Raw genomic sequence first — 114,922 nt, forward strand, 5'->3', positions numbered from 1 at the left:
GGGATGACGTGAGCGCGTTAAGGATCAGGGTGTTCACGTTGGCCGGAATGGCTGTTCAACTTCGCCGGAATACGCATCAGGTGTTTATCCAGTGCTTCAGCCAGCTTGAGGGTGTTCTTGGCCTCTTCTGCATCGAGATGTAGAGATGTCAGGGCATTCCCCAGATTGGCAGTCAGCTTGGCGGCTTCAGCCAGTTGGGTACGAGCCAGCTTGAGACGGTCGGCCTGAGTGATCACGAAGAATTGGGGGTCTTGCCAGAGCAGAGCGGGATTTACATCTGCATCAGTGTACTCTGCGGTGATCTGTGTATTCAGGAGAGAAAATTTCCAGCTACTTTGATTCCCCTGAAACCATGGATAGGCTGGATTACCGTAGATGTGCGCAATGCCAGTCTCTTCAAAATTAAGAATGGGTACTGACAACTCTTCCGTTTTGGGCTGCAAGTGGCGATCATCACCATAGTGGTATGCGGCCATGATATTCAGACCAGAAGCCATAGCGATGGCGCTGGCACGCAGGGCGCGAACCTGATCGTAGGAGAGCGTCAGCTTATCGCTATCGCCGTAGGCGGCCTTGTACTCCGGGTTAACAATATTGCCCAGACTATTGGCGGTTTCCTGCATCTTGACGGCATATTTTGCCAGCAGGTCTGCTACGTCCTTGGTATTGCCAGTGGCCTCTTTAGCGGTCAGGCGAGCATGGTTAACCACTGCATCCAGCACTTTCGCCAGCATGGTGGTATAACCCTGGCCAGCCTGTGACGGTGTAACATCGAAGCGCTTGCTGACGATTGGGTCGTTGGTCACTTCCATCATGGCGATAATCGCCAGCATGATCTGGCGATCGGCTTTGCCTTGCTCATCTGCTTCGGTGCTTAAGCGATCTTTATAGCCGCGCAGCGTATTTTCGAAGTCAGTCTGTTCCCAACGCTTGCTCTGTTCCACCAGGTCGCGCAGCACATAATCTACGGCGGCAGATTTGCCATTAGCTTTGGCCAGCGAGTCATTCATATGTGCTTCGGCTGCTTTGGTATCAACCACTTTTTTGTCGATCTGCGCCTGTTTCAGGGCCTCATTCAGGCTAGTGTTAAACTCGTTATCGCTGCCAAAACGAAGAGTGTTGCCTAGCTTGACCACATCCTCTGTTTTCAGAGTAATCCCGTTACTTGCATCACCGTCAGCATCCATAGTTTGCAGCAGTGCAGCGATACGAATGGCGCGATCTTTGTCACCTTTCTCGGCGATGGTGTATGGGGTTACCAGGGTCTGGCCCTTTTTAACCTGAGTTTCCCCAAGCGGGATTGAGCCCAGTTTGAAGGTACAGGTGTCACCGTCATTAAAGAGGAACTGACCTTGCGAGTTCGTGACGTCCGAGTAATTGCCGCAGGTGTAGTTCAAACCGGCTACCGCACTATCAATAAAGGTGGCAGTCAACGCAGGTTTGGTGGCGTTTCCACCATTGCCACTGTTATTGCCATTATCTGTGCTGGCACCGTCGCCACCACCGCCACAACCTGCCAGCGCCAAGCTGGATAACGCCGTCACAACCGATAAAGCCAGAATATTTTTTTTCATTTTTATTTTCCTGAAACAACGATGCATATGTCACCGGCACCTGGCTGAGGAAGTCAGAATGGGTGGCATGAATTGATGCAAAAGAAGCCCAATTGATGTTTTTGTTAGTTTCATTTGAGATCTATGCGGCGGGCATCATACAGGGGCTCATATGGTTTTCAACTTGATCTGGATCTCGAGTTCATATGAATTGTGAGCTTGCTCAACAAAGTGGAAGCGGGGGCTGATTGTTGGTTAGGGAATGTTGACTGGAGAGTATTAGAGAGAGGGTCTGTGAGTGTTGGTCGTTCCCAGCTGTAGCCAATCCTTGCTCGCGCGGTTTGTGGGGATTTTGCGAGCCAGATCACGGGCTTGCCGGGGGGCTGGATGAATAACAGGGGAAAACGGTTTACAGTAACTTGCTGAACAATAAGAGAAATGTCGTTTGGGTCTTTTGCTTGCTAGCATAAAAAACTGAAAAATAGCTAAAAAACAACTGCTTATAAGGTTATTTGCTTAGAATTCAAACCGTTAACGCAAACGTTTTTCCCTTATCATTTGCTTGACCCGCATCGGGGCTGACTTAGAGTAAGCCTGCGTGCTAGATAGCCTGCTCTGACAGGCAAGCAAGTTCCCTCACTTAATAACAATCAAGGATACGATCGTGACTAAAGTGCTCAAGCTGGCCACCGTGGCCTCCCTCACTCTCGCTGCTCTCTCTGCTCAGGCTGCTTCCGAGCCAGCCGTCATTTATGACACCGCGGGCAAGTATGACAAATCATTCAACGAAGCCGTGTTCCGTAACGGCGTCGAGCTCTATAACAAGGACAAGGGCGTCAAGGTCAAAGAGTTTGAACCCCAGAACGAAGCCCAGCGCGAGCAGGGTCTGCGTCGTCTGGCCAGCCGTGGCAACGGCCCGATCGTGGCGGTCGGTTTCAACATGGGTTCTGCGGTAGAGAAGGTTGCGACCGAATTCCCGAAAACCCAGTTCACCATCATCGACATGGTGGTCGACAAGCCGAACGTCCAGTCCGTTATCTTCAAGGAGCATGAAGGTTCCTTCCTGGTGGGCGCACTGGCTGCCATCGCTTCCAAGAGCGGCAAGGTCGGCTTCGTGGGCGGCATGGATATCCCGCTGATCCGCAAATTCCAGTGCGGTTACGAGCAGGGTGCCAAGTTCGTCAACCCGAAGATCGAAGTGTTCCAGAACATGGCGGGCTCTACCCCGGCCGCGTTTGCTGACCCGGCCAAAGGTGCCGAGCTGGCCAAGTCCCAGTTCGCCAAGGGGGCTGACGTGGTTTACGCCGCAGCTGGCGGTACCGGTATCGGTGTCTATCAGGCAGCCAAGGACAGCGGCAAGTTCGCCATCGGTGTGGACTCCAACCAGAACCACCTGCAACCGGGCACCATGCTGACCTCCATGGTCAAGTCTGTGGGTCTGGCCGCTTACCAGACCTGGGATGACGCTGCCAAAGGCGAGTGGAAGCCGGGTATCAAGAACCTGGGTCTGGCCGAAGGCGGTGTGGATTGGGCACTCGACAAGGACAACGAGAAGCTGATCACCCCGGAAATGAAAGCCAAGGTGGATGCCATCAAGGCTGAAATCATCGCTGGCAAGGTCAAGGTTCATGACTACATGAGCGATAACACCTGCAAATACTAATTAGATAGTTGCTACGACTCTCAACGCACCACCGGCCCGCACGGGCCGGTTTTTAGTCTTATTTCATGAAACGCAGGGCTGCATCATGGACCAGACAGATCGCTATGCCATCGAATTAAGAGGTATCGATAAGCGGTTCGGCGAAGTGTACGCCAACAAGCTGATCGACCTTAAGGTTCGCAAAGGCAGTATCCACGGCATTGTCGGCGAAAATGGCGCCGGTAAGTCCACCCTGATGAGCATCATTTATGGTTTCTACCATGCCGACAAAGGCGAGATGCTGATCGACGGGAATCCTTTCAAACCCCATGGCTCACAAGATGCGATTGCCGCAGGGGTGGGCATGGTTCACCAGCACTTCATGCTGGTCAATAACTTCACCGTATTGGAAAACGTCATCCTCGGCGCTGAGAACGGCTGGCACCTTCAGCAGAGCGTGGCGTCAGCCGAAAAGCTGCTTGGCGAACTGGCGCGGGATTATGGCCTCGACGTGCCGCTGCACGAGAAGGTCGAAGATCTGCCGGTTGGCTTGCAACAGCGGGTCGAAATTCTCAAGGCGCTCTATCGCGGCGCCCGCATCCTGATCCTCGACGAGCCGACCGGGGTACTGACCCCGCAAGAGGCGGATCACCTGTTCGAGGTGCTGAAAAAGCTGCGGGATCAGGGGGCGACCATCATCCTTATCACCCACAAACTGCGGGAGATCCTGGCCATTACCGATCAGGTTTCCATCATGCGCCGTGGCGAGATGGTGGCCCACGTCGCCACCAAGGATACCGACAAGGAGCAGCTGGCCGAGCTGATGGTGGGTCGCAAGGTACGCCTCAAGGTCGACAAGGGGCCAACCCAGCCCGGTGAAGCCAAGCTGAAGATCGAAGGGCTCAGCTACTTCGACGCCAGCAAGGTGGAGCGGGTCAAATCGGTCAGCTTCGAAGTGCGGGCCGGTGAAGTGGTCGGCATCGCCGGGGTCTCCGGCAACGGCCAGTCCGAACTGCTCAGTCTGCTTGGCGGCATTCTCAAGCCGAGCAAGGGTGGCTTCACCATCAGCAGCCGCAGCGGCGTGCACAAGGTGAGCGCGGAGCACCCGGCCGATCCCGAGCTGGTGCGCAATTACGGCCTCGGTCATGTGCCGGAAGATCGCCACAAGATGGGGCTGATCAACCGCTTCGAGGCGAAAGAGGCCTTTATTCTCGGTTATCACCGTCGCCCGCAATACAACAAGGGGTGGCTGCAGAACAAGGAGGCGATCCAGCAGGATTGTCAGGCCAAGATGGAGAAGTGGGACGTGCGCCCGCCCCATCCCGATCACAAGACCGCCAACTTCTCCGGTGGTAACCAGCAGAAGCTGGTGATCGCCCGTGAAGTGGAGCAGGACCCGGATGTGCTGTTGATCGGCCAGCCGACCCGCGGGGTCGACATCGGTGCCATCGAATATATCCACCAGCAGATCATCGCCATGCGCGACAAGGGCAAGGCGGTGCTGCTGGTCTCGGTGGAGCTGGACGAGATCATGAGCCTCGCAGATCGCATTCTGGTCATTGCCGATGGCCGCATCGTCGGCGAGCTGGATGGTGCCAAGGCGGATGAGCGCACTATCGGCCTGATGATGGCGAATATCGTTCCTGATGACGTTGCCAAGGAGGCCCACTGATGAGCCAAGTACGTATTCCTGCCTGGGTCTCCGTAGGCGTCTTGTCTGCGGTCAACATCCTGCTGGCCTTCCTGGTGTCGGCCATTCTGTTCTACTACCTCGACATCAACCCGGTCGATGCCGCCAAGATCATGTGGTACGGCGCGTTCGGCACCGGTGAAGGGGTTGGCTTCACCCTCTACTACGCAACCGGCTTTATCTTTACCGGTCTGTCGGTGGCGGTCGCCTTCCACGCCGGGCTGTTCAACATCGGTGGTGAAGGTCAGGCCTATATCGGTGGTCTCGGTGTCGGTCTGGTCTGTCTGATGCTTGGCGATGTGCTGCCGTTTGCCCTGCTGTTGCCGCTCTCCATCATTGCCGGTGGTCTGTTCGGTGCCGCCTGGGCTTTTATTCCGGCCTGGCTGCAAGCCAAGCGCGGCAGCCACATCGTGATCACCACCATCATGTTCAACTTCATCGCCGCCTCCCTGATGGCCTATCTGCTGGTGGAGGTGTTCAAGCCGCCCGGCTCGATGGCGACCGAGAGCAAGGTGTTTGCCGAAGCAAGCTGGCTGCCCAAGATGAGCGGGCTGGCGAACCTGTTCGGGATGGAGATCCCCAACAGCCCGCTCAATATCAGCTTCTTCTGGGCGCTGATCTGTGCGGCGCTGGTGTGGGTCTTTATCTGGCACACCCGCTGGGGTTACGAGATCCGCTCGGTCGGCGCCAGCCAGAGTGCCTCTGCCTACGCCGGTATCTCCTATCCCAAGGTGGTGATCCTGGCCATGGTCATCTCCGGCATGCTGTCGGGCTTCTTTGCCCTCAACGTGCTGCAGGGGGAGTTGCACCAGATCAAGCTCAACTTCGTGGAAGGGTTCGGTTTCACCGGTATCGCGGTGGCGCTGATGGGGCGCAACCATCCGGTTGGCGTCATCATCGCCAGCCTGCTGTTCGGTTTCCTCTATCAGGGGGGCGCCGAGCTCAGCTTCGAGTTCGGTGTCGACCGCAACATCGTGGTGGTGTTGCAGGGTCTGGTGATCCTGTTCTGTGGCGCCCTTGAGCACATGATGCGTCCGCGCATCGAGCAGCTCTATCTGGCGTTTGCCAACCGCTCAGCCGCGCAAGCTAAAGGAGTCTGATCATGTTTGAAATTCTGATCCTGATGCTGGATGCGACCATTCGTACCGCGCCGCCCCTCATTTTGGCGGCCATGGCGGGCATGTTTTGCGAGCGCTCCGGGGTGGTCAATATCGCGCTGGAAGGCAAACTGCTGGCGGCAGCGTTCGCCAGTGGTGCGGCGGCGGCGGTCTCCGGTTCTGCCTGGGTAGGTCTGGGGGCCGGGGTGGGTGTCTCCATCCTGTTTGCCCTGATGCACGGTTTTGCCACCATCACCCACCGCGGTGATCAGGTGGTGAGCGGCATGGCCATCAACATTCTGGCGGCCGGTCTGACCGTCACCCTGGGCCGTTACTGGTTCGATCAGGGTGGCCAGACCCCGGCGCTCTCCGGCGATGCCCGTTTCGCCCCCATCGATCTGCCCTATGCCAAGGAGCTGTGGGATGTGCCGGTGATCGGCCAGCTCTACAGCGAGCTGCTGAGCGGCCACTCCCTGCTGGAGTACGTGGCGTTTGCCTGCGTACCGCTGGCCTGGTGGGTGATGTTCCGTACCCGCTTCGGTCTGCGTCTGCGGGCGGTGGGTGAGGCACCCGCAGCGGTCGATACCGCCGGTATCTCTGTGGTGCGGATGCGCTACACCGCGCTCCTCATTGGCGGCCTGCTGGCTGGTATCGGTGGCACCTATCTGGCGGTGGCCCAGACGGCCCAGTTCATCCCCAACATGAGTGCGGGCAAGGGCTTTATGGCACTGGCGGCGCTGGTGTTCGGCAAGTGGCGCCCCTGGAATGCCATGGCCGCCTGTCTGCTGTTCGGTTTCCTCGATGCGGTCGCCATCCGCCTGCAAGGGGTCAGCATCGGGGGCTTCGCCATTCCGGTGCAGGCCATCGAGGCACTGCCCTACATCTTGACCGTGTTCCTGCTGGCCGGTTTTATCGGCCGTGCGGTGGCCCCCAAGGCGCTCGGTACCCCCTATGTGAAGGAGCGGGAGTAGTGCTTTTGATTGCGATACTCCCACCCAAGCAAATAACAGCAGGCCCACTTCGGTGGGCCTGTTTTTTTATGGGCGGGATGGGACAGAACAGCCGGGATCTGGATGGTTCGACAGAGGGAGGCGATGGCGTGAAGGGATAAATGGGCTGCGCGAGTTGCTGCGGGTAGCGGCTGGCTTACAGGTGCATATCCCGCTGCCAGTACCATTAAAAACCCCCTCGTATCAGGAGGGGGTTGCAGAGGTTATTGCCGGATGAACTCTGAGGCTCAGGGAGCCAGCACCAGCTTGTAGACGCCAAAGCCGGGGTGTTTGGCATCGGTGGGCGGCAGGGTCTCTACATAGTTCAGCTTGCCACCGGTCAGGGCTTGCGCCTCGCTGCGTGGCGAGCTGTAGATGCGCAGATCCAGATTGGCGGGCAGGGGGGCCAGCTGCCAGTTGTTGTCTGCTGGGGGCTCGAAACCGGCTGGATTCTTCTCTGCCAGATCCTTGAGGTATTCGGAGAGCACTTCGCGGGTTTCGAACTGATCTTCATGGACGATCACCTTGGCGTTGATGCCCGGGAAGTTGCCACCACCGCTGGCGCGGTAGTTGTTGGTCACCACGTAGAACATCTGGGCCGGGTCGATTGCTTTGCCCTGATAGGTGAGGTTGGTGATGCGATAGCTGTCGCTCACCTTGTTGCCATCCACATCGTAACGGGCGGGTTTGGTCACATCGACCTGATAGTTCACCCCGTCGATCACGTCGAAGTTGTAGGTGCGGTACTTCTCGTTCACCAGCCACTGGGTAGCGGTGCTGGCGGCATCGATCTTGTTGAACTGGACGGCACTCTTCTCCAGCCACTCCTGTACGGTCGCGCCATTGATGGCGACCACCTGCAGGGTGTTGGGGTAGACATAGAGGTCGGCCACGTTGCGCAGGGAGATATCGCCAGCCGGTACATAGGTGAAGTCGGTCGGACCGTTGCGACCGCCACGGAATGGCGCGGCGGCGGAGAGGATGGGCCATTTCTCCTTGAGCTGACCATCCTGTTGCAGCTTCTTGGCATGCCACAGCTGGGCGTCGCTGACGAGCTGGATGGAGGGGTCATCCTGCACCAGCGCGAAGAAGCTGTGGATCGGCTTGGTGATCTTGCTGAGGGGCTCGTCCAGCCACTGGTTGGCCTGCTCGTGCTCGGCAATGACCTGATCGACTACCGCCTGATCTTCGGTGCTGGTGGCGCTGCTGTCGATCTTGCGCAGCTGGGACTGGCTGGAGGCCACTTCCCAGCGACCCTCTCTCCAGGTCATGTGCAGGTCGATGATGCCGAGGTGATTGCCCCAGACGCCCGGCATCACGGTCGGTACCCTCGCCAGGGTGCCTTTTTCGTTGTCCACGTCGGTCATGTTGGGGTAGTCGCCCGGGAAGGCGCGGTGGGCGTGACCCAGCAGCAGGGCATCGACCCCCTTTACCTTGGCCAGCGGCAGGGCGGCGTTCTCCATCATGGGTTCGCGCGGGTCACCTATGATGCCGGTGTGAGCCACGACCACGACGATGTCAGCGCCCTTGGCGCGGATTTCGGGTACATAGTGCTCGGCGGTCTCGACCATATCGGCCACCACCACCTTGCCTTCCAGATTGCGCTTGTCCCACTGGGTGATCTGGGGTGGAGTCAGCCCCAGCACCCCGACCTTGATGGTCTGGGTATTGCCGTTGGCATCCTTCACCTGACGATCCAGCACCACATAGGGTTTGAACTTCTGCTTGCTCCAGTCGATGGTGCCCTTGCCATCACGGCTGAAGGCATCGGCCTGGAAGACGTTGGCGTTGATGTAGGGGTAGTTGGCCCCTTTCAGGGTCTCTGAGAGGAAGTCGAGACCGAAGTTGAATTCGTGGTTGCCCAGGTTGCCGACATCATAGCTCATGGTGTTGAGCGCCTTGATGGCGGGGTGGGTCTGCTTGCTCAGCCACTGCTGTTTGACCTGCTGGTCGTGGATATAGTCGGCCAGCGGGGTGCCCTGGATCAGGTCGCCGTTGTCGATCAGCAAGTTGTTGGCGTTCTCTTCGCGGGCCTTGCGGATCAGCACAGCGGTGCGGGCAAAGCCCAGCGAGGCATCCGGCTTGTTCTGGTAGTAGTCGTAACTCAGCAGGTTGGAGTGGATATCAGAGGTTTCGATCAGCCGCAGGGTGAGATCACCGGGGGCCTGAGAGTTGTTGTCGTCACAGCCGGACAGCAAAAAGATAACTGCCACCGCGCTCAGTTTGAGGGTGGTTTTCATTGTTGGATTCTCTTGTTATGGGTATGCCAGCGTGGTGCATTCTATCGACAGCAAAAGAATCCGATTGTGAGCAGGCTGGCAATTCGGGCTAATTACCCTCCTGTTAATAGAGTTATGACTCTGATTTTAATCTCTTTTTTGTCTTTCTTTCGGGCCGCTACTTTCGCGGCTTTTCCGCCGTGAGTCACCCTGTCGTCACCGCAGTGCGGTCGGGGCAAGCTGCGCGGCCTGCCGCTCCTGCGAGGCTGTAATGGTTGGTTACAGATCTCCATTCGACTGATAGATGACCTTTCCCTTAAATTCAGCGGCGATTGATTGCATCTAAAAATTACAAAGCGACAGCAAGGAATAAAAACTCATGAAAATGCACAACAAAGCGCTGCTGGCCATCGCCTGCGCTGCGGCCCTGTCTGCCTGTGACAGCGAAAAAGCGGCCAACAGCATTGCCAAACGGGTGCCGCTGGCCCTGCCGGAGGCGGGTCTTTACCAAGCGAATCTGATGAGCCGCGATGGCGACAAGGCGACGCCGCGCATGATCAAGGATCTGGATGGTCTGGCGCTGGTCTACCCGAAGGGTGAAACCGTGCAGCGCTGGGGTGTCTGGGTGGAACATCAGGCAGGCAAGATCGAGACCAACAGCCAGTGGCTAGGTCAGGCTGACCAGAAAGCCGACAAGGACGGGATCTACCCGGTGCAGCTGACCCGCACCAGCGAGCGGCTCGGCAGCGGCACTGCGGTGAGCACGGTAAGCAACAACCACAACCTCATCACCTTCCAGGATCAGCCGGTCATCGATCTGCAGGGCAAGGAGATCAAGCGCTGGGTTTTTGATTTCACCCGGAATGGCACCACCTTCTCCGACAACGCCCCCATCTATTCCGGTTTCAGCGGTCATGTGGCGGTGACGGCCCTGACCACCAAAGCGGTGACCACGGCCAGCTGGAGTGCAACGGGTAGCGATGGCTTCAGCAGTGACATGGTGGGCAAGGTGGATACCACCAACAACGGTGGCAAGCTGACGGTGGCGATCGAGTTTCCGGCAGCGGGTTGTTCGCTGGTGGGCGAGGGGAGTGCCACCGCAGGGTTGAGCAAGTTGACCATGACCGGATTTGGCAAGTGCAACTTCAAGCAATCCGCCGCAGCCACGCCGATCGAGAACCTCTGGAATGCCGCTCTGGCCAGGGCGATGGATAACAGCGTCGCCTATGTCACCGCCTTTACCATGGATGACAAAAATGATGCGCTGGTCATCGGTTTCCCCGACTCCAATGGCCTGCTGATCACCGCTGACAAGCGATAAGCAGCCAACGGCAGGGGCGGGCAAACGCACCTGAAACAACAAGGGAGCCAGTGGCTCCCTTGTTGTTTTCAACGCACGGTTTACAGCAAGAACAGGGTTGCCAGCCCGAGGAAGATAAAGAAGCCGCCGGTGTCGGTGATGGCGGTGATCATCACGCTGGCCCCCACTGCCGGATCGCGGCCGAGGCGGGTCATGGTCATGGGGATAATCACCCCCATCAGGGCGGCCACCAGCAGGTTGAGCATCATGGCCAGGGTCATCACGGCGCCGAGTGCCGCATCCTGATAGAGCAGATAGGTGGCAAGCCCCATGGTGCCGCCCCACACCAGCCCGTTGATAAAGGCGACGCCGAGTTCCCGCAGCAGCAGGAAGGAGAGGTTGCCCGCCTGAATGTGCTGCAGCGCCAGCGCCCGCACTATCATGGTGATGGTCTGGTTGCCGGTGTTGCCGCCGATCCCGGCGACGATGGGCATCAGCGCCGCCAGCGCCACCAGCTGGGAGATGGTGTGCTCGAACAGGCCGATCACCCGCGAGGCGACAAAGGCGGTGCAGAGGTTGATGGCAAGCCAGGCCCAGCGGGTCTTGACCGCCTTGGAGACAGGGGCGAACACGTCTTCATCCTCGCTGATACCCCCCATCCGGCGCAGGTCGGTGTCACTCTCCTCATAGACCAGGTCCACTACCTCTTCGACGGTGAGGCGGCCCATCAGCTTGCCCTTGCCATCCACCACGGCGGCGGAGAGCAGGTCATCCCGCTCGAAGGTGCGGGCCGCCGCTTCATCGTTATCCTCCGGATCGAAGGTGACCGGATCCCGTTCCATCACATCGCTCACCAGGGTGGCGGGCTTGTGCAGCAGCACTGTGGTGAGGGCCAGCTCCCCCAGCAGGTGGTTGCGCCTGTCGATGACGAACAGCTTGTCGGTGTTGGCGGGGATCTTGCCGCGCAGGCGCAGATAGCGTTGCACCGTGGCCAGACTCACCTCGGGGCGGATGGTGATGATCTCGAAGTCCATCATGGCGCCGACGGTGTGCTTGCCGTAGCGGATCACCTCCCGCACCCGATCCCGTTCTTCGGGGGCCATATAGGTGAGCAGCCGCCCCATCAGGTTGCGCGGCAGGTACTGGCCCAGATAGATCTGATCGTCGATATCCAGGGTGCGCAGGGCGTGCAGCAGCTCCTTGTCGCTCATCCCGCTGATGAGGCTGTCCCAGACTGTCTCAGACGCTTCTACCAGGATCTGTCCGCGCTTCTCCTCCTCCACCAGCGCCCACAGGGCATGACGCTCATCGGGCGGCAGCGATTCCAGCGCATCGGCGACGTCGGCGGCGGGCAACCCGTTGACCAGCGCAGTGAGTTCGCTGGTCTGATCGCGCTGCTCGGCATCCTGCACCACCTGCGGATCGAGCAGGCTGTCGATGAGGGCATCATCGCGCAGCAGCAGGGTGAGAATGCGGGATCTGTCATCCGCGCGCTGCCGGGCGCTGTTCTTGATGGGAAGAGACATGGGATGAATTCCTGAGATGGTAGCCAAGGGCTCAATGCCCATAGGATACCAGACTTAAAACAACAGGTTATGACCGTTATGGGAGAAGAGGGAGGTAAAAGTGAGGCCACCTGCTGGTGGCCTCATGGTGAGTTGCCGATGATCCCTCAGGCGAGGGCTTGCTGAGCCTGTGGTGCCTCGCCAAACCAGGCGAGCCGGTCGGCTAGGGTTACCACAGAACCCACCATGATCAGCGCCGGGCTTTCGACCCCCACCGCCAGCGCGGGCAACTGGTCTAGGGTGCCACGAATGACCCGCTGGCAGGGCTGGGTGCCGCGCTCGATCAGCGCCACCGGGGTGTTGCCTGCCTTGCCGTGAGCCAGCAGCTGCTCGCGGATGGTGGCGCAGGATGAGAGCCCCATGTAGAACACCAGCGTTTGCCGATCTTTGGCCAGCAGCGGCCAGTCGAGATCCCGGGCGCCCCCCTTGCCGTGGGCGGTGACGAAGCGCACGCTCTGGGCGTGATCGCGGTGAGTGAGCGGAATGCCGGCGTAGGCGGCGCAGCCGCTGGCCGCAGTGATCCCCGGCACCACCTGAAAGCCGATGCCGCTGCCGACCAGCGTCTCCAGCTCCTCGCCGCCACGGCCGAAGATGAAGGGGTCGCCCCCCTTCAGCCGCACCACCCGTTGCCCCTTCTTCGCCTCCTCCAGCAACAGCTGGTTGATCCCCTCCTGCGGCACGCAGTGGTTGCCCGCCTGCTTGCCGACGAAGATGCGTTTGGCGTCGCGGCGCACCAGCGCCATCACCTCGTCGGAGACCAGCCGGTCATAGACCACCACGTCCGCCAGCTGCATCTGGCGCAGGGCGTGCAGGGTGAGCAGGCCCGGATCGCCGGGGCCGGCTCCCACCAGCACCACCTCGCCTCCGGTTTGGCTTTCATCGGCAAACAGGCTGTCGGCCAGCTGGTTAGCAGAGGCGCAATCGCCCCGCGCCAGCGCCTGACCGAGCCGATCCGCCCCGAGCAGCCGCTCCCAGAAGCGGCGCCGCTCCCCCATGGTGGCGAAGCGGGCCTTGACCCGCTCCCGCAGGCTGCCGGCAAAGGTCGCCACGGCCCCCAGATGTTGCGGCAGCAGGGCTTCGAGTTTTTCCCGCAGCAGCCGGGCCAGCACCGGTGCCTTGCCGCCGGAGGAGATGGCCACCATCAGCGGCGAGCGGTCGATGATCGACGGCATGATGAAGCTGGAGCGTTTCGGGTCGTCCACCACGTTGGCGAAGGTCCGCGCCTGATTGGCGCTTTGGTAAACCAGCGCATTCACCTCGCGCCGATCGGTGGCGGCCACCACCAGCCACTTGCCCGTCAGTTGCTGCGGCGCGAATTCACCGGCCAGCCACTCGATGCTGCCGTTGGCAGCCAGTTCCGCCAGCTCGGGGTCGAGCTCGGGCGCGACCACGGTGAGCTGGGCACCGGCATCCAGCAGCAGGCGCGCCTTGCGCTCCGCCACCTCGCCGCCGCCGACCAGCAGCACGGGTTTGTTGTCGAGTCGGCAAAAGATGGGCAAGTAGTCCATGGGGCCTCCTGATCAGGCGGTTTGGGTCTGGTTGACGGTGCTGGTGGTCTCGCTCACCGCGACCGGGCGCTCAGCCTTGGGGGTGGCATACCAGTAGCCGAGGCCCATAAAGAGGACGCCGGAGACGGTGTTGCCCAGGGTTACCCACAGCAGGTTGTGGCCGATGCCGCCCAGGGTGTAGGCCTCTGAGTGGGCGCCGAACCAGGAGAGGGCGAACAGGGTCATGTTGGCGATGGAGTGCTCGTAGCCGGAGGCGATAAAGGCCAGCAGGCACCACCAGATGGCGATGAACTTGGCGGCACCCTCGGTGCGCAGCGCCATCCAGATGGCGAGGCAGACCAGCCAGTTGCAGAGGATCCCCTTCATAAACAGGGTCAGCGCCGGTGCCTGGGTCTTGGCCAGCGCCACCTTGTGGGCCAGACTGCCTGCGTCCGGCAGCAGGCTGCCGCCGTAGGAGTAGATCAGCGCCACCACGATGGAGCCAATCAGGTTGCCCGCCCAGGTCTGCGGCAGGATACGCAGCAGGTCGGCCATGGTGATCTTGCCCGCCTTCACCCCGAAGGTGAGGAACATGGTGTGGCCAGTGTAGAGCTCGGAGCCAGCGATGATCACCAGCGTCAGGGCGATGCCGAAGGTGGCCCCCATCACCAGCGGCCGGATGGCGGGATCCACCAGATTGCCGAGGGTGAAGATGAGGATGATGCCGAGGCCCACATAGGCCCCCGCCATGGCGGAGCTGAGCCAGAAGCCGAGCTTGTCGCTGCGCTCGAAGCGGTTGATGCGGGCCGCGTTGGCGGCGCACTTGTTGATGGTTTCCGTGTACATCTTGTGAGTCCTTGAAAGGGCTGCCCTCAGGCGGCCCGAAAGAGAGTGAATTTGGCTTTAGACTGCGACCCAGACCTGCTGGTCGCGCACTTCAACGGGGTAGCTCTGCACCGACATGGCCGGGTTGTCGAAGCAGTGACCATCGCTCAGGCGAAAGCGCTGCTTCTTGAGCGGGCTGGCGACCCAGAGCTCGCCGTCGTGTTCGCAAATCAGGCCCCGCGACAGCACGTTGGCGGCGAAGAAGGGATCCCGGTTGTCGATGGCGAACACCTCGGCCGCCGCGCTCGGGCGGAACAGGGCGATCTGGCGACCTTCAATGAGTGCGCAGACACCGGTGCCCGGCAGGATGTCGTTGAGTTGGCAGGCAAGTTTCATCATTTGGTTTCCACCTCGATCTGGTAGACGGGGATGCGCTCGGCCGGAGTGGCGGGTCTGTGCTGGTCACGCTCGCTGACGAACTGAACGTCCGGGTCGCGCTTGTCGCTGTTGATGAAGTGGCTGAAGCGCTTGAGCGCCTCCTCTTCATTAAGGGTGCGCGACCATTCGCACTCGTAGCTGTCGATCAGGGTCTGGATATCGCGCTCCAGGGTCTCGGCCAGCCCCAGCTTGTCGTCGACGATCACCTCGCGCAGGTAGTCGACGCCCCCTTCCAGATTGCCGAGCCAGACCGAGGTGCGCTGCAGTTTGTCGGCGCTGGTGACGTAGAACATCATAAAGCGGTCGATCAGCTTGATGAGGGTCTCGCGGTCGAGGTCAGAAGCCAGCAGGTCGGCGTGGCGCGGTTTCATGCCGCCGTTGCCGCCCACATAGAGGTTCCAGCCCGCGTCGGTGGCGATGATGCCGACATCCTTACCTTGGGCTTCCGCACATTCGCGGGTACAGCCGGAGACGCCGAACTTCATCTTGTGGGGGGTGCGAATGCCCTTGTAGCGGTTCTCGAGGAAGACCCCGAGGCCGACGCTGTCCTGCACGCCGAAGCGGCACCAGGTGCTGCCGACGCAGGTCTTGGCCATGCGCAGCGCCTTGGCGTAGGCCTGACCGGTCTCGAAACCCGCCGCCAGCAGCTTGCGCCAGATGGCGGGCAGATCATCCTTCTGGGCCCCGAACAGGCCGATGCGCTGGGCGCCGGTGATCTTGGTGTAGAGCTTGTAGTCGCGGGCCACTTCGGCCACCGCCAGCAGCCCCTCCGGAGTCACTTCGCCACCGGCCATGCGCGGGATGACGGAGTAGCTGCCGTCCTTCTGCATGTTGCCGAGGAAGATGTCGTTGGTGTCCTGCAGCGGGATGTTGCGCGGGCTCAGCACATGCTCGTTCCAGCAGGAGGCGAGGATGGAACCTACGGTCGGTTTGCACACCTCGCAGCCATAGCCTTGGCCATGTTTGGCCAGCAGTTCGTCGAAGCTCTTGATCCCCTCCACCTTGACCAGATGGAACAGCTCCTGACGGGAGTGTTGGAAGTGGGCGCAGAGGTGGTTGTTTACCTCGATGCCCTGCTTCACCAGCTCGGCGTTGAGCACCTGACTGATGAGCGGCACGCAGCCGCCGCAGCCGGTACCGGCCTTGGTGTGCTGCTTGATGGCGGCCAGCGTGGTGTGACCCTCGGCCACCGCCTGGGCGATGTCGCCCTTGGAGACGTCGAAGCAGGAGCAGATCTGGGCGCTCTCCGGCAGGGCATCCACCCCCAGCGTCGGCTTGGCACCGGCGTAGGCGGGCAGGATCAGGGTATCCGGGTGGCTCGGCAGCGGCAGGGCGTTGAGCATCATCTGCAGCAGGTTGCCGTAATCTTCCACATCACCCACCAGCACGGCGCCGAGCAGGCGGCTGTTGTCTTCGCTCACCACGATCTTCTTGTAGACGCCAGCCTGATCGTCCTGAAACACATAGCTGTGGCTGCCCGGGGTGCGACCATGGGCATCGCCGATGGAGCCGACGGAGACGCCGAGCAGCTTGAGCTTGGCGCTCATGTCCGCCCCCTCGAAACAGCTGTCGCCGCCGAGCAGATGGTCGACGGTGATCTGGGCCATCTTGTAGCCCGGCGCTACCAGTCCGAAGAAGCGGCCCTGCCAGGCGGCGCACTCGCCGATGGCGTAGATGTCGGGGTCGGAGGTCAGGCAGTGATCGTCGATGACGATGCCGCCGCGCTCGGCGATGGCGAGATCACCGTAACGGCCCAGAGTATCTTGCGGGCGAATGCCGGTGGAGAAGACCACCACGTCCACTTCAAGCGTGCTGCCGTCGGCAAAGGCGAGGCGGTGTTTCGCCTGCTCGCCGCCATGCATCAGGATCTCGCTGGTGCTCTTGCTGGTGTGTACCTGCACGCCCATGGATTCAATCTTGCGGCGCAGCAGCTGGCCGCCCTGACCGTCGAGCTGCTCGGCCATCAGTACCGGAGCAAATTCCACTACGTGGGTCTCGAGACCCAGTGCCTTGAGGGCGCCGGCGGCTTCGAGGCCAAGCAGGCCGCCACCGATCACCACCCCGCTCTTGCCACTCTTGGCGGCGCTGCGGATGGCTTTCAGATCCTCGATGGTGCGATAGACGAAGCACTCGTGGTGCTGGCTGCCCGCAATGGGCGGCACCCAGGGGTAGGAGCCGGTGGCCAGCACCAGCTTGTCGAACCCGACCACAGTGCCCTTGTTGGAGTGCACTTCGCGGTTGGCCCTGTCGATTTTTTTCACCGCTTCGCCGAGCAGCAGGCGGATGCCATGCTTGTCGTAGAAGCCGGGTTTGACGAGAGAGAGATCTTCGCTGGTGTGATGGGAGAAGTAGGAGGAGAGATGGACGCGATCGTAGGCGGGACGGGGTTCTGCACCGAAGACGGTGATCTCGTAGCGGCCCGGGTCGGCCCGCTCGATCAACTCTTCGATGAAGCGGTGCCCCACCATGCCGTTGCCCACAACGACCAGTCTGACTTTGCTCATGATTGCCTCTAGTTTGGAGTAATAAAACATCATTCTGGGGCTAGGCTACCCAGTCGGCAGGGGCGGGCAATTGATGCAAATCAAGTGTCTATTTATATATCTCGTCAGGGGTAATTCGATAAAATTCAAAGATATACAAAAATGGGTATACCAGTTGATGATTTCTGCACTGGTGTGGAGTGAGGGATGGTGGAGAGAAAGCACGGTTTAGCAACTGCCGGGGAGTGAAAACTTCTGGCGGAAAAAGGCCGGCCTCGCACTGGCGAGACCGGCATCAGCCGAGCTAGGCGGCGTGTCAGGCGATATGGCGGCGGAACATGGCGAGTGCCAGCGACAGGGTGACGCCGGCGATGGCGAGCAGCGGCCAGAGCAGGGGCCAGGCGGCCGACCAGTCAAACCCCTTGAGGAAGACCCCCTTGAGCAGCACGATGAAGTGGGTGAGGGGGTCGATGGCCGCCAGCCACTGGAACACCTGCGGCATGTTCTCCACCGGCGAGATGTAGCCCGAAAGGATCACCGCCGGTACGGTGAAGGAGAAGACCCCGAGAAAGGCCTGCTGCTGGGTCGAGCAGAACGAGGAGATGAAGAGCCCGATCCCGGCCAGTGCCAGCCCGTAGCAGACCATGCCCGCCATCAGCAGGCTGAGGCTGCCGGCAAAGGGGAGGTGAAAGACAAAACGGGCGGCCAGCGCGACTATGCACCCTTGTCCCACCGCCACCATGATGCCGGGCACCGCCTTGCCCGCCATGATCCAGCCTGCGGTGAGGGGGGAGACCAGCAGCTGATCGAAGGTGCCCTCCTCCCGCTCCCGTGCGACCGAGAGGGCGGTAACGATCAGACAACCGGTGGTGGTGATGATGGCCACCAGCGCCGGCAGGATATGCCAGTGGAACTCGACGTTGGGGTTGTAGAGGTTGCGCACCGCCAGTTCGGGTTGCCCCTTGCCCTCACTTTGCCAGCGGGCGATCACCTGACTGATGTAGCCCGCCGCCACCTGACCACCGTTGGAGCGGCGGCCGTCGATGATCAGCTGCACCTTGGCCGGTTCGCCCCGCGCCAATCGGCGGGAGAAATCCCCCGGAATAATCAGCCCGAGTAGCGCCTGCTGCCCGGTGATGGCCTCGGTCATGCCCGCCTCGCCTTGCACCGGGATGATGGTGGTGAAGGCGGGCATATGGGTGAGGCGTTCCAGCAGCTCGCGGCTCTGGGCTCCGCCATCCTGGTTGTAGATGGCCAGCGTGTTGCCGGTCACCTCCAGAGTGGCGGCGAACGGGAATAGGGCGGTTTGCAGCAGCACCGGCATGATGAGCAGAAAGCGCCCCTGGGTATTGCCCATCAGGGCCTGCAGCTCTTTTCGGATCAGCCACCAGAGTCGGATCAGCATGGGTTACTCCAGAGTGCGCCGCGTCTTGCGGGCGGTCAGGGCCAGCCAGAAACCGGCCAGCAGCAGCAGACAGAAACCGTTGACCAACAGGATCGAGAAGACGCTACCCGCCTGATAGAGGGTCTGCAGGGAGCTGGCGAAATAGCGGGCCGGAATAAGGTGGGTGATGGCCCGAAGCCAAGGCGGCATGCTGGCGATCTCGAACACGAAGCCTGACAGCATCACGGCGGGCAGAAAGGCGGCGATCAGCGCTGCCTGCGCGGCGTTGAACTGGCTGCGCATCACGGTGGAGAGAAACAGCCCGAGCCCGAGGGCGCTGCCGAGAAAGACGCTGGTGACCAGAAAGAGCAGCAGCAGGGAGCCGCGCCATGGCACGTCCATTACCGCCACCGAGAAGAGCAGGCAGAGCAGCATGGCAATGATGCCGAGGCCATAGTAGGGCAGCAGCTTGGAGAGCAGCAGCTCCCCCTTGGTGACCGGGGTGGCGAGCAGTGCCTCCATGGTGCCGCGCTCCCACTCCCGCGCCACCACCAGCGAGGTGAGCAGGGCACCTATGATGGTCATCACCACCGCAATGGAGCCCGGTACCAGAAAGTTGCGGCTCACCAGCGCCGGATTGAACCAGGCGCGGCTCTCTATCGACACCGGCATGGCGACCCCCTCGCCAGCGAGCCACCCCTGCCAGATCCCCTGCACATAGTTGGTGACGAAGTTGGCGGTGTTGGGCTCGGAGCCGTCGGTCAGCAGCAGTGCCTGCGGCGTGCCATTGCCCTGACCGGCCAGCGCGCGGGAGAAGCCGTCATCGATCACCAGCAGGCCGCGGATCTCGCCACGGGCCAGACTGGCGAGCAGGGACTCCTTGCTCGGGCCGCTGTGGATCTCCAGCGCGGTTGAGCCTCGCAGGGCCTGCTCCAGCCGCACCGCCGGGGCGCCGCTGTCGGTACGCCAGATGCCGAGGCGCAAATGGTCCACATCCAGATTGATGGCGTAACCCATCACCACCAGCAGTACCACCGGCATGATGAAGGCGATGAGGATGCTGCTCGGGTCACGGACGATTTGCAGCGTCTCCTTGCGGCAGAGGGCCAGCAGTCGCCGACGGTTGATGCTCATGCGTCCTCCTCGCTGGCCCGCTCGACCAGGGTGATAAAGGCCTCTTCCATTGTCGGCAAGGAGCCGGTTGGCAAAGAGGTCGCCGCCTCTTTGGCGGCCAGCCCCTTGAGATCGTCCGGAGTGCCGAGCGCCAGCAGCTTGCCGCGATAGATGAGGGCGATGCGGTCGCAATACTCCGCCTCGTCCATAAAGTGGGTGGTGACCAGCACGGTGACGCCGTGGTCGGCCAGCGCGTTGATGTGCGACCAGAACTCGCGCCGGGTCACCGGATCGACCCCGGAGGTGGGCTCGTCGAGAAACAGCAGCGGCGGTTCGTGCAGCAGGGCGCAGGCCAGAGATAAGCGCTGGCGCAGGCCGAGCGGCAGGGATTCTGCCTTCTGATCGAGCCAGGGGGCGAGGGCAAAGGCAGTCACCATGGCATCGATCCGCGTCTGCTGGTGGCGGCCAAACAGGCCGTAGATACCGGCGAAGAAGGAGAGGTTCTGCGCCACGGTGAGCTGCTTGTAGAGGGAGAACTTCTGCGCCATGTAGCCGAGGCGCTGGCGTGCTGCCGAGGGGCTGTGGGCCAGATCGATGCCGGTCACCAGCGCCTGCCCCTCGCTCGGGCGCAGCAGGCCGCACTCCATCTTGAAGGTGGTGGACTTGCCCGCCCCGTTGGGGCCGAGCAGGCCGAAGATCTCGCCGCGGCGCACCGCAAAGCTGACATCATCGGTGGCGGAAAAATCACCGAAGCGCTTGGTGAGGTGGCGCGCCTCGATCACCGCCTCGGGGGAGACTCCCTGCGGCAGTTCGGCTTCCCGCATCCCGGCTGCCAGACTTGACTCCCCGCCGGGGCCGCCGCCGAGCAGGTCGATAAAGGCATCCTCCAGCCGGGGCTGGGCCGGTTGAAAGGCGCCGTTGGCCAGTTGCAGCTCCGCCAGCGGCGGGGGCGTCATGCCCGGGTGCAGCAGCAGGCGAACCCGCTCCCCCGCCACCGCGCCATCCATCACCGCCGGGTGAGCCAGTGCCCGGCGCAGCAGGGCGCGCCGCTCGCGGCCATCCAGTTGCCCCGCCTCCAGCAGCCAGCAGCGGCTGGCCATGGCTCCCATCAGATCGGCTGGCGTGCCGCTGGTGCGCACCTCGCCATCCGCCATCAGCAGCACGTGGTCGCACAGCTCTGCCTCGTCGAGATAGGCGGTACTCCAGAGCACCGTCATTCCCCCCTTGGCCAGCTCGCGCACCATCTGCCAGAGGGCGCGGCGGGAGATGGGATCGACCCCGACCCCCGGCTCGTCGAGCAGCAGCACATCCGGGGTGCCGAGCAGGGCGCAGGCCAGCCCGAGCTTCTGCTTCATCCCGCCAGAGAGCTTGCCTGCGGGTCGTGCGGTGAAGCGGGCAAGATCGGTGAAGGCGAGCAGCCGCGCAAAGGTGGGCGTGCGTTCGGGCTCCAGTACGCCGCGCAAGTCAGCGTAGAGGGTGAGGTTCTCCAGCACGCTGAGATCCTCGTAGAGGCCGAACTGCTGGGGCATGTAGCCGAGGCGCTGACGCAGCAGATCTCCCTCGCTCACCGGATCCAGCCCCAGCACCCGGATGGTGCCCGCTTCCGGGATCAGCAGACCGGCCAGCAGGCGCAGCAAAGTGCTCTTGCCGGCGCCGTCGGGGCCGACCAGCCCGGTGATGCCGCCAGCCGGAATGGTGGCCGAGATGGCGTTGAGGGCGACCCGCTCGCCAAAGCGTTTGGTGAGTCCCTCAAGGGAGATGGCGCAGCTCATAGCGCCAGCCTGACGGTGACCGGCATCCCTTGGCGCAGGGCCGGGTCGGGGTCCTGCACCACGATACGCAGCCGGTAGACGAGGTGAGTGCGCAAGTCAGGCGTCTCCACCGATTTCGGGGTGAACTCGGCGGTGGGCGAGACAAATCCCACCACCCCGTGATAGGGCTGATCCGGTCGCGAGTCGGTGGTGAGGGTCACTTTGGCGCCGCTCGGGAAGTGGCCGAGCCAGGGCTCCTCCACATAGGCGCGCACCCAGACTGGCGTGGTCAGGGAGAGGTTGAAGGCGGTCGCTCCACTCTGCACCATGCTGCCGTTCTCGATGGCGCGGCTGATGATGATGCCGTCGCTGGGGGCGGTCAGGTTGGCATCTGCCAGCGCCAGTTCGGCACTGGCGAGCGCCGCTTTGGCCCCTTCCAGCTGGGCATCGGACTGGGCGATTTCCTCCGGGCGGTAGCCGGTTTCGAGCTGGGCGAGCTGTTCGCGGGCTGAGCGTACCTGCGCCCGGGTCTGATCCCGCTGGGAGCGGGCGGTATCGAGCTGACCGCGGGAGATGGCGCCGGTGGCGGCCAATGCGCTCTGGCGGCGCCACTGCTGGTCGGCCTCCAGCGCAGCGGCTTCGGCGGCGGCCAGTGCGGCCCGGGCGCGGTCGGTCTCTTCGCTGCGATAGCCTTTGTGGATCAAGGTGTTGGCGGCAGTGAGCGCAGCCAGATTGGCGCGGGCACTGTCGCGGCTGTGGGTGAGGGGCACCGGATCGAGGCGGGCCAGCAGTTGACCGGCTTTTATCCTATCCCCCTCATCGACCAGCACCTGATCGACGCGGCCGCCGACCCGAAAGGCCAGATTGACGTCGCGAATATCGACATTGCCGTAGAGGATGGAGCCGTCGGCGGGGCGCCCCTGCCACCAGAGGTAGCCGCCGATAACGGTTAGCAGCAGGGCTGCGATGGCAATGCGTTGCTTCATGCCGCGTCTCCTTCTTTCATATCGCTGGGGCGCAGGCCGCGCAGGGCCCATACCAGCCGTTGTCTGGCGGCCTCGGGGTTGTCTATCTGGCTGAGAAAGGGGGCGGCCTCTTCGGGCAGCCAGCCGAGCTGGCGACCACTGCCGGCGATCACCAGCGGCAGGCCGACCGACCCCATGATGAAGATCATCAGCTGGAGCGGGTGGCCCGTGACCAGCGACCCTTCCGTCTGTGCCTTGCGCACCTGTTCGATCAGCAGCAGGGGATGGCGGCGCGGCAGGCTGAGCAGAAAGCGCTGGGCCGCCCCTTCGCCTGCCAGTGCATCGCCAAACAGGTGGTTGATGAAGCCGCGCTGGCGCGCCACCAGCCCGATCAGCGCCTCCATGGTCGCCTCGAACATGGCGATGGCAGAGGGGTAGGAGCCTTTGGCTGCCACCGATTTGAGCTCGTCATAGAGGGGGGCGTACCAGAGCTCGACCAGCTCGTCTATAAAGGCGTCGCGGTTGCCGAAGTGGTAGACGAAAGAGCCGAGGTTCACCTCGGCCGCCGCCGCCAGCTCGCGCACAGTCAGGCCGCGCAGCCCCTTCTCGGTGGCGATGGCGAGGCCGGTATCGAGCAGTTTTTGCCGGGTGGGATTCATCTGTCTGGTTCCTGTTGCGCAGCTTTCGATCTGATTTATACGCATGTATAAATCAATCACACAGAAGTTGATAGATCTTTTTTTGAGCAGATTTCAGCAGGGATGAAAAACGGCGGGCTTTCGTAAGGGGAGGTATGAAAGCGCCTTGGGATTGAATGGATCGCCGCAGATAAGGGCCAGAGTCCGGGCGACGGAGGCGGAATGAAATGGGTGGTGGGGAAATAAAAACGCCTCCACAAGGGAGGCGTTTTCAGGTCCATCGATCGAGCTTACAGAATAAAGCGGCTCAGATCCTCGTCTTCAATCAGCTTGCCGAGGTGGGCGTTGACGTAGTCGGTGTCGATGACAAAGGTCTCACCGGACTTCTCGGAGGCGTCGTAGGAGATATCTTCCATCAGGCGCTCCATCACGGTGTGCAGACGACGGGCACCGATGTTCTCGGTACGCTCGTTGACCTGCCAGGCCGCTTCAGCCAGACGGCGGATGCCATCCTTGGTGAACTCGATATTGACCCCTTCGGTGGCCATCAGCGCCTTGTACTGATCGGTCAGGGAGGCGTTCGGTTCGGTCAGGATGCGCTCGAAGTCATCTGTGGTCAGGGCGGTCAGCTCGACCCGGATCGGCAGACGGCCCTGCAGCTCGGGGATGAGATCGGACGGCTTGGCGATTTGGAAGGCGCCGGAGGCGACAAACAGGATGTGGTCGGTCTTGACCATGCCGTGCTTGGTGTTGACGGTGCAGCCCTCGACCAGCGGCAGCAGGTCGCGCTGTACCCCTTCACGGGAGACATCGGGGCCCGAGCTCTCGCCACGCTTGCAGATCTTGTCGATCTCGTCGAGGAAGACGATGCCGTTGTTCTCGACCGCTGCGATCGCTTTCTGCTTCAGCTCTTCCGGATTGACCAGACGGGCTGCTTCCTCTTCGATCAGCGCTTTCATGGCCTCTTTGACCTTGATCTTGCGCTTCTTCTTCTGGTTCTGGCCCAGGTTCTGGAACAGCCCCTGCAGCTGGTTGGCCATCTCTTCCATGCCCGGCGGGGTCATGATTTCGACGCCCATCGGGGAGGCGGAGAGTTCCAGCTCGATCTCCTTGTCATCCAGCTGACCTTCCCGCAGTTTCTTGCGGAAGATCTGGCGGGTGTTGGAGTTGTCGGCTTTCTCTTCCTCACCCCAGGTGTTGCGCGGGTTGGGCAGCAGGGCGTCGAGGATGCGCTCTTCGGCGGCTTCCTCGGCGCGATATTTCATCTTCTCCATCTCGGTTTCGCGCACCAGCTTGATGGCGGCATCGGTCAGATCGCGGATGATGCTGTCCACTTCCTTGCCAACATAGCCCACTTCGGTGAACTTGGTCGCTTCCACCTTGATGAAGGGGGCGTTGGCCAGCTTGGCCAGACGACGGGCAATCTCGGTCTTGCCGACACCGGTCGGGCCGATCATCAGGATGTTCTTCGGGGTCACTTCATGGCGCATCTCTTCGTTGAGTTGCATCCGGCGCCAGCGGTTGCGCAGGGCAACGGCAACGGCGCGCTTGGCATCGGCCTGACCAATGATGTGACGATCCAGCTCGTGGACGATTTCTCTCGGGGTCATCTCGGACATGATGGTGTTCCTGTATCCGGGGTGGGCAGTGCCCGCCCCTTGGGAAATTGGGTTGGCTGGTGGCCTTATTTCGCCGAATAGTCCAGCACTTCGATGGTGTGGTTGCCATTGGTGAAGACGCAGATGTCGCCCGCAATCTTGAGGGATTTCTCGACAATGGTCCTGGCATCCAGCTCGGTGTTTTCCAGCAGCGCGATGGCGGCGGACTGGGCGAAGTTGCCGCCGCTGCCGATGGCGATGAGATCGTGCTCCGGCTGTACCACGTCACCGTTACCGGTGATGATGAAGGATTTGTGTTCGTCGGCCACGGCCAGCAGCGCTTCGAGGCGGCGCAGGGCGCGATCGGTGCGCCAATCTTTGGCCAGCGCCACGGCGGCGCGCTCCAGATTACCCTGGTGGGCCTGCAGTTTTGCTTCGAAACGCTCGAGCAGGGTGAAGGCGTCGGCGGTACCGCCAGCGAAACCGGCCAGCACCTTGCCGTTGTAGAGACGATGAACCTTGCGGGCGTTGCCCTTCATGACGGTGTTGCCAAGAGAGACCTGGCCATCGCCACCGATGACGACCTGACCGTTGCGGCGAACTGAAACTATGGTAGTCACTTTACTTACCTCGCTTGAGCCGAATGACGGCCTGACTGTGCATGGCAAGAAAGATGGGGATGGCAAACGGGCTTTTCAACCCTGCCTTTGGTCGGGATAAACGGGGTAGCAATCAGGGTGGGTGCGAGTGACACCAAAAGAACAGGGCCGGGTGTTGCCACCCGGCCCTGTGTCATCGGTAAGCGGATTACCCTTTTTTGGGAATGCAGCCGCTGATGCCGGAGCTCTGCAGCTTGCTGTTGGCCGCGTCGGCGGCCGCCTTGCCGTTGAAGGGGCCCACCATCACCTTGTAGACGGTGCCGTTGGCGCCATTGATCACCTGCAGGCTGGAAGAGAGGCCGGCGGTGAAGGCGATACGCGCCTTGAGCGACTCTGCGGAATCCTGCGAGCGCAGGGCGGCGCACTGCATCATGTAGCGACCGCTGTCGGCGGCTGCGGTCTGGGCTGGCGGGGTCGCCGCTTTGGCCTTGGCCGCTTCGGCGCGCTCCCGTTCCAGCTCGGCACGGATCTCTCGCTCCATCCGTTCCCGTTCTGCCTTACGGTCGATCACCTGCTCTTGCGCGCTGGCAACCGGTGCACCCGAGGTGGAAGGGGTGGTCGCCGGATTGGGCTGATAAGGCTTGGGCTGGCCGATGGGCGTTCCCGGTTGGGGAATGTCGGTCGGCACCGGCTGTGGCAGTTTTTCCGGTTGCAGGGTCATGGTATCTGCCGGTGGTGGCGGCAGCACACCCGGCTGGGTCGGCGGCTCTATGATATCGACCTGCTTGTTCTCAAGCCGTTCGATGTAGCTCCACTTCTCCTGAGGCAGCCCGTTATTCTGCGCTTTTGGCTTGTTGGCCTTTACCTGCTCCTCAATGGTGGGGGCGTCGTTGCCCTTGCCATTGATCATGTAAAGGAAGCCACCAAAGCCTGCCAGCAGTGCCACGACCAGCAGCACTGGAATAACAGGAAAGCGGCGAGGGGCCGCTTTCTTGGTATTGCGGCCACCCGCCCGACGTCGCGGGCGGCTGCCGACATAATCCCGGGTTGCCATCTATTACATGCGCTCCAGGGTATGGATGCCCAGTACGCCGAGGCCCAGTTTCAGCACCTTGGCGGTGGCGGCGCACAGCAGCAGACGGCTCTGACGGGTCGCTTCGTCCACGCCATCCTTGTTGATCGGGCAGGCTTCATAGAAGGTCATGAAGTTGCCGGACAACTCGTACAGGTAGGTACAGAGCAGGTGCGGCATGCCCTTGTCGGCCACGCCGTTGACCGCGTCGGAGAACTGGATCAGCTTCTGGGCCAGCACCTCTTCGGCCTCTTCGTTCAGGGTCACGTTGCCGGTCAGCGTCTCGGCATCAATATCCGCCTTACGGAAGATGGACTGGATACGGGTGTAGGCGTACTGCAGGTAAGGGGCAGTGTTGCCTTCAAACGACAGCATCAGATCCCAGTCGAAGATGTAGTCGGTAGTGCGGTTCTTGGAGAGATCCGCATACTTGACCGCGCCCATGGCGATGGCGTTGACCACATTGGCCTTCTCTTCGGCAGAGAGGTCGCTGTTGCGGCTCTCCAGCAGGGCAGCGGCGCGCTCTTCCGCTTCGTTCAGCAGGTCAACCAGCTTGACGGTGCCACCGGAACGGGTCTTGTAGGGACGGCCATCCTTGCCCAGCATCATGCCGAAGGCGTGGTGCTCGAGCGGCACGGATTCCGGCACATAACCCGCCTTGCGGGTGATGGTCCAGGCCTGCATCAGGTGCTGGTGCTGACGGGAGTCGATGAAGTACATGACACGGTCGGCGCCCAGGGTTTCATAACGGTATTTGGCACAGGCGATGTCGGTGGTGGTGTAGAGGAAACCGCCATCGCTCTTCTGGATGATGACGCCCATTGGCTCGCCATCCTTGTTCTTGAACTCGTCTAGGAAGACAACGGTGGCGCCTTCGCTCTCGACCGCCAGCCCCTTGGCTTTCAGGTCGGCAACGATCTCCGGCAGCATGTCGTTGTACATGGACTCGCCCATGATGTCCTTGTTGGTCAGGGAGACATTCAGGCGGTCGTAGTTGATCTGGTTCTGTTCCATGGTCATGTCGACCAGCTTCTTCCACATGGTACGGCAGTACTCGTCGCCGCCCTGCAGCTTGACCACGTAGTTACGGGCACGCTCGGCGAAGGCTTCGTCTTCGTCGTAGCAACGCTTGGCCTGGGTGTAGAAGGCTTCCAGATCCTTGAGTGCCATGTCGCTGGCGTGCTCGTTGGACATCTTCTCCAGATAGGCGATCAGCATGCCGAACTGGGTGCCCCAGTCGCCGATGTGGTTGGCACGGATCACTTTGTGGCCGAGGAATTCCAGCGCGCGCGCAGCTACATCACCGAGTACGGTGGAGCGGATGTGGTGCACCGCCATCTCTTTGGCCACGTTGGGGGCGGAGTAGTCCACCACCACGGTTTGTGGCGCCGGCAACCGTACGTTGGCGTTGGCAGAGGTCACCATGGCCTCGACCTGACCGGCCAGCCAGCGCTGGTCAAAGAAGAAGTTGATGAAGCCGGGACCGGCGATCTCGACCTTGGCGATCAGGTCGGAGGCAGGCAGATGCTCGATGATGGCCGCCGCCAGCTCACGGGGATTCTTGCGGGCCGGTTTGGCCAGCAGCATGGCCAGGTTGGTAGCCAGGTCGCCGTGAGCTTTTTCCTTGCATCGGTCTACTTGCACGCGGGCTTCCAGGTCCGCCGGCAGGACGCCTGCTGACTTGAGATTGGCTACCGTTTGTTCAAGTAGATGATGAATATGCTCTTTCATAACTGACCACCAAGGTTGCGCGTCGAAAAATGACTGATATATAAGGGCGTGAATTTTACCCGCATCGGCCCGAGAAAACTATAGGGATGACCCGCCGCTCGCTGTCGGGCGGATATTTCACTGCGTTTAGCGCCATATTCCAGAATATTGGGCGGAAATTACGGTGCTTATCCATTTCTACTGCATATCGAAGCGGCTTGTCCAGGCTATTTTCCCCTGATTGTTAAGGGTTTTTCCTTTCCGCTGACGGGAATGATCTCCTCCCTCTGGCCCGGCGTATCAACAGAGGTTCCCAACCGAGGAGTTTGCGATGCGACTGGCGCTGTTTCCCCTATCTGCCCACCTGCTGCCCGGCGGCGTCATGCCGCTGCGGATCTTCGAACCGAGATACCAGCGGATGATCGCCGAGGCGGGGGAGTCCGGCTTTGCCCTCTGCATGGTGGACCCTCGCCAGCCCGACGCCCTGCGCAACATGCTGCCCATCGCCACCCGGGTCACCATCATCGATTTCGACCGGCTGCCGGACGGCATGCTGGGGATCACGGTGCAGGGGATGGAGCGGGTGCAGATAGAGGATCTGTGGCAGGAGCAGGATGGCCTGCGTATCGGCGAGGTGACGCCGCTGACGGCCTGGCCGCCCCGCCGGCTCCATCCCGATCAGCAACCGCTGGTCGAGGCATTGCGGGAGGTGTTTGCCGACTATCCAGACTATGCCGCCCTCTATCCCGCCCCCCGCTGGGATGATGGCAACTGGGTGGCCCAGCGCTGGCTGGAGGTGCTGCCGATCCCCCCCGAACAGAAGCAGCTGCTGCTGGCCGCTGCCGACAATCAGCCCGCCATCGCCCTGCTCAAGGGGGTGCTGGTGGCCAGCCACTGATTTTTTCTGACCCGCTGATCCGCCAGCGCCGCAGCGCCGTACAAGTCATCACCACAGCATGTTCGACAGCACACCAAAGGGATGGCGCAATGGCATATACTGGCCAACCACACTCGACCATACGCAGGACCTCGCCCGTGATGGATAACCCGGATGGCGACCTCAAATCTCTGCTGATCAGGGTGGCAGAGCAGGCCGACAAGGCTGCTTTTGCCCGCCTGTTCCAACACTTTGCGCCGCGTATTCGCAGCTACGGCCTGCGCCACCTCGGCAGCGAAGCCAACGCCATGGAGCTGGTGCAGGAGACCATGCTGCTGGTGTGGCAGAAGGCACGCCTCTACCACCCCGAGAAGGGGGCGCCGACCACCTGGATCTACACCGTGATGCGCAACCAGTGCTTCGACATGCTGCGCCGTCGTCGCGCCAGCAAGGAGGATCTCTGTGCCGAGGAGCTGTGGCCGGTGCTGGAGTTTCAGGCCGAAGAGGAGCACCTAAGCGGGGGGGAAGATGCGGTGCTGACCCGTCAGATGGCCCACTATCTGGGCACCCTGCCGGAGCCGCAACAGCAGGTGGTGCGCGGCATCTATCTGCAGGAGTTCTCCCAGCAGGAGCTGGCGGAGCGACTCGGCGTGCCGCTCGGCACCATCAAGTCCCGTCTTAGACTGGCGTTACAGAAATTGAAAGAGCAAGTGGAGCAAGGCCATGATTAAAGCCCATCCGACCGACCCTATGCTGCGTGCCTTCGCCGCCGACGAGCTCCCTCTGCCGCTGGCGGTGGGGCTCTCCGCTCACTGTGAACTCTGCCCCGATTGTGCTGCCCGACTGAAGACATTCGAAGAGGAGCTGGCGCAGCAATATCTTGCTTCGCCAGCAGAGCCCGAGCTGGCCTCTCGGGATGAAGTGGGACTGGACGCCGGATTCGACGCCATGCTGGCGGATATTCTGGCGCAGCCGCTGGCAGAGCCCCTCTCCGAGCCAACACATGACCAGCCCCGAGCCCAGCCCGGCGAGCTGGAGGTGGCCGGTCACGCCTACCGTTTGCCACGGGTGCTGGCCCGCTATCGTTCGCCCAAGTGGCGCCATATCGGGGCTATTCGTCAGCATAGTTTGCCGCTGGACGAGATGGGGGCACGCGCCAGCTTGCTCCATATCGAAGCGGGCGGCCGCATCCCCGAGCACACCCATCAGGGTTATGAGCTGACCCTGCTGCTGGCGGGCAATATTCAGGATGGCGATACCCTTTACAAGGCGGGGGATTTCATCTGGCGTGATGCCAGCCACTCACACAGTCCGCATACGCCCGATGGCTGCCTCTGCTACACGGTGCAGGATGCGCCGGTGCAGTTCACCAAAGGGCTGTCGCGGCTGCTGAATGGCATCAGCCAGCACCTCTACTGAGCACCATGACGCCATAGAAAAAGGGACCAAGTTGGTCCCTTTTCTCATTTCATTTCATTGCAGGCTGCCGGTCAGGCGACAAACACCAGATAGACGGCGAACGCCACGATAAAGCGGTAGATGGCGAACGGGATAAAGTCGATGCGGCGGATCAATGTCAGGAAGGTCTTGATCGCAAACATCGCTACCACGAAGGCGGTGATAAAGCCCACAGCAAACATCGGGAAGTCGGCCATGGAGAGGAAATCGCGGCTCTTGTAGAGATCAAGCCCGCTGGCCGCCACCATCATGGGCACCGCCATGATGAAAGAGAACTCGGCGGCGGCGTGACGGCTGATCCCCATCAGCATGCCACCACTGATGGTGGCGCCGGAGCGGGAGAAGCCGGGCCACAGGGCCAGACACTGGAACAGACCGATGCCGAACGCCTGCTTGTAGCTGATGTCATCCAGGGTCTCGGCTGTGACGGCCGGGCGGAACTTCTCGGCGATGATGAGCAGGATGCCCCCCGCGACCAGCGCGTACATGACGGTCTGTGGGCCAAACAGGTTGGCCTTGATCCAGCTGTGGATGGCCAGACCGACCACGATGGCGGGCATCATGCCGAGGATGACATGCACCAGCGACAGGGTGGCATGATCCTGAGAGGGCTTCTGGCCGAAGTGGATGCCAATCAGACCAAACAGGCGGCGCCAGAAGACAGCGACCACGGCGAGGATGGAGCCAAGCTGGATCACCACTTCGAAAGTGGCAGCCTTTGGGCCTTCAAAGCCCAGCAGATGGCCGACGATAATCATGTGGCCGGTGGAGGAGACGGGGAGGAACTCGGTCAGCCCCTCGACGACGCCCAGAATAAAGGCGACCAGCAGGCTATAAGTGTCAGTCATCGAACAAACAATCCTTAACTTCGTTGATGTAAAAACGCCCCGAAAGGGTCTCGGGGCGGCATATCTTGCTCGATTGTGACTGCTGAGGCTATGTAAAAATCATGAATTCTTTAAGTTAGTCGCGGATAAAGCGGTAGCGGGTCTGGTGGTGATAACGCCCGCCCGGCAGCAGCCAGGGGTTGCCCAGCTCGGGGCGATTGGGGCTGTCCGGCAGCTGTTGCGCCTCAAGACAGAAGCCGTCGTGATCCCGGTGCGACAGGCCGCTGCGGTTCGGGGTATTGGCCAGCCAGTTGCCGGTGTAAAACTGCAGCGAGGGTTGGTTGGTGTAGACCTCCATCGCCAGCTGCTTGTCGCCAGAGACTATCCGAGCGGCCCATTCTGATGTCGGGCCGTTGAGCACAAAGCCATGATCGTACCCCTTGGCCTGTTGCTGCTGAGGATGGCTCAGCCAATCCTGCCCGACAAGGCGCTCGCGGCACAGATCGAATGGCCCCTCCACCGGGGTGATGGCGATCGGCAAACCGCTCGGGTCGGTCGGCAGGAAGTGGTCGGCATTGATGCTGATGAGGTGGTCACGCACATCGCCGCCATCGGTTTGCCCATCGAGATTGAAATAAGCGTGGCTGGTGAGGCTGACCGGCGTCGCGGCATCCGTGCTGGCGATGAAATCCACCACCAGATCGCTCTGCTCCAGCCGGTACTCCAGCGTCACCCGCAGATTGCCGGGAAAGCCCTGATCTCCCGCCCGGGAGAGCAGCGCCAGCTTGACCCGATCTGCTTCCAGCTCCTTGATCTGCCAGCGCTGGCGATGAAAGCCAGCCTGCCCGCCATGCAGGCAGTTGGGGGCCTGATTGGCATCCAGCGACCAGTGCTGTCCATCACGCACCAGCTCGGCACCGCCGATGCGGTTGGCAAAGCGTCCTGCCACCGCGCCCAGCCACACCTGCTGGGTGGGATAGGCGTCGTCGGCACAGCCCAGCAGCACTTCACGGCGCTGGCCCGCTACCGGCAGGGTGAGGGAGGTGAGGGTGGCGCCAAAATCGAGGCCGCGCAGGCGCAGCCCCTCCTCGTTTTCCAGTTCGAATGGCGTCATGGTGCTGTTCATAGCTTGCCTGCACCGGCGTTGGCAGAGCAGACGTAGCAGTCGGCCTTGAGGCCGAAGCGGGTCGGATACTCGGCTTCAACCGCGGCAATCACCTCGGCTACTTTCTCGGGGCGCAGCAGGGCGACCACGCAGCCGCCGAAGCCGCCGCCGGTCATCCGCACGCCGCCATCTGTGCCGATTTTAGCCTTGATGATCTCCACCAGACCGTCGATGGCGGGCACTGTGATTTCAAAGTCATCGCGCATGGCGGCGTGCGACTCGGCCATCAGCTCGCCGAGACGGGTCAGGTCGTGGCTCGCCAGTGCATCGGCGGCGGCCAGAGTGCGGGCGTTTTCACCGACGATGTGGCGGGCACGACGATAGCAGGCCTCATCCAGCCCGGCCTTGCCCGCTTCCAGTCCGGCCAGATCAAGGTCGCGCAGCGCCTTGACCCCGTAGTGGCGGGCAGCCGCTTCGCACTGCTGGCGGCGGGTGTTGTATTCGCTATCCACCAGACCGCGGCGCACATTGGAGTTGACGATCAGCACCGCCAGATCGGTGGGCATGGGGATGAGGCGAGTCTCCAGCGAGCGGCAGTCGAGCAGCAGGGCGTGGTCGGTTTTGCCGCTGGCGGAGATCATCTGATCCATGATGCCGCAGTTGCAGCCGACGAACTGGTTCTCCGCCTGCTGACCGTTGAGGGCGATCTCGGCCTGGCTGATATCGAGCCCCAGCGCTTCTTTGAATGCCTGACCGATGGCTACTTCCAGCGAGGCAGAGGAGGAGAGCCCCGCCCCCTGCGGCACGTTGCCGGAGACCACCAGATCGAGGCCGCGCAGGGCATAACCGCGCTCCTGCAGATACTTCACCACGCCGCGGATGTAGTCGCTCCAGCGTTGGCTGGGGTGGTGCTCGATGGGCTGGTCGAGGTCGAACTGGTCGCGCTGGTTGTCGTAGTCGGCGGCGATCACCTGCACTTGCCGGTCATCGCGCAGGCCGATGGCGACGCAGGTCTCGTAGTCGATGGCGCAGGGCAGCACGAAGCCGTCGTTGTAGTCGGTATGTTCACCGATGAGGTTGACGCGGCCGGGGGCGCGCACCAGCAGATCGGGCGCTTTGGCAAATTGCTCGGCAAAAACGGTGCTGACGCGTTGGCTGGGGGTCATAGGGCCTCCTCATTGGTGTGGCTGGTCTGGTTGTAGTGAACGGGGCTCAGGGCACGCAGCCGCTCGGCAGCCTGCTCGGGGGTAAGGTCGCGCTGGGTTTCGGCCAGCATCTCGAAGCCGACCATGAATTTGCGTACGGTGGCGGAGCGCAGCAGGGGCGGATAGAAGTGGGCATGCAGCTGCCACGCCTCGGGGCAATCCGATTTGGGCGGCGCAAAGTGCCAACCCATGGAGTAGGGGAAGCTGCACTCGAACAGGTTGTCGTAGCGGCTGGTGAGCTCCTTGAGCGCCACCGCCAGATCCTGTTGCTGGGCCTTGGTCAGGTTGAGCATGGAGGGGACGTGCGCCTTGGGCAGCAGCAGGGTTTCGAACGGCCAGGCGGCCCAGAAGGGAACTACGGCGAGCCAGTGCTCGGTCTCCACCACGATGCGCGAGCGATCCGCCAGCTCCCGCTCCACATACTCCAGCAGCATGGGACGGCCATGCTCGGCCAGCCAGTCGCACTGGTGCTGCTCTTCGCGGGCGATCTCGTTGGGCAGGAAGTCGCTGCCCCAGATCTGGCCGTGGGGGTGTGGGTTGGAGCAGCCCATGACGGCGCCTTTGTTTTCAAATACCTGCACCCACTCCCACTGGGCCGACAGCTCGGCGACCTGATCCATCCAGGTGGTGATCACCCCCTCGATGGCGGGCAGCGGCAGCTCGGGCAGGGTCTTGCCGTGATCCGGCGAGAAGCAGATCACCCGGCTGGTGCCGCGGGCGGCTTCCAGCTTCAACAGGGGATCGCTGGCGCTATCGGCGGCCGGGGTATCCTGCATCAGGGCGGCGAAGTCGTTGGTAAAGACGAAGGTGCCCTTGTAATCGGGGTTGATGCCGCCGGTGACCCGGGTGTTGCCCGCGCAGAGGAAGCAGTCGAGATCGTGGGCCTGTTTGGGGGCCTGACTCACCTTCTCCACCTGTCCCTGCCAGGGGCGTTTGGCCCGGTGGGGGGAGACCAGCACATACTGGCCGGTCAGCGGGTTGAAGCGGCGATGGGGATGATCGACGGGGTTGAACATCATCTCTCCTGAATAAAGTATTGAAAAATAGAGTCGTTTATTACCGGGGAGCAAGCAGGCCTACTCTTCGTAACCGTTCGGATTGGCGGATTGCCAGCGCCAGCTGTCGGCGCACATGGCGTCGATGTTGCGGGTCGCCTGCCAGCCCAGTTCACGCTGCGCCTTGGCCGGATCGGCCCAGCAGGCGGCGATGTCGCCCGGGCGACGCGGCTCGATGCGAAATGGCAACGGCTTGCCACAGGCAGCAGAGAAAGCGGCGACCAGCTGCAACACGCTCTGGCCCTGGCCGGTGCCCAGGTTGTAGGTGTGCACGCCCCTCTTGCCGGCGCAGTGTTGCAGTGCCTTGACATGCCCCTCGGCGAGATCCATCACGTGGATGTAGTCGCGTACGCCGGTGCCGTCCGGGGTGGGGTAATCGTTTCCAAAGACCGACAGGCAGTCGCGACGGCCGATGGCGACCTGGGTGATATAGGGCATCAGATTGTTGGGAATGCCTTGGGGATCTTCCCCCATGGTGCCCGACTCGTGAGCGCCGACCGGGTTGAAGTAGCGCAGCAGGGTCATGCTCCAGTGCGGCTCGGCCAGCTGCAGATCCTCGAGGATCTCCTCGATGATCAGCTTGGAGCGACCGTAGGGGTTGGTAGCGCGGCGGGGGAAATCCTCGCGGATCGGCAGAGTGGCGGGATCGCCGTAGACGGTAGCTGATGAGCTGAACACCAGATTGTGCACGCCAGCCCGCTTCATCGCCTGTAGCAGGGTGAGGGTGCCGCCGAGGTTGTTCTCGTAGTAATCCAGTGGAATGCGGGTCGACTCACCGACCGCTTTGAGGGCGGCAAAGTGGATCACAGCATCGATATGCTGCTCGGCGAAGATCCTGTCCAGCAGGGCCGCATCGCGAATATCCCCTTGATAGAACAGGGGTTGCTGGCCGCTGATCGCCGCGACTCGGGCCAGCACGCTGCGCTTGCTGTTGCCGAGGTTGTCGACCACCACGGGATTCATGCCTGCCGCTTGCAGGGCCAGACAGGTGTGGCTGCCGATATATCCGCAACCGCCGGTGACCAGAACGTTCATCTTGCTCTCCACTGAAAAGTGTCTGGAAGCAGTCTAGCCGAGGGTGTGGCGACCAAACTGTGAGCTTGCTTGCAAAATAGTGTAAACGATTACACTATTTTGTGATCATCCTGACGGCAGATATGCGTTTCACCCCTGTTTTCAAAGGGTTTGCTGGGTATAATGGTACTCTATTGCACAGTGAAAGAAGTGAAAACAGCATGAGCACCATCAAGGATGTCGCCCGTTTGGCCAATGTGTCGGTGGCAACGGTTTCACGGGTGATGAACAACTCCCCCAAGGCCAGCGCTGCGTCTCGCGAAGTGGTGCAGAAGGCCATGGCCGAACTGGGCTACACCCCCAACGCCAACGCGCGGGCACTGGTTAGCCAGACTTGCGACACCATGGGGGTGGTGGTCGGTGATGTAGCCGATCCCTTCTTCGGTGCACTGGTGAAGGGGGTCTCCGGCATCGCCGTCGAGCAGAACCTTCACCTGCTGATGGGTAACGGTTTTCACAAGGCGCGTCAGGAGCGTGAAGCGATCGAGCTGCTGATCGGCAAGCGTTGCGAGGCGCTGGTGGTGCACAGCAAGGCGCTGAGCGACGAGGAACTTTACGATTACGCCATGCGAGTGCCCGGCATGGTGCTGATCAACCGCGATATTCCGGCCCTCAAGGGGCGCTGCATCGCCCTCAACAATCGGCTGGGTGCGGCTACGGCGACTCGCCACCTGATCGAACTGGGTCACCGCCATATCGCCTTTATCAGCTCGGATCACGCCATCGAGGATGCCACCTTGCGTCTGCAGGGCTATCAGGATGGATTGATGGAAGCCGGTCTGGCAGCCGATCCCGAGCTTATCGAGAGCGGCACGCCGAACGAGGAGGGGGGGGAGCGCGCCATGCTCAACCTGCTGGCCAAGGGGCTCAAGGTGACCGCCGTGGTGGCCTATAACGATGCCATGGCGGCGGGCGCCATCTCCGTGTTGGCGGACAACGGCCTGCGAGTGCCGGAGGAGGTCTCGGTGGTGGGCTTCGATGACATCATCTATGCCAGATATTTGCGCCCCAAGCTCTCCACCATGCGCTATCCCATCGAGCTGATGGCGGCCCAGGCGGCCAAGTTGGCCATTCAGCTGGCGGCGGGGGAGAGTGACGCGACCCAGAGCCGGATCTATACCCCCACCCTGATCAATCGCCACTCGGTGGCACCGGTTCGGGCCGGATAGCCCCCTTTTGTGGCCCTGTTCGGGGCCGTTTCTTGCACAGTTATTGTTTTACCTATTTTTAATCATTTTTACTCCGCTTTACTTAACAAAATTAGTGTAATCGTTTACATCTGTGTGAGCGAGATCGCCGTTCCCTGCGTCATACTTCTCTAGACTGAATACGTTTTCTAATCAGCAGGGAGAGTGTGAATGCTCAGGGAGATAGTGGCGCGTCAGGATTGGCAGACTCAGGCCATCACGTCGGTAAACCGGCTGGCTGCCCATACCCCCATGTTCAGCTGGCGCAGCGAAGCGGATGCCTGGGGTGATCTGGCCTCTTCCTCCCGTCTCTTGCTCGATGGCGAGTGGCGCTTCTCCTACTTTGCCGCTCCCGAATTGGTGCCCGAGAGCTGGCTGGCGCAGGATCTGGTGGATGCTTGCCCCATTACAGTGCCGGGCAACTGGCAGCTGGATGCCGCCTATCCGGCTGCGCGGCCGCTCACCGATGGCCCCATCTACACCAATATCAAATACCCCTTTCCCTGCGATCCGCCCCGGGTGCCAGCAGAGAACCCCACCGGTTGCTACTCCCGCGAGTTCGATCTGCCCGCCGACTGGCTGGCCAGCGGCCAGAGCCGGATCATCTTTGACGGGGTGAGCAGTGCCTTCCACCTCTTCTGCAACGGCCACTGGGTCGGCTACTCCCAGGACAGCCGCCTGCCCGCCGAGTTCGATCTGACCTCGTACCTGCAGGCTGGTCGCAACCGGCTGGCGGTGCTGGTGCTGCGCTGGTCCGATGGCTCCTATCTGGAAGATCAGGATATGTGGTGGCTGTCGGGGATCTTCCGCTCCGTCAGCCTGCTGCACAAACCGGCCCGCCATCTGATGGATATCCGGGTGACCCCCGAGCTGGATGCCTGCTATCGGGATGGCCGTCTCAAGATTGCACTGCAGGTGGCCAATGGGGCCGGTCTGTCGGTGGAGGCCAATCTCTATGACGGTAGCGAGCGGGTCGCGACCCTGCGCCAGCCGATCGGCACCCAAGCCATTGATGAAAAAGGGGCGTATGACGATCGCGCCGAGTTCTGGCTCGACGTGGCTGCGCCGCACAAATGGAGCGCCGAGACGCCTCACCTCTATCGCCTGACCCTGACCCTGCTGGACGAGCAGGGCGAGCCTATCGAGAGCGAAGCCTATGATGTGGGCTTTCGGAGAGTGGAGATCCGTGGCGGTCTGCTGCGGGTCAACGGTCAGCCGCTGCTTATTCGCGGTGCCAACCGTCACGAACACCACCCCGCCAAAGGCTATGCCATTGATCGCGCCACCATGGAGCGGGAGCTGCTGCTGATGAAGCGGCACAACTTTAACGCGGTGCGCTGCTCCCACTATCCCAACCATCCCGACTTCTATCGCCTTTGTGATCGGCTCGGTCTCTATGTGGTGGACGAGGCGAATCTGGAGACCCACGGCATGACCCCCATGGGGCGGCTGGCGCGGGATCCAGCCTGGAGCAACGCCTTTCTGGAGCGGGCGACCCGCATGGTGGCGCGGGATTTCAACCACCCCTCCATCATCATCTGGTCGCTCGGCAACGAGTCGGGTTACGGCCCGGCCCACGATGCCATGTATGGCTGGATCAAGCGCAGCGATCCGAACCGTCTGGTGCAGTACGAGGGGGGCGGGGCCGATACCCCGGCCACCGACATCATCTGCCCCATGTATGCCAGAACCCATCAGGATCAGCCCTTCCCGGCGGTGCCCAAGTGGGCGCTGGCCAAGTGGATCGGCCTGCCCGGCGAGCACCGGCCGCTGATCCTTTGCGAGTACGCCCACGCCATGGGCAACAGCCTGGGGGGCTACGCCCACTACTGGCAGGCATTTCGCGACCATCCACGCCTGCAGGGTGGGTTTGTCTGGGATTGGGTCGATCAGGGGCTCGACAAATACACCGCCGATGGTCGCCACTACTGGGGCTATGGCGGCGATTTTGGTGATGTGCAAAACGATCGTCAGTTCTGCTGCAACGGCCTGCTGTTCCCGGATCGCACCCCCCATCCAGCCCTGTGCGAGGCAAAGCGTGCCCAGCAGCCGTTCCGCTTCACTCTGCTTGAGCACACCCCGTTGCGGGTGCGGATCGAGAGCGAATATCTGTTCCGGGAAACCGACAACGAGCGGCTGTGCTGGCAGCTGTGCGAGAACGGCCATGTGCAGCAGCAAGGGGAGGTTTCCCTCATGCTGGTGCCGCAAGGGGTGGTCGAGTTGACCCTGAGCGAGGCGTTGCCCACCTTTGCGGCAGGCTCACTGGCCTGGCTCGATCTGGCGATCGTTCAGCCACAGGCCACCCTCTGGTCGCAGGCGGATCACAAGGTCGCCCGTCAGCAGTTCACCCTGCCGACCCCCCTTGCCCTGCCTGCTCCTGCCGCTGCCGCCACCCTGAGCGAGCAGCCGGATGGCTGGCGGATCACTGCCGCCAACAGCCAGTGGTTGCTCGACAAGCAGAGCGGCCGCATCACCAGTTGGCAAAAATCGGGGCAGGAGCAGCTGCTGGCGCCGATCATGGATCACTTCTACCGCGCGCCGCTCGACAACGACATCGGCACCAGCGAAGCGGATCACGCTGACCCCAACTCCTGGATTGCCCGCTGGCAGGGCTGTGGTCTCGGTCAGTGGCAACACCGCTGCTTAGGGATCGCGGTCGCCGGAGGGGATATCCGGGTCAGCCATGGCTACTTCCACCACGATGAGTTGCTGTTGGTGAGTCACTGGCATCACCGCTTTACCGACGATGGCGCCATGAGCCTGGAGATAGAAACCGAGCTGGCACAGGTGCTGCCATCGCTGCCGCGGATCGGTCTGCTGCTTCATCTGGCCGAGGTACCGGCGCGAGTCGAATGGCTTGGGCGTGGGCCGCACGAGAACTATCCGGATCGTCTGCTGGGCGCCGATCTTGGTCGCTGGAGCCTGCCGCTGGAGGCCATGCACACCCCTTACATTTTCCCGAGTGACAACGGCTTGCGCTGTGATACCCGCCAGTTGCAGCTGGGCAGCACTATGGTGAGCGGCAGCTTCCATTTCAGTGCCAGCCGCTTCAGTCAGCAGCAGCTGGCCGCCGCCCGTCACCAGAGCGATCTGGTGGCTGAAGAGGGGCTGTGGGTCTGCCTCGATGGCGCCCACATGGGGGTGGGCGGTGATGACTCCTGGAGCCAAAGCGTGCGTCCCGAGTATCAACTGCTCGAGCGTCGTTACCGTTGGGGCTGCACTCTCCGTTAAGCCAGCTATGGAGGCGACTGCCTGGCCAGTGCGCCATTTTGACAACAGACCAGTAACGACTAGCCTCAATGCTGTGGGAAAGATTGAGTCTCAAATCTGATTTTTATTTATATGTATTTGAAAAATAAATATAAAGTTTCAATGTAACAGAGTGTAAACGTTTTCATTTTGTCGTCATGATCACAGAAGAAATGACAACAAACTGATTACATTGATTGGCGCTTGCTCAATTGCTCGCCACCCTACAACACAGATAGACACATCGGAGCACACATAATGAAAAAACTGACCACAGTTGCCGCCCTGCTGATGGGCATGATGGCTGGAGCCAATGCCCAGGCTGACACTCGTATCGGGGTAACCGTCTACAAATACGACGACAACTTCATGGCGGTCGTGCGCAAGGCCATCGAGAAGGAGGCGGCAGCCACTCCGGGGGTGGAACTGCTGATGAACGACTCCCAGAACGACCAGTCCAAGCAGAACGACCAGATCGACGTGCTGCTGGCCAAAGGGGTGAAGGCGTTGGCCATCAACCTGGTTGACCCCGCTGCGGCCCCGGTGGTGATCGAGAAAGCCCGTGGCGAAGATATCCCGGTAGTCTTCTACAACAAGGAGCCGAGCGCTACCGATCTGGCCAGCTACGACAAGGCCTACTACGTGGGCACTGACTCCAAGGAGTCAGGGATCATCCAGGGTCAACTGATTGCCAAACACTGGAAAGCCCATCCGGAGTGGGATCTGAACAAGGATGGCGTGATCCAGTTCGTGCTGCTGAAAGGGGAGCCGGGCCACCCGGATGCCGAAGCGCGCACCTCCTACGTGGTCAAGACCCTGAACGATGGTGGCGTCAAGACTGAACAACTGCACATGGATACCGGTATGTGGGATACCGCCATGGCGAAAGACAAGATGGACGCCTGGATCTCCGGCCCCAACGCCAACAAGATCGAAGTGGTCATCGCCAACAACGATGGCATGGCAATGGGTGCAGTCGAGTCACTGAAAGCCCAGGGTAAGACTGCCATTCCGGTATTCGGCGTCGATGCGCTGCCGGAAGCGCTGGCCATGGTCAAGAGCGGTGCCATGGCGGGTACCGTGTTGAACGATGCGGCCAACCAGGCCAAAGCCACCTTCGAGCTGACCAAGAACCTGGCTGAAGGCAAACCGGCCGGTGAAGGCACCAAGTGGAATATCGTCGACAAGGTAGTGCGTGTTGCCTACGTCGGTGTGGATAAAGACAACCTGTCCCAATTCGAGTAATTCCCTCCTCCAGGGCAAGGGAGATCCCCTTGCCCTTTTTTCAACCAGATGTGATGGCTGATATGACAACACAGCAACAATCAGAATGGCTGTTGGAGATGATTGACGTCAGTAAGAGCTTTCCCGGCGTCAAGGCACTCGATAATGTCAATTTACGGGTCCGTCCTCATTCTGTGCATGCGTTGATGGGCGAGAACGGAGCGGGAAAATCCACACTGCTCAAGTGCCTGTTCGGCATTTACGAGAAGGATCAGGGCAAGATCTTCTTCAAGGGGCAGGAGATCAACTTCACCTCCTCCAAAGAGGCGCTGGAAAATGGCGTCTCCATGGTGCATCAGGAGCTCAACCTGGTGCTGCAGCGTACCGTGATGGACAACATGTGGCTCGGCCGCTACCCCACCAAGGGGTGGTTTATCGACCACGGCAAGATGTATGACGACACCAAGCGCATCTTCGATGAGCTGGATATCGACATCGACCCCAAAGTGAAGGTCGCGACCCTGTCGGTCTCCCAGATGCAGATGATCGAGATCGCCAAGGCGTTCTCCTACGATGCCAAGATCGTCATCATGGACGAACCCACCTCCTCCCTGACCGAGAAAGAGGTGAACCACCTCTTCAAGATCATCAACAAGTTGAAGGATAAGGGGTGCGGCATCGTCTACATCTCCCACAAGATGGAGGAGATCTTCCAGCTCTGTGACGAGATCACCATATTGCGGGATGGCCAGTGGGTGGCAACCCAGCCGCTCAAGGGCATGACCATGGATCAGATCATCGGCATGATGGTCGGCCGTGAACTGACCCAGCGCTTCCCGGAGAAGACCAACCAGCCGAAAGAGGTGATCCTCGAGATCGAACACCTGACGGCGAAGAACCAGCCCTCCATTCAGGATGTGACCTTCAACCTGCACAAGGGGGAGATCCTCGGCATTGCCGGACTGGTGGGGGCCAAGCGCACCGACATCGTCGAGACTCTGTTCGGCATTCGCGATCGCAGCCAGGGCAGCATCAAGCTGCACGGCAAAGAGGTAGCCAACCACAACGCCCACGAAGCGATCCGCAACGGCTTTGCGCTGGTGACGGAAGAGCGCCGCTCCACCGGTATCTACTCCCGGCTCGATATTGCCTTCAACTCCCTGATCGCCAACATGGACAGCTACAAGGGCTCCATGGGGCTGCTCAGCGACAACAAGATGAAGAGCGATACCCAGTGGGTGATCGACTCCATGCGGGTCAAGACGCCGACCCAGCAGACCCAGATCGGTTCCCTCTCCGGGGGCAACCAGCAGAAGGTGATCATCGGTCGCTGGCTGCTGACCCAGCCGGAGATCCTGATGCTCGACGAGCCCACCCGCGGCATCGACGTCGGTGCCAAGTTCGAGATCTACCAGCTCATCCTGGAGCTGGCGAAGAAGGACAAAGGGATCATCATCATCTCGTCAGAGATGCCGGAATTGCTGGGGATCACCGACCGCATCATGGTGATGAGCAATGGCCGGGTCGCCGGGATCGTCAATACCAAAGAAACTGACCAGAGCGAGATATTGCGCCTGGCATCTCTGTACCTCTAGAGACAGGAAGACATTTATGGAGTCGGCTAAAAATTTCAATCTGATGCAGGCGCTCAAGGAAAACGCCATCTATCTGGTGCTGCTGGTGCTGCTCATGGTCATCGTGATCCAGGAGCCCTCCTTCCTGAGCCTCACCAACTTCAGCAACATCCTGACCCAGTCCTCGGTGCGGGTCATCATAGCGCTGGGGGTGGCGGGCATCATCATCACCCAGGGGACGGATCTCTCGGCCGGTCGTCAGGTCGGTCTGGCGGCACTCATCGCGGCAACCATGTTGCAGGCGCTGACCAACGTCAACAAGGTGTTCCCGACGCTGGGGGAGGTGCCCATTCCTGCGGTGATCCTGCTGGTGTGTGTGGTGGGTGCCCTGATTGGTCTGGTCAACGGTCTCATTGTGGCCTACCTGAACGTCACCCCGTTCATTACCACCCTGGGCACCATGATCATCGTCTACGGTATCAACTCCCTCTACTTTGACTCGGTAGGGGCCTCGCCGGTGGCCGGGTTTGACCCTCGCTTCTCCAGCTTCGCGCAGGGCTTTATCCGGATAGGAGGATTCAAGCTCTCCTATCTCACCTTCTATGCGGCCATTGCCAGCGTCTTTGTCTGGGTGCTGTGGAACAAGACCCGCTTTGGCAAAAACATCTTCGCCATCGGCGGTAACCCTGAGGCTGCCAAGGTCTCCGGCGTCAACGTGGCGGTCAATCTGGTGATGATCTATGCGCTGGCTGGGGTCTTCTACGCCTTCGGCGGCATGCTGGAAGCGGGCCGGATCGGTAGCGCCACCAACAACCTTGGCTTCATGTACGAGCTGGATGCCATCGCGGCGTGCGTGGTGGGCGGGGTGTCGTTTGCCGGCGGGGTGGGAACGGTCGCGGGTGTGATTACCGGCGTACTTATCTTCACCCTGATCAACTATGGCTTGACCTATATCGGCGTCAGCCCTTACTGGCAGTTCATCATCAAGGGCGGCATCATCATTCTGGCGGTGGCCCTGGACTCCATGAAGTACGCCAAGAAGAAATAACGATTGGCAGAGAGGGTTGGCGTTGTCAGCCCTCTCTTCTGGAGGGAACCCATGCCATTCAAGGTCAAGATTTACCTCTTGCTGCTCCTGGCCATTCTGGTCACCATTGGCACTGCCGGGCTCAGCGTCAACCACTTCATCAGTGGTTACATTCGCACTCAGGCCACCCACAACATCACCGAGCAGATCACCCTGGTCAAAGAGAAGCTGGCCAGCGACATCAATCAGAAAATCCTGTTGGCCGCCAACCTCAACTTCGGGGTGACCAACGTCAAGAAGACCCTGCAAGAGACCGGCTTTCACAACATCGTCAAAGTGATCGGCGACATGGCCTTCGACGTGAGCGGGGTCATCAACGACAGCGCCAAAGTCGATGCCCTGCGCAAGCTGATCCCCGCCGCCAACAACCAGATCACCGTCAGCCCGCTGCAACAGGTGGATGGCAAGCCGGTCATCACCATTCTGGTGCCACGCGGTGCCGATTCTGCCTATCTCTACTACCTCGACATGAGCGAGTTCAAAAGCCTGCTGGAGAAGATGAGTGGCGATGGCCGCTACTTCACGCTGGCCGACAGTCAGGGCAACAACCTCTATGACAGCAAGCCGCAGGGGGAGAGCGAAGCGCGTCCCAACCAGCTGGATATTCGTGGCAGCAGCTGGACGCTGACCGGCTACATCGACCTTGACTACATCCGGGCCATGACCCGGGCTCTCAACGGCCAGATCATCATGGCGCTGTGCGGCGTGGCGATCGTGGTGATGGTGCTGGCGATGCTGGCGCTCAATGTGGCCTATCGCCCCATCCTCTCGCTGCGGGATCTGGTGCTGGAGCTCTCCCGCGGCAGCGGCGATCTCACCCGCCGATTGGCGGTAACCAGCAAGGATGACCTTGGCCAGATCTCGGCCGGGATCAACCGCTTTATCGAACGGTTGCAGGAGATGATGGGGGAGGTGCGGCAGGCGAGCGGACAGCTCAACAGTGGTATAGAAGGGCTGGCCAGCCAGACCGGCGCCGCCCAGTCTCTGCTGGCGGATCATGTACGCGAGACCGAGCAGGTGGTGACAGCCATCAACGAGATGAGCCGCACCGCGGTCTCCGTCTCCGAGAGTGCGGCCAGCACCGCCCAGCTCACCGGTCAGAGCCAGCAGCTGGCGAGCCAGTCCCGTCAGGTGGTGGATCAGGCCATGGCCAGCGTGATGGCGCTGGTGGACGAAGTGGAAGCCACTGCCCGCTCCATCGAAGCGATGCAGCAGGATGTGCAGCAGATTGGCTCAGTGCTCGGGGTGATCGGCAGCATTGCCGAACAGACCAACCTGCTGGCCCTCAATGCCGCCATCGAGGCGGCCCGCGCTGGTGAACAGGGTCGTGGCTTTGCGGTGGTGGCAGACGAGGTGCGTTCCCTCGCGGCCCGTACCCAGCAGAGCACAGCCGAGATCCAGACCATGCTGGCCAGCCTGCAGCGGGGCACCCGAACTGTGGTGGAGGCCATGGGCAACACCAAGCAGAGCTGTCAGGGGGCGGCCGAGAACACCACCAGGGTCAACGAGTCGCTGGATCTGATGGCGGGAGAAGTGGTGGAGATCAACGATCTCATCAGCCATATCGCCACGGCGGCGGAGCAGCAGAGCGCGGTGGCCGAAGAGATCAATCGCAACATGAGCGCCATCGCCGAAGTGATCCGCCAGCTGACCCACAATGGCGAAGCGACGGTCGCGAGCTCTGCGGCGATGCAGCAGACCTACGACCGGCTGCGGGAGATCGTGGGTCACTTCCGACTGGAGTGAGGCCGATGTTGAGTCAATAACAAAACAGGGCCATCCGGCCCTGTTTTGTTTTCCTGTCTGCCTGAATCAACCGGCCTTGCGGCGCAGATAGACCCCGGCTTCCATGTGATGGGTCCAGGGGAACTGGTCGAACAGGGCGAAACGGGCGATCTCGTGGGTTTCGCCCAGCACGGCCATGTTGGCCTGCAGGGTCTCGGGGTTGCAGGAGATGTAGAGGATGTTGTCGTACTCCTGCACCAGCTTGACGGTGGCATCGTCGAGACCGGCGCGGGGCGGGTCGACGAAGATGGTGTTGCACTGGTAGCTCTTGAGATCGACCCCCTTGAGGCGGTTGAACTCCCGCTCGCCACGCATCGCCATGGTGAACTCCTCGGCCGACATGCGCAGGATGATCAGGTTGTCGACGCCGTTGGCGGCGATGTTGAACTGGGCGGAGTCGACGCTCGGCTTGGCGATTTCGGTGGCCAGCACCTTGCGGAAGTTCTGCGCCAGCGCGATGGAGAAGTTGCCGTTGCCGCAATAGAGTTCCAGCAGGTCCCCTTCGCTCCCCTTGGTCACATCCAGCGCCCAGGCCAGCATCTGCTCGTTGATGGCGGCGTTGGGCTGGGTGAAGCTGTTCTCCACCTGTTTGTAGGTGAGCTGGCGACCCGCCACGTTGAGCTGTTCGATGACGAAGTCATCCCCCAGACAGATCTTCTGCTTGTGGGCGCGGCCAATCAGCTGCAGCTCGAACCCCTTGGCGCGCAGATCGGCCTGCAGCGCTTCGGCGGCCTGTTGCCATTCGGCCTCCAGCTTGCGGTGATAGAGCAGGCTGACAATAATCTGGCCGGACTGGGTGGAGAGGTAGTCGATCTGGAACAGTTTGCGGCGCAGCACCGGGTGTGGGCGCAGCCCCTCCAGCAGCAGCGGCATCAACTGGTTGATGAGGCGGCTGGCTGTGGGGAAGTGGTCTATCTTGATGATCTCTTTGGTCGCCGGGGCATACATGCAGTGGAAGAGGTCATCCCCTTCGTGCCAGATGCGAAATTCGGCGCGCATCCGGTAGTACTCCGCCGGCGAGCTGTGCACTTCCAGCGCCGGGAGGGTGAAGCCGGCAAACAGCTCGGTGAGGCGAGCGCGCTTTTCGTCGAGTTGGGCCTGATAGTCGGCCGCGGTTCTAGGCGCCGGAGCGTTCGCGGAAGGCTGTTGGGACTGGGTCATAAATACCTCACATGCACACCGGCCGGGCCGGGTCGAAATCGGGGGAAGGCAACAGGCCACCCAAAGGGGCCCGATTTTAAAAGCCAGCCGCAGATTGTCCAGTATTTTGTGGTCAAGAAGTGTTCAGTCAGGCCGATAGCTGATCTACAGGCATGGTGGGAGGACACATTATGCAGATCGAAGGCGTGGGCGCAGCCCAACCCAAGGGAGTGGGTGTTTCTCCCAAATCGCCGCAACAGGCGGAGTCGAAACAGGTCAAGAGCGAGGAGGAGGTCTCCTTGCACAAGCCGCCCAAGTGGGCGCAGGTGCTGATCCAGCAGGCGTTGCAGTTCTCGCTGGAGATCAACGGCCAGGGCTATCAGGCGCCGAAGGTGAAAGAACCCGAAGAGATCACGCCGGAGACCCTGTTCGACTTCCAGTCGGTGGCGGACAACGTGCTGCAGTTCGTGACCGGGCGGCTCGGTGCCGCGCGGGCCGATGGCAAATCCGACGACGACCTGACCGGGATGATGGAGCAGGCCCGCAAGGGGGTCGACAAGGGCTTTGACGAGGCGAAGAAACAGCTCGGCAAGTGGGCGACTGACAACGACGATATCAAAACCGGTATCGATCAGAGTTACAAGCTGATCCAGAAAGGGCTCGAGGAGTTCGAGAAGGAGTTCTTCGGCAAGGTCTCCCCGACCGACATGGGACAGGCCGAGATGGCCAGTCGCCAGCAGGGGTATCTGGAGATCCAGACCAAGGATGGCGACAAGGTGGTGCTGCGCTTCAACGACAGCTGGCAGACCAAGTCCCAGAGCAGCGAGAGCGGCAGCCAGTTCAGCCTCAAATCGAGCCAGAGCTTCAGCTTCTCGCTGGAGGGGGATCTCAACAGTGACGAGATGGAGTCCATCGGCAAGCTGGTCAAGGGGATCGACGAGCTGGCGGGGAACTTCTTCTCCGGCAACTTCGAGGATCTGCTGGACAAGGCGGGCGAGCTGAAACTGGATGACAGCCAGCTGGCCTCCTACTCCCTCAAGCTCAAGCAGAGCGTCAAGCTGAGCCAGACCTATCAGGGGGCGCACTCCCTGCAGGATCTGATCAAGCCGTTTGCCGACTACCTGCCGAAGCTGGATCAGGTGCAGAAACAGGCGGATAGCCTGCTGCCCCCAGCCCAACAACAGGCGTTGACCCCGGCCGTGCTGGCCGCGAGAGGAGAAGAGGAACCGGCGCAGGTCGATCGCTTCACCAGCTTCAACCAGCGGATGCTGGAGGCGCTGCGGATGATCAACCAGTTCCAGCCCTCCACCGAGCCCGCCAGTAAGAACGCCTGAGCCACAGCGCGTAACGCAAGTAATGAGCTGCCGTTTGCCAGCCTTTTCCGGGGCTGGCAAACTGGCCTTTTCTCCAATCCGGTTGCCCCATGAACCCCAAGAAGCCAAGAGACAAGCGCGAGCTCTGCTACCCCTTTATCTTCGAAACCTCGTTCAAATGTGATTTTGAAATCGCCACAGACGAGCTCTGCTGTCAGGTCGGGGCCGTGCTGTCACACCTTGCACCGGATGCCGATACCGAGCCCATGCTGGTGGATCTCGCGGCGTTGCAGCGGCTTATCTACAACCTAAACGGCTCGGTACGCGGCAAGCTGGGGATCTTCGACGCAGACCTTGAGTGGCTCAAGGCCCGTTACGACCACTATAACGAGGCGAGTCGCGGCAGCGTCACCGGTTTTGTGCTGCCACAGGGGCCACAGCCCATTCCAACCCTCCATCTGTGCCGCTGCGGCGGCAAGAAGGTGGTGCGGCTGCTGGTCCGGCTGGAAGAGAGCGGGGTGGCCTTCGATCCCATTCTCTATCGCTTCGCCAACCTGCTGGCCAACTTCTTCTTCGTGCTTACCGTCTACCTCAAGCAGCGCTGGCAGGTGCCGGAAGTGCCCTACGTCAGCATCAACTACTGATGGCGGCAGGCAAGGGGCCAAACGTCATGGTGGATTGAACGGAATAAAAAACCGGAGCCTTGGGCTCCGGTTTTGTTTTTCTGCGTGTCAGTTGCCCGCTCAGCTGGAGATCAGCACTCTGGCCGAGTTGGCCGGGATGGTGAGCTGCAATTCACCCTGCACCACTTCGAACTTCTCGCCGTTGAAGGCATCGGTGAAGCGGCTGGCGGGGCTGGCGGTCTGCCACAGGGGCAGGCTGATGGTGCGCGGCTCGCTCGGGTGACGGTTGCAGGCCACCACCACCTGATCGCTTTGCAGGGTGCGGGCGAACACATAGCTGTGCGGGCCGGCGTAGAGGGTCTGGATATCGCCACGGCGCAGTGAGGGGCGCTGGCGGCGGATCTGGATCAGCCGACGGTAGTGGTCGTGCAGCACGTGATCCCAGTCTGTGGTATCCCACGGGAAGCAGCGGCGGCAGTCCGGGTCGTTGCCGCCGGAGAGCCCCACTTCATCGCCGTAGTAGATGGAGGGCACGCCGATATAGGTGAGCAGCAGGGTGGCGGCCAGCTGCATCCGCTGCTTGTCTTCACCCAGCAGATGGAGGAAACGGGCGGTATCGTGGCTGTCCAGCAGATTGAACTGGGCCAGCTGGTTCTTGAACGGGATGTGGGCCCGCGCCAGTTTGAGCCAGCGATCCAGCTCTTCGGCGCTGATCTTGATGGGGTGGTAGGCGATATCCTTGCCAGCCAGGAAGGCACGGATCGGGTGGGCGAAGCCATAGTAGTTCATGGCACCATCCTCCTGATCTCCTTGCAGCCACTGGCTCGCCTCGAAGAAGTGTTCACCGAGCACATAGGCGTCCGGGTTCTCCTGCTTCACTGCCCCGCGAATGGCGCGCACGTGACTGCGATTGCCCTCGGCGGTGCCGCGTTCGCCCAGCATGTGGATGACGTCAAAGCGCCAGCCATCGATCTGGTAGGGGGCGCGCATCCAGTAGCGCAGGATGGCATCGTCAGCCCGATAGACGGCGTCCTGCACCTTCTCGCAGGAGAAGTCGAGCTTAGGCAGGCTGCGAATGCCCTTCCAGCTGACGTAATCCCCTTCGTTGTCAAAGGTGTAGAAGCTGCGCCACGGGGAGTCCGGGTTGCTCTGGGCCCCCAGTGGCGGGCAGAACCAGGGGTGCTCGGTAGAGGTGTGGTTGACCACCGCATCGAGGATGATCTTCATGCCGCGCTGGTGCAGGTTGCGGGTCAGCTCGGCGAACTGCTCGTTGCTGCCGAGGTGGGCATCCACCTTGAAGTAGTCCTGGGTGTCGTACTTGTGGTTACTCGGCGAATCGAAGATGGGGTTGAGGTAGAGCGCCGTCACCCCGAGGGATTGCAGGTAGTGCAGCTTGGCATCGATCCCCGCCAGATCGCCACCGTAAAACTCGCAGGCGCCGTGGCCCTCTTCGTGACGGCTGACCGGCTCGCCCCACGCCTTGCTGATGACCGCCTTGCCACGGTACTCGTACTCGTGATGCTTGACGCTTAGCGACGGATCGCCGTTGCAGAAGCGGTCGGGGAAGATCTGATAGAACACCTGATCCTGCACCCAGGCTGGTGGCTGGTGCAGGCTGTTGAAGCGAAAATGCTGTTCCCGTGGCGGCATGGACGCGCTGACGCCCGCCCCGTGCAGCCACCACTGCTCCTCGTCGGTGAGGCACTTGAAGCTGTAGAGGTGGATATCCTGTCCCTTGATGAGCGGCAGGGTCGCCTGCCACACCTGCAGCCGATCGCGGGTGGAGACTGCCGTCATCGGGATCAGGTACTCCTCGTTATCCGGCTCGTGGCGCAGCCACACCTCGCGGATCGGCGCATCCAGCTCGCTAAAAAGGGTCAATTGCAGTGCGTTGGCGCTCTCTTTGAACCAGGGCGCCACCTGGGGATGAAACAGAAACGGATGGGTCATGATGCTTATTGAGTCAGAAGATCGGCGAGGGCATTACCCTGTTCATGCAATGTTTCGAGCTGGCCTGCCAGCGACTTGGGATCCAGTCCCAACTGGTCGGCGAGCGGCTTGGGGAAGCGGGCGATGATGGCCTGGGCAGGCACGCCCGCGTTCCAGGCGAAGGAGATAAAGACCGCCAGACGGATCAGCACCGCCTCCTTGCTGACCGGATCGTGGGAGAGCGGGTCAAGCTGTTGGGAGATGGCATCGACGAAGGCCTCGGAGAGGTTCCAGCGCCGCGCCAGCTCGGCACCGAGCTGGGCGTAGTCGTAACCCAGCATCTCCCGCTGTGCCTCGACCCGGCTGCTGCCGTTCTGGATCGCCATGTTGATGAGCTCGGCCTCTTCCGGCAAGGTGCTCTGGATAAGCAGTTCGCCGATGTTGTGGATCAGGGCGCAGGTGAAGGCGGTCTCGGGATCCATCACCTTGGCCTCCTGGGCCAGGGTTTTGGCGATGGTGGCGACCTGGAAGGTCTCGGTCCAGAACTTGTTCTTGTCGAAGCTGGGCGGGGCCTTGAAGGTGCCGATGATGCCGGAGGCGACCACCACGGAGCGCAGCCGGTTGAAGCCGAGCCGGATCACCGCCTGTTCAATAGAAGTCACTTCGTTGCCCCGGCGCAGGGCGGCCGAGTTGGCCATCCGCAGCACCTTGACGCTGATCACCTGATCCATGGCGATCTTGGCCGCAATCTCGTCGATGCGGGCATTCTCGTCGTTGAAGCTCTGCATCAACTCGTGCAGCAGCTTGGGAATAGTGGGGAGTTGTTTGATCTTGTCAAACAGGCGATCCATCGACATGGCTGAGGCAGCCTCCGTTGCGAACTCTGCCTCATATTGTGCCACAGCCGGACAACATGTTCCTGTTTGTGATGCGGCTTTGTGAGCGCTAGAACACCCAGTCGCGCAAGGTGTATTCCAAACGGTGCTGTTTGCCCTGCAGGATCAGGTTCTGACTGGTGCCGCTCAGGGTTGCCCCCTCGGTAAGGGTGGTCAGCACGGCCTGTTCGATGGTGTCGAGCGGTGGCATGCAGGCCATTTCGGTGCTGCCCAGACTGGTGACCCACAGTTTGTCATCTTCCAGATGGCCCTGACCGAAGTAGCGGTTGCAACCGGCGATACCGTTGACGGTGAAGTGCTCGCCGATCTCGAAATCGGGGGGATTGTCGCGGGGGGCCTTGATCGGTTCGCCATCCAGTTTGCTCAGTACCCAGTGGTGGTGTTGCAGATCTTGCTGAACAAAGGCGGTCGAGCTGCAGCCAGCGAGCAGTAACAGGGGGATCAGCAAAAAGGGCAATCTGGGCATGAGGGGGCTCCGGTTGGGGGAGCGTCAAGAATACCCTTTTTGGGCAGTCGGGAGCAGGGCGGGAGAGGGGACGACCGACCGCTTCTGTCGCCCCTTGTCCCGCACGACTGTCGCTTAATGGCAACACACGGGTGATGTTGCCATCGATTTACGCTATCTCAGGGCTCAGTTGGCGAACAGCCGCTCGGCATAACGGGCGAGACCGGCGGCCACCGAGCCGAAGTCATCGCCCCCCTCAAGCGGGATGGACGGGAGCTTCTGGCGGATAAAGCTGGCGATCAGCGGCGAGCGGGCGCTACCACCGGTGACGAAGATGCGATCCGGCTGCACACCGGCGGCGGCAATCGCTTCGTCCATCAGCTCGCCAATCTTCTCCAGCAGCAGGGCCGAGGCGTTGGCCAGCTGTTCGCGGGTCAGCTCCGCTTCCAGCCCTTTTTCCAGCTCGGCCAGCGACTGGCGATTGAGCTCCTGCTCCGAGAGGGCGATCTTGCCCTGCTCGGCACGCCACACCAGCTGGTGGCTCAGCTTGTGTGCCCGCAGGTTGGCCAGACGCCCCAGCTTGCTGCCGGGTTGGCTGTCGAGCTGCAGATCCTGCAGCTGGCGGGCGGTGTCGAGGCTGTAGAAGCGGCTCTGGGCGCTGACGTCGTTGATGGCAGCCGCATCCCAGAACAGCGGGTGGGGCAGCGGCTTGCCGGTCTTGAGGGTCTCGTGCATGCCGAGCAGCGGCATCATCCCCTCCACCGTCAGGCGGATGTCGAAGTCGTTGCCACCGATCCGCTGGCCGCTGTGGCCGAGCAGATCGCCGCTGCGATCCAGCTGATCGCGGTAGCTGGGACCCATCCGCAGCATGGAGCAGTCGGTGGTACCGCCGCCGATATCCACCACCAGTACCACGGCGTCTTCGGTGAGGCGCGCCTCGAATTCAAACCCGGCGGCCACCGGTTCATAGAGGAACTCCACCTGCTCGAAACCGGCCAGACGGGCCGCCTCGGTCAGGATGGCAATAGCTTGCTGGTTGCTCTCTTCCCCCGCCAGACCCTGGAAGTTGACCGGTCGACCGATCACCGCCTGACGGATCGGGGCGCCGAGCTGCTGCTCCGCCTGCTGACGGACATGGAGCATCATGGCGCAGACGATATCTTCAAACAGGGCGATCTGGGGGGCCTTGAGGCCATAGGCACCGAGGAAGGATTTCGGCGATTTGATGTAGTAGCCGTCGTCCGGCTCTTCCAGATAGCGCTCCAGCGCGGCACCGCCAAAGCTCAGCTCGTCGATCAGTCCCTCTTCGCGCATCTGGCGGCGAACCATCTGGGCACGGGTGACCACGGGGCCACGCAGCTTGAGGTACTCCGCCTGCTGGGCGGGGGCCAGCCCTTCGGCCAACAGACCGGCGATAGCATCCCGGTGGGGGGCATGCAGGGTGGAGGGGAGATAGCGGGATGCACCAAGATTCAGCAGCCTGGGGCTACCTTGTTCCATCACGGCCACGGCACAGTTGGAGGTGCCGTAATCAAATCCGATAAACATGGGCGCCAGACTCCTGAATAAAAAAGGGGGGCTAGCCTACCCGAAGGCGCCGGGTCTCACAACCCGGCGCACCGCAATGAAGAACAGGATGAAGGGATTAGCCCTTATTCCACTTCGTTGTCGCAGCGGCCCTGGCTCTCGATGGCGCGGATATTACCGAGGGTGGTATCGGCGATGGCGTGCAGTGCCTCGCGGGTCAGGAACGCCTGATGGCCGGTGAACAGCACGTTGTGGCAGGCGGACAGACGGCGGAACACGTCATCGGTGATCACTTCGTTGGACTTGTCGGAGAAGAAGAGATCCTCTTCCTCTTCGTAGACGTCCAGCCCCAGCGCGCCAATGCGGGAGGTCTTGAGCGCCTCGATGGCGGCGTTGGAGTCGAGCAGGCCGCCACGGCTGGTGTTGATGATCATCACCCCGTCCTTCATCTTGGCGAATGCCTCCTTGTTCAACAGGTGGTAGTTCTCTTTGAACAGCGGGCAGTGCAGGCTGATGATGTCGGATTGGCGGAACAGGGTATCGAGATCCACGTACTCGGCACCCAGCTCGATGGCTGCCGGATTCTGGTAAGGATCGTTCACCAGCAGGCGAACCCCGAACCCCTTGAGGATGCGCAGGGCGGCCAGACCGATCTTGCCGGTACCGATGACGCCAACGGTCTTGCCATGCATGTTGAAGCCGACCAGCCCTTCCAGCGAGAAGTTGGCGTCGCGGGTGCGCTGATAAGCCTTATGGATGCGGCGGTTGAGGCACATCATCATGCCGACGGCGTGTTCTGCGGTCGCCTCGGGGGAGTAGGCGGGCACCCGCACCACTTTCAGCCCCAGCTCTTTGGCGGCGGCCAGATCCACGTTGTTGTAACCGGCGCAGCGCAGGGCAATCACCTGGGTGCCGTTGGCTGCCAAGTCGGTCAATACCTCGCGGTCGGCATCGTCATTGACAAACAGACACACCACCGGGAAGCCGTGAGCCAGTCGGGCCGTTTTGGCCTCCAGCCGCACATCGAAAAACTCCAGGTCGAAGCCGTACTGGCTGTTGGCCTGGTTGAAATGCTCTTTGTCATAGCTCTTGGTACTGAATACGGCGACTTTCATGGTATGTGCTCCGCAGCGTGTGTGTCGTCAAATTACAACAAAATGAGTCAGCTATCACCGGACAAACCGGCTGGTTATTGTCCCCACGGCATAATGGGAACGGCGCTGACTGCACTTTTGTACGAACCATCCACCAGTTTGGTGCTGTAGGTCAGGTAAACCAGTGCATTGCGTTTCTTGTCGTAAAAACGCACCACTTTCTGCTCCTTGAACACCAATGAAGTGCTGACATCGAACACCTCTTCCCCCGCTTTCAGCTTTTCGGGCAGGGTGATGGGGCCGATCTGGTGGCACGACAGGGAGGCGTGGGAGGGATCTTCCGCCAGTCCCAGCCCGCCTTTGACGCCACCAGTCTTTGGGCGAGCCAGATAGCAGGCGACGCCGTCGATGCGCGGGTCGTCGAACGCCTCCACCAGGATCTTGTGGTTGGGGCCAAACAGCTTGAAGGCTGTGCTCACTTCACCGACCGGGTCGGCCTTGTCGGCCTGTGCCGGGCCGGCAAACAGGGCCCCCAGCAGCAGGGGCAGGGCGCGGCGCAGGGCATTATGTCGCGTGTGGTTATGTGTCATGGTCTCTCCTGTTGGCCTGGCCCCCCTTCAATAGGGAATGCCCAGGCGACGATAGAGGCTGGCAAGCACCCAGGCGGGGCCTATCAGCAGAAATTGCAGGTCGGCGAGGAAGGAGGGGCGCTTGCCCTCGATCTTGTGGCCGACAAACTGGGCTATCCAGAGCAGCACGAACGCTGCCACGGCGGGCCACAACAGCGGCCCCTGCCATTGGTGGCAGAAGGCCAGCCCGAGCGCGGTCAGCCCGGCCATCCCCGCGAACAGCGAAAACGACAGCTGCAGATAGAACAGCAGCACTGGAATGGCTGCCACTGCCGCCCAGTTGAGGGGCTCTGGCAAGGGCCCGTGTGGCAGACACCAGAGCAGCGCCAGCGAGCAGAGATAGATGCCCGGCACCGCCAGTTTGTGGATGGCGACGTTTGTCGGATGGCGATGGCTCTGGCCGTACTGCGCAAACCACTCCTGGATTCCCTTCATGGCACCTCCCTGGCGCACTGTGTTCTCGCTGCCTGACCTTCGTGGTCAGGCGCTCGCGATGCTTATCCCTGCGGTGGATACTCCCAATATTGGGCCGGAATGGATTTTAGCAACGGGGTCATATCCGGATTGGGCAGGGCGATGGTGACCCGCTGATCGAGGTTGGCGCTGGCGAGCGCTTCGCGGATCTTGGGGTTGTCATTGAAGAACTTCATAAAACTGCCATCGGCATAGGCACGCTCCAACCCGGTCTGAATCGCCTTGGCCAGCTTGGGGTATTCGGGGCTGACGAAGAAGAACTGGGCGAAGGGGTAGCGGATCAGCAGATGCTGCTCGATGGCGAGGTTGGGATACTGCGCCACCAGCTCGCTGCGCTCGGCGAAGATCTCCACTAGGGCGCGCGGGAAGAAGTCGATCTTGTCGCCGTCGTTGATAAGGCGAAACAGGCTGCTGTATCGGCCGGAGAAGGTCGGGATGCCCGCATTTTCCAGAATTTTGTTATCGGCCCAACCGACCCCTTGCGCCGCCTTCAGCTGTTTGAGGTCGGCCAGGGTATTGATCTGGTTGAACTTCTCTTGGGCATCCGCGTGGATGAAGGACAGCCGCAATCCTTCCAGCCCGCGAAACAGCGGAATGGGGACGGCAATCAGGGAGGATTCGAGTGCGCTGGAGGTGCCCATCCAGAAGACGTTGATGGTCTTGCCCTTGCTCAGCTGCTGCTGGAGGGTGAACTGGTTGAGGTCGAGTTCGACAGGCTGGATGCGAAAGGGTTGCCCGGAGCGGGTCAGGGCCAGTTCCAGCAGCTTGTACTGGTACTCCTGGTCAAGATTGTTGACGGGACGGCTGGGGACCTTGACCGTCAGAACCTGTGCTTGTGCCAGCAGTGGCAGGCACAAACACAGCTTGATGAGCCATTTCACTCTCTGTTCTCCTGTAGATTCCGGAAGGTGTCCGGAGTCTAACAGAACTTGTCACCATCTTGCTGCGAGGCGTTGTGCAAGGTTTGAGCGCAGGGCCCTGCCTTGCTGGCGTCTGTTGCACCAGAATGGTGACGGTTCTTCGAAGAATCAGGCGACGCGACGGAACACGTGGGTATCGTTAAATTCCTTGGTGCTCTGGCATTCGACGCAGAAACGGGATTCCGGACGGGCATGCAGCCGCTTGAGGGAGATCTCGTCACCGCAAGATTCGCAGTAACCAAAATCTCCTTCGCTGATGCGCTTCAATGCGCCCCGCAGCTTGCGCAGGTGCAGCTTGTCGTGCTCGATGCGGTTCAGCTCCAGACGGCGGGCTTCCTCGATACTGGCACGGTCAATTTCATCAGCCATCTCGTTGGTGTCGGTGGCGATGGCCTGGCTGGCCTGGGAGTTCAGGCGCTCTTCGAGCTCGACGATCTGTCGCTCGATCTGCCCCTTGTAAAAGGCCAGTTGGTCTTCAGTCATGAAATCACACATACGATTAACTACCAGTCAGTTTACTAACCCAATTATCCCTGTTTATGGGGGCTGTCTGCCTACAGACCAAGCCCTTGTATCCCGATTTGCACCTGTTTCATGCAAGAGAGTGCAAATCAGGGCGGGCCTTGTACCAAAAAAATGCAGCCAAGCAAAGCAAATAGGATAAGGATTGTGCGCCCTTGCAAAAAAATGGCCCGTTCCTGCGGGGGATTGGTCGGGATCTGGCGTCCGCTTCACCCTCTGTTGGCATCGCCTTTGCAACGATGAGAGGGGTGGGCTTCGTACGGATTTGAGTGTTTAGTATTTGGTGCCGCCTTGGTCATTATATGCGCCGTTATTTATAGTTTTTTAAACACGCCCGCTTGACATTGCCCTTGATGGCGGGCTTTTATGGTGGTGTTGATTACAATTTTATAACAAGGGTGTTCCATATATTAGACACCCTTGCCAATGGCAACCGTAAAGTCGGGGTTTAACATGGACAGTATCAAAGGCTGGATGGAGAGCAATCGCATCACGGAGGTGGAGTGCCTGTTCCCGGATTTCACCGGCAACGCCCGGGGCAAGATCATCCCAGCCAACAAGTTTTTGCGCGAAGGGGGCATGCGTCTGCCCGAGGTGATTTTCACCCAGACAGTGACAGGTGAGTATCCGGATGACGACAGCATGATCGACCCGCTGGAGCGGGACATGCAGCTCTATCCTGACCCCAACACCATCCGTTTTGTCCCCTGGGCGCTGGAGCCCACTGCACAGGTGATCCACGACTGTTTCGACGTCAACGGCAAGCTGATCGACATAGCGCCGCGCTCCGTGCTGCGTCGGGTTCTGTCATTTTACGAGAAGCAGGGCTGGAAGCCGGTGGTGGCGCCCGAGCTGGAATTCTATCTGGTCACCCGCAACGAAGACCCCGACTATCCGCTGGTGCCGCCGGTCGGTCGCAACGGCCGCCCTGAGACCGCCCGCCAGTCGTTCAGTATCGATGCGGTCAACGAGTTCGACCCCATTTTTGAAGACATGTATGACTACTGCGAGGCGCAGGAGCTGGAGGTGGACACCCTGATCCACGAGTCGGGCGCCGCCCAGATGGAGATCAACTTCCTGCATGGTGATGCCATCGATCTGGCGGATCAGGTGTTCCTGTTCAAGCGCACCATGCGTGAGGCCGCTCACCGCCACGGCATCTATGCCACCTTCATGGCCAAGCCGATGAGCGACGAACCGGGGTCGGCCATGCACATCCACCAGAGTCTGGAAGATGTGAACGGCCACAACCTGTTCGGTACCGCGAGTGGCGGCAATAGCGAACAGTTCATGCACTTTATCGCCGGTTTGCAGAAATACACCCCGGCGGTGACCGCCCTGCTGGCCCCCAACGTCAACTCCTACCGCCGCCTCACCTTTGGCGAGAGCGCGCCGCGCAACGTCCAGTGGGGTGTCGAGAACCGCACCTGCGGCCTGCGGGTGCCCTTCTCCGACCCGAGCGCACGGCGGGTGGAGAACCGTTTCGCCGGTGCCGATGCCAACCCCTATCTGGCGCTGGCCGCCACTCTGGCTTGTGGCTATCTCGGCATGATGGAGAAGCTGGAGCCGCTGCCGGAGATGAAGTCGAGCGCCTATGACCTGCCCTACAGCCTGCCCCGCTCGCTGGAGGAGGCACTCAGCCATCTCGAACAGTGCGAGCCCATCAAGGAGATGCTGGGGGAGCGATTCACCCGCGCCTTCGTCGCGGTTAAACGCAAAGAGTACGAGACCTACTTCGGGGTGATCAGTCGCTGGGAGCGGGAGTTCCTGCTGCTGAACGTCTGATCCCTCTGTAACGGGGAGGGCGGAGTCTGCCTCCCCGGTCCCTGTATCGAAGAGACCGGAACGCGAGTCAGGTGGCGGCTGCCACCTGTGAGTGGTTGTGGCCGAAAGAGCGCTGCGACCTGGATTGATTAACGATTGAATCTTGCCAAATCGAAGGCGCAGGGGCGTAACGAATGCAGCAGACACGCCGTGAGTGACTGTGGCTGCGAACGTGCCAACGCACCTGACTATTTGACGACTGAATATTGCTAAATCGAAGGAACCGAGGAGCAACAAATGCAGCAGACAACCCGTGAGTGGCAACAACTGGATGCCAGCCACCACCTGCACCCCTTTACCGACTTTCAGGCCCTGAACAAGAAGGGTTCGCGCATTATTACCAAAGCCAGCGGCGTCTATCTGGAAGACTCCGAGGGAAAACGCATTCTCGACGGCATGGCGGGCCTGTGGTGCGTCAATATGGGCTATGGCCGCCAGGAGCTGGTGGATGCCGCTACCCGCCAGATGCAGCAGTTGCCTTACTACAACCTCTTCTTCCAGACCGCTCACCCGCCGGTGATCGAGCTGGCGACCCTGCTGGCCGAGGTGACGCCAGCCCATCTCAACCACGTCTTCTTCACCGGCTCCGGCTCCGAGTGCAACGATACCGTGCTGCGGATGGTGCGCCACTACTGGGCCAGCAAGGGGCAGCCTGATAAACAGGTGATCATCAGTCGCCATAACGCCTATCACGGATCCACCGTGGCAGGGGCGAGTCTGGGCGGCATGAAGGGGATGCATGCCCAGGGTGGTCTGCCCATTCCCGGCATAGTGCACATCGACCAGCCCTATCACTTCGGTGAGGGGCAGGGGATGAGTGCCCACGAGTTCGGGCTGGAGCGGGCCCGTCAGCTGGAGCAGAAGATTCTGGAGCTGGGGGTGGACAAGGTGGCTGCCTTTATCGGCGAGCCGATCCAGGGGGCGGGCGGCGTCATCATTCCGCCTGACAGCTACTGGCCGGAGATCCAGCGCATCTGCGATCACTACGGCATCCTGCTGATCGCCGACGAGGTGATCTGCGGCTTTGGCCGTACCGGTCACTGGTTTGCCAGCGAAGGGTTTGGCATCAAGCCGGACCTGATGTGTCTGGCCAAGGGGATCACCTCCGGTTATCTGCCGCTCGGCGCTGTGATGGTCAGTGACCGGGTTGCCAAGGGGCTGGTGGAGGAGGGGGGCGAGTTCAACCACGGCTTCACCTACTCGGGCCATCCGGTCTCTTGCGCCGTGGCGGTGGCCAATATCCAGCTTATGCAGAAAGAGAGCATAGTTAAGCGAGTGCATGATACCATCGGCCCCTATTTGCAGCGTCGCTGGGCGGAGCTGGCCGATCATCCGCTGGTGGGAGAAACCCGAGGCAAAGGATTGGTCGCCGCGCTGGAAATTGTTGAGGACAAGCAGACCAACCGGCGTTTTCCGGCTCAGGCAAATGCGGGGATGACTTGCCGGGAGTTCTGCTTTAACAATGGCTTGGTGATGAGGGCGGTAGGCGATACCATGATCATATCGCCCCCCTTGGTCATCACCGAGGAACAGGTTGATGAATTGGTCGATCTGGCCAGGCGTAGTCTGGATCTGACAGCCGCAAAGCTGAAGGGTTGAGGTGGGTCGGGCAGGTTGGCATGCGCATACAATTTGCTTAGGAGACAAGGATGATGTCTTTCAAAACAGGAGTGATCGCTGCCTCTGTGGCTCTGGTCATGGCAAGTGCCGGAGCAATGGCTGAAGAGAAGGTGTTGCACGTCTACAACTGGAGCGACTACATAGCGCCGGATACCCTGGATAATTTCCAGAAGGAGACGGGGATCAAGGTGGTCTATGACGTGTTCGACAGTAACGAGGTACTGGAAGCCAAGTTGCTGGCGGGTAGTTCGGGCTACGATATCGTGGTGCCATCCAACCCCTTCCTGGCCAAGCAGATCAAGGCGGGCGTGTTCCAGAAACTGGACAAGTCCAAGCTCTCCAACTGGCAAAACATGGATGTTGACCTGCTCAAGGCGCTCGAGCCGAGCGATCCTGGCAACCAGTACTCCATCCCCTATCTGTGGGGCACCATCGGCTATGCCTACAACGCCGAGAAGGTGAAAGCCGTGCTGGGGGCCGATGCCCCGGTCAACTCCTGGGATCTGGTGTTCAAGCCGGAGAACATGGCCAAGTTGAAAGAGTGTGGCGTCTCCTTCCTCGATTCACCGACCGAAATGCTGCCGGCTGCCCTGCAATATCTGGGCTTCAAACCGGATAGCCAGAAACCGGCCGAGCTGAAGAAGGCTGAAGAGCTGTTCCTCTCCATCCGTCCCTATACCGCCTATTTCCACTCCTCCAAGTACATCTCGGATCTGGCCAACGGCAACCTCTGCGTCGCGGTCGGTTACTCCGGTGACTTGCAGCAGTCCAAGGCGCGGGCAGCCGAGGCCAAGAATGGTGTCGCGCTCACCTACACCATTCCGAAAGAGGGGGCAGGCAGCTTCTTTGACATGATCGCCATTCCGGCGGATGCCAAGAACGTCGAGGCAGCCCACACCTTCATCAACTATCTGATGAAGCCCGAGGTGATCGCCAATATCACCAACGTGGTGCAGTTCCCGAACGGCAACAAGGCGGCGACCCCGCTGGTGGATGAGGCGATCCGCACCGATCCGGGTATCTACCCCGATGCGGCGACCCTGCAGAAGATCTACACCTTCCCGGATCTGCCGGCCAAGGTGCAGCGTCTGATGACCCGCAGCTGGACCAAGATCAAGTCCGGCAAGTAAGTAACGAATGCCCCTCCCGGTCCGCAGTTCGGCCGGGAGGGTAGTGATGCCATCCATCCGGATGGGCCGCGCGAATGGATGCGCAGACGGTCAACCACTGAAACAGGAGAACTGACACCGTGAATACAACCAGATTGCTAACCATAGCGCTGACCATGGGATTGGCGAATGTGGCCCAGGCTGCCCCTGTGCTGCACTTCTACAACTGGTCTGACTATATCGGTGAGACCACCCTCAGCGATTTCCAGCAGGCGACCGGGATCAAGACCGTCTATGACGTGTTTGACTCCAACGAGACCCTGGAAGGCAAGTTGCTGACGGGGCGGACCGGTTACGATTTGGTGGTGCCCTCCAATAATTTCCTGGCCAAGCAGATCAAGGCGGGAGCCTTCCAGAAACTGGATAAATCCCTGCTGCCCAATCTGGCCAACCTGGATCCCGTGCTGCTCAAGCAGCTCGACAAGGTGGATCCGGGTCATCAGTACGCGGTGCCCTATCTGTGGGGGACCAACGGCATCGGCTACAACGTCGACAAAATCAAGGCGGTGCTGGGGGTCGACAAGATTGACTCCTGGGCCACCATCTTCGAACCGGAAAACATGGCGAAACTCTCTCGCTGCGGCGTCGCCTTTCTCGACTCTGCCGACGAGATGATCCCTGCTGCCCTCAACTACCTCGGGCTCGATCCCAACAGTCATGCGACGGGGGATATCAAGCAGGCCGAGGCGCTGCTGCTCAAGGTGCGGCCCTATGTGGCCTACTTCCACTCCTCCAAATACATCGGCGATCTCGCCAATGGCGACATCTGTGTAGCGGCCGGTTTTTCCGGCGACATCCTGCAAGCCGCTGCCCGCGCCGATGAAGCTGGCAAGGGGGTGAAAATTGCCTACAGCATTCCGAAAGAGGGGGGCAATCTCTGGTTCGACATGATGGCGATCCCGTCCGATGCCACCAATGTCAAAGAGGCGCACGCTCTCATCAACTACGTCCTGCAGCCCGAAGTGATCGCCAAGGTCAGCGACTATGTGGGCTACGCGAATCCCAACTCAAGGGCGGGCGAGTTTATGGATGAGGCGGTGCGCAACAATGAGGAGGTATATCCCCCTCAGGCCGTGCTGGAGCGACTCTATGTGCAGGAAGCACATCCCCGCTCGGTACAGCGTCTAATCACCCGGAGTTGGACCAAGATCAAGTCCGGTACCTAACCTTGGTGCCCGTTCGGGGGCGCCAAATCGCTTTTATGGATCGGCCGCAAGGCCGGTATCACGTTGGGGAGTTTGGTAATGGCGATAGCCTCCAGTGCCTACAAGAAAGCCCTCGAGGGCAGTCAGCAGCGCAAAGAAGTGCTGGTGAAAATTGATCGGGTAAGCAAGCAGTTCGACGAAACGCTGGCGGTCGATAACGTATCTCTCAATATTCACAAGGGGGAGATTTTCGCCCTGCTCGGTGGCTCCGGTTCCGGCAAATCGACCCTGCTGCGGATGCTGGCCGGTTTCGAACGCCCGACCGAGGGGCGGCTGTTCCTCGACGGGGTCGACATCACCGACATGCCCCCCTATGAACGCCCCATCAACATGATGTTCCAGTCCTACGCCCTGTTCCCCCATATGACGGTGGCCCAGAACATCGCCTTTGGCCTCAAGCAGGATGGCCTGCCCAAGGCCGAGATCGATGCCCGGGTGGAGGAGATGCTCAAGCTGGTACAGATGACCCAGTATGCCCGCCGCAAACCGCATCAGCTCTCCGGTGGCCAGCGCCAGCGGGTGGCGTTGGCTCGCTCGCTAGCCAAGCGTCCCAAGTTGCTGCTGCTGGATGAACCCATGGGGGCGCTCGACAAGAAGCTGCGTTCCAAGATGCAGCTGGAGCTGGTTGAGATCATCGAGCGGGTCGGGGTGACCTGCGTCATGGTGACCCACGATCAGGAAGAGGCCATGACCATGGCGGAGCGGATCGCCATCATGCACCTCGGCTGCATCGAGCAGATCGGCAGCCCGATGGATATCTACGAGACCCCGGCCAGTCGGCTGGTGTGCGAGTTCATCGGCAACGTCAACCTGTTTGACGGCCTGCTGGTGGAGGATGAGCAGGACCACGCCACCATCGCCTGCGCCGATCTGGAGCAGCCCATCTATGTGGGCCACGGCATCAGCTCCCGCGCCGAGAACAAGAAGGTGACCTATGCCCTGCGGCCGGAAAAACTGCTGATGAGTCTGCAAAAGCCGGAGGAGATCGAGCACCCGGACTTCAACTGGACCAAGGGGGAGGTCTATGACATCGCCTATCTGGGCGGTCACTCGGTTTATCACATCCAGCTGCCCTCGGGCAAAATCGTTCAGGCTTTCATCGCCAATGCCGAACGCCACGGCAAGCGGCCAACCTGGGATGACCAGGTGTTCCTCTACTGGGAAGATGACAGCGGCGTGGTGCTGCAATCATGAAGTTCTTGCAACGACTGAAGCGGGTCGGGGGGCGCCGACTGGTGATTGGCATCCCCTTCTTCTGGCTGTTCCTCTTCTTCCTGCTGCCCTTCGTCATCGTGGTGAAGATCAGTTTTGCGGAAGCGGATGTGGCGATCCCGCCCTACACCGACGTGGTGAGCTGGGCCGACAATCAGCTCACCATTCTGCTCAACATGGGCAACTACCTGCTGCTGCAGGAGGATGAGCTCTATATCGCGGCCTATCTGGGCTCCCTCAAGATGGCCTTCGTCAGCACTTTGCTCTGCCTGCTGATTGGCTATCCGATGGCCTACTCCATCGCCCGGGCCAACAAGGAGACCCAGACCGTTCTGCTGCTGCTGATCATGATGCCGACCTGGACCGCCATTCTGATCCGGGTCTACGCATGGATGGGGATCCTCAGCAACAACGGCCTGCTCAACAGCGTCTTGCTGGGGATCGGGGTGATCGACGAACCGCTGCAGATCCTCAACACCAACCTGGCGGTCTATATCGGCATCGTTTACTCCTACCTGCCCTTCATGGTGCTGCCGCTCTACGCCAATCTGGTCAAGCATGACCAGAGCCTGCTGGAGGCTGCTTCCGACCTGGGGGCCCGCAACCTGACCCGTTTCTGGCAGATCACGGTGCCGCTCTCCAAAAACGGCATTATCGCCGGCTGCATGCTGGTGTTTATTCCGGTGGTGGGGGAGTTCGTTATTCCGGAAATGCTGGGCGGCCCGGAGACCCTGATGATCGGCAAGGTGCTGTGGCAGGAGTTCTTCAACAACCGCGACTGGCCGGTTGCCTCTGCGCTGGCGGTAGTGATGCTGGCGGTGCTGATCATTCCGATCATCCTCTTCAACCGTAACCAGGCCAAAGAGCTGGAGGGCAAGGCATGATGAGACGTTTCGGTTTTGCCAAGCTGATGCTCTGGCTGGGGCTGCTGTTTATCTACCTGCCCATGATCATCATGGTGATCTACTCCTTCAACGCCTCCAAGCTGGTGACGGTGTGGGGTGGCTGGTCGCTCAAGTGGTACTTCGGCCTGCTCGACAACAAGCAGCTGATTGGATCTGTGTTCCGCTCGCTGGAGATCGCCTTCTACACCGCGATCGCTGCAGTGGCGCTGGGGACGGTGGCGGCCTTCGTGCTGACCCGAATTCCCCACTTCCGTGGTCGCACCCTGTTCGGCGGCATGGTAACGGCGCCGCTGGTGATGCCCGAGGTGATCACCGGTCTGTCACTGCTGCTGCTGTTCGTGGCGATGGCCCAGCTGGTGGGCTGGCCCGCCGAGCGGGGCATGTTGACCATCTGGATCGCCCACACTACCTTCTGTACCGCCTATGTGGCGATTGTGGTGTCGGCGCGGTTGCGGGAGCTGGATCTCTCCATCGAGGAGGCGGCGATGGATCTTGGCGCCAAGCCGTGGAAGGTGTTCTTCCTGATCACTATCCCGATGATCGCCCCCTCGCTGGCGGCAGGTGGCATGATGTCGTTCGCCCTGTCGCTGGATGATCTGGTGCTGGCGAGCTTCGTCTCCGGCCCGGGCTCCACTACCCTGCCGATGGAGGTCTTCTCGGCGGTGCGGCTCGGGGTTAAACCCGAGATCAACGCGGTGGCCAGCCTGATCCTGCTGTCGGTATCGCTCTTTACCTTCGGCAGCTGGTATCTGATGGCCAGGGCGGAGAAGCGCCGTCGTGCCGAGATCGCCATGACCACCCAGATGCAGGCCGTCGTCTGACGCCATGATAAGATCCGCCTACTCTCGTCAACCTGGAGGATGAGTATGCGGATCTCCCTTTTTCGCGGTCGTGGCACCGAGCTGGTGCCCGGCCTCACCAGCGCCATTCACAAGCAACCGATCTCTGCACCAGTTCGCTGTACCTTTGCCGGTCTGGAAGGGGATGAGCAGTGTGACCTGCGCCACCACGGTGGCCCGGATCGGGCGCTCCACTACTATCCTGCCGATCACTATCTCTGGTGGCAGACCTGGCAAACCGCGCTGGGCTTGTCTGCGCCACGTACACCCTGGCAACCTGCCGCCTTTGGCGAGAACCTCTCCGGTCTCGGGCTGACCGAGGCGCAAGCCTGCATTGGCGATGTCTATCGACTCGGTGAGGCGCTGATCCAGATCAGCCAGCCGAGATCCCCCTGTTTCAAGCTCAACCAGCGCTTTGGCTATGGCCAGATGTCGCAGGTGATGCAACTGAATGGCCGTTGTGGCTGGCTGCTGCGGGTGCTGGAGGAGGGCATGATCGCGCCTGACACGGCCATGGAACTGGTAGACAGACCCTATCCCGAACTGACGGTGAAGCGCACGGCGGACATTCTGTTCAATCAGGTGCGCAACGAGACTGACCTGCTGCTGTTGCTGGAGAATCCGGCCCTCTCGCCCAACTGGCGCCAGCATGCAGCCGACTGGCTGGAGCATGGCACTGTGGCTGACTGGCAGCGCCGTCTGCTGGGGCCCGCATCCCTGCGCCTGGCCTGACGGCCGGTTGCCGGAATGTCACCAGCTGGCTGCAGTCCGGTAAACGGGTGAAAAGAGTGCTGAATAGTTGAGCGAACAGCACTTTTTTTCCTGCCAAATGCAAAAAAGGCTTGTGTCGGGTCTGGGCTTTCGGTAAATTCCCGTCCCGCAGACATCGGTGTGTAGCGCAGCTTGGTAGCGCACTTCGTTCGGGACGAAGGGGTCGGAGGTTCGAATCCTCTCACACCGACCAAATTTGAAAAGGCCGCTCAATAGAGCGGCCTTTTTGCATTTATCCTTCCTGTTTTCCCGATTTTCTTTAGCTGCTGACCTGCTGTATGCAGGGGCGAAGCAAGACCACAGACATTAAAAGGGCCACCGCTCGGTGGCCCATCGGTGGAGTCTGATCCTGACTCCGGCACTCTAGATTGTGGCAATCTCGCTATGGGTCTTGTCTATGGTGCCCTCCTTGCGCGCCAGGCGCTTACTCAGATATGCCAGTGCTGATGCCGCAAAGCCTTGAAACTGTGTTGAGGCAGCAAGGCCGCGTGCTTGGGGTACTCACTAATGAAATGTTCTATTCCCTCCATCAGTTGTGCACGTAATGAAATCACGGGCTCATGCCAGGCTTGCAGGCATAGATGGCCGGGGATCAACTGCTCCTGATAATCTTCCAGCAGCTGTTCTGGCCAGGGTTCAATACCGGAATTGCGTTGCAGCAAATAGTGGGCGGCGGGTTCACGGGCATAAATGAACTGAATTTGGGCCAGATCGCGTTGGCATAGCGTTTGACTGTTGATGTGACAGGTCAAATATTTTCCCGTTTTCAGATCCAGAAAGTGACCGCGTTGCCGACAGGGAACGATGCGATACCAAGGCAGGGGTGAGGAGAGAGAATACCCCTCAAGCTCCTGTTCCAACCAGTGGCGACACTCGGGTGTTTGCACCTCGTCGAGCATGGACTCGAGCTGTGTCAACAAGGCTCTGGATGGTTTGATGGCCAGTTTCGCACTCATCGCCTGCAATCCTCCCTCTGCACACAATCCCGACTATCAGTATGGACCTTGTTCGGCCTGAGGGGGTAAGGAATCTAATGATTAAAAGTGGATTAGCCGTGTGGTTTTTATGCACTAACTTGGTTCAACCCACCAGATAGGTACCAGTGCCGAAGGCGATGTGGGTGCCCTCTTCGTTGTGCAGCTCCATCCGGGCGACAGCGACCTTGCTGCCAGCCCGGATGATGTGGGCGGTGGCGATAAACTCGTTGCCGCGTCCCGGGCGCAGGTAATCCACCCGCAGATCTATGGTACCGAGGCGGGCGAAGCGCTCCTTGAGATAGCTGGGGGAGAACTCCTCCAGCTCGTCGATGCAGGAGGCCGCGACTATCATGCCGCCCGCTACATCCAGCAGCGTGGCTGTGACGCCGCCATGCAGGATGTTGTGGAAAGGGTTGCCGATCAGCTTCTCATCCATCTTGATGCGCAGCTCCACCTTGTCGAAGTCGTAGTGGGTCACCTGCATGCCGATCAGCTTGTTGAACGGCATCTTCTCGGCAAACAGGTTGGCAATGCCACTGAGCGCCATCTTCTTGAGCATCTGTTTCATTCTCTGATCCCGATCCTTGTCATCAAAGCCGAGTAAAAACTCCAGCCAGTCTGCAACAGTTCCTTAACAGTCGCAATGGCAGGTTTATTGTGGGCGGCGGCTGCTTTAGAATGGCGACCCCAAAGGAGAGCCCATGACCGCGATTGCCGAAACCCTGCCAGATCCTCAGCCAGAGAGTCCGCTTGCCCTGCTGCAGGCAGTCTTCGGCTATCAGCAGTTTCGGCCGGGTCAGCTCGAGATCATCGAGCAGATCGTCGCGGGGCGCGATGCGCTAGTCCTCAAGCCCACCGGTGGCGGCAAGTCGCTCTGCTACCAGATCCCGGCACTGCTGCGGCCCGGGCTCGGGGTGGTGGTCTCTCCCCTTATTTCGCTGATGAAGGATCAAGTCGACAGCCTGCGCGCCAACGGTGTGGCGGCGGTCTACATCAACTCGGCCCTCAGTCGGGAGGAGATGATCCAGAACTTCGCCGCCATGCGCCGCGGCGAGATCAAGCTGGTCTATGTCTCCCCCGAGCGACTGTTGCAGCACGAGTTTATGGATCGGCTGGCCGAGCTGCCGCTCGGGCTGTTCGCCATCGATGAGGCGCACTGTGTCTCCCAGTGGGGCCACGATTTCCGGCCTGAGTATGCGGCGCTGGGGCGACTAAAACAGTGGTTCCCGCAGGTGCCGGTGGTGGCGCTAACTGCGACTGCCGACGAGGCGACCCGCAGCGACATGCTGCACCGGTTGGAGCTCAACGATCCCTTCATTCACACCGCCAGCTTCGATCGCCCCAATATCCGCTACAGCCTAGTGGAGAAGTTCAAGGCGGCCGAGCAGTTGCTGCGTTACGTGCAGAGCCAGAAGGGCAACTGCGGCATCGTCTACTGCTCCAGCCGCAACCGGGTAGAGGAGGTGGCCGAGCGGCTATCCCGCCACGGCTGCAAGGCCGCGCCCTATCATGCGGGGCTGCCGCTCGAGCAGCGCCAGCAGACCCAGGATGCCTTCCTCAAGGATGACGTCGAGATCGTGGTGGCGACGGTGGCGTTCGGTATGGGCATCGACAAACCCAATGTGCGCTTCGTGGTGCACTACGACATCCCGAAGAACATCGAATCCTACTATCAGGAGACCGGCCGCGCCGGGCGCGATGGCACTCCCGCCGAGGCGCTGCTGCTCTACGATCCCGCCGATATCGGTCGGGTGCGCCGCCTGCTCGACAACATCGAGAACCCGCAGCAGCTGCAGGTGGAGCAATACAAGCTCAACGTGATGGCAGCCTTTGCCGAGGCGCAGACTTGTCGCCGCCAGGTGCTGCTCAACTACTTTGGCGAGTACAACGACAAGCCGTGCGGCAACTGCGATATCTGTCTCGATCCGCCCAAGAGCTATGACGGCACCGAAGATGCCCAGAAAGCACTCTCCTGCGTTTGGCGGGTGGGGCAGAACTTCGGGGTGGGCTATGTGGTGGAGGTGCTGCGCGGTTCCCTCAACCAGCGCATCAAGGATCACGGCCACGACAAGCTCTCGACCTACGGCATCGGCAAGGATCAGAGCCACGAATACTGGATGAGCGTGATCCGCCAGCTGATCCACAAGGGGCTGCTGACCCAGAACATCACCCGCAATCTGGTGCTGCAGCTGACCGAAGCGGCCCGCCCCGTGCTGCGTGGCGAGGTGAAGCTGGAACTGGCGGTACCCCGCCTGCAGCCTATCTCCAGCCGCAAGGAGAAGCGCAACGGTCTGCTCGACAACGCCAACTACGACAAGCGGTTGTTCAAGGAGCTGCGCGGCCTGCGCAAGCAGATTGCCGAGGATGAAGAGGTGCCGCCCTACGTGGTATTCAACGATGCGACCCTGGTGGAGATGGCTCAGCTGATGCCGATGACCGAAGACGAGATGCTGGCCATCAACGGCGTCGGGCACCGCAAGCTGGAGCGCTTCGGCGAAGCCTTTATGGATCTGATCATCGACTACTGCCGTCGTTAGGGTCGATTAGGCAGCCTAATCGACCACGGTAAGCGCGGCTCGGAAGAACCAAGGGTCAGACGCGAGGTTATTTCAGGCTGGCGTAGAAGGCGGCTAAATTGTCGATATCCGCATCGGTCAGCGGCGCCATGAAGGGGTCCATCAAGGGCTCTTTGCGAGTGCCATCCTTGAACGCTTTCAACTGTTTCACCAGATAGGCGGCATTCTGACCCGCCAGATGGGGATAGTTGGGGATCATCGCCTTGCCTTCCACGCCGTGACAGGCGGCACAGACCGCCGCTTTGGCTTTGCCGGCTTCAATATCGGCAGCCTTGGCCTGATGACCCCACGCCAGTGCCAGCAAGGGCAGGGCATATACCCATTTTTGCATCTTCTTCTCCTTGAATTGAAAAATGATGGTTGCCAGTGAGCACAAGCATGGCTGACGGCAGTATAAAGAGTGACACGAGCATACGCAGGGACGAATGGCACAACCATGAAGCTGATCAACACTTTTACGAGCGAACTGCCTTGGGCCTGTGAACCCGTGGCCCCCCAGCCGCTGCAGCAGCCCCTGTTGCTTCATCTCAACCGGGCTTTGCTGGATGAGTTGGGGCTGGGAGGCGTCAGCGAGGCTGACTGGATCGCCTGTTGTGGCGAGGGAAAGGTGCTGCCCGGCATGCAGCCGGTAGCGCAGGTCTATGCGGGCCATCAGTTTGGGGGTTATAGCCCGCGGCTTGGGGATGGCCGCGCGCTGCTATTGGGTGAGCAGCAGGCGCCGGATGGTCAGCGCTGGGATCTGCACCTGAAGGGGGCAGGAAAGACGCCGTTTTCCCGCTTTGGTGATGGTCGCGCCGTGCTGCGCTCCAGTATTCGCGAGTATCTCGCCTCCGAGGCGCTCCATGCTCTCGGCATTCCGACCACCCGGGCGCTGGTGCTGGTGGGGAGTCAGGAGCCTGTTTATCGCGAGCAGGTGGAGACCGGGGCGACAGTGCTGCGTACCGCCCCCAGCCATCTGCGCTTCGGCCATATCGAGTATTTCGCTTGGAGCGGGCAGGGGGAGAAGATCCCGCATCTCATCGACTATCTGCTGCGCCACCATTTCCCCGAACTGGAGAGTGGTGCCGAACTGTTTGCCGAAGTGGTGCGTCGCACCGCGCGGTTGATTGCCAAATGGCAGGCGGCGGGCTTCTGTCACGGGGTGATGAACACCGACAATATGTCGCTGCTCGGCTTGACGCTGGATTATGGGCCATACGGCTTTATCGATGCCTATGTGCCGGACTTTGTCTGCAACCACTCGGATCCTGCGGGCCGCTACGCGCTGGATCAGCAGCCTGCGGTCGGTTACTGGAATCTGCAAAAGCTGGCGCAGGCGCTGGCTGGCCATGTAGACGGTGATGCGCTGGCTGCGGCGTTGGCCCAGTACGAGCAGCAGCTGATGCTGCACTACTCCGAGCTGATGCGGGCCAAACTCGGGCTGGCAGTGTGGGAGGAGGATGACCCGGCGCTCTTCCGCGAGCTGTTCCGGTTGCTGGCGGCCCACAAGGTGGATTACCACCTGTTCCTGCGCCGTCTCGGTATGGTGACGCAAGAGGGGGCGTGGCCTGCATCTCTGCTGGCCCTGTTGTCTGAACCAAGTGTTTGGCAGGAGTGGCTGGAACGCTATCGGGCGCGGCTAATGCGCGAAGGCAGCGAGGATGCCGTGCGTAAGGCGCAGATGGATGCCATCAACCCCAAGTATGTGCTGCGCAATGCGCTGGCCCAGCAGGTGATCGACGCCGCCGACGCAGGGGATATGCAGCCGTTCGAGCGGCTGTTCGCCGCCTTGCAGCGCCCCTTTGATGAACAACCCGAATATGAGGATCTCGCCACCCCGACTCCGGCATGGTATTGCGGTGGTGAGCTCTCCTGCAGTAGCTGAGAGATTGGGCATGAGTTGGCAAATCAAACAGGTAGATAGCGAAGCTGGCGTAGTGACGCTGGATTGTCCGGCGCTCGACTGGGACATGTTTCCGCTGTTGGCGCAGGCCTTGCTACGAGATTGGGAGCTGCAGCCGCTCGAGCAGGATGCGGGCGCCGACCGCCATAGCTGGTTGCTGGAGTTTGAAGGGAGCCAGTTTCGGCTGGAGTACGAACACTACAGCGGCTGCTGGCTGGAGGCGGTGCGCCCGGCGGATCGGGAGGCGCTGCTCTGGCTCGCCAGACAGCACAAGGCGTGACTATCGCCCACAAGGCTTGCTCTGCGGCTGGCCAACCTGGACAAGCGTAATCGCATAAAGATTGAACTATCGGTTTTGGGGCGTATAATCTCGCCCCTCGATTATCGCCAATGGTGGCGATATGGGTTCCCTAACCCCATTAACCAAAAAGGTCACAAGATGAATCTGACCCCTGCGCAGTACCAAACGGCGCTCGTTCGCCTGTCGTTGTTCCACATCCTGATCATTGCCAGCAGCAACTATCTGGTGCAGCTGCCGATCACTGTGTTTGGCTTCCACACTACCTGGGGTGCGTTCAGCTTCCCGTTTATCTTCCTCGCCACTGACCTGACGGTGCGGATCTTCGGTGCCGGTCTGGCACGCAAGATTATCCAGACCGTGATGCTGCCAGCACTGGCGGTCTCCTATGCGCTCTCCGTACTCTTCTTTGAAGGGAGCTTCCAGGGCGTTGGTCATCTGGCCGAGTTCAACCTGTTCGTAGCGCGTATCGCGCTGGCCAGCTTTATGGCCTATCTGGTAGGGCAGTTCATGGATGTGGTGGTGTTCAACCGGCTGCGTCTGCTCAAGCAGTGGTGGATTGCACCTGCGGCCTCCACCCTGTTCGGTAATCTAGTCGATACCATCGCTTTCTTCAGTGTGGCCTTCTGGCGCACCACAGATCCTTTCATGGCAGAGCACTGGGTCGAGATCGCAACCGTCGATTACGTATTCAAGTTGCTGATAAGCCTTGGTTTGTTCGTGCCGCTCTACGGTGTCTTGCTGCGCTACCTCAGCCGCAAGCTGGTGGGCGAGGCCGGATTATCCAGCCTGCAAACGGCCACCCGGCAAGCCTGACCAGATTGACCACCCTTCGCGGTGGTCAATTTTTTGCACTTTCTGCAAATAGCGCTTGCCTAGTTAAATGAGAATGATTATTGTTAACTTGTTTTCCGGGAAAGACTTCATTCGTTCCAACGTGATGGACTTCTTGTGAAGGCACGACATTGCTCACATTGCTTCCAGTTAAGGGCCAGTTTATCTGGCCCTCTTTTTTTTTCATTTTTCAGCAAGTTGCAGGCATAAAAAACGGGAGCCAAGGCTCCCGTCGTCACGTTGTCTGTGGCTTACTCGATATCGAGTGCCTCGGGGGAGAGGATCACCCCTGTGGTATCGGCGTAGAGGTGGTCGTCAGGCAGGAAGGTCACCCCACCGAAGTTGACCGGCAGATCGGTCTCCCCTACATCCTTGCTGTCGGCACCGACCGGAATGGCTGCCAGTGCCTGAATGCCGATATCCAGATCTTCCAGAATATCGACTTCGCGGACGCAGCCGTAGCAGACAATCCCTTCCCAATCGTTCTCGGCCGCCGTGGTGGCGATGTCGCTGTCGATCAGAGCTCGGCGCATGGAGCCACCGCCATCGATCAGCAAGACACGTCCCAGTCCGTTCTCTTTGACGAGTTCACGGATCAGGCCATTCGATTCGAAGCATTTGACTGTGGTGATGACGCCGCCGAAAGAGGCGCGGCCGCCGAAGGAGCAGAGCATGGGTTCAAGCACATCCACCATGTCCTGATAGATGTCGCACAGTTCAGAAGTATTGTATTCCATAGTGTCAAATCCACGGCTGGAAACAGGTGCAACCAGTATAAGGAGTGGGTGTGGCATTTCAATGAATATTCCTTGCACAGATCACCTGTCGCCGCTTTTCTGCATAAGCTCAATGCAGTTCACTGCCAGTTTGCGAGAGGTCCATCGTGCTTATCCGTCATAAGTTGATCCTGAATACCGTGCTGGTTGCCGTTGCCATGCTGGTACTGAGCGGCCTGTTTATCTACTCCAGCCAGGTGCACCGTCACCTGACCGAAGCCCAGCGTAATATCGACCAGCTGGAGATCGCCATGCTCAACCTGCGGCGGGCCGAGAAGGATTTTCTGATCCGCAAGGATATGACCTTCGTCGAGCGCTTCAATCAGGGGCTGTCAGATTTTCACCAGCACAATCGGGAGCTGGTGACCGATGACAATCTGGCGGCCGTCGAGGGGGAGTTGACCAGACTGGATCAGCAGATCAGCGGTTATGGCAAAGCCTTCAACGATCTGGTGGCCCAGCAGCAGAAGATTGGTCTGGGGCCGGAGGAGGGGCTCTATGGCAAGCTGCGGGCGGCGGTGCATGAGGTGGAGAATGGGCTCAAGCAGCTGGATCAGCAGGGGCTGCTCATCACCATGTTGCAGCTGAGACGGGCGGAGAAAGACTTCATGCTTCGCTCTGATATCCAGTATCTGGAGCGTTTCGAGACCTTGCACAAGAGTTTTCAGGATAGTCTTGCCACTTTGCCGGAGGCGGAGCGCGGCAAGTTGGCGCAGGCCAGCAAGCAGTACCGACAGGACTTTGTGGCGCTGGTGCAGGGGATGCAGGTACTGGGGCTGAAAGAGGATGAGGGGCTGCGCAACCAGATGCGGGATCTGGTGCATCAGACCGAACAGGGGTTTGCCGCCGTCGATCAGCACATTGTCGCTGAGCTGGAGCGGCAGAGCGCTCGCCTCAACAGCCTGATGCTGGTCTGTGGCGGGGTGATTGTGGTGCTGATCGGCATCATGAGCGTGTTGCTGGGGCGCAGCATCGACCGTCCCATTACTCAGGTGAATGACACCGTCAACCGCATTCGTCAGGATAATGACCTGCGCCTGAAGATAGATCTGCGCGGGGCAGATGAAATGGCCCAGCTGGCAGGCAATCTCGACGTGATGCTGGGCGGGTTTCGCGATCTGATCGGCGATGTGAAGCAGAGCGTGCACACCCTGACTGAAGCGGCGGATCACCTCTCGGCCAACGTCAAGCGCACCAGTGAAGGGGCGGCGCGCCAGCTGCAGGAGACTGATATGGTGGCGACCGCTTCCACCGAGATGGGCTCCACCATCGAAGAGATCGCCCGCAACACCGAGCAGGCGGCCAACAATGCGCAGGCGACCAACAACAAGGCGATGGAGGGGCGGACTGCGGTCGAGAATACTGTCGAGCAGATCCGCTCGCTGGCGGGCAATCTGGAGAGCTCATCCCGCGAGGTGAGCCAGCTGCAAAAAGAGAGTGAGACCATCGGCTCCGTGCTTGACGTGATCCGTGGTATTGCCGAGCAGACCAACCTGCTGGCCCTCAACGCGGCCATCGAAGCTGCCCGGGCAGGGGATCAGGGGCGCGGTTTTGCGGTGGTGGCCGATGAGGTGCGCAATCTGGCCATCCGTACCCAGAAATCGACTCAGGAGATCGCCGGCATCATCAGCTCGCTGCAGAAACAGACCGGCAGCATCGTCGAGGTGATGGCAACCTGCCGCGAGCAGGGCAACCGCAGCTCGGATCAGGCCAGTACCGCAGGGGAGTTGCTGGGGCAGATCACTCAGGATGTTACCCACATCATGGATATGAGCACCCAGATTGCGGCAGCCATCGAACAGCAGAGTCTGGTGGCCAACGAGGTGAACCGCAACGTCAACAACATCCGCGACATCGCCCAGGAGTCGAGCATCATGGCGGAGGAAAATGCGAGATCCAGCGAGGGTCTCAACGAGCAGGCCCAGCTGCTCAACAAGGCGGTGGCAAAATATCGGGTTTAGTGAGCGGACTGGCATCCTTGTGAGGTTTTTGCACCAGAGTGGCAATGATTTGATCGTAATGGCTGTTATTGGGGTAATTCGCTCATATAATCGCCGCCACTATGATGATTCGGAAGGATTCGATGGCAAAGTTGCTGGTGGCCGTATTCGGGCTGCTCTGTTCCTGTCTGGTGTTGGCAGGTTCGGCGCCTCAGGCTACCCCACTCAAGCCCGGCATGGAGCCGCTACTCAGCTGGTTCAACGGGGCATTTACGAGCCGGGAGCAGGCCAGTTACGACAGCCGCTTTACCAGTGCCGAGCTGCGCCTGATGGAGATCTGGCCCGGCTATCAGGGCTATCGCTGGGTCTATGCCGAGCAGTACCTGAGCATGCGCTCCGTCCGTCCCTTCCGCCAGCGCATCTATCGCTTCTCACCCGCCCCTGACGGGCGGATCCTGATGGCAGAGCTGACCATGCCCCGGGCTACCGATTTTGCCGGTGCCTGGCATGATCCCGCCCTGCTCGACAGTCTGACCCCGCAGCAGCTCTCCTTGCGCCACGGATGCGAGATCTGGCTGACACGCACTCCCTCCGGCGAATATGCCGGTCATACCCGGGTGGGCCACTGCTCCACCGATTTTGGTGGTGCCACGACGCTGGTGCAGCATATCTGGATTGGCCCCGACAGCGTCAGACTGCTGGATCGCGCCTATGACAACGCAGGGAGTCCGCGCTGGGGTAGCCCGGGTGAGGGGTATGTCTATTTGCGTCGTTCCAAAGGGTTTGGCCAGTAGGGACGAGTGGTCTGGCTGCGGGAACATGAAGGATGAAAAACAGGGATCGTAAAAAAGGCGCCCGATGGGCGCCTTTTTCAGAATTCTTCAGAAGTAAAATTACTTCTTGGTGGTCATCGCACCGAAACGCTTGTTGAACTTGTCTACGCGGCCGCCGCTAGAAACTTCTTTCTGCTTGCCGGTGTAGAACGGGTGGCACTCGGAGCACACGTCCAGGTTCAGATCTTTACCGATGGTAGAGAAAGTGTTGATGACGTTACCGCAAGAGCACTTGGCGGTGATGGCTACGTAGTCAGGATGGATACCAGCTTTCATGGACAACCTCAATTAATAGGCCGTGTCGCCATCCGATCTCTTGTCGGACACCACACGATTGTTGAACACAGTTTCAAAGGCTGCGAATAATATAGGAAATGCCTGAGATCAGGCAAGTGGCTTCGCAGAAAAAATAGGCAACCCCTGGTGAATTCTTCCCAAACGCTGGATCTGGTTCGTGTCGCTGTCCCGGTACCGTTACGCCGTCACTTCGACTATCTCTCTCCCCTGCCGTTACCTGCCCCCGGTTGCCGGGTCGAGATCCCTTTCGGCCCGCAAACCCTGGTCGGGCTGGTGGTGGATCATCCGGCCGACAGCCAGGTGCCCCGCAACAAGCTCAAGCCCATCAAGCGTGTACTCGATGGGACGCCGGTGCTAGGGCCGGATATTCTGGCGCTGATGAACTGGAGCGCCAGCTACTACCAGCATCCGCTGGGGGAAGTGCTGCCCCACGCCCTGCCAGTGCTGGTGCGCAAGGGAGAGCCTGCCGCTTATCGCGAACTGGAGTTCTGGTTTGCCACCGAGGCGGGCATGACTATCGACATCAACGAGCTCAAGCGGGCGGCCAAGCAGCAGCAAGCGCTCGCCTTGCTGCGCAAGGGGCCGCAGACCCCCTCTGCCCTCAAACAGGAGGAGATCCAGAGCGCAGCCCTCACTGCGCTGGAGAAGAAGGGGCTGCTGGAGAAGCGCTCGCTGGAGCCGAGTCACGACGGCGATTGGGCTGCCCGTTTCGAGCCGGGGGAGGGGCTGCGTCTCAACGGCGAGCAGGCGCTGGCCGTCTCTGCCGTTACCAGCCAGAGCGACAAGTTCGGAGCCTTCCTGCTGGATGGCATCACCGGCTCCGGCAAAACCGAGGTGTATTTAAGCATCCTCGAGCCGTTGCTCAAGGCGGGCAAGCAGGCGCTGGTGATGGTACCGGAGATCGGCCTCACCCCGCAAACCATCAATCGATTCCGCCGCCGCTTCAACGTGCCGGTGGTAGCGATGAACTCCGCCATGAACGATCGGGAACGGCTCGACGCCTGGCTCGCCTGCCGCGACGGCGGCGCCGCCATTCTGATCGGCACCCGCTCTGCGGTGTTCACCCCGTTTCACAACCTCGGCATCATCATCATCGACGAGGAGCACGACGGCTCCTTCAAGCAGCAGGACGGTTTTCGCTACCACGCGCGGGATCTGGCGGTAATGCGGGCCCATCGTGCCGGTATCCCCATTTTGCTTGGCTCGGCGACCCCATCGCTGGAGACATTGCACAACGCCCGCACCGGCAAATATCACCATCTCACCCTGACTCGCCGTGCCGGTAACGCCCAGACCGCCCGTCAGGTGATCCTGGATATCAAGAGCGTGCGGCTGCAGGCCGGGCTCTCCCCCCAGCTGGAGCAGTTGATGGCGGAGCATCTGGTGGCGGGCAATCAGGTGATGCTGTTTCTCAACCGCCGTGGCTATGCCCCGGCCCTGATCTGCCACCAGTGCGGCTGGAGCGCCGCCTGCGAGCGCTGCGATGCCTGGTACACTTGGCATCAGGCTGGACGACGACTGCACTGCCACCACTGCGACAGCGTGCGTCCGCTGCCCCATCACTGCCCCGAGTGTGGCAGTAACGAGCTGATCGGATCGGGAGTGGGCACTGAGCAGTTGGAGCAGTTGCTCACCACGGTTTTCCCGCAATATCCGGTAGTGCGCATCGATCGGGACAACACCCGCCGCAAGGGGGAGCTGGAGACCCATCTCGGCGACATCAAGGCGGGCAAGTACAAGATCCTGATCGGCACCCAGATGCTGGCCAAGGGCCACCACTTCCCGGATGTGACGCTGGTGGGCCTGCTGGATGTGGATGGTGCCCTGTTTTCCGCCGATTTTCGCGCCGCCGAGAAGCTGGCCCAGCTCTACACCCAGGTGGCGGGCCGCGCCGGTCGCGCCAGCAAACCCGGGTTGGTAGTGCTGCAGAGCCACCATCCCGAGCACGCCCTGCTGCAGGATCTGACCCAGAATGGCTACGGCCACTTCGCCGATACGGCGTTGAAAGAGCGCCGCCTGCTGGGGCTGCCGCCGTTCAGCTATCAGGGGCTGTTTCGGGCCGAGGCCAACGGCCGTGACGAGGTGCAGCTGTTCCTCGCCCGCCTCGCCGATACCCTGCGCAGCGCCCGCTATCCCCACGTTCAGGTGCTGGGGCCCATCAGCGGCTTTATGGAGCGCAAGGCGGGCAAGTTCCGCATGCAGTTGCTGGTGCAGGGGCCGAACCGGGCACCGCTGGCCCAACTGCTGGACTGGGCGGTGAAGGAGCTGGAAAGCTGGCCTGAGACCAAAAGGGTGCGCTGGAGTCTGGATATCGACCCCACCGAGCTGAGTTGATGGTGCCGGAGCCGGTCGCTGGCAGTGCTCGTAAGCGACCGGGCGGATGATTCCGTTTCAAGGCTCAGACTCGCAGATCGATCTGCTGCACCCAGCCTCCCTTACCCTGTTCGGTGAGATAGAGGCCGGATTGGCGCAGCACCCCCTGATTGCCGCTTTCCCCCAGATGGTTGAAGGGGGTGTCGAGGGGGCGTAGCAGGATGGCGCCGATCCCCAGTTCGACCAGAGCTATAGGTGCGTGCTCCGGATGCCAGAACTGCAGGGCTGAAAACTGGCTATCCCCCTCATCCAGCACCCCGTTGCCATCCTCATCCAGGGTGGCCAACTCGCCGAAGCCATTGCCGGAGCGTGCACCAAACAGCTCGCCCCCATCGTCTATGGTGCCGTTGTCATTGAGATCCAGCGCCACAAAGCCGCTGCCTTCACTCAAGCTCGGCAGGCTATCCTCTTTGCCATCCTGATCGATATCGAAGTTGACCCGAGCCTCGGTCAGATCGGCAATCTTGCCATCCAGACTGAGCACCAGCGGATCTTTGAGGGCATTGAGGGTGGTGCGCCGCTGGCTCACCTCCAGCTGACGCCAGTCGAGCACAAAGCCGAGATCGAGCTGAATAGTCTGACCATCTTGAGTCGCTACGCTGGCCGATGCCACCACGTTGAGCTGCTCCTTTTGCAGCAGGCTGTCGGTTACTTCCACCAGTTGATCCGGCTCGGCGGCGGGTTGACTGCTGTCGCCCGTCGGGGAGTTCACCCCCTCCGCGCTCTGGTCGGTCGGTTTGATCGGATCCGGCAGCTCTATCTCGTGGCCCAGCATCGCCTCGATCATCAGCTTGATAAGCCGCTGGTGGTTGTCGAGCCCGTCGTTGGGAACACCGTTCTCCTCCTGATTTCTGCTCCCCTCTGCCTTGGCTGGCGCGGCTGTTGTCTGCGGGGGAGTCTGGGTATTGCTCCGGCTGCTGGCTTGCAGCGTCAGGGCACTGGTTTGCATCAGGGTGGTTCGCTGCTCGCCGGATGGCGGTGTGGCGGCCGTTCCGCTCACGCCATTGGCCTGCGGCGCGACCGGCCCCAGTCTGCGCACCTTGCGGCTCTGGGCCTGTTGTTGCCGGTATTGCACCTCCCCCTGGAGGTCGTAGTGATCGATGCGCATACGTTCGCCCTCGGCGCTATACATCTGGTCAGTTATCGACCAGCCAATGAGCAGGGCTTAACACCAAATCGGACTAATCAGGGAAGTGGTTAGTACTAGGTTGCAAGGTGACGGCGTGGCAGGATGATGGGCATGCGGGTGCTAGCCCGTTTGCCCAAGCGCAGGGCGCAACATGTGAAGAGGAAGAGAGGATGAGAAATTGTCTGGTGATGGGGGCGGCGGGGTATATCGGATCCTATCTGGTGCCTCACCTGCAAACGCTGGGCTACAGGGTGATTGCCGGGGCGCGCCGTCCCTGCCGCTTGCCTGAGGGGGTCGAGTTTCGCCTCGCCGACAGCCTCAAACCCATCACCCTGCTGCCTGCGCTGGCGGGCATAGATACCGTCTTCTATCTGGTGCATGCCATGGGGGCGGGAGCCGATTTTCACCGGCTGGAGCAGCAGGGGGTGAAGAACTTCGCCGCCGCTGCCCGCGCAGCCGGGGTGCGCCGCATCATCTATCTCGGGGCAATCCAGCCCGAGCAGTGCAACAGTCGCCATCTCAACTCCCGTCGCCACTGTGGCGAGCTGTTTCGCGAATCTGGCGTGCCGACGGTTGAGCTACGCGCCGGCATCATCATCGGGCCCGGTTCGGCGGCGTTCGAGGTGATGCGGGATCTGGTGTTCAACCTGCCGATGATGGTGACGCCCAAATGGGTGCGCTCGCGCACGCCGCCGATTGCGCTGTCAAACCTGCTGCACTATCTGGGCGGGCTGGTAGAGGCCGACGAGGTGGATAGCCGCATCTTCAATGCGGTCGGCCCCGAGCTGCTCAGCTATCAGCAGCAGTTGCAGAAGTTTGCCGCCCATATCGGCAAGCGCTGCCCCATCATTCCTATCCCGTTTCTGAGTCCGCGCCTCTCCGCCTGGTGGCTGCAGTTTGTCACCTCTGTGCCGCAGCCGGTGGCCAAGGCGCTGGTGGGCGGTCTCAAGCACGATATTCCGGCCGACGATGGCCCGCTGCGCGCCCTGCTGCCACAGACCCTGCTCAGTTTTGACGAAGCGCTGGCGGAGAGTCTGGCGCTGGAGCAGAAGCTGGGTGCCGAACAGCAGGGGCAGGAGACGCCGCTCGGCCTGCGCTGGCGCCATCCCGAATATGGCTTCTATGACCGTACTGCCAGCGGCGATGCCATCTGTCTCGCCTCTCCCGAGGTGGTGTGGCAGGTGTTGCAGCAGTTGGGTGGCGAGAAGCGCTACTTCTACATGAACCAGCTGTGGGTGGTGCGCGAATGGATGGATCATCTTATCGGCGGTCCGGCTCGCACCCGTGGTCGCAGCAATCCCGATCGCTTCGTGAAGGGGGACATGCTCGACTCCTGGCAGATCCTTGGGGTGGATGAGGGGCGCAGGCTCGATCTGCTGTTCAACATGAAGGCCCCGGGCGTCGGCCGGCTGGAGTTCAACATCCTGCCGGAGGAGTCCGGGTTGACCCGTATCCGGGTCACCGCTCACTGGCACCCGCAGGGCGCCTGGGGGCTGGCCTACTGGCTCGCCATGCTGCCGTTCCACCTCTTTATCTTTCAGGGGATGACCGAAGCCATCGCCCGTCAGGCCGAAGCGAGGGCAGGTATCCCGGTGATGGATTAAACCCTCTTCACACCATTCCCGCTTATAGAGTGCCCCGTTCGGGGCATTTTTTATGCGGCGGCCATGCCCGGTTATGGCAGATAGTGGTAGGCGTCTTATGGCAAAGGCTGGCATCATGCCGCGGTCTTGTTTACCGCGGATAGATAATCAGTCAGAAAAAGAAGGGATTATGAAGAAAAAACCGTCAATTTTGGGGGGCGCCTGCATCATTGCCAGCGTCTGCGTGGGAGCCGGCATGCTCGGTCTGCCTAGTTCGGGGGCGGGGGCCTGGACCCTCTGGTCGGTGCTGGCGCTGACCGTCACCATGGTGATGATGACCCTCTCCGGCTGGATGTTGCTGGAATCCTTCCAGCACCACGATATGCGGGTCTCCTTCAATACCGTGACTCGCGAGCTGCTGGGGGAGAAGCTCAATCTCCTCAACAACCTCTCGGTCTACTTTGTTGGCGGTATTCTGCTCTACGCCTATATCACCTCCTCCGGTGCCATCCTGCAGGGCATCCTGGGGATCGACAGCAAGCTCGCCTCCGTGCTGTTCGTGGCGCTCTTCTCTGCGGTGGTGTGGCACTCGACCCGCGCCGTTGACCGTATTTCGGTGGTACTGATCGCCTTCATGATCCTCAGCTTCGCCCTCGGTGTGGCCGGTCTGCTCGGCAGTATCAAGCTGCCGACCCTGCTCGATCTGGCGGGTAGCGAGAGTCGCTACGCTCCCTATGCCATGGCGATGCTGCCGGTAGCGCTCACCTCGTTCGGCTATCACCACTCGGTGGCCTCCCTGCGTGCCTACTACCAGAACGAGCAGCAGGCCAGATGGGCCATTCTGGGGGGAACCCTGATCGCGCTGGCGCTCTACGTGCTCTGGCTGCTGGGGATCTTCGGCAACCTTCCCCGTCAGGATTTTGCTCCGGTGATTGCCAAGGGAGGGGATGTGAGTGTGCTGCTCTCCGCGCTTTCAGGGGTGATCGAATCGGAGAAGGTGGCCAGCGCCATCAACGGCTTCTCCATGGCGGCCATCCTCTCCTCCTTTATCGGAGTGGGGCTCGGGGTGTTCGACTATCTGGCTGATCTGTTCAAGTTCGACAACAGCCGCGCCGGTCGCTGCAAGACCTGGGCGGTCACCTTCCTGCCGCCGCTGGTGCTCTCCCTGCTCTTCCCGTTCGGTTTCCTGCTGGCCATCGGTTATGCCGGTGCCGCCGCCACCATCTGGACCTGCATCATCCCGGCACTGCTGGTGTTGCGTACCCGGGCGCGGGCCGAGAGGGGTGAAGTGACTCCCCACTTCGTTACCCCAGGTGGCAAGCTGATGGCCTGGTTGCTGATCCTGTTCGGATTGGCGACCGCGCTGTTCCACTTCCTGTCGATGGCAAATCTGTTGCCGGTCTATCTGGGCAACTGAGTCAGGTCTACAGCACTGACAGAAAGGGCGGCAAGGCTAACTTGCCGCCCTTTTTGCTCCATTTTTACCCCACGCAGCAGGATCTATAACTAAAGTGGTAGGTGTGGGTGGGGTAAGGTACTGAAATAACTGGTCTGATCTGGCTGACGGCAGCATGATCTGCTGGGCATGCCCACCGCTTTCTTTTATGATCCCCGCCCTTCTGCGTGCCCCCTGTCGGCACCTCATTTGTACCAACCACATCGGGGTCCCCCATGTCCGATCTGCGTCAAGAAGCACTCGATTACCACGCCCAGCCCGTACCGGGCAAAATTGCCATCGCCCTGACCAAGCCTGCCGAAACCGCCCGTGATCTGGCGCTGGCCTACAGCCCGGGTGTTGCCGAGCCAGTGCGCGAGATCGCTGCCAACCCGGCCGATGCCTACCGCTATACCGGCAAGGGCAATCTGGTGGCCGTCATCTCCAACGGCACCGCCATTCTGGGGCTGGGTAATCTGGGGCCGCTGGCCTCCAAGCCGGTGATGGAGGGCAAGGCCCTGTTGTTCAAGCGCTTCGCCGGTATCGACGCCATCGACATCGAGGTGAAGCACGAGACCAGCCAGCAGTTTATCGACACGGTGGCGGCCATCGCCGATACCTTCGGTGGCATCAATCTGGAAGATATCAAGGCGCCTGAGTGTTTCGAGATTGAAGAGGCGCTGATCGCGCGCTGCGACATTCCGGTGTTCCACGATGATCAGCATGGTACCGCCATCGTCACCGCCGCCGGTCTGCTCAACGCATTGGAAGTGCAGGGCAAGCAGATCAGTGACAGCCGCATCGTCTGCATGGGGGCGGGGGCTGCCGCCACCGCCTGCATGGATCTGCTGATCAAGTGCGGGGCCAGAGCGCACAACATCTTCATGCTGGATCGTCAGGGTGTTATCCACACCGGCCGCAGCGATCTCAACAAGTACAAGCAGCGTTTCGCCAACGAGACCCCGCTGCGCACCCTGATGGATGTCATCGAAGGAGCGGATGTGTTTGTCGGTGTTTCAGGCCCCGACGTTTTGCCCGCCGAGGCGGTCGCCCTGATGGCGCCCAATCCGGTGATCTTTGCCTGCTCCAACCCGGACCCGGAGATCAAGCCTGCGCTGGCCCACGGGGTGCGCAGCGACCTCATCATGGGTACCGGCCGCTCCGACTACCCGAACCAGATCAACAACGTGCTCTGCTTCCCCTTCATCTTCCGCGGTGCCCTCGATGCCCGCGCCAGCCGCATCAACGATGCCATGAAGATTGCCGCGGTCGAGGCGATCCGCGCACTGGCCAAGGAGCCGGTGCCAGCCGAAGTGCTGACCGCCGCCGGGGTCAGCGAGCTCACGTTCGGCAAGGATTACGTCATTCCCAAGCCGATGGATGCCCGCTTGCTGCCGCGGGTTGCCCGCGCCGTGGCGCTGGCGGCGGTGACCTCCGGCGTTGCCCGCATCGAGCTGCCCGCGGACTACATGCTGTAATCAGGTGTTGCAAACGGCTCCTTTATCGGGGCCGTTTTTATCTCTGCTTCTGGCGACAGCCAGAGACGCCATCCGGGCGACAGGTTGGGGCAGATGGAGGTAAATCGGGTTCAAAGGTGGTCAAACAGCGCTCTCCTCTGACACAATATTGCCACTATGACGCTAACGAGAATCAAGATGCAGCAGCCTGTCAGCGGCCGTTTGGCCCACGCCCTCTCCTTCTTGCGCCATGATGGTCGCCACTTTGCCCAGTTTGTCTGGGGCCGTTTCCAGCAGGACAGATTGACGGTTACCGCCGGTTATCTGGCCTATGTCACCCTGCTTTCACTGGTGCCGATGATCGCCGTGGTCTTTGGCATGATGTCCGCCTTCCCGGTGTTCCAGAGCCTCAAGCAGGCGATGGAGCAGTTCGTCTACCACAACTTTGTGCCGACTGCGGGCGATATGCTCAAGGAGTACATCGACGGCTTCGTCGCCAATGCCACCAACACCACGGCTGTGGGGATTGGGGCGCTGGTGGTGGTGGCGCTGATGCTGATCTCCGCCATCGACAAGAACCTCAACTACATCTGGCGCTCGACCCAGGGCCGCCCGCTGGCGCAGGCGTTTGCCATGTACTGGATGATCCTCACCCTGGGGCCCGTGCTTATCGGGGCCAGTATCGCCATCTCCTCCTACATCTTCTCGCTGCGGCTGTTTGGCGCCGAGAGCCTGTTCGGTATCGGTTATCTGCTGCTGCGGGGTTTGCCATTCCTCTTCTCGGTGCTCACCTTCCTGCTGGTCTATACCGTGGTGCCGAACTGCAAGGTGCGGCTGATCCACGCCTTTATCGGTGCGCTGGTAGCGGCGACCCTGTTCGAGCTGGCCAAGCGCGGCTTTGCCATCTACATCACCAACTTTCCCTCCTATCAGGCTATCTACGGCGCGCTGGCCACCATCCCGATCCTGTTTGTCTGGGTCTATTTGAGTTGGCTGGTGGTATTGCTTGGCGCAGAGACCACGGCCTGCCTTGGCGAATATGAGAAACCGGCGAGCGAAGAGCTGGGCTAAGCCATCGCCTTGCCCACCGGTTTATTGATAGCATCGACGACCGCCCCTGCGAGGGGGCGGTCGTTCTGTTTTCAAAGGAGAGGGATGTGATTGCATTGATTCAGCGGGTCAGCGAGGCCAGCGTGACTGTCGAGGGGGAGGTGACCGGCGCCATCGGTCAGGGATTGCTGGTACTGCTCGGGGTAGAGCAGGGGGATGATGAGGCCAAGGCCGACAAGTTGCTGCATCGGGTCAGTGGTTATCGGGTCTTCAGTGATGAGAACGGCAAGATGAACCTCAATGTCAGCCAGATCGGTGGCGGCCTGCTGGTGGTCTCACAGTTTACCCTGGCGGCCGATACCAAGAGCGGGATGCGCCCCAGCTTCTCCTGCGGTGCCCACCCGAGCGAGGCTGAACGCCTCTATGACTACTTCGTGGCGAAGGCTGCTGCCAGCGGCATCCCGACCGCAACAGGGCGTTTTGCCGCCGACATGAAGGTGGCGCTGGTCAACGACGGCCCGGTTACCTTCTGGCTACAGGTCTGAGGATGCCTGATCCCGCGGTATGACGTGGACGATCACGTTGATGAGCCCAGCGACCGGATAGGGGGTAGCCGGGCCAATCCACTGTTCTATCAGTGTCAGGGCGTGGGTTAGCTCCAGTTCGGTGCGCGGCAACAGGTTGATGACCAGAGTGCCGCAGAGGCGGGGTGCCAGCGCCCGGTAGAGCCGCTCCTGAAACAGCAGCAGCGGGTTGCCATCCTGACTGAAGAGATCGAGCAGGATGAGGTCGTACTGCTGCTCGCTCTGCTCCAGAAAGGCGAGGGCATCGGCCTGATGGAGTGCCGGAGCGGCGCGTTCATCGCTCTCCTGATGCTGGAAAAACTGCTGATAAACGGTCAGCACCTCTTCGTCGAGGTCGACGCACTCGTGGCGAGCATCTGGCCAGCGTTGGCAGAGATGGCGGGTGAGATCGCCGCCACCCAGACCCAGTTCTAGGATCCGGGTGGCCTGCTCCGGCAGCAGGCAGGCGATGACCCGTTGATGGGGCAGACAGAGGGCGGCGGGGTTGGCGAGCGACATGGCGGATTGCACCACGCCGTCTATCTCCAGCCAGCGGTGCTGGTCATTTTCCTGTACCGTGAGGCGGCGCTGGGGTTTGACGCTGAGGTGCAACAAGTGATCGGCTTGGTACGCTTGCAGATTGAAGTCCATGAATTTGCACGGCAAGATGGTTTCCGACCAGTGTAACTCAAGGATGAAACTATGTACCGGGTAGTCACCCCTCAGACAGTCGCCGAGCTGGGTACTTACTGCAAGCTGCGCTGGAAACGTCTGTGTAAGCCCTTCCATCTGCTAGTCGGCGCAAACTCAAGGATCGCTTTATGTATCGGGTAGTCACCCCTCAAACGGCAGCCGAGCTGGACGCCTACTACCAGTTGCGCTGGGAACTTCTGCGTAAGCCCTTCAATCTGCCCGTCGGTTCCGAGCGGGACGAGTACGACACCGTCGCCATTCACCGGTTGATGCTGGCACCCGATGGCACTCCCATCGCGGTGGGCCGCCTCTTTATCGGCGGCGACGAGGCGCAGATCCGCTTCATGGCGCTGCGTCCCGAATATCGCGGCCAGGGGCTGGGCGCCCGAATGGTGGAGGATCTCGAGGAGCTGGCCCGCAGCGAGAAGGTGAAACGGCTGGTGATGAACGCCCGTCAGGAGGCGGTGGAGTTCTATCGCAAGTGCGGCTTTCTCGAAGTGGGGGGCGGCCCCGTCTCCTTCGGTCGGATTCCCCATCGCCAGATGATCAAATCCCTGAGCCCGTTGCAGACCATCCAGTATCGCCCGGAGTGGTGTCAGGATCTCACCACCCGCTGGTCGCGCGGGGTGCCCATCAGCGAGAAGATGGGGATGCACATCAGTCACTACGATGGCCAGACTTTCCACCTCAAGGCCAATTTGGCGGCCAACTTCAACGTGCATGGCAGCATGTTCGCCGGCAGTGTCTACAGCCAGTGCGTGCTGGCGGGCTGGGGGCTGATCTGGCTGCAGCTTAAAGAGGAGGGACTGGTGGGCGAGCCGGTGCTGGCCGAGAGCACCATCAAATATCATGGCCCGGTCGATGAGGAGCCCGAGGCGCGAGTGGCCCGCGAGGGGATGCCCGCCGTGCTGCAGCCGCTCAAACGGGGGGAGCCTGCCACCTTCAGCCTCAAGATCCAGCTGTTCAGCGGCAGCAAACTGGCGGCGGAGTTCTGCGGTCACTACGTGGTGCAGCCGCCCCGCCGTCCGGGCCAGTAACCGCGCCATTTCCCCATCAAACAACAAGGCCTCATCATGAGGCCTTGTCTGTTTTTACCCCTGCTGGCTGTTGCTTGTCGGCCCGGCTTGGGTCTGCACTTGGGCTTGGGCTTGGGCTTTCGGCGCGGGAGCCGGTCGCCAGAGCGGGGCGCTGTTGCCTTGCGGCGGATAGCGTACTCCCACTTCCCAGCCGCAGGCGTCCTGCTTCTGCGGGAAGCTCCAGGCCAGTGTGGGTTCCGTCAGCGGCCCGCGCCACTGGCCGAGCAGCTCGGCGCAGCGGTTGCCGTTGAGGATCCCCAGATCGAGCTGCCACTGTTCGCTGACCAGATCGATCCCCCCTTGCAGCGCCAGCAGATGAGTGATGGTGGAGGCGCCAGCCTGCTCGACTTGTAGTTGCCCCTTGTCGATCTGGCCCTGCAGCTTGATACGGTAGAAGGGGGTGTCACCCTCCTGCATCGCCTGCCACAGCTGATCCGGCGTCAGGGTGGGCGGGGTCGCGCCCTTGAACCACTCATCCAGCAGCGGATCTATCTTCACCTTGTCCCAGAAAGGCTCGTCGGCATCGAGGGCAAAGCTCCCCTGCAGGGTCTGGCGCCACTCGCCCGCCGTTTTGCCATGTTCGGCTTGCAGATCGGCGCTCACGTCCGCTTTGCCGGCAAAGGAGACCGGGGAGTGGAGTATCTTGCCCCACTGCTGCAGATCCAGCTTGGTTGCCTGCAACTGCAGGCGGCTGCTCTGGCCCGGCTCGCGGCCCCACTGGCCGCTCATGCTGAGGGTGCCCTCATCCGGCAGCGAGCTGGTGAGTTTGCCCAACTGCCACGAGCTGGGGGTCAGCTCCCCATCCAGCTCGCCGTTACGGGCGCTGAGGCCATCCCACACCAGCTCGAACCACTTGCTCTCGATGCGGGCGCGGCCGAGCAGCGGGCCGGGTTGGTTATCGCGCAGGGCGAGATCGCTCAGATAGAGCTGCCAGCCGGTCAGCGACAGAGGGATGGAATCGTCGAAGGAGAGCACCTTAAGCTTGTCGAACGCCAGCTTGCGGATATCGACCTGCTGCGGGCGCCAGCCTTGCCAATCCTGCCACCACCCCTGTGGCAGGCTGATATCCATGCCGCTTAGCGCCACGTCTTTCAGGGTCAGCTTCTGCTGCTGGGTATCGAGGGAGAGCTCGACATTGAACTCCCCTTCATAGGCCTTGCCCTGCAGTTCGCTATCGATCTGCTGGGGCGAGAAGGCGAGCTTGCCCTTGATCTCCTCCAGCTGGAACAGGCCACGGCCCATGTCGCCCAGGGTGCCGCTCAGATAGCCGGTGGGCTGGTTGCCCGCCTGCCAGTTGAAGGCGGTGAGCTGGCCGCTGAAGTTGTTGAAGGAGAGCTCCTGATTGATGTCGTTGAGGCTGACGCCGTCCAGCTGGCCGCGATCCAGCGACACGCTTTGCAACGGGAAGCGCTGCGGGAAGCCTTGTTGTGTCAGATCCCCCAGCTCCACCCGCATGCCGCGCGCCTTGAGGTCATGCAGTTGCAGGGTGCGGGCGGGCCAGTCCAGCACCATGCCGGTCTCCAGCAGACCGTCGAACAGGTTGGTCACCAGCTTGTCGGTGCGCAGCACTTCCCCTTCCAGCCGTCCTTGCAGGTTGAGACGGGCGAAGGTGAATTGCGGGGTCTCCAGCTGGCCGATATTGAGGCTCAGGTTGGCCTGTGGCTGCCGTTTCGGGTCGATCAGCTCCCAGTCGCTCAGGGTGGCGTTGAGACCGCGCAGGGTCAGCTCGGGGCTTTCCAGACTGAGCCGGTCTATGGTGCTGTCACTGATGGTGAGGGAGTGCACCGGCAGGCTCGGTAGCTGGTTGGGCAGCGGCAGCTTGATGGCGGGACGAATGAGATCGAGGTGGGCGATCCGCACGTCGCGGCTCAGCCAGTCGATGCTCTCGATCTCCAGATAGATCTTGTCGAGTGAGACTGCATCGCCGTAGCGTACCTGCTCTGCCAGCAGGGTGTAAGGGTGCAGCGGGTTGAATACCAGCCGCCCTATGGTGACCGGCACACCGGTCTGCTGGCTGATCCAGCTGGCGATGGGGCCTTTGGCGCGCTCGGCGTCGAACAGGCCGAGGGCAACCCAGACAAACAGCAGCAGGAAGGCGAAGGTGTAGAGCAGGCCGCGTAGCCAGGAATTCATGGTTGCTTTCCTCCTGTTTTGGGGTGTGTTGTCAGGCGTTTGAGTAGTGGTCTCGCAGACCGAGCCTGCGCCGTATCAAGGGTTCGACATGACTCGGATGCCTATCCATAAGGACATGTGCCCATCTTCTGCATCTACCTCGGTCAGGCATTGGAATAGTGATCCCGTAAGCCGAGCCAACGGTGAATCAAGGGTTCGACATGGCTTGGGTGCCTATCCATGAGGAAGCGAGCCATCTTTTGCACCTGTGGAATAAGCGGTTGATCCCGCACCAGATCGGCGATCTTGAGGTCGGCCAGACCGGTCTGGCGAGTGCCGAGCAGTTCCCCCGGGCCGCGCAGTTCCAGATCGCGCTGGGCGATGAGGAAGCCGTCGTTGGTTTCCCGCAGCACCCCGAGCCGGCTCTGGGCCGTCTTGGACAAGGGGGCATGATAGAGCAGCACGCAGTGAGAGGCTACCGCACCACGGCCAACCCGGCCGCGCAGCTGGTGCAGCTGTGCCAGCCCCAGTCGCTCCGGGTTCTCGATGATCATCAGGCTGGCGTTGGGCACATCCACCCCCACCTCGATGACAGTGGTGGCGACCAGCAGTTGCAGTATGCCTGCCTTGAACTCCTCCATCACCCGCTGTTTCTCCACCGGCCGCATCCGGCCGTGTACCAGCCCGATATGCAGGCCGGGCAGCAGGTTCTGCAGCTCGGCGGCGGTATCCTCGGCAGCCTGACACTCCAGCACCTCCGACTCCTCGATCAGGGTGCAGACCCAGTAGGCCTGCTTGCCCTCGGTGCAGGCGAGCTTGACCCGCTCGATCACATCGCCGCGACGGCTGTCGGGCAGCGCGACTGTGGTGATGGGGGTTCGGCCCGGCGGCAGCTCGTCGATGACCGAGGTGTCGAGATCGGCATAGGCGGTCATCGCCAGGGTGCGGGGGATAGGGGTGGCGGTCATGATGAGCTGATGGGGATGCACCCCCTCACGTTCCCCTTTCTCGCGCAGGGCGAGGCGCTGATGCACCCCGAATCTGTGCTGTTCATCGATGATGACCAGCGCCAGACGCTGGAACACCACCTGCTCCTGAAAGATGGCGTGGGTGCCCACCACCATCTTGACGCTGCCATCTTTGATCGCGGCCAGCGACTCTTCCCGCGCCTTGCCTTTCTGCTTGCCCGCCAGCCAGCCGACTCCGATGCCGAGCGGCTCCAGCCACTTGGCGAAGTTGATGGCGTGCTGTTCCGCCAGCAGCTCGGTCGGCGCCATCAAGCCCACCTGACAGCCGTTGCCGATAGCCTGCAGGGCCGCCAGCGCTGCGACCAGGGTCTTGCCGGAGCCCACGTCGCCCTGCACCAGTCGCATCATGGGGTGGCTCTGTTGCAGATCCTTGCTTATCTCCGCTACTACCCGGCTCTGGGCGCCGGTGGGCTTGAATGGCAGGGCGCCGAGCAGCTGTTCAACCAGCGCGGGCGCCGGTTTGAGAGCGCGGGCCAGCTGGGTTTGCGCCTGAGCGCGCACCTTCAAGACCGAGAGGTTGTGCGCCAGCAGTTCTTCCAGCACCAGCCGCTGCTGGGCCGGATGCTGGCCGCTTTCCAGCAGCGGCAGCGCCACCGAGGGGGGCGGACGGTGCAGCAGTTTCAGGGCAGCGGCCAGCTCAATCTGATGGGGATAGAGGCCGGCGGGCAGCAGCTCCTCGACGCCATAGAGGTCGAGCTGGGCCAGCGCCTGATCGGTGAGGTTGCGCAGGGTGAGCTGGCGCAGCCCCTCGGTAGTCGGGTAGACGGGGGTGAGCGCCTCTTCGGTCTGGCCTGCCTGCTCCTCGCCGAGCAGCTTGTACTCGGGGTGGGCCATCTCCAGTCCGTACTTGCCGGGGCGCACCTCGCCAAAGCAGCGGATCAGGCGACCCGCCGCCAGACTGTTTTTCTGGGCGGCGGTGAAGTTGAAGAAGCGCAGGGTGAGGGTGCCGGTGCCATCGCTGATGCGACAGACCATCATGCGGCGGCGCCCCATCACCAGCTGAGTGTCCTGGATTTCGCCCTCGACGGCGCCGTGCAGGCCGGGCGGCAGATCGCCGATGGGCCACACCTGGGTGCGGTCCTCGTAGCGCAGGGGGAGGTGGAACAGCAGATCCTGTACCGTGGCCAGCCCCAGCCGCTCGAGCTTCTCCAGCATCTTGCTGCCGACACCCTTGAGGCTATCGAGAGGAATTTTATCCAATTTCATCAATTAGATGCCCGAAAACACTGTAAATATGTCCAGATGATAGGGGTTGTTGAGGGGCCGATGCAAGCCGAGTTGCTGTTGGCTGGGCAGCCAAGACGGGGGAAACGGCGGATATAACAAAGGCCTGCCGAAAACGGGAGGCCTTTGTGCGGCTGCCAACAGGCAAGGTGTGGGCGCATGGCGCCCAAGGTCAGATGATGCGTTTTAGCAGCAGGTGGGCCTTGACCCTGTGGATCCGTCCCAGCAGCTTGCGCACCTGTTCCGGGTAGTCCTGGATCTGCTCTACCTGATCGAAGTGACTGATCCGCTTGGTGTTGGTCAGGATGTTCTCCCGCTCCGCGTTGAACTGGGGACGCAGCAGGTGGCGACGATCGTGTACCAGCAGGCCGTTCTCCAGATCCAGCGCCCAGGCGCGGGGGTTGAGGTTGTTGCCGGTGAGCAGGGCCCACTCGTCATCCACGAAGATCCCCTTGAGATGGTAGGAGTTGCGCTCGCAACACCAGAGCATCAGGTTGAGGCGACCGTCGTCGATGTGGCGCTGGTTGCGCTCGGCAAACTTGCGCAGGTTGGTCTCGTAGAGATAGGGCAGGCCACCGATGGTGGAGAACTTCTCTTCCGGCGGAATGAAGAAGTCGTTGGCGGTCTTGTCGCCCACTACGATGGTGACTTTGCAACCGCGCTGCAGCAGATCCTCGATATCCTTGCTCAACTCCTTGGGCGGGTTGAAGTAAGGGGTGCAGATGAAGATCTCCCGCTCGGTGGCACGTACCAGATTGCGGATCATCAGGTTGAGCTGATTGTTGCGCTTGCCCAGACCCACCATCGGGGTGACGGCCACCTCCTGGGTGTTGACCGGCATGGTGCTGAAGCGGTACTGGCTCTGGCGCAGGTTCTGCTTGAAGCGGCGGATCGGCCCTTTCAGCTGTTTGGCGCTGGGGATGTCGCTGTGATCCAGTCGCTGCACCGCGTCGCTCTTCACGAACAGGTCGTCCACATAGTTGACCATGCTGCGGGCCAGCTCCGGGCTGGTGATCTGGTGATAGCGGTCGAAGCGGTAGCGATCCTGCTGGTGCAGGTAGATGTCGTTGAGGCTGGCGCCGGAGTAGAGCACCACATCATCAAAGATGAAGCCCTTGAGGTGGAGCACGCCGAGCAGCTCGCGCCCCTTGACCGGCACGCCGTAGATTTCGATCTGGTGCTCGTGTTCGGCAGCCATGGCCTGATACATCAGGTGGTTGCCGCCCTGCTTGCCCTTGCCGATCAGGCCGCGCTGGGCACGGTGGAAGTCGACGAACAGCTTGATGTCGAGGGCCGGATTGCGCTGCTTGGCGGCGTAGAGGGCGGTGAGGATCTCCCGGCCTGCTTCGTCATCTTGCAGATAGAGCGCGACCAGATAGATGCGCCGGGTGGCACTGGCGATAAGCGCAAGAATGCGGCGTTTGAAATCCTGGGCGCTGTAGAGCACTTCAAACTGATCCGCTGCGACGGCGATCTGGGGCAGGCGCGCCAGCAGTTGTCGATAATGGGCCGATGAATGCATAGATAAACCTGAAATCACGGGGTTAAGCGTTCCACTCGGAGCGATGAATAGGCGATTCTAGCAATCTCGCCCTCTGGGCCAAAGCAAGAATCATCAGAAAGATGAAAAAGGCCTCACGAGTGAGGCCTTTTTGTCAGCATTTCGCCCTTGTCAGAGGAAGCTGTAGATGATCATCGCCATCACGCCGCCGGTGGTGCCGATGATGGTCTCCATCACGGTCCAGGTCTGCAGGGTCTGCTTCTCGGTCAGGCCGAGGTAGCGGTTGGCCAGCCAGAAACCGGAGTCGTTGACGTGGGAGAGCACGATGGCACCGCCGCCGATGGCGATGGTGACGGCAGCCAGCTGGGCGCCGTTCAGGCCGAGCGGCTCCAGCATCGGCAGCACCAGACCGCAGGCGGTCAGCATGGCGACGGTGGCAGAGCCCTGAATCACCCGTACCGCAGCGGCCAGAATGAAGGCCAGCGCGACGATAGGCAGACCGGAGTCGGCCAGCATGTTGCCCAGCGCGGCGCCTACGCCGGAATCAACCAGCACCTGCTTGAACACGCCACCGGCACCGGTCACCAGGATGATGACACCGGCCGGCTGGATGGCGCTGTTGCAGACGCTCATCACCTCGTCACGGGACATGCCACGGCGAATACCCAGCAGATAGAAGGCGGCCAGACAGGCGACCATGATGGCAGTGAAGGGGTGACCGATGAACTCCAGCCAGTTGTGCAGGGTGGAGCCCGCCTCGACGAAGCGACCGACGATGGTCTTGAGGCCGATCAGCAGCAGCGGCAGACCGATCAGACCCATGGCCAGCCCGAAAGAGGGCAGGGATTTGCTGTCATCGTGGACACTGTTCTGGGCATCGGCAGGCAGCGGCACATCGACGATCTTGCTGATGAAGTCACCAAACAGCGGGCCAGCCAGGATCAGCGCCGGTACGGCAGCGATCAGGCCGAACAGGATCATGTAGCCGAAGTCGGCACCCAGCTGGGATGCCACCAGGATCGGGCCCGGCGCCGGGATAAGGAAGGCCTGGCAGGTGGCGATACCCGCCAGCAGAGCGATACCGATCTTCACCACGCTGCCGCCGCCACGACGGACGATGGCGAAGGCGACGCCGATCAGCAGCACCACGGCAACGTCAAAGAAGAGCGGCAGGGCGCAGACAAAGCCGGTCAGGGCCATGGCCCAGTTGGCGCGCTTGACGCCAAACTTGCCGAGCAGGGTGTGAGCCACCCGGTCGAGGGCACCGGTCACTTCCATCACCTTGCCGAACATGGCGCCCAGCGCCACCACTACCGCGACGAAACCGAGGGTGCCACCCATCCCTTTCTGGATGGTGTTGGCGATGTCGGCCGGGTTCATGCCAGCGGCGAGACCCGCCACCATGGAGACCAGGATCAGGGCTACCACGGCGTGGAGCCGGGCCTTCATCACCAGGAAGAGCAGCAGCACAATCGAGCCGGCGGCTGTCATGATCAGGGAGAGGTCAGACATTGTTATGCGTTCCTTTTTCCAAGTTCAGTCGTGACACCTTGCCGATCCGTCGGCAAACCATATCTTTATGATTTATTTAGATTTATGGCAAGGGCTCAACATCATATGCCCAGGTGACTATGGGTTTGCTCAGTCTGTGGCAGACTTCACATTTTCAATCGTTACCGGTAACATGTTACCGGTAACGTGTTAGATTAGAACCCATCAACAGCTGGTTTTTTGAAAAGTGGGACAGAGGTCAAATTATGGCGGGTAAGTGCATTATCGTGATGGGTGTGTGTGGTAGCGGCAAATCCAGCGTGGGTCTGAAAGTGGCCGAAGCGCTGGGCGCCAAGTTCATCGATGGTGATGACCTGCACCCCAAGGCCAACATCCAGAAGATGGCTGGCGGCAACCCCCTCAACGATGAGGATCGTGCCCCCTGGCTGGAGCGGATCCGCGACGCCGCCTACAGTCTCGAGCAGAAGAACGAGACCGGCATCATTGTCTGTTCCGCCCTCAAAAAGAAGTACCGCGACCAGATCCGCGAAGGCAACGAGTCGGTCAGCTTCATCTTCCTCGATGGCAGCCAGCCGCTGATCCTTGAGCGGATGCGTGCCCGCAAGGGCCACTTCATGCGTGAAAGCATGGTACAAAGTCAGTTCGATACCCTGGAGCGCCCGGATGGCGAAGCCGGTGTATTCCACATTGATATAGACGGCACCTTCGAACAGGTGGTTGACCGCGCCGTCACAGCATTGGAGCAAGCCCAATGATTCATCAGGTAATTTCCGACGTCACCGCCCGCATCCGTGAGCGCAGTGTCGCCCGTCGTCAGGCCTTTATGGCCCGCATCCAGCGTCAGGCAGAGCAGGGCAAGACCCGCGCCGCGCTGGCCTGTGGCAACCTGGCCCACGCCGTGGCCGCCTGCAGCAGTGACGAGAAGGGCCGCATCCTCGACATGACCCGTGCCAACGTCGGCATCGTCACCGCCTACAACGATATGCTGAGTGCCCATCAGCCCTATCAGGGCTATCCGGATATTATCAAGGGCGCGCTGGCCGAACTGGGCCACAGTGCTCAGGTTGCTGGCGGCGTGCCCGCCATGTGCGACGGGGTGACTCAGGGTCAGCCGGGGATGGACATGTCCCTCTTCTCCCGCGATCTCATCGCTCAGGCGACCGCGCTGTCGCTCTCTCACAACACTTTCGATGCCACCCTGCTGCTCGGTATCTGCGACAAGATAGCGCCGGGCCAGATCATGGGGGCGCTCTCTCACGCCCACCTGCCGACGGCATTTGTTCCTGCCGGCCCGATGGCGAGCGGCATCAGCAACGACGAGAAGGTGAAGGTGCGTCAGAAGTACGCCGCCGGTGAAGTGGGTCGAGATGCCCTGCTGGAGATGGAGTGCGGCGCCTACCACGCGGCAGGCACCTGCACCTTCTACGGCACCGCCAACACCAACCAGCTGGTGTTCGAGGCCATGGGCCTGATGCTGCCGGGCTCTGCCTTTGTCCACCCGCATAGCGAGCTGCGCCATGCCCTGACCATTGAGGCGGCCCGCCGCATCAGCGCCATGATCCCGGGCTCCCCGGCCTATCGCCCGTTGAGCGAGGTGCTGGATGAGCGCTCGCTGGTCAACGGTCTGGTGGCCCTGCTCGCCTCTGGCGGCAGCACCAACCACAGCATCCACATGGTGGCGCTGGCCCGCGCGGCCGGTCTGGTACTGACCTGGGATGACATCAGCGATCTCTCCGACGTGGTGCCGCTGCTGGTTCGCATGTACCCGAACGGCCCGGCCGACGTGAACGCCTTCGAACAGGCGGGCGGCGTGCCCGGCCTGATGTGCCGTCTGGCGCAAGAGGGGCTGATCCACATGGACGCCACTCCGGTCTTTGGCGAGATGCAGGATTACCTCAGCCGTCCGGCATTGGTGGATGGCCAGCTGGTGTGGCAGCCGGTGGGCGAGAGCGGCGATGCGAGCGTGCTTTCACCTTCCGGCAGCGTGTTCCAGGCCACCGGCGGTACCAAGCTGCTGGCGGGCAATCTGGGCCGCGCCGTGGTCAAGGTCTCCGCCGTGGCTCCCGAGTATCGGGTGATTGAAGCACCGGCGCGGGTCTTCTCCTCCCAGCATGCGGTGGAAGCGGCCTACAAGGCGGGCGATCTTAATCAGGATGCCGTGATCGTAGTGCGCCACAATGGTCCGGCCGCCAACGGCATGCCGGAGCTGCACAAGCTGATGCCGGTGCTCGGCAACCTGCAGAAGGCGGGTTACAAGGTGGCGCTGGTCACCGATGGCCGTCTCTCCGGCGCCTCCGGCAAGATCCCGGCTGCCATCCACGTCACTCCGGAAGCGCTGCACGGCGGGGCCATTGGCCTGCTGGCCGATGGCGACCTGCTGCGGGTTGACGCGGTAAACGGCAGCCTCGACTGCCTGACCGATTTGAGTGGCCGTACCCAGGCCGAGATTGACCTCACTCCGGAACAAGAGGGGTGGGGCCGTGAACTGTTCAGCGTGATGCGTCGCGCGGTATCGAGCGCCGAGTGTGGCGCCACCATCTTTGACTAAGGAAGAGCTATGCAGAACTGGAAAGTGACCCCGGCCGAGGTGTTTGCCGCCTCCCCGCTGGTACCCGTGATGGTTATCAACGAGCTGGATCAGGCCCTGCCGATGGCCAAGGCGCTGCTCGACGGCGGCATCTCTGTCTTCGAAATCACCCTGCGCACCCCGGTGGCGCTCGATGCCATCGCCCTTATCGCCAAGGCGATGCCGGATGCCATGGTCGGTGCCGGTACCGTGCTCAACTGCGAGCAGTTTGACGCCGCCGTCGCCGCCGGTGCCCGTTTCGTCATCTCCCCGGGGATGACGCCGGCCCTGCTGGCTCACGCCGCCAAAAGCACTGCACCGCTGATCCCGGGTGTGGCTACTCCGTCTGAAGTGATGCAGGCACTGGAAGCGGGCTACGACCACCTGAAGTTCTTCCCGGCCGAAGCGAACGGCGGTACCAAGGCGCTCTCCGCCATTGCCGCGCCGCTGCCCCAGGTGAAGTTCTGCCCCACCGGCGGTATCGGCCCGAAAAACGTGGCCGACTATCTGGCACTCAAGTGCGTGGCCACCGTCGGCGGCTCCTGGATGCTGCCAGCCGATGCGGTCAAGAGCGGCAACTGGGAAGAGGTGACTCGCCTCTCCCGCGAAGCGGTTGAGCTGGTTAAACGCTAAGCCTCAGTTGTGCAGAAAACCAAACAGGCCACCCTCGGGTGGCCTGTTTGCTATCAGCGTGACTTAAGTGGGTGAGGGAAGGGATTACCCCAGACTCTCCCCGACATAGAGGGAGAAGCCGATATCCTTGCGGGTGTCGGGTTGGGATTGGCCGCTGAGGCGCGCCAGCAGCATGGTGGCCGCCTCCCGACCGATCGCTTCCCGCGGGGTGGCGATACTGGCCAGCTTGGGGGTCATGGCGTGGCCGATGTCGAGAGCGTTGCAACCGGCGATGGCGATCTGCTGGGGCACCGGGATCCACTTGGCCTGACACTGCAGCAGGGCGCCCACCGCCAGGTCATCGTTGGTGCAGAACAGGCCGTCGAGGTCGGGATAGCGCACCAGCGCCTGATCCAGCAGCTCGCCCCCCAGAGTGAAGCTGGAGGATTGTTCGGTCAGCAGATGCTGGCCGGTGAGGCCGAAGTCGGTCATCGCCTGATAGTAACCCTCCATCCGCAGCTGGGTACGCACGTCGAGCCGCGCTCCCAGATAGACCACCTTGCGTCGGCCCCGGTGCAGCATCTCTGTTACCATGGCCCGGGCCGCGGCTCTATGGTCCATGCCGACCACCATGTCGATGGGGGTTTGCGGCAGATCCATGGTCTCCACCACCGGAATGCCGGCGGTGGCGATCATTTTGCGGGTGCGTTCGGTGTGCTGGCTGTCGGAGAGGATCAGCCCATCCACGTGATAGGAGAGCAGGGACGCGACCTGCTCCTCCTCCCGCTCCGGGCTGTAGCCGTAGTGGGCCAGCAGGGTCTGGTAACCGGCCGGTCGGGTCACCGACTCGATGCCGTGGATCACCGCCGAGAAGACCTGGTTGGAGAGGGAGGGGATCAGGATGCCGATCGCCTTGCTGGTCGCGTTGGAGAGAATATCCGGCGCCCGGTTGGGGATATAACCCAGCTCTTCCACCACAGCCGCGATCCGCTCGCGGGTCCCCTCCGCCACGGTCTGTGGGTCGCGCAGATAGCGGCTGACAGTCATCTTGGTCACGCCGGTCTGGTCGGCGATATCTTGCAGGGTGGGGCGGCGCTTGCGGGTGGGGCTCATAGGGGTGTCCAGCGTAGATGTTACATGTAACATTACCGTTTTTGGCGGATAAAGTCAGCATATGAAGCCGTTTTTGCAGGAGTTTTCCGATGATCAGAGGCAAGCAGTTCGTGGATGTCCGGTTCGAGCAACAGGATGTGGAGGGGGAGCAGTTCTCGGAGTGCCGCTTTATCGGCTGCGACTTCTCCTGGCTGGATTTGAGCGATAGCCGCTTCATCGACTGCAGCTTCTACGATCGGGAGAGTGAACGGGGCTGCCTGTTGCAGGGTTGCGAGCTGCGCGAGGCCAGCTTCCTGCGCTGCGATCTCACCATGGCCGATTGCAGCCGCAGCCAGTGTCTGGGGTTGGAGATGCGCGACTGTCAGGCGGTCGGCATCAACTTCGGCCATGCCAGCTTCGCCAACCAGATTACCGCCAAAAGCTACTTCTGCGAGGCCCATCTGACCGGCAACAACTTCAGCTATGCCAGCTTCGAGGGCTGCCTGCTGGAGAAGTGCGAGCTTACCGGCAACCGTTGGCAGGGGGCCAACCTGTTTGGTGCCTCGCTGGTGGGTTCCGATCTCAGCGGCTCCGAGTTTGGCCAGATCGACTGGACCAGCTTCAAGCTGCAGGGCTGCGATCTGCGCCAGTGCGACCTGCCGGGGCTGGATTTGCGGCGGGTCGATCTGCAAGGGGTGCAGATCAACGAGGATCAGCAGCAGACCTTGCTGGAGCAGATCGGTCTGGTTGTCTTCCCCTGAGCCGAGCGGAAAATTAGGTAATTTTTCATCAAATTAAGCCGACAGTGGGGAGGGCGCTCCTGAAACGACAAAAGCCTGCGTGATGCAGGCTTTTGCTAGTGAGCGTGTTATGGCTTGTCGGCCGTGTTAACTCAACCCTTGGCCAGCCATTTGGTCGGGTTGATCGCCTCGCCCTGATAGCGAATTTCGAAGTAGAGGCCCGGTCTGTCCTGACCGCCGCTGTCACCGACCAGTGCCACCGGCTCACCCTGTTCCACATTCTGGCCCACCTGACGAAGCAGCGACTGATTGTGACCGTAGAGGCTCATATAGCCCTTCCCGTGATCGATTACCAGCAGCATACCGAAGCCATCGAGCCAGTCGGCGTAAACCACTTGTCCCGCTGCGACCGCCTTGACCTGGGTTCCTTCGCTGGCGCCGATCAGGGTGCCTTTCCACTTGAGCTGGGCGGTACGGGGCGAGCCATAGGAGATGAGGATCGGTCCCTGCACCGGCCAGCGCAGGCTGCCATTGGTCTTGAGGCCGCTATAGTGACCGGCACTGCTGATGCCCGAGCCACGCTCCGGTTTGCTGCTGGCCATCTCTTCGACCGGTTCTGCCGGTTTGACGGTTTTGTTCTGCTGGGCGGCGAGTCGTTGTTGCTCGGCGCGGCGTTGTTCGGCCAGCTTGCGCTGACGCTCCTGCTCCGCTTTCAGCTTGGCCAGCCGTTCCCGCTCGGCCCGTTCACGGCGCTCCTGCTCTTCCCGCTTGCGGCGCAGCTCTTCCAGCCGGGCTTTCAGCGCCTTCTCCGCCTTGACCAGCTTGGTGAGCTTCTGCTCGTCATCCTGTACCGACTGCTGCAACTGGTTGCGCACCTTGGCCCGGCTCTGCTGGCTGGCCAGCAGGGTCTGGTGATGCTCCTGCTGTTCGGCAAGCAGGGTCTGCAGTCTGGTCTCGGTCTCTTTGGTTGCCTGCTGGTTTTTCGCCAGCTTGTCGCGGGTGGCGCGCAGGGCGTCGATGGCCTCGATACGGGCCTTGTTGAGGTAGTCGTAGTAGTCGAGTGAGCGGCTCAGTTTGGCCGGATCCTGCTGATTGAGCAGCAGTTTGAGGTAGTCGTGGTTGCCCGCTTGAAAGGCGCTCTCCGCCTGTTTGGCCAGCAACTGCTTTTGATGTTTGGCTTGAACTTCCAGCCCCAGCTTGTCTTTTTGCAGGGTCGCCAGCTTCTGCTGGTTCTGCTTCAACTGCTGCCTGGTCTGGTTGAGTTTGGCGGCGGCGGCCGAGATGGCCTGCTCGTCAGCCTTGAGCTGGGTATTGAGCTTGGCAAGCTCCTGCTTGCTGAGCTTGATGGTCTTCTGTTGCTCTTTGATCTGGGACTGCATGGTCCCCAGCTGCTGATTGGCGGCCAAAGTCGGTGTGCTGGCGCCAAACGACAGGCAAAAAAACAGCGCGCCGGCCAACAGGCCGACGCGACTGGTTTTCTGTGAAATAACTTCGCATCCCCGCATGGGGAAGGATTATTTCAGAATCATCAGGGGCTTGCCAGTCATTTCCGGCGGTACCGGCAGACCCATCAGGGTCAGCATGGTGGGGGCCAGATCGGACAGTTTGCCACCTTCAACCACCTCGGCTTTGCGACCGAAATAGATGAGCGGAACCGGCAGATTGGTGTGGGCGGTGTGGGCCTGACCAGTCTCTTCGTCCAGCATCTTCTCGGCGTTGCCGTGGTCGGCAGTGATCAGGCACTCGCCGCCCACTTCGGCCAGGGCGTCGGTCACGCGACCGATGCAGTGGTCAACGGCTTCACACGCTTTGACGGCGGCATCGAATACACCGGTGTGACCAACCATGTCGCCATTCGGGTAGTTACAGATGATGACGTCGTACTTGCCGCTCTTGATGGCCGCAACCAGCTTGTCGGTCAGCTCTTCGGAGCTCATCTCCGGCTGCAGGTCATAGGTCGCCACTTTCGGGCTGGCCACGATCTCGCGATCTTCGCCGGTGAAGCAGGACTCTTCGCCACCGTTGAAGAAGAAGGTGACGTGAGCGTACTTCTCGGTTTCGGAGATGCGCAGCTGGGTCTTGCCCTGCTTGGCCAGCCACTCACCCAGGGTGTTGACCAGAGCGGTCGGCGGGTAGGCACAGGCAGTTTTGATGTCGGCCGCGTATTCGGTCAGCATCACGAAGTTCAGCTTCGGCTCGACTGCACGGGCGAAGCCGGTGAAGTCGGTGTCAACGAAGGCGCGGGTGATTTCACGGGCACGGTCGGCACGGAAGTTCATGAAAATCAGCGCATCGCCGTCGATCATCGGTGCAGCTTCGCCGATGCGGGTGGCTTTGACGAACTCGTCGTTCTCATCGCGGGCATAAGCGGCAGCCAGTGCTTCGGTGGCGCTCTCGGCGGTGAACTCGCCCTTGCCCTGAGTCATCAGGTCATAGGCTTGCTGCACGCGATCCCAGCGGTTGTCACGGTCCATGGCGAAGTAACGACCGATCATGGAGGCGAAACGACCCTTGCCCAGCTTGGCGAACAGGGCGTCGAACAGCTCGATGGAGGACTGGGCGGAGCGCGGCGGAACGTCACGGCCATCCAGGAAGGCGTGCAGGTAGATCTTCTCGGCGCCACGCTTGGCAGCCATTTCGATCATGCCCATGATGTGCTCTTCGTGGCTGTGTACGCCACCCGGGGACATCAGTCCCATGATGTGAACGGCTTTGCCGTTGGTCACGGCAGCGTCAACAGCCTTGGCCAGCTCGACGTTCTGGAAGAATTCGCCGTCCTGGATGTCTTTGGAGATGCGGGTCAGCTCCTGATAGACGATGCGACCGGCACCGATGTTGACGTGGCCCACTTCGGAGTTGCCCATCTGGCCATCCGGCAGACCGACGTCCAGGCCGGAGCCGGAGATCAGGGTGCTGGTGTAGTCACGGGCCAGACGATCGAGGTTGGGAGTCTTGGCGGCAGCGACGGCGTTGTGCTCTTGCTTGGTGCTGTAGCCCCAACCGTCCATGATGACCAGAACCAAAGGTTTCTTAGCTGTTGACATAAGACTATGTCCTCTCGGATTGGAAAAAATGCGGGAAATGAAACTAGCGTAATATTACTACATCTGCCGAAATAGTCACCTGATAGCCAAGGGGCGCTCCCGTTGCCCCGCAAGCCACGCCCTTCCTGCCATGCTCGCTGCCCAATGATGATGGGAGCCTGCTCGCGCTTTGCCGCCAAGATGGCTGATCTTATCAATACCCCCATGTATACTCGGGTCCTTGTCTTGGTCCCTGGATAGTAGAAGATGCAAGAGTATTTGGATTTTGCGGCCCGTAACCCGCTGCTGACCGCAGCCTGGTTGGGTCTGGCTGGCACCCTGGTTTACACCACTGTGCGTGCCCGTTTGTCTCCGGTAAAAACCGTCAACAATCACACCGCGACCCTGCTGATCAACCGCGAGAATGCCACCGTGGTGGATATTCGCAGTCAGGAAGAGTACGCCAAGGGCCATCTGGCCGGTGCCCAGCACCTGCCGCTGACCCAGATCCAGAGCAATAATCTGGGCCCGGTTGAAAAGCATAAAGATGCCCCCATCATAGTGGTGTGCGAGTCGGGAATGACTGCGGGCGGCGCGGGCCGTCAGCTGAGCAAAGCTGGCTTCAAGCAGGTTTATGTGCTCGGCGGTGGCATGGCCCAATGGCGTGCAGAAAATCTGCCGGTAACCAAGAAACGCTGATTTAAGCAGGGCCTGAGCCCACTTATCCATATAACAAGGAATCAAACGAAATGGCTGACGAGATCAACAACCAGGAAGTACAACCGGAATTCCACATCCAGCGTGTTTACACCAAGGATGTCTCTTTCGAAGCGCCGAACACCCCGCACATCTTCCAGAAAGAGTGGCAGCCGGACGTCAAGCTGGATATGGATACCAAGACCAACATCCTGGCTGAGAACGTCTACGAGGTTGTCCTGACCCTGACCGTAACTTGCAAACTGGAAACCGAAACCGCCTTCCTGTGCGAAGTACAGCAAGCCGGTATCTTCACCATCGGTAACCTGCCGGAGCCGCAACTGGCTCACTGCCTGGCTGCCTTCTGCCCGAACATCCTGTTCCCGTATGCCCGCGAAGCCGTGGCCAACATGGTGAGCAAGGGTTCCTTCCCGCAGCTGAACCTGGCACCGGTCAACTTCGATGCCCTGTTTGCCCAACACATGGCGCAAGCACAGGCCCAGCAGGCGACTGCGGAAGCCTGATAATGGCTGACCAGATCGCTATCTCGGTCTTGGGGGCGGGGTCTTATGGCTCCGCCCTTGCCATTTCTCTGGCGCGCAACGGTCATCCGACCCTGCTGTGGGGTCACGACCCTGCTCATGTCGCCGAGCTGGAACAAGACCGCTGCAACAAGGCTTTTCTGCCTGATGTCCCTTTTCCCGCCGATCTGCAGCTAACTGCGGATCTGCAACGTGCGGTACAAGCGGCTCCCGTGCTGCTGTTGGTCGTGCCGAGCCATGTATTTGGTGATGTACTGACCCGGATCAAACCCTTCCTGCGCCCCGATACCCGTATCGCCTGGGCCACCAAGGGTCTGGAGCCGGACAGTGGCCGTCTGCTGCAGGATGTGGCCCGTGAAGTGCTGGGTGACGAGATACCGCTGGCGGTGATCTCCGGCCCCACCTTCGCCAAGGAGCTGGCTGCCGGTCTGCCGACCGCCATCTCGGTCGCCTCGACTCACGACGAGTTCGCCGACGATCTCTCCCACCTGCTGCACTGTGGCCGCTCGTTCCGGGTCTATACCAATCCGGACTTCGTCGGTCTGCAGCTGGGTGGGGCGGTGAAGAACGTCATCGCCATCGGTGCCGGTCTCTCCGACGGGCTCGGGTTTGGCGCCAATGCCAGAACCGCGCTCATCACCCGGGGTCTGGTGGAGATGCAGCGTCTGGGGGCGGCGCTGGGTGCCGATGCCAAAACCTTTATGGGGATGGCGGGGCTCGGGGATCTGGTGCTCACCTGTACCGACAACCAGTCGCGCAACCGTCGCTTCGGGCTGGCACTCGGGGCTGGCAAGGATGTGAACACCGCCATGACCGAGATCGGTCAGGTGGTGGAGGGGTATCGCAACACCAAAGAGGTGCATCTGCTGGCGGCCCGCTGCGGCGTCGAGATGCCCATCTGCGAGCAGATCTTCAAGGTGCTCTACGAGGGTAAGAACCCGAAAGAGGCGGCCATCGCCCTGCTGTCGCGAGACAAGAAGGACGAGTAATCTGCCGATTGCCCATGCAAAAGGCCCCGCCGGATGGCGGGGCCTTTTCTTTGCGCCGCAATGGCAACAAATCAGTAGTAGGAGTGGTCGCCGCGCTGGTGCTCGGTGGCGTCTTTCACACCGTTGAGCTCACCCGGGAACTTCTCCAGCAGCTGCTTCTCGATCCCCTCTTTCAGGGTGTAATCGACCATGGAGCAACCGTTGCAACCGCCGCCAAACTGCAGGATGGCCAGTTTGTCTTCGGTCAGTTCGACCAGGGTGACCTTGCCACCGTGACCAGCCAGCATGGGGTTCACTTCGGACATCAACACGTACTCGATGCGCTCGATTAGCGGCGCGTCATCGGCCACTTTACGCATCTTGGCGTTCGGTGCTTTCAGGGTGAGCTGGGAGCCCATCTGATCGGTCACGAAGTCGATGGTGGCATCCACCAGGAAGGGGGCGCTCAGGGGATCGACCATGCAGTCGAAGCCGCTGAAGGGCAGGTGTTGATCTTCCGGGTCCACGGCATCGGGCGGGCAATACGATACGCCACACTCGGCATTCTGGGTTCCCGGATTGACCACAAACACCCGGATATTGGTGCCATCAGGCTGTTTTTCCAGCAGTTTACGGAAATGGGCCTGGGCGGCGTCGGAAATGCTGATCATCACTATCCTCATAAACCTGAGTGTACGACTAGGGTATTCATGATAACGCGGTTATTAATGCTTGGGTAGCATGCCGATGGCTACTTGCTGTGCCGCAGGGTACGACAGATTGCCCACACTTCTACCTTTGTGATGCCGCTCTCATGGAGCAAACGGCTGAGCTGCCCGGCGGTGGCGCCTGTGGTCACGACGTCATCGAGCAGGGCGACATGGCGATAGTGGTGGGGGCGGATCCGGAATGCCCCGCGCAGATTGCGCCGCCGCTGCCCGGCGCTCAGGGTTGTTTGTTGCGGAGTCGCCTTGATGCGTTGCAACAGGGTGTTGTCGCAGGGAATACCGGTGAACTCGCCAAGGGCTTGCGCGATCTCCTCCGCCTGGTTGAATCCACGCCGCCACTGCCGCCACCAGTGCAGGGGAACCGGAATGATCGCCTCCGGCGGCTCGCGGCCATCCAGATGATCGGCCAAGAGGCGTGCCAGTGGCGGCGCCAGCAGGATCTGGCCGGAATATTTGAGCCGGGGGATCAGCATGGGGTAGGGAGCCTGGTAGTCGCCAATCACCTGCAACCGCTCCCAGGGGGGAGGTCTGCGCTGGCAGCGGCCGCAGACCGGTATGCGTTCTTCTATATAGTCAGTCAGCGGTGCGGCGCAGAGGTGGCATCTCGGCTGTGACTGATGCAGCGCCTGCCGACACCAGCTGCAGAGCAGGGGCTCGTTGTCGCAAGGCTGATGACAGAGGAGGCAGCTCCCTTGCCAGTCGCCGTGGTTGCCGAGCAGCGGGCTTGCTTTAGCGAGCAGTCGCTTTAACATGCTGACCCCAAGAGCATGAACAGGGATCTTGAGTCTAGATGAGCATATCGGTAGAGCAGTTTGGCCAGGGGCCCGATCTGGTGTTGTTGCACGGTTGGGGGATGAATGGTGCGGTCTGGCATGGTATTGCCCAACAGTTGGCGTCCCACTATCGGGTTCATCTGGTAGATTTGCCTGGTTTTGGCAACAGCCTGCTGGCAGACGAGGTGGATTACAGCCTGCCCTGGCTTGCCGAGCAGGTGGTCGCCATCTTGCCGCAGAAGTGCCATCTGCTTGGCTGGTCGCTCGGCGGTCTGGTGGCAAGCCAGTTGGCGCTGACTCATCCCGATCGGTTGCACTCCCTGATCACGGTAGCCAGCTCTCCCTGCTTTATGGCGCGGGACGAGTGGCCCGGCATTGCCCCCAAGGTACTGACCGGCTTCAACCAGATGCTGGCGGGGGATTTTCGCCAGACCATAGAGCGCTTTCTGGCGATCCAGGCCATGGGCAGTGAACACGCCCGGGACGATATCCGTCAGTTGCGCCACTGGCTGGCCGAGCGCCCGGTTCCCCAGTTTGCCGCTCTCGAGGCCGGGCTGACGCTGTTGGCCGAGATTGACCTGCGCGAACCGCTGCGGGAGCTGGATCTGCCCTGGTTGCGGATCTATGGCCGACTGGATTCATTGGTACCCAAGGCGGCCATTCCCCTGCTGGATGATCTCTACCCTGCCAGCCGCAGCGTGACCCTTAATAAGGCCTCACACGCACCTTTTATCTCCCATCCTGACGAATTCATTGAAATCGTTCGAGATTTTGTTGGCTAAAAAACAGCCTGCAAGCTTCATTAATCCTCTGGTCTGGCGGATAATTAAGCTGTGACCAGAGGAGTAACACCATGCGTATTGATTCTGCTTTCAACAGCGGGGTACAGGGATTTCAGCGAGCCGAGCAGATTGCCGACAAGGCATCCAGTCAGATCGCCCGCCTCAACACCCCCAGCGGGGATCAGGTGCAAGTGACCGATGAGCTCGTCAATCTCAAGGTGGCCGAGCAGCAGGCTGGCGCTTCCGCCAAGGTAGTGCAGACTGCCAGCGATATGATGGGAACCCTGATCGACATCCGGGTGTGAGATGAACATCAATGTCAGTCTGCCTCCCCTTATCCCGACACAGCTGCAACCCCAAGTGGAAGCGGCGAGGACGGATAATCGCCGGGCCGAACTGATCCCGCAGGCCCGCGCGGGCCAAGCCTCCGTTGCCGAATCTGAAGTCGGCTCCCAAAAAGAGAAATCCAAAGCCGGTCAGGCCTCCAGCAATCAGACCTCCCAGAACAGCCGTGAAACCGGGCAATTAGCCCCGACGACACTACCAGACAATCGCTTTGTCGAGGCAACCGGTGAGGATGGTCAGCGCAAGCAGCAAGATCCCAAACAGCAGGAGCAGCAACAGCGGCAAGTTCAGGATCTTGTCGAGCGTGACAAGGAGGTGCGGACTCACGAGCAGGCGCACCAGTCTGCGGGTGGAGAGTACGCCAGCTCGCCCACCTATCAGTTTACGCAAGGGCCGGATGGCAAGCGTTATGCGACGGGTGGCGAAGTCCAGATCGATACCAGTGTCGTACCCGGTGACCCTGCGGCTACCATCGCCAAAATGCAGCAGATCCGCTCTGCAGCGCTGGCGCCTGCCGAGCCCTCCGCGCAGGATCTGGCCGTCGCGCGCAGCGCCGCCGCCAGTGAAGCCAAGGCGCGCAAAGAGCTGATGGCCGAGCAGAGCGCAAAATCGGGCGGCGTGCTGAGTGCCTATATGGACAAGCGCAACAGCGTCATCGCGGGCCACTATCAACAGGCTGTCAGCCCGGCCTCTACCCAGTCCCTCAGTCTGCATATCTGAATCACCCTCGCCAAACTTTCAGCTGCTTTGCCTGTTTTGCAACTAACCTGAAGATCAGGCCCATTCCAATTTCACAGGAGCTGTCATGCATTTCGATGAAGTCAAAGCGGAAGATTTCACCACCTTCTCCCGTGTACCGCCTCCCCACCTGCAGATGGAGCAGTTTCTGATGCAGCTCGGGGGAGGGGGAACTGAAGGAACCAGTTTCAAGAAGAAAGTGATACTGGCGGCTGGCTGGAGTCACACCGGCGTCGTCTCTTACGGCAAGTATCCGCAAGAGGCCTGCAAGGCATTCAATCGACTGCGGGAGGTGCTGGCCCAGCATGGAGAGCCCGAGAGCATACTTGCTGCCCTGACGCAGTGATCCTGAGCTTCGCGTGTAAAAAAGCCCCTTGTGGGGCTTTTTGCATTCAGAGGACTTCTGGAAGGTTTCGCTACTTTTTCGCTTTGGAGAGCGCTGCCGCGAAGGCGTTGCCCATGGCACCACCCATAGGGGGGCTTTGGCGCGGCTCATTTCTTGGTTTGGTGTTGCCGGCACTGCTGTTACGCGCTTCAGCCGGCTTGCGGGCGGGTTGCCCTGCCTTTTCGTCGAGACGCATGGTCAGACTGATCCGCTTGCGCGGGGCGTCCACTTCCAGCACCTTGACCCGCACAATGTCGCCCGCCTTGACCACCTCACGGGGATCCTTGACGAAACGGTCGGTCAGGGAGGAGATGTGCACCAGACCGTCCTGATGAACACCGATATCGACGAAGGCACCGAAGTTGGTGACGTTGGTGACCACCCCTTCCAGCACCATCTCGGGCACCAGGTCGCTGATCTGCTCCACACCTTCCTTGAAGGTCGCGGTTTTGAACTCGGGGCGCGGGTCGCGGCCCGGCTTGTCCAGCTCGCCGATGATGTCGGTGACGGTAGGTACGCCGAATTGCTCATCGGTATAGTCGGCCGGTTTCAGGCTGCGCAGCAGGCTGCTGTTGCCGAGCAGGCTCTCAACTGTCTGCTCCAGCTTGGCGAGGATCCGCTCCACCACCGGATAGGATTCCGGATGTACCGCCGAGCTGTCGAGGGGATTGCTGCCGCCGCGAATGCGCAGGAAGCCAGCACACTGTTCGAAGGCTTTGGGGCCGAGTCGGCTCACTTTCAGCAATTGCTGACGGCTCTTGAAGGCGCCGTGCTCATCCCGGTAGGCGACGATGTTCTGGGCCAGCGTCTGGGATAGGCCGGAAACCCGGTTGAGCAGGGCGACCGAGGCGGTATTCACATCCACACCGACCGCGTTCACGCAATCCTCGACCACGGCATCCAGTCGGCGGGCCAGCTGGCTCTGGCCGACGTCGTGCTGATACTGGCCGACCCCGATACTCTTGGGATCGATTTTGACCAGTTCGGCCAGCGGGTCTTGCAGGCGGCGGGCGATGGAGACGGCGCCACGGATCGAGACGTCGAGATCCGGGAACTCCTGAGAGGCAAGCTCGGAGGCGGAGTAGACAGAGGCTCCCGCTTCGTTCACCACTATCTTCTGCGCCTTGGCGGCGGGGTAGCGCTCGAACAGGTCGCTCACCAGCCGGTCGGTCTCCCGCGAAGCGGTACCGTTGCCGATGCTGATGAGCTCGACCTTGTGTTTCTGGCACAGCTCGCTCAGGGTCTTGAGGCTCTGATCAATCTGGCGTTTTGGTTCGAACGGATAGATGGTGGCGTGATCGACCAGTTTGCCGGTGGCATCCACCACGGCAACCTTGACCCCGGTGCGGATGCCCGGATCCAGCCCCATGGTGCAGCGCATGCCGGCCGGGGCCGCCATCAGCAGATCCTTGAGGTTCATGGCGAACACCTTGATCGCCTCCTCCTCTGCCGATTCGCGGATACGGCCGATCAGCTCGGTCTCCATCTGAAGCGACAACTTGATCTTCCAGGTCCAGCTCACCACCCCTTGCAGCCATTTGTCGGCCGGGCGGTTCTGCAGATTGAGCTTGAGGTGGTGGGCAATGATCCCTTCGCAGGGGTTGGCACTCTCGTCGTTACCGGTTACCAGAGCCAGATTGAGGATCCCTTCATTGCGGCCGCGCAGCATGGCCAGCACCCGGTGGGAGGGGGCCTTGTGCAGGGGTTCGTCGTGTTCGAAGTAGTCCTTGAACTTGGCCCCTTCCTGCTCCTTGCCGGCCACCACGCGGGCGCGCAGGGTGGCGTTGTGCCACAGGTAGTCCCGCAGCTTCTCGAGGAGATCGGCCTGCTCGGCGAAGCGCTCCATCAGGATGTAACGGGCACCGTCGAGGGCGGCCTTGCCGTCGGTGATCCCCTGCTCTGCATTGAGGAAGCGAACCGCCTCTTGTTCGGGATCCTTCATGGGGTCACCCAGCAGCAAATCCGCCAGTGGCTCCAACCCCGCCTCGATGGCCATCTGCCCCTTGGTGCGCCGCTTGGGCTTGTAGGGGAGGTAGAGGTCTTCCAGCCGGGTCTTGCTGTCGGCATCGTTCAGCTCGCGGGCCAGCTCGGGGGTCAGTTTGCCCTGCTCTTCGATGGAGCGCAGGATCACCTGGCGGCGATCCGCCAGTTCACGCAGGTAGCCGAGGCGGCTCTCCAGGGTACGCAGCTGGCTGTCGTCCAGACCGCCGGTCACCTCTTTGCGGTAACGGGCGATGAAGGGAACGGTCGCGCCTTCGTCCAGCAGGCGAACGGCTGCCTGCACCTGTTCCGGGCGGGCATTGAGCTCACCGGCAATCTGTCTCTCTATGGTTTGCATCATGATGTTGTTGAGGGCCTCTGTGGTCGAGTCCGCGCCATCAGGCGCCAAGTGTGAGCACTATATGGGGTCGTGTTGCGGGATGCCACCCTGCGCCGGGGTCTGCACCAGTCAGACTGATAAGTCGCAGGGGAGAGCGCATATCTTGCCATTGCACCTGTGACTCAGGATGTGCCTGTGGCAAGCCGCTCACCAGTAGTCCGGCTATTTGGGGTAGCTGATCTCGTTGATATACCAGCAGACGTCACCAACTGGCGTACGGACGATGGCTTCATCACCGACCTCTTTCTTGAGCAGGGCGCGGGCCATGGGGGAGTCGATGGAGATGTAATCCTTGCGCTCGAAGATCTCGTCATAGCCGACGATGCGAAAGCGCTTGGTCTCGCCCTCTTCGTTTTCCACCTCGACCCAGGCGCCGAAGAAGACCTTGCCCTCCTGCGCGGGGGCATAGTCGACGATCCCCAGCTCTTCGAGGCACTTGCGCAGGTAACGCACCCGCCGATCGATCTCCCGCAGCCGCTTCTTGTTGTACTGGTAGTCGGCATTTTCGCTGCGATCCCCCAGACTGGCGGCCCATGCCACCTTCTTGGTGACCTCGGGGCGCTCCTGGCGCCAGAGGAAATCGAGCTCTTCTTTCAGTTTGTTGTAGCCTTCGCGGGTGATCAGCTTTGTCTTCATGGTGATGCGGACCTGGTCAAAGAGGGGTATTCATCGCTAACTGCTCGGGAATATTAGCTTTTGTCCTCTTGCTGTCGAGGGAAATCGTGATGGCTCGGCTGGCGCCATTCAGGGAGTCGCTGGCCAGCGCAGTGACTTGATGGCCGTCACGCTCTCGGGATAGGTAATAACCGGTAACATATTTGTGCTTTGCTCCCGCTATATCCCCCCCTAGTATTGGGGGCAGCTAAAGAATGAAGAGGCAAAGCAATGAGTCAGCAGCAATACAAGGTCCTGGTCGTGGACGATGACCTGAAATTACGTTCCCTGTTGGAACGCTATCTCACCGAGCAGGGATTCGTAGTGCGCGGCGTGGCCAATGGCGAGCAGGCCGATCGCTTGCTGACTCGTGAAAACTTTAGCCTGATGGTGCTCGACCTGATGTTGCCGGGGGAGGATGGGCTCTCCATCTGCCGCCGTCTGCGGGAAGCGGGCAACCAGATCCCGGTGCTGATGCTCACCGCCAAGGGGGATGAAGTGGATCGCATCGTCGGGCTCGAGATGGGGGCTGATGACTATCTGCCCAAGCCGTTCAACCCCCGCGAACTGCTGGCGCGGATCCGTGCCGTGCTGCGCCGTCATACCGTCGAGTTGCCCGGGGCCCCCTCGGCTGCAGAGAAGGTGGTCAACTTCGGGGCCTTCCAGCTCAATCTGGCGACCCGCGAGCTGAGCCGCGATGGCGAGCCTATGGCGCTCACCAGCGGTGAATTTGCGGTGCTCAAGGTGCTGGTCAGCCATCCGCGTGAACCGCTCTCCCGCGACAAGCTGATGAATCTGGCCCGTGGCCGCGAATACACCGCCACCGAGCGCAGCATCGACGTGCAGGTCTCTCGCCTGCGCCGCCTGCTCGAGCAGGATCCGGCCCAGCCCCGCTACCTGCAGACTGTCTGGGGTCTGGGGTATGTGTTCGTGCCAGATGGTGACGGTGCATGAAAAAGGTCGGCAGCATGTTCTCGCGCATGCTCTGGTTTCTGGCCGCCGTTCTGGTGGTCTATCAAGCAGTCTCCTACGTCACCTTCTACAACTATCTGCTGGCGCCAACCGTCAAGCAGATCAGTCACTTGCTGGCCAATCAGGTCAAGCTGATCTTTCCGGTCAACACTGAACAACTGGCGCTGAGCGAAGATGCCGAGGCGCTGGTCTATGTGACGACCGGTACCGATATCTATACCCAGAGCGAGGCGGTGCAGCATGGCTTCAACGAGGCCAAGCCATACCCCTATCTGGAGGAGAACATCAGCCGCGAACTGGGCGGCCCGGCCAAGGTGCGGGTCGAGATCCAGGATCACTACATCATCTGGATCCAGCCGCCGCAGGCCAGCAAAATCTGGGTGCGGATCCCGCTGACCGAGATTGAAGATGACGATATCGAACCCCTCATCATCTATCTGAGCGTGCTGTTGGTGATCACCCTGTTTGCGGCCTGGCGCTTTGCCCGGCAGCTGGTGCGCCCGCTCGAGGATCTCGAGGCTGGCGCAGTTGCGGTGGCCAGGGGCCATTTCCCCGAGGCGCTGGGGGAGCTGGGCTCAAGGGAGGTGCGGCGGCTGACCCGCACCTTCAACCATATGTCGCACTCCATCAAGAGCCTGATCGAAGAGCGTAACCTGATGATGGCTGGGGTTTCCCACGATCTGCGTACTCCGCTGACCCGCATCCGGCTGGCGACCGAGATGATGTCCTCCGGTGACGAGTACCTCAAGGAGAGCATCAACGCCGACATCGATGAGTCCAATGCCATCATCGATCAGTTCATCGACTACATCCGCCCGGATGAGGGGCAGGATTTGGAGCCTATCGACCTGACCCAGCTGGTGCACGATACCTTGCTGATCTACTCGGAACAGGG

99 protein-coding genes and 1 tRNA gene (1 of these 100 cut by a window edge) are annotated in these 114,922 nt (G+C 61.1%); 51 read left to right on the forward strand and 49 right to left on the reverse strand.

Annotated features, from left to right (window positions below):
- Window positions 1–17: 17 nt before the first annotated feature.
- Complete coding sequence (locus NOM06_RS10780) at window positions 18–1,574, reverse strand: hypothetical protein (RefSeq protein ID WP_255911599.1); 1,557 nt, start codon at window positions 1,572–1,574, stop codon at window positions 18–20.
- Between the two features lie 643 nt (window positions 1,575–2,217).
- Here NOM06_RS10780 and NOM06_RS10785 point away from each other — a divergent pair.
- From NOM06_RS10785 to NOM06_RS10800, 4 genes are all read left to right on the forward strand, one after another.
- The gene (locus tag NOM06_RS10785) at window positions 2,218–3,216 is read left to right on the forward strand and encodes a BMP family protein (RefSeq protein ID WP_005340803.1); all 999 of its coding nucleotides are present in this window, start codon (window positions 2,218–2,220) and stop codon (window positions 3,214–3,216) included.
- 85 nt (window positions 3,217–3,301) lie between these two features.
- A complete protein-coding gene (locus tag NOM06_RS10790) occupies window positions 3,302–4,867 on the forward strand; it encodes an ABC transporter ATP-binding protein (RefSeq protein WP_100644783.1) in 1,566 nt (521 codons plus the stop codon).
- Window positions 4,867–5,985 (forward strand): ABC transporter permease, encoded by a 1,119-nt coding sequence (locus NOM06_RS10795; protein ID WP_005357011.1) that lies wholly within the window; start codon window positions 4,867–4,869, stop codon window positions 5,983–5,985. The genes NOM06_RS10790 and NOM06_RS10795 overlap by 1 nt, the downstream gene beginning before the upstream one ends.
- Window positions 5,986–5,987: 2 nt before the next feature.
- Window positions 5,988–6,953: an ABC transporter permease gene (locus tag NOM06_RS10800; RefSeq protein ID WP_005340795.1), complete on the forward strand. Its 966-nt coding sequence runs from the start codon at window positions 5,988–5,990 to the stop codon at window positions 6,951–6,953.
- 266 nt (window positions 6,954–7,219) lie between these two features.
- On the opposite strand, the gene NOM06_RS10805 is transcribed toward NOM06_RS10800, so the two are convergent.
- Window positions 7,220–9,211, reverse strand: coding sequence for a bifunctional 2',3'-cyclic-nucleotide 2'-phosphodiesterase/3'-nucleotidase (locus NOM06_RS10805; RefSeq protein ID WP_255911601.1), 1,992 nt, complete (start codon window positions 9,209–9,211; stop codon window positions 7,220–7,222).
- A gap of 358 nt (window positions 9,212–9,569) precedes the next feature.
- Here NOM06_RS10805 and NOM06_RS10810 point away from each other — a divergent pair, with 358 nt between their 5' ends.
- Complete coding sequence (locus NOM06_RS10810) at window positions 9,570–10,511, forward strand: hypothetical protein (protein WP_255911603.1); 942 nt, start codon at window positions 9,570–9,572, stop codon at window positions 10,509–10,511.
- Between the two features lie 80 nt (window positions 10,512–10,591).
- Here the strand turns inward: NOM06_RS10810 and mgtE are convergent, their stop codons facing one another.
- From mgtE to argS, 14 genes are all read right to left on the reverse strand, one after another.
- A complete protein-coding gene (mgtE, locus tag NOM06_RS10815; protein ID WP_255911605.1) occupies window positions 10,592–12,016 on the reverse strand; it encodes a magnesium transporter in 1,425 nt (474 codons plus the stop codon).
- Between the two features lie 146 nt (window positions 12,017–12,162).
- Window positions 12,163–13,563, reverse strand: a complete 1,401-nt coding sequence (gene cysG, locus NOM06_RS10820; RefSeq protein ID WP_255911607.1) for a siroheme synthase CysG — start codon at window positions 13,561–13,563, stop codon at window positions 12,163–12,165.
- A 12-nt stretch (window positions 13,564–13,575) separates the two neighbouring features.
- The gene (gene nirC / locus NOM06_RS10825; RefSeq protein WP_255911609.1) at window positions 13,576–14,388 is read right to left on the reverse strand and encodes a nitrite transporter NirC; all 813 of its coding nucleotides are present in this window, start codon (window positions 14,386–14,388) and stop codon (window positions 13,576–13,578) included.
- 57 nt (window positions 14,389–14,445) lie between these two features.
- Entirely contained in the window at window positions 14,446–14,763 is a 318-nt protein-coding gene (gene nirD / locus NOM06_RS10830; protein ID WP_041202829.1) for a nitrite reductase small subunit NirD, read from the reverse strand.
- Window positions 14,763–17,309 (reverse strand): nitrite reductase large subunit NirB, encoded by a 2,547-nt coding sequence (nirB, locus tag NOM06_RS10835; RefSeq protein ID WP_255911611.1) that lies wholly within the window; start codon window positions 17,307–17,309, stop codon window positions 14,763–14,765. Before nirB ends, nirD begins: the two co-directional genes overlap by 1 nt.
- Window positions 17,310–17,604: 295 nt before the next feature.
- Window positions 17,605–18,693, reverse strand: coding sequence for an ABC transporter permease (locus NOM06_RS10840; protein WP_005355575.1), 1,089 nt, complete (start codon window positions 18,691–18,693; stop codon window positions 17,605–17,607).
- A gap of 3 nt (window positions 18,694–18,696) precedes the next feature.
- Window positions 18,697–19,806 carry an ABC transporter permease gene (locus NOM06_RS10845; protein WP_255911613.1) on the reverse strand — a complete coding sequence of 370 codons (1,110 nt, stop codon included), beginning with the start codon at window positions 19,804–19,806 and terminating at the stop codon, window positions 18,697–18,699.
- A complete protein-coding gene (locus NOM06_RS10850) occupies window positions 19,803–21,557 on the reverse strand; it encodes an ATP-binding cassette domain-containing protein (protein ID WP_255911615.1) in 1,755 nt (584 codons plus the stop codon). The genes NOM06_RS10845 and NOM06_RS10850 overlap by 4 nt, the downstream gene beginning before the upstream one ends.
- Window positions 21,554–22,522, reverse strand: a complete 969-nt coding sequence (gene hlyD / locus NOM06_RS10855; protein WP_076494089.1) for a secretion protein HlyD — start codon at window positions 22,520–22,522, stop codon at window positions 21,554–21,556. Before hlyD ends, NOM06_RS10850 begins: the two co-directional genes overlap by 4 nt.
- Entirely contained in the window at window positions 22,519–23,160 is a 642-nt protein-coding gene (locus NOM06_RS10860; protein ID WP_255911617.1) for a TetR/AcrR family transcriptional regulator, read from the reverse strand. Before NOM06_RS10860 ends, hlyD begins: the two co-directional genes overlap by 4 nt.
- 269 nt (window positions 23,161–23,429) lie before the next feature.
- Window positions 23,430–24,758 (reverse strand): HslU--HslV peptidase ATPase subunit, encoded by a 1,329-nt coding sequence (gene hslU / locus NOM06_RS10865; RefSeq protein WP_033136355.1) that lies wholly within the window; start codon window positions 24,756–24,758, stop codon window positions 23,430–23,432.
- Between the two features lie 65 nt (window positions 24,759–24,823).
- Complete coding sequence (gene hslV, locus NOM06_RS10870; protein WP_005340772.1) at window positions 24,824–25,357, reverse strand: ATP-dependent protease subunit HslV; 534 nt, start codon at window positions 25,355–25,357, stop codon at window positions 24,824–24,826.
- Between the two features lie 187 nt (window positions 25,358–25,544).
- Window positions 25,545–26,390, reverse strand: coding sequence for an SPOR domain-containing protein (locus tag NOM06_RS10875; RefSeq protein WP_005340771.1), 846 nt, complete (start codon window positions 26,388–26,390; stop codon window positions 25,545–25,547).
- Between the two features lie 3 nt (window positions 26,391–26,393).
- On the reverse strand, window positions 26,394–28,139 hold the full coding sequence (argS, locus tag NOM06_RS10880; RefSeq protein WP_236293509.1) for an arginine--tRNA ligase: 1,746 nt from the start codon (window positions 28,137–28,139) through the stop codon (window positions 26,394–26,396).
- Window positions 28,140–28,449: 310 nt separating this feature from the next.
- On the opposite strand from argS, the gene NOM06_RS10885 reads away from it, so the two are divergent.
- The 3 genes from NOM06_RS10885 (at window position 28,450) to NOM06_RS10895 (ending at window position 30,414) form a co-directional block, all read left to right on the forward strand.
- On the forward strand, window positions 28,450–29,016 hold the full coding sequence (locus NOM06_RS10885) for an LON peptidase substrate-binding domain-containing protein (protein ID WP_101530424.1): 567 nt from the start codon (window positions 28,450–28,452) through the stop codon (window positions 29,014–29,016).
- Window positions 29,017–29,156: 140 nt separating this feature from the next.
- Window positions 29,157–29,726 (forward strand): sigma-70 family RNA polymerase sigma factor, encoded by a 570-nt coding sequence (locus NOM06_RS10890; RefSeq protein ID WP_005355542.1) that lies wholly within the window; start codon window positions 29,157–29,159, stop codon window positions 29,724–29,726.
- Window positions 29,719–30,414 carry a ChrR family anti-sigma-E factor gene (locus NOM06_RS10895; protein WP_255911619.1) on the forward strand — a complete coding sequence of 232 codons (696 nt, stop codon included), beginning with the start codon at window positions 29,719–29,721 and terminating at the stop codon, window positions 30,412–30,414. The genes NOM06_RS10890 and NOM06_RS10895 overlap by 8 nt, the downstream gene beginning before the upstream one ends.
- Before the next feature lie 71 nt (window positions 30,415–30,485).
- On the opposite strand, the gene bacA is transcribed toward NOM06_RS10895, so the two are convergent.
- From bacA to galE, 5 genes are all read right to left on the reverse strand, one after another.
- Complete coding sequence (bacA, locus tag NOM06_RS10900) at window positions 30,486–31,301, reverse strand: undecaprenyl-diphosphate phosphatase (RefSeq protein WP_040069717.1); 816 nt, start codon at window positions 31,299–31,301, stop codon at window positions 30,486–30,488.
- Between the two features lie 115 nt (window positions 31,302–31,416).
- The gene (gene galM, locus NOM06_RS10905) at window positions 31,417–32,406 is read right to left on the reverse strand and encodes a galactose-1-epimerase (RefSeq protein ID WP_255911621.1); all 990 of its coding nucleotides are present in this window, start codon (window positions 32,404–32,406) and stop codon (window positions 31,417–31,419) included.
- The gene (gene galK, locus NOM06_RS10910; protein ID WP_255911622.1) at window positions 32,403–33,551 is read right to left on the reverse strand and encodes a galactokinase; all 1,149 of its coding nucleotides are present in this window, start codon (window positions 33,549–33,551) and stop codon (window positions 32,403–32,405) included. Before galK ends, galM begins: the two co-directional genes overlap by 4 nt.
- On the reverse strand, window positions 33,548–34,606 hold the full coding sequence (locus NOM06_RS10915) for a UDP-glucose--hexose-1-phosphate uridylyltransferase (RefSeq protein WP_255911674.1): 1,059 nt from the start codon (window positions 34,604–34,606) through the stop codon (window positions 33,548–33,550). Before NOM06_RS10915 ends, galK begins: the two co-directional genes overlap by 4 nt.
- Before the next feature lie 60 nt (window positions 34,607–34,666).
- Window positions 34,667–35,680, reverse strand: a complete 1,014-nt coding sequence (gene galE / locus NOM06_RS10920) for a UDP-glucose 4-epimerase GalE (protein WP_255911624.1) — start codon at window positions 35,678–35,680, stop codon at window positions 34,667–34,669.
- 200 nt (window positions 35,681–35,880) lie between these two features.
- Here galE and NOM06_RS10925 point away from each other — a divergent pair, with 200 nt between their 5' ends.
- The 6 genes from NOM06_RS10925 (at window position 35,881) to NOM06_RS10950 (ending at window position 45,786) form a co-directional block, all read left to right on the forward strand.
- Window positions 35,881–36,888 carry a substrate-binding domain-containing protein gene (locus tag NOM06_RS10925; protein WP_041915397.1) on the forward strand — a complete coding sequence of 336 codons (1,008 nt, stop codon included), beginning with the start codon at window positions 35,881–35,883 and terminating at the stop codon, window positions 36,886–36,888.
- Between the two features lie 189 nt (window positions 36,889–37,077).
- Entirely contained in the window at window positions 37,078–40,137 is a 3,060-nt protein-coding gene (locus NOM06_RS10930) for a beta-galactosidase (protein WP_255911626.1), read from the forward strand.
- Window positions 40,138–40,413: 276 nt separating this feature from the next.
- Window positions 40,414–41,400, forward strand: coding sequence for a galactose/glucose ABC transporter substrate-binding protein MglB (gene mglB, locus NOM06_RS10935; RefSeq protein ID WP_005340747.1), 987 nt, complete (start codon window positions 40,414–40,416; stop codon window positions 41,398–41,400).
- A gap of 53 nt (window positions 41,401–41,453) precedes the next feature.
- Window positions 41,454–42,974, forward strand: a complete 1,521-nt coding sequence (gene mglA / locus NOM06_RS10940; RefSeq protein WP_033136359.1) for a galactose/methyl galactoside ABC transporter ATP-binding protein MglA — start codon at window positions 41,454–41,456, stop codon at window positions 42,972–42,974.
- Between the two features lie 16 nt (window positions 42,975–42,990).
- Complete coding sequence (gene mglC, locus NOM06_RS10945; RefSeq protein ID WP_005342585.1) at window positions 42,991–44,001, forward strand: galactose/methyl galactoside ABC transporter permease MglC; 1,011 nt, start codon at window positions 42,991–42,993, stop codon at window positions 43,999–44,001.
- A 51-nt stretch (window positions 44,002–44,052) separates the two neighbouring features.
- Entirely contained in the window at window positions 44,053–45,786 is a 1,734-nt protein-coding gene (locus NOM06_RS10950) for a methyl-accepting chemotaxis protein (protein WP_255911628.1), read from the forward strand.
- A 66-nt stretch (window positions 45,787–45,852) separates the two neighbouring features.
- Here the strand turns inward: NOM06_RS10950 and trmA are convergent, their stop codons facing one another.
- Window positions 45,853–46,986, reverse strand: coding sequence for a tRNA (uridine(54)-C5)-methyltransferase TrmA (gene trmA / locus NOM06_RS10955; RefSeq protein WP_139735457.1), 1,134 nt, complete (start codon window positions 46,984–46,986; stop codon window positions 45,853–45,855).
- 170 nt (window positions 46,987–47,156) lie between these two features.
- Here trmA and NOM06_RS10960 point away from each other — a divergent pair, with 170 nt between their 5' ends.
- Both NOM06_RS10960 and NOM06_RS10965 read left to right on the forward strand, forming a co-directional pair.
- Window positions 47,157–48,299: a DUF5610 domain-containing protein gene (locus NOM06_RS10960; protein WP_255911630.1), complete on the forward strand. Its 1,143-nt coding sequence runs from the start codon at window positions 47,157–47,159 to the stop codon at window positions 48,297–48,299.
- Window positions 48,300–48,388: 89 nt separating this feature from the next.
- Window positions 48,389–48,922, forward strand: coding sequence for an ATP--cob(I)alamin adenosyltransferase (locus NOM06_RS10965; RefSeq protein ID WP_255911632.1), 534 nt, complete (start codon window positions 48,389–48,391; stop codon window positions 48,920–48,922).
- A 99-nt stretch (window positions 48,923–49,021) separates the two neighbouring features.
- Here the strand turns inward: NOM06_RS10965 and malZ are convergent, their stop codons facing one another.
- From malZ to NOM06_RS11010, 9 genes are all read right to left on the reverse strand, one after another.
- Window positions 49,022–50,851, reverse strand: coding sequence for a maltodextrin glucosidase (gene malZ / locus NOM06_RS10970; protein ID WP_255911634.1), 1,830 nt, complete (start codon window positions 50,849–50,851; stop codon window positions 49,022–49,024).
- A gap of 5 nt (window positions 50,852–50,856) precedes the next feature.
- Complete coding sequence (locus NOM06_RS10975) at window positions 50,857–51,687, reverse strand: HDOD domain-containing protein (protein ID WP_005355498.1); 831 nt, start codon at window positions 51,685–51,687, stop codon at window positions 50,857–50,859.
- An 88-nt stretch (window positions 51,688–51,775) separates the two neighbouring features.
- A complete protein-coding gene (locus NOM06_RS10980; RefSeq protein ID WP_005340725.1) occupies window positions 51,776–52,192 on the reverse strand; it encodes an META domain-containing protein in 417 nt (138 codons plus the stop codon).
- Between the two features lie 165 nt (window positions 52,193–52,357).
- Window positions 52,358–53,719, reverse strand: a complete 1,362-nt coding sequence (yegD, locus tag NOM06_RS10985) for a molecular chaperone (protein ID WP_075116201.1) — start codon at window positions 53,717–53,719, stop codon at window positions 52,358–52,360.
- Between the two features lie 104 nt (window positions 53,720–53,823).
- On the reverse strand, window positions 53,824–54,813 hold the full coding sequence (locus NOM06_RS10990) for a 2-hydroxyacid dehydrogenase (protein WP_255911636.1): 990 nt from the start codon (window positions 54,811–54,813) through the stop codon (window positions 53,824–53,826).
- Between the two features lie 74 nt (window positions 54,814–54,887).
- Window positions 54,888–55,382 (reverse strand): CreA family protein, encoded by a 495-nt coding sequence (locus NOM06_RS10995; RefSeq protein ID WP_255911638.1) that lies wholly within the window; start codon window positions 55,380–55,382, stop codon window positions 54,888–54,890.
- A gap of 27 nt (window positions 55,383–55,409) precedes the next feature.
- The gene (locus NOM06_RS11000) at window positions 55,410–55,856 is read right to left on the reverse strand and encodes a DUF962 domain-containing protein (RefSeq protein ID WP_255911640.1); all 447 of its coding nucleotides are present in this window, start codon (window positions 55,854–55,856) and stop codon (window positions 55,410–55,412) included.
- Between the two features lie 62 nt (window positions 55,857–55,918).
- The gene (locus NOM06_RS11005; RefSeq protein ID WP_042081792.1) at window positions 55,919–56,776 is read right to left on the reverse strand and encodes a hypothetical protein; all 858 of its coding nucleotides are present in this window, start codon (window positions 56,774–56,776) and stop codon (window positions 55,919–55,921) included.
- A 147-nt stretch (window positions 56,777–56,923) separates the two neighbouring features.
- Window positions 56,924–57,310 (reverse strand): TraR/DksA C4-type zinc finger protein, encoded by a 387-nt coding sequence (locus NOM06_RS11010; RefSeq protein WP_005356952.1) that lies wholly within the window; start codon window positions 57,308–57,310, stop codon window positions 56,924–56,926.
- A 480-nt stretch (window positions 57,311–57,790) separates the two neighbouring features.
- Between NOM06_RS11010 and NOM06_RS11015 the strand changes: the two genes are divergently transcribed.
- The 9 genes from NOM06_RS11015 to NOM06_RS11055 all read left to right on the forward strand — a co-directional run bounded on the left by NOM06_RS11015 (window position 57,791) and on the right by NOM06_RS11055 (window position 67,075).
- Window positions 57,791–59,122 (forward strand): glutamine synthetase family protein, encoded by a 1,332-nt coding sequence (locus tag NOM06_RS11015; RefSeq protein ID WP_111900449.1) that lies wholly within the window; start codon window positions 57,791–57,793, stop codon window positions 59,120–59,122.
- Window positions 59,123–59,398: 276 nt separating this feature from the next.
- Window positions 59,399–60,760, forward strand: a complete 1,362-nt coding sequence (locus NOM06_RS11020) for an aspartate aminotransferase family protein (protein WP_058056392.1) — start codon at window positions 59,399–59,401, stop codon at window positions 60,758–60,760.
- 53 nt (window positions 60,761–60,813) lie between these two features.
- Window positions 60,814–61,911 (forward strand): extracellular solute-binding protein, encoded by a 1,098-nt coding sequence (locus tag NOM06_RS11025; RefSeq protein ID WP_005340709.1) that lies wholly within the window; start codon window positions 60,814–60,816, stop codon window positions 61,909–61,911.
- Window positions 61,912–62,030: 119 nt separating this feature from the next.
- The gene (locus NOM06_RS11030) at window positions 62,031–63,116 is read left to right on the forward strand and encodes a polyamine ABC transporter substrate-binding protein (protein ID WP_005355476.1); all 1,086 of its coding nucleotides are present in this window, start codon (window positions 62,031–62,033) and stop codon (window positions 63,114–63,116) included.
- A 78-nt stretch (window positions 63,117–63,194) separates the two neighbouring features.
- Window positions 63,195–64,349 carry a polyamine ABC transporter ATP-binding protein gene (gene potA / locus NOM06_RS11035; RefSeq protein ID WP_005340704.1) on the forward strand — a complete coding sequence of 385 codons (1,155 nt, stop codon included), beginning with the start codon at window positions 63,195–63,197 and terminating at the stop codon, window positions 64,347–64,349.
- Window positions 64,346–65,251, forward strand: coding sequence for an ABC transporter permease subunit (locus tag NOM06_RS11040; RefSeq protein WP_005340703.1), 906 nt, complete (start codon window positions 64,346–64,348; stop codon window positions 65,249–65,251). Before potA ends, NOM06_RS11040 begins: the two co-directional genes overlap by 4 nt.
- Window positions 65,248–66,093, forward strand: a complete 846-nt coding sequence (locus tag NOM06_RS11045; RefSeq protein WP_005340701.1) for an ABC transporter permease subunit — start codon at window positions 65,248–65,250, stop codon at window positions 66,091–66,093. The genes NOM06_RS11040 and NOM06_RS11045 overlap by 4 nt, the downstream gene beginning before the upstream one ends.
- Before the next feature lie 45 nt (window positions 66,094–66,138).
- Window positions 66,139–66,843, forward strand: coding sequence for an MOSC domain-containing protein (locus tag NOM06_RS11050; protein ID WP_255911642.1), 705 nt, complete (start codon window positions 66,139–66,141; stop codon window positions 66,841–66,843).
- A 155-nt stretch (window positions 66,844–66,998) separates the two neighbouring features.
- Window positions 66,999–67,075, forward strand: a tRNA-Pro gene (locus tag NOM06_RS11055).
- Window positions 67,076–67,310: 235 nt separating this feature from the next.
- On the opposite strand, the gene NOM06_RS11060 is transcribed toward NOM06_RS11055, so the two are convergent.
- Both NOM06_RS11060 and NOM06_RS11065 read right to left on the reverse strand, forming a co-directional pair.
- On the reverse strand, window positions 67,311–67,838 hold the full coding sequence (locus NOM06_RS11060) for a hypothetical protein (RefSeq protein ID WP_005356927.1): 528 nt from the start codon (window positions 67,836–67,838) through the stop codon (window positions 67,311–67,313).
- A 124-nt stretch (window positions 67,839–67,962) separates the two neighbouring features.
- Complete coding sequence (locus NOM06_RS11065) at window positions 67,963–68,427, reverse strand: thioesterase family protein (RefSeq protein WP_005355465.1); 465 nt, start codon at window positions 68,425–68,427, stop codon at window positions 67,963–67,965.
- Between the two features lie 133 nt (window positions 68,428–68,560).
- Here NOM06_RS11065 and recQ point away from each other — a divergent pair, with 133 nt between their 5' ends.
- Window positions 68,561–70,396: an ATP-dependent DNA helicase RecQ gene (gene recQ, locus NOM06_RS11070; RefSeq protein WP_108588428.1), complete on the forward strand. Its 1,836-nt coding sequence runs from the start codon at window positions 68,561–68,563 to the stop codon at window positions 70,394–70,396.
- Between the two features lie 67 nt (window positions 70,397–70,463).
- Here recQ and NOM06_RS11075 read toward each other — a convergent pair whose 3' ends face one another.
- Window positions 70,464–70,766, reverse strand: coding sequence for a cytochrome c (locus NOM06_RS11075; protein WP_005340687.1), 303 nt, complete (start codon window positions 70,764–70,766; stop codon window positions 70,464–70,466).
- Window positions 70,767–70,871: 105 nt separating this feature from the next.
- Between NOM06_RS11075 and NOM06_RS11080 the strand changes: the two genes are divergently transcribed.
- The 3 genes from NOM06_RS11080 (at window position 70,872) to NOM06_RS11090 (ending at window position 73,431) form a co-directional block, all read left to right on the forward strand.
- Window positions 70,872–72,299: a YdiU family protein gene (locus tag NOM06_RS11080; protein ID WP_255911644.1), complete on the forward strand. Its 1,428-nt coding sequence runs from the start codon at window positions 70,872–70,874 to the stop codon at window positions 72,297–72,299.
- 10 nt (window positions 72,300–72,309) lie between these two features.
- Window positions 72,310–72,597 carry a DUF3630 family protein gene (locus NOM06_RS11085; protein ID WP_255911646.1) on the forward strand — a complete coding sequence of 96 codons (288 nt, stop codon included), beginning with the start codon at window positions 72,310–72,312 and terminating at the stop codon, window positions 72,595–72,597.
- A 159-nt stretch (window positions 72,598–72,756) separates the two neighbouring features.
- Entirely contained in the window at window positions 72,757–73,431 is a 675-nt protein-coding gene (locus tag NOM06_RS11090; RefSeq protein ID WP_005340680.1) for a 7-cyano-7-deazaguanine/7-aminomethyl-7-deazaguanine transporter, read from the forward strand.
- 269 nt (window positions 73,432–73,700) lie between these two features.
- On the opposite strand, the gene rraA is transcribed toward NOM06_RS11090, so the two are convergent.
- Window positions 73,701–74,186 carry a ribonuclease E activity regulator RraA gene (rraA, locus tag NOM06_RS11095; protein WP_005340678.1) on the reverse strand — a complete coding sequence of 162 codons (486 nt, stop codon included), beginning with the start codon at window positions 74,184–74,186 and terminating at the stop codon, window positions 73,701–73,703.
- 146 nt (window positions 74,187–74,332) lie between these two features.
- On the opposite strand from rraA, the gene NOM06_RS11100 reads away from it, so the two are divergent.
- On the forward strand, window positions 74,333–76,186 hold the full coding sequence (locus NOM06_RS11100; protein WP_255911648.1) for a methyl-accepting chemotaxis protein: 1,854 nt from the start codon (window positions 74,333–74,335) through the stop codon (window positions 76,184–76,186).
- Between the two features lie 122 nt (window positions 76,187–76,308).
- Window positions 76,309–76,959: a chromophore lyase CpcT/CpeT gene (locus tag NOM06_RS11105; RefSeq protein ID WP_021230765.1), complete on the forward strand. Its 651-nt coding sequence runs from the start codon at window positions 76,309–76,311 to the stop codon at window positions 76,957–76,959.
- A 99-nt stretch (window positions 76,960–77,058) separates the two neighbouring features.
- On the opposite strand, the gene rpmE is transcribed toward NOM06_RS11105, so the two are convergent.
- Window positions 77,059–77,274, reverse strand: coding sequence for a 50S ribosomal protein L31 (rpmE, locus tag NOM06_RS11110; protein WP_005340673.1), 216 nt, complete (start codon window positions 77,272–77,274; stop codon window positions 77,059–77,061).
- A gap of 147 nt (window positions 77,275–77,421) precedes the next feature.
- Between rpmE and priA the strand changes: the two genes are divergently transcribed.
- Complete coding sequence (gene priA, locus NOM06_RS11115; protein ID WP_255911650.1) at window positions 77,422–79,629, forward strand: primosomal protein N'; 2,208 nt, start codon at window positions 77,422–77,424, stop codon at window positions 79,627–79,629.
- A gap of 64 nt (window positions 79,630–79,693) precedes the next feature.
- On the opposite strand, the gene NOM06_RS11120 is transcribed toward priA, so the two are convergent.
- Window positions 79,694–80,800 (reverse strand): hypothetical protein, encoded by a 1,107-nt coding sequence (locus NOM06_RS11120; protein WP_255911652.1) that lies wholly within the window; start codon window positions 80,798–80,800, stop codon window positions 79,694–79,696.
- A 167-nt stretch (window positions 80,801–80,967) separates the two neighbouring features.
- Between NOM06_RS11120 and NOM06_RS11125 the strand changes: the two genes are divergently transcribed.
- The 5 genes from NOM06_RS11125 (at window position 80,968) to dtd (ending at window position 86,867) form a co-directional block, all read left to right on the forward strand.
- A complete protein-coding gene (locus tag NOM06_RS11125; RefSeq protein WP_255911654.1) occupies window positions 80,968–82,401 on the forward strand; it encodes a DUF2867 domain-containing protein in 1,434 nt (477 codons plus the stop codon).
- A 169-nt stretch (window positions 82,402–82,570) separates the two neighbouring features.
- The gene (locus tag NOM06_RS11130; RefSeq protein ID WP_005355439.1) at window positions 82,571–83,797 is read left to right on the forward strand and encodes an aromatic amino acid transporter; all 1,227 of its coding nucleotides are present in this window, start codon (window positions 82,571–82,573) and stop codon (window positions 83,795–83,797) included.
- A 254-nt stretch (window positions 83,798–84,051) separates the two neighbouring features.
- Window positions 84,052–85,293 carry a malic enzyme-like NAD(P)-binding protein gene (locus NOM06_RS11135; RefSeq protein ID WP_255911656.1) on the forward strand — a complete coding sequence of 414 codons (1,242 nt, stop codon included), beginning with the start codon at window positions 84,052–84,054 and terminating at the stop codon, window positions 85,291–85,293.
- A gap of 177 nt (window positions 85,294–85,470) precedes the next feature.
- Window positions 85,471–86,343: a virulence factor BrkB family protein gene (locus NOM06_RS11140; RefSeq protein WP_005340664.1), complete on the forward strand. Its 873-nt coding sequence runs from the start codon at window positions 85,471–85,473 to the stop codon at window positions 86,341–86,343.
- 86 nt (window positions 86,344–86,429) lie between these two features.
- Window positions 86,430–86,867 (forward strand): D-aminoacyl-tRNA deacylase, encoded by a 438-nt coding sequence (gene dtd, locus NOM06_RS11145; protein ID WP_255911658.1) that lies wholly within the window; start codon window positions 86,430–86,432, stop codon window positions 86,865–86,867.
- On the opposite strand, the gene NOM06_RS11150 is transcribed toward dtd, so the two are convergent.
- Complete coding sequence (locus NOM06_RS11150) at window positions 86,856–87,536, reverse strand: spermidine synthase (RefSeq protein WP_255911675.1); 681 nt, start codon at window positions 87,534–87,536, stop codon at window positions 86,856–86,858. The genes dtd and NOM06_RS11150 overlap by 12 nt on opposite strands.
- A gap of 170 nt (window positions 87,537–87,706) precedes the next feature.
- On the opposite strand from NOM06_RS11150, the gene NOM06_RS11155 reads away from it, so the two are divergent.
- Window positions 87,707–88,615 carry a bifunctional GNAT family N-acetyltransferase/hotdog fold thioesterase gene (locus NOM06_RS11155; protein WP_255911660.1) on the forward strand — a complete coding sequence of 303 codons (909 nt, stop codon included), beginning with the start codon at window positions 87,707–87,709 and terminating at the stop codon, window positions 88,613–88,615.
- A 54-nt stretch (window positions 88,616–88,669) separates the two neighbouring features.
- Here NOM06_RS11155 and NOM06_RS11160 read toward each other — a convergent pair whose 3' ends face one another.
- The 4 genes from NOM06_RS11160 to gntU form a co-directional block, all read right to left on the reverse strand.
- Window positions 88,670–90,787, reverse strand: coding sequence for an AsmA family protein (locus NOM06_RS11160; RefSeq protein ID WP_255911661.1), 2,118 nt, complete (start codon window positions 90,785–90,787; stop codon window positions 88,670–88,672).
- A gap of 143 nt (window positions 90,788–90,930) precedes the next feature.
- Window positions 90,931–93,000, reverse strand: a complete 2,070-nt coding sequence (gene recG / locus NOM06_RS11165) for an ATP-dependent DNA helicase RecG (protein ID WP_255911662.1) — start codon at window positions 92,998–93,000, stop codon at window positions 90,931–90,933.
- Between the two features lie 190 nt (window positions 93,001–93,190).
- Entirely contained in the window at window positions 93,191–94,540 is a 1,350-nt protein-coding gene (gene pssA / locus NOM06_RS11170; protein ID WP_255911663.1) for a CDP-diacylglycerol--serine O-phosphatidyltransferase, read from the reverse strand.
- A gap of 150 nt (window positions 94,541–94,690) precedes the next feature.
- Window positions 94,691–96,031 (reverse strand): gluconate transporter, encoded by a 1,341-nt coding sequence (gene gntU / locus NOM06_RS11175; RefSeq protein WP_005355418.1) that lies wholly within the window; start codon window positions 96,029–96,031, stop codon window positions 94,691–94,693.
- Between the two features lie 245 nt (window positions 96,032–96,276).
- Here gntU and NOM06_RS11180 point away from each other — a divergent pair, with 245 nt between their 5' ends.
- The 3 genes from NOM06_RS11180 to NOM06_RS11190 are packed head-to-tail and all read left to right on the forward strand — an operon-like array spanning window position 96,277 to window position 99,230.
- Window positions 96,277–96,786 carry a gluconokinase gene (locus NOM06_RS11180; RefSeq protein ID WP_005340649.1) on the forward strand — a complete coding sequence of 170 codons (510 nt, stop codon included), beginning with the start codon at window positions 96,277–96,279 and terminating at the stop codon, window positions 96,784–96,786.
- Complete coding sequence (gene edd, locus NOM06_RS11185; protein ID WP_255911664.1) at window positions 96,783–98,579, forward strand: phosphogluconate dehydratase; 1,797 nt, start codon at window positions 96,783–96,785, stop codon at window positions 98,577–98,579. Before NOM06_RS11180 ends, edd begins: the two co-directional genes overlap by 4 nt.
- A gap of 9 nt (window positions 98,580–98,588) precedes the next feature.
- The gene (locus NOM06_RS11190; protein ID WP_005342660.1) at window positions 98,589–99,230 is read left to right on the forward strand and encodes a bifunctional 4-hydroxy-2-oxoglutarate aldolase/2-dehydro-3-deoxy-phosphogluconate aldolase; all 642 of its coding nucleotides are present in this window, start codon (window positions 98,589–98,591) and stop codon (window positions 99,228–99,230) included.
- A gap of 84 nt (window positions 99,231–99,314) precedes the next feature.
- Here NOM06_RS11190 and NOM06_RS11195 read toward each other — a convergent pair whose 3' ends face one another.
- On the reverse strand, window positions 99,315–100,322 hold the full coding sequence (locus NOM06_RS11195; protein ID WP_106844209.1) for a substrate-binding domain-containing protein: 1,008 nt from the start codon (window positions 100,320–100,322) through the stop codon (window positions 99,315–99,317).
- An 89-nt stretch (window positions 100,323–100,411) separates the two neighbouring features.
- Here NOM06_RS11195 and NOM06_RS11200 point away from each other — a divergent pair, with 89 nt between their 5' ends.
- Window positions 100,412–101,062: a Qnr family pentapeptide repeat protein gene (locus NOM06_RS11200; protein WP_255911665.1), complete on the forward strand. Its 651-nt coding sequence runs from the start codon at window positions 100,412–100,414 to the stop codon at window positions 101,060–101,062.
- Window positions 101,063–101,193: 131 nt separating this feature from the next.
- On the opposite strand, the gene envC is transcribed toward NOM06_RS11200, so the two are convergent.
- Together envC and gpmM are read right to left on the reverse strand one after the other, a co-directional pair.
- Entirely contained in the window at window positions 101,194–102,546 is a 1,353-nt protein-coding gene (envC, locus tag NOM06_RS11205) for a murein hydrolase activator EnvC (RefSeq protein WP_255911666.1), read from the reverse strand.
- Window positions 102,547–102,555: 9 nt separating this feature from the next.
- On the reverse strand, window positions 102,556–104,085 hold the full coding sequence (gpmM, locus tag NOM06_RS11210) for a 2,3-bisphosphoglycerate-independent phosphoglycerate mutase (protein WP_069527613.1): 1,530 nt from the start codon (window positions 104,083–104,085) through the stop codon (window positions 102,556–102,558).
- 246 nt (window positions 104,086–104,331) lie between these two features.
- Here gpmM and NOM06_RS11215 point away from each other — a divergent pair, with 246 nt between their 5' ends.
- The 3 genes from NOM06_RS11215 to gpsA are packed head-to-tail and all read left to right on the forward strand — an operon-like array spanning window position 104,332 to window position 106,291.
- The gene (locus NOM06_RS11215) at window positions 104,332–104,763 is read left to right on the forward strand and encodes a rhodanese-like domain-containing protein (RefSeq protein ID WP_005340640.1); all 432 of its coding nucleotides are present in this window, start codon (window positions 104,332–104,334) and stop codon (window positions 104,761–104,763) included.
- Window positions 104,764–104,813: 50 nt separating this feature from the next.
- Complete coding sequence (gene secB / locus NOM06_RS11220; protein ID WP_005340639.1) at window positions 104,814–105,284, forward strand: protein-export chaperone SecB; 471 nt, start codon at window positions 104,814–104,816, stop codon at window positions 105,282–105,284.
- 2 nt (window positions 105,285–105,286) lie between these two features.
- A complete protein-coding gene (gpsA, locus tag NOM06_RS11225) occupies window positions 105,287–106,291 on the forward strand; it encodes an NAD(P)H-dependent glycerol-3-phosphate dehydrogenase (RefSeq protein WP_005356865.1) in 1,005 nt (334 codons plus the stop codon).
- Window positions 106,292–106,362: 71 nt separating this feature from the next.
- Here gpsA and nfuA read toward each other — a convergent pair whose 3' ends face one another.
- A complete protein-coding gene (gene nfuA / locus NOM06_RS11230; protein ID WP_005340636.1) occupies window positions 106,363–106,941 on the reverse strand; it encodes a Fe-S biogenesis protein NfuA in 579 nt (192 codons plus the stop codon).
- An 80-nt stretch (window positions 106,942–107,021) separates the two neighbouring features.
- Window positions 107,022–107,750 carry a ComF family protein gene (locus tag NOM06_RS11235; protein ID WP_255911667.1) on the reverse strand — a complete coding sequence of 243 codons (729 nt, stop codon included), beginning with the start codon at window positions 107,748–107,750 and terminating at the stop codon, window positions 107,022–107,024.
- Between the two features lie 38 nt (window positions 107,751–107,788).
- Here NOM06_RS11235 and bioH point away from each other — a divergent pair, with 38 nt between their 5' ends.
- The 4 genes from bioH to NOM06_RS11255 all read left to right on the forward strand — a co-directional run bounded on the left by bioH (window position 107,789) and on the right by NOM06_RS11255 (window position 109,982).
- Window positions 107,789–108,553, forward strand: coding sequence for a pimeloyl-ACP methyl ester esterase BioH (bioH, locus tag NOM06_RS11240; RefSeq protein WP_255911668.1), 765 nt, complete (start codon window positions 107,789–107,791; stop codon window positions 108,551–108,553).
- 71 nt (window positions 108,554–108,624) lie between these two features.
- Window positions 108,625–108,858 carry a flagellar basal body rod C-terminal domain-containing protein gene (locus NOM06_RS11245; protein WP_075113715.1) on the forward strand — a complete coding sequence of 78 codons (234 nt, stop codon included), beginning with the start codon at window positions 108,625–108,627 and terminating at the stop codon, window positions 108,856–108,858.
- Window position 108,859: 1 nt separating this feature from the next.
- Window positions 108,860–109,618, forward strand: a complete 759-nt coding sequence (locus NOM06_RS11250) for a putative metalloprotease CJM1_0395 family protein (protein ID WP_255911669.1) — start codon at window positions 108,860–108,862, stop codon at window positions 109,616–109,618.
- Window positions 109,619–109,703: 85 nt separating this feature from the next.
- Entirely contained in the window at window positions 109,704–109,982 is a 279-nt protein-coding gene (locus NOM06_RS11255; protein ID WP_255911670.1) for a hypothetical protein, read from the forward strand.
- A gap of 70 nt (window positions 109,983–110,052) precedes the next feature.
- On the opposite strand, the gene NOM06_RS11260 is transcribed toward NOM06_RS11255, so the two are convergent.
- Both NOM06_RS11260 and greB read right to left on the reverse strand, forming a co-directional pair.
- Complete coding sequence (locus NOM06_RS11260; protein WP_255911671.1) at window positions 110,053–112,362, reverse strand: Tex family protein; 2,310 nt, start codon at window positions 112,360–112,362, stop codon at window positions 110,053–110,055.
- 201 nt (window positions 112,363–112,563) lie between these two features.
- Window positions 112,564–113,037 carry a transcription elongation factor GreB gene (gene greB, locus NOM06_RS11265; RefSeq protein WP_005342682.1) on the reverse strand — a complete coding sequence of 158 codons (474 nt, stop codon included), beginning with the start codon at window positions 113,035–113,037 and terminating at the stop codon, window positions 112,564–112,566.
- A 249-nt stretch (window positions 113,038–113,286) separates the two neighbouring features.
- Here greB and ompR point away from each other — a divergent pair, with 249 nt between their 5' ends.
- Window positions 113,287–114,009 carry a two-component system response regulator OmpR gene (gene ompR / locus NOM06_RS11270; RefSeq protein WP_005340625.1) on the forward strand — a complete coding sequence of 241 codons (723 nt, stop codon included), beginning with the start codon at window positions 113,287–113,289 and terminating at the stop codon, window positions 114,007–114,009.
- Window positions 114,006–114,922 carry the 5' portion of a two-component system sensor histidine kinase EnvZ gene (envZ, locus tag NOM06_RS11275; RefSeq protein ID WP_064339174.1) on the forward strand. The gene runs 394 nt beyond the window's last position, so 917 of the gene's 1,311 nt are visible here — the first part of the coding sequence; its start codon is at window positions 114,006–114,008; the stop codon falls past the right edge of the window. Before ompR ends, envZ begins: the two co-directional genes overlap by 4 nt.

The sequence above is a fragment of the Aeromonas sp. JL9 genome, assembly GCF_024436075.1.
Lineage (GTDB): Bacteria > Pseudomonadota > Gammaproteobacteria > Enterobacterales > Aeromonadaceae > Aeromonas > Aeromonas veronii.

Coding starts and splice junctions, on each gene's coding strand:
- NOM06_RS10805 (WP_255911601.1), bottom strand. CDS start 9,211: ATGAAAACCACCCTCAAACTGAGCGCGGTGGCAGTTATCTTTTTGCTG.
- NOM06_RS10915 (WP_255911674.1), bottom strand. CDS start 34,606: ATGTTCAACCCCGTCGATCATCCCCATCGCCGCTTCAACCCGCTGACC.
- NOM06_RS10965 (WP_255911632.1), top strand. CDS start 48,389: ATGAACCCCAAGAAGCCAAGAGACAAGCGCGAGCTCTGCTACCCCTTT.
- gntU (WP_005355418.1), bottom strand. CDS start 96,031: ATGTCTGACCTCTCCCTGATCATGACAGCCGCCGGCTCGATTGTGCTG.
- NOM06_RS10990 (WP_255911636.1), bottom strand. CDS start 54,813: ATGAAAGTCGCCGTATTCAGTACCAAGAGCTATGACAAAGAGCATTTC.
- argS (WP_236293509.1), bottom strand. CDS start 28,139: ATGAAAGAGCATATTCATCATCTACTTGAACAAACGGTAGCCAATCTC.
- ompR (WP_005340625.1), top strand. CDS start 113,287: ATGAGTCAGCAGCAATACAAGGTCCTGGTCGTGGACGATGACCTGAAA.
- nirD (WP_041202829.1), bottom strand. CDS start 14,763: ATGAAACTTGCCTGCCAACTCAACGACATCCTGCCGGGCACCGGTGTC.
- NOM06_RS11120 (WP_255911652.1), bottom strand. CDS start 80,800: ATGTATAGCGCCGAGGGCGAACGTATGCGCATCGATCACTACGACCTC.
- NOM06_RS10790 (WP_100644783.1), top strand. CDS start 3,302: ATGGACCAGACAGATCGCTATGCCATCGAATTAAGAGGTATCGATAAG.
- NOM06_RS11045 (WP_005340701.1), top strand. CDS start 65,248: ATGATGAGACGTTTCGGTTTTGCCAAGCTGATGCTCTGGCTGGGGCTG.
- NOM06_RS10995 (WP_255911638.1), bottom strand. CDS start 55,382: ATGACACATAACCACACGCGACATAATGCCCTGCGCCGCGCCCTGCCC.
- bacA (WP_040069717.1), bottom strand. CDS start 31,301: ATGACTGACACTTATAGCCTGCTGGTCGCCTTTATTCTGGGCGTCGTC.
- NOM06_RS11040 (WP_005340703.1), top strand. CDS start 64,346: ATGAAGTTCTTGCAACGACTGAAGCGGGTCGGGGGGCGCCGACTGGTG.
- NOM06_RS10980 (WP_005340725.1), bottom strand. CDS start 52,192: ATGCCCAGATTGCCCTTTTTGCTGATCCCCCTGTTACTGCTCGCTGGC.
- NOM06_RS10800 (WP_005340795.1), top strand. CDS start 5,988: ATGTTTGAAATTCTGATCCTGATGCTGGATGCGACCATTCGTACCGCG.
- mglA (WP_033136359.1), top strand. CDS start 41,454: ATGGCTGATATGACAACACAGCAACAATCAGAATGGCTGTTGGAGATG.
- NOM06_RS11190 (WP_005342660.1), top strand. CDS start 98,589: ATGCAGAACTGGAAAGTGACCCCGGCCGAGGTGTTTGCCGCCTCCCCG.
- gpsA (WP_005356865.1), top strand. CDS start 105,287: ATGGCTGACCAGATCGCTATCTCGGTCTTGGGGGCGGGGTCTTATGGC.
- NOM06_RS11215 (WP_005340640.1), top strand. CDS start 104,332: ATGCAAGAGTATTTGGATTTTGCGGCCCGTAACCCGCTGCTGACCGCA.
- NOM06_RS11150 (WP_255911675.1), bottom strand. CDS start 87,536: ATGGACTTCAATCTGCAAGCGTACCAAGCCGATCACTTGTTGCACCTC.
- NOM06_RS10975 (WP_005355498.1), bottom strand. CDS start 51,687: ATGTCGATGGATCGCCTGTTTGACAAGATCAAACAACTCCCCACTATT.
- NOM06_RS11235 (WP_255911667.1), bottom strand. CDS start 107,750: ATGTTAAAGCGACTGCTCGCTAAAGCAAGCCCGCTGCTCGGCAACCAC.
- NOM06_RS11180 (WP_005340649.1), top strand. CDS start 96,277: ATGGCGGGTAAGTGCATTATCGTGATGGGTGTGTGTGGTAGCGGCAAA.
- NOM06_RS11245 (WP_075113715.1), top strand. CDS start 108,625: ATGCGTATTGATTCTGCTTTCAACAGCGGGGTACAGGGATTTCAGCGA.
- NOM06_RS11000 (WP_255911640.1), bottom strand. CDS start 55,856: ATGAAGGGAATCCAGGAGTGGTTTGCGCAGTACGGCCAGAGCCATCGC.
- NOM06_RS11080 (WP_255911644.1), top strand. CDS start 70,872: ATGAAGCTGATCAACACTTTTACGAGCGAACTGCCTTGGGCCTGTGAA.
- NOM06_RS11250 (WP_255911669.1), top strand. CDS start 108,860: ATGAACATCAATGTCAGTCTGCCTCCCCTTATCCCGACACAGCTGCAA.
- nirB (WP_255911611.1), bottom strand. CDS start 17,309: ATGAGCAAAGTCAGACTGGTCGTTGTGGGCAACGGCATGGTGGGGCAC.
- nirC (WP_255911609.1), bottom strand. CDS start 14,388: ATGTACACGGAAACCATCAACAAGTGCGCCGCCAACGCGGCCCGCATC.
- NOM06_RS10845 (WP_255911613.1), bottom strand. CDS start 19,806: ATGAGCATCAACCGTCGGCGACTGCTGGCCCTCTGCCGCAAGGAGACG.
- recQ (WP_108588428.1), top strand. CDS start 68,561: ATGACCGCGATTGCCGAAACCCTGCCAGATCCTCAGCCAGAGAGTCCG.
- NOM06_RS10780 (WP_255911599.1), bottom strand. CDS start 1,574: ATGAAAAAAAATATTCTGGCTTTATCGGTTGTGACGGCGTTATCCAGC.
- NOM06_RS10950 (WP_255911628.1), top strand. CDS start 44,053: ATGCCATTCAAGGTCAAGATTTACCTCTTGCTGCTCCTGGCCATTCTG.
- cysG (WP_255911607.1), bottom strand. CDS start 13,563: ATGGACTACTTGCCCATCTTTTGCCGACTCGACAACAAACCCGTGCTG.
- secB (WP_005340639.1), top strand. CDS start 104,814: ATGGCTGACGAGATCAACAACCAGGAAGTACAACCGGAATTCCACATC.
- NOM06_RS11060 (WP_005356927.1), bottom strand. CDS start 67,838: ATGAGTGCGAAACTGGCCATCAAACCATCCAGAGCCTTGTTGACACAG.
- NOM06_RS10860 (WP_255911617.1), bottom strand. CDS start 23,160: ATGAATCCCACCCGGCAAAAACTGCTCGATACCGGCCTCGCCATCGCC.
- NOM06_RS10850 (WP_255911615.1), bottom strand. CDS start 21,557: ATGAGCTGCGCCATCTCCCTTGAGGGACTCACCAAACGCTTTGGCGAG.
- NOM06_RS11025 (WP_005340709.1), top strand. CDS start 60,814: ATGTCTTTCAAAACAGGAGTGATCGCTGCCTCTGTGGCTCTGGTCATG.
- NOM06_RS10890 (WP_005355542.1), top strand. CDS start 29,157: ATGGATAACCCGGATGGCGACCTCAAATCTCTGCTGATCAGGGTGGCA.
- greB (WP_005342682.1), bottom strand. CDS start 113,037: ATGAAGACAAAGCTGATCACCCGCGAAGGCTACAACAAACTGAAAGAA.
- NOM06_RS11090 (WP_005340680.1), top strand. CDS start 72,757: ATGAATCTGACCCCTGCGCAGTACCAAACGGCGCTCGTTCGCCTGTCG.
- NOM06_RS11065 (WP_005355465.1), bottom strand. CDS start 68,427: ATGAAACAGATGCTCAAGAAGATGGCGCTCAGTGGCATTGCCAACCTG.
- hlyD (WP_076494089.1), bottom strand. CDS start 22,522: ATGAAGCAACGCATTGCCATCGCAGCCCTGCTGCTAACCGTTATCGGC.
- NOM06_RS11075 (WP_005340687.1), bottom strand. CDS start 70,766: ATGCAAAAATGGGTATATGCCCTGCCCTTGCTGGCACTGGCGTGGGGT.
- mgtE (WP_255911605.1), bottom strand. CDS start 12,016: ATGTCTCTTCCCATCAAGAACAGCGCCCGGCAGCGCGCGGATGACAGA.
- hslU (WP_033136355.1), bottom strand. CDS start 24,758: ATGTCCGAGATGACCCCGAGAGAAATCGTCCACGAGCTGGATCGTCAC.
- edd (WP_255911664.1), top strand. CDS start 96,783: ATGATTCATCAGGTAATTTCCGACGTCACCGCCCGCATCCGTGAGCGC.
- NOM06_RS11015 (WP_111900449.1), top strand. CDS start 57,791: ATGGACAGTATCAAAGGCTGGATGGAGAGCAATCGCATCACGGAGGTG.
- NOM06_RS11200 (WP_255911665.1), top strand. CDS start 100,412: ATGATCAGAGGCAAGCAGTTCGTGGATGTCCGGTTCGAGCAACAGGAT.
- envC (WP_255911666.1), bottom strand. CDS start 102,546: ATGCGGGGATGCGAAGTTATTTCACAGAAAACCAGTCGCGTCGGCCTG.
- NOM06_RS10885 (WP_101530424.1), top strand. CDS start 28,450: ATGCGACTGGCGCTGTTTCCCCTATCTGCCCACCTGCTGCCCGGCGGC.
- galM (WP_255911621.1), bottom strand. CDS start 32,406: ATGAACAGCACCATGACGCCATTCGAACTGGAAAACGAGGAGGGGCTG.
- NOM06_RS11050 (WP_255911642.1), top strand. CDS start 66,139: ATGCGGATCTCCCTTTTTCGCGGTCGTGGCACCGAGCTGGTGCCCGGC.
- NOM06_RS11125 (WP_255911654.1), top strand. CDS start 80,968: ATGAGAAATTGTCTGGTGATGGGGGCGGCGGGGTATATCGGATCCTAT.
- yegD (WP_075116201.1), bottom strand. CDS start 53,719: ATGTTTATCGGATTTGATTACGGCACCTCCAACTGTGCCGTGGCCGTG.
- galE (WP_255911624.1), bottom strand. CDS start 35,680: ATGAACGTTCTGGTCACCGGCGGTTGCGGATATATCGGCAGCCACACC.
- NOM06_RS10875 (WP_005340771.1), bottom strand. CDS start 26,390: ATGGCAACCCGGGATTATGTCGGCAGCCGCCCGCGACGTCGGGCGGGT.
- NOM06_RS10960 (WP_255911630.1), top strand. CDS start 47,157: ATGCAGATCGAAGGCGTGGGCGCAGCCCAACCCAAGGGAGTGGGTGTT.
- NOM06_RS11255 (WP_255911670.1), top strand. CDS start 109,704: ATGCATTTCGATGAAGTCAAAGCGGAAGATTTCACCACCTTCTCCCGT.
- potA (WP_005340704.1), top strand. CDS start 63,195: ATGGCGATAGCCTCCAGTGCCTACAAGAAAGCCCTCGAGGGCAGTCAG.
- NOM06_RS11085 (WP_255911646.1), top strand. CDS start 72,310: ATGAGTTGGCAAATCAAACAGGTAGATAGCGAAGCTGGCGTAGTGACG.
- malZ (WP_255911634.1), bottom strand. CDS start 50,851: ATGACCCATCCGTTTCTGTTTCATCCCCAGGTGGCGCCCTGGTTCAAA.
- rpmE (WP_005340673.1), bottom strand. CDS start 77,274: ATGAAAGCTGGTATCCATCCTGACTACGTAGCCATCACCGCCAAGTGC.
- pssA (WP_255911663.1), bottom strand. CDS start 94,540: ATGCATTCATCGGCCCATTATCGACAACTGCTGGCGCGCCTGCCCCAG.
- rraA (WP_005340678.1), bottom strand. CDS start 74,186: ATGGAATACAATACTTCTGAACTGTGCGACATCTATCAGGACATGGTG.
- trmA (WP_139735457.1), bottom strand. CDS start 46,986: ATGACCCAGTCCCAACAGCCTTCCGCGAACGCTCCGGCGCCTAGAACC.
- mglB (WP_005340747.1), top strand. CDS start 40,414: ATGAAAAAACTGACCACAGTTGCCGCCCTGCTGATGGGCATGATGGCT.
- NOM06_RS10895 (WP_255911619.1), top strand. CDS start 29,719: ATGATTAAAGCCCATCCGACCGACCCTATGCTGCGTGCCTTCGCCGCC.
- NOM06_RS11260 (WP_255911671.1), bottom strand. CDS start 112,362: ATGATGCAAACCATAGAGAGACAGATTGCCGGTGAGCTCAATGCCCGC.
- NOM06_RS10930 (WP_255911626.1), top strand. CDS start 37,078: ATGCTCAGGGAGATAGTGGCGCGTCAGGATTGGCAGACTCAGGCCATC.
- NOM06_RS11140 (WP_005340664.1), top strand. CDS start 85,471: ATGCAGCAGCCTGTCAGCGGCCGTTTGGCCCACGCCCTCTCCTTCTTG.
- NOM06_RS10925 (WP_041915397.1), top strand. CDS start 35,881: ATGAGCACCATCAAGGATGTCGCCCGTTTGGCCAATGTGTCGGTGGCA.
- NOM06_RS11010 (WP_005356952.1), bottom strand. CDS start 57,310: ATGTGTGATTTCATGACTGAAGACCAACTGGCCTTTTACAAGGGGCAG.
- NOM06_RS11105 (WP_021230765.1), top strand. CDS start 76,309: ATGGCAAAGTTGCTGGTGGCCGTATTCGGGCTGCTCTGTTCCTGTCTG.
- recG (WP_255911662.1), bottom strand. CDS start 93,000: ATGAAATTGGATAAAATTCCTCTCGATAGCCTCAAGGGTGTCGGCAGC.
- gpmM (WP_069527613.1), bottom strand. CDS start 104,085: ATGTCAACAGCTAAGAAACCTTTGGTTCTGGTCATCATGGACGGTTGG.
- nfuA (WP_005340636.1), bottom strand. CDS start 106,941: ATGATCAGCATTTCCGACGCCGCCCAGGCCCATTTCCGTAAACTGCTG.
- NOM06_RS10840 (WP_005355575.1), bottom strand. CDS start 18,693: ATGCTGATCCGACTCTGGTGGCTGATCCGAAAAGAGCTGCAGGCCCTG.
- mglC (WP_005342585.1), top strand. CDS start 42,991: ATGGAGTCGGCTAAAAATTTCAATCTGATGCAGGCGCTCAAGGAAAAC.
- NOM06_RS11020 (WP_058056392.1), top strand. CDS start 59,399: ATGCAGCAGACAACCCGTGAGTGGCAACAACTGGATGCCAGCCACCAC.
- NOM06_RS11160 (WP_255911661.1), bottom strand. CDS start 90,787: ATGAATTCCTGGCTACGCGGCCTGCTCTACACCTTCGCCTTCCTGCTG.
- NOM06_RS11155 (WP_255911660.1), top strand. CDS start 87,707: ATGTATCGGGTAGTCACCCCTCAAACGGCAGCCGAGCTGGACGCCTAC.
- bioH (WP_255911668.1), top strand. CDS start 107,789: ATGAGCATATCGGTAGAGCAGTTTGGCCAGGGGCCCGATCTGGTGTTG.
- NOM06_RS10795 (WP_005357011.1), top strand. CDS start 4,867: ATGAGCCAAGTACGTATTCCTGCCTGGGTCTCCGTAGGCGTCTTGTCT.
- NOM06_RS11135 (WP_255911656.1), top strand. CDS start 84,052: ATGTCCGATCTGCGTCAAGAAGCACTCGATTACCACGCCCAGCCCGTA.
- NOM06_RS10810 (WP_255911603.1), top strand. CDS start 9,570: ATGAAAATGCACAACAAAGCGCTGCTGGCCATCGCCTGCGCTGCGGCC.
- NOM06_RS11130 (WP_005355439.1), top strand. CDS start 82,571: ATGAAGAAAAAACCGTCAATTTTGGGGGGCGCCTGCATCATTGCCAGC.
- galK (WP_255911622.1), bottom strand. CDS start 33,551: ATGACCCCCAGCCAACGCGTCAGCACCGTTTTTGCCGAGCAATTTGCC.
- NOM06_RS11195 (WP_106844209.1), bottom strand. CDS start 100,322: ATGAGCCCCACCCGCAAGCGCCGCCCCACCCTGCAAGATATCGCCGAC.